Origin of the sequence: Thermococcus alcaliphilus (assembly GCF_024054535.1) — an archaeon.
In the GTDB taxonomy this organism is placed as follows: Archaea; Methanobacteriota_B; Thermococci; order Thermococcales; family Thermococcaceae; genus Thermococcus_A; species Thermococcus_A alcaliphilus.
This window is the reverse complement of sequence record NZ_JAMXLV010000021.1, coordinates 108,112-218,579: the sequence shown is the minus strand read 5'-3', so window position 1 is coordinate 218,579 and position 110,468 is coordinate 108,112. Positions and strand designations below refer to the sequence as shown.

Sequence of the window (110,468 nt, the reverse complement as noted above, 5' to 3'; positions counted from 1 at the left end):
CTTTGCCATCTTAACACACCTCCAAAGTTATGCCTAAGTCTATTCATCAAAGTGGGTTTTTAAAGCTTTCTCTAAACCTCAGCTCTCTCACGCGGGAAACCCGCATTCTTTTGAGAGAGCCTCATGAGTTCATGGTGGGATAAAAATTAGGGTTTAAAAAATTAACTAAAATTAGACAGTGAGTTCTTAGGCATCAAAGGTAAATTTCCGAAAGAGCAACGTCTATTGAGGCCATACCTGCATAAAATTCACAAAACCCAAAAGACAGTGTATCTCATCTCAGAGATTTAGATCATATCCAAGTTCCTACAGCACTGCAACCATATAGTTAATAACATCAAAACCCAAATATCTTTTGGTGACAAAGAAATGGGCGTCTATATCTTTACACCGGAGGATCTTTTGAGATACGAAACCATAACCAAACACCAGCTGGAAGTGATTAAAGAGTCCATATTAAAGAAAGAAGACATTCTCGTAGTTGGGACAAGCAGGGCAGGTAAAACAAAGCTTATCGAGGCGATAATTCATCTCATTCCAGAAGAATGGAAAATAGCCGTTGTCACTGCCTATGGGGAGTTTAAGCCTTTCAAGAAGAACATCCACGTGATAGACACCGAGTTCAATGAAAAGAGCACCAAGCAGAGGACTAAAGAGGTTATAGAGGAGATTAAGAAACTCAATCCCGATTACGTTGTTATAGACACCCTCCATACAATTGACATTCCATACCTGCTGGACAAAATAATCGATGATTATCCGTTTATAATTTCCTCGCTTGTCCTCTCGAGGGACTTAGTAGAGGAAATAAAACACTGGCTTAGAATAGACGACAAAACCCTTGCAAGGTTTGAGCTGGTTATCGAGTTATATAGGGACATAAAGAGCGGCCTTAGAAGGGTGAACGCAATCTATCGGGTTGTTCAAAAAGAAGGAAAAATAAAGCTGGAGAAAGTTGCTTAAACCTTTGCTTTTAATTCTTCTATCACTTCTTTCAGGTTTTGGAGCATCTCTTCAATGTCTTCAAATGTCATGTATCCCATGTTTCCAATTCTGAAGGTTTTCTCCTTTATGCCTTCACCATAGCCCTTGGCAAGCTCGAATCCTCTCTCACGCATTGCGTTGTAAACTTGATCTCCCTTGATGCCCTCCGGTGTAAGTACTGCCGTTATTGTGGGGCTCTCGTAACCTGGCTCTGCGAGAATTTCTAAGCCAATCTCTCTTACTCCGTTTCTTATCATTTCGCTTCTCTTTCTGTACATGTCGAGCCACTTCTCTTTCCCGCCCATCTTTTTAATTATTCTAAGCACAACGTTTAGGCCAAACTCTTGGGGCATTGCTGGGGTTGAAGGGGGCCCCTGCTTCTCGTTTTGGACCTTAATGTACCTTGGAATGTCAAAATACCAGCCTCTCTCTTCCATTTTGTGAGCTATTTCAATGAATTCTTCACTGAAAGCTCCAATAGCTAATCCAGGAGGAACTCCAAAGGCCTTTTGGGAACTTCCAAAGACAACATCGATTCCCCATTTGGTGAACTTTATGTCAGCCCCACCCATTGCACTCACAGCATCCACGAACACAAGCTTATCGTGCTCCTTTGCCACCTTAGCTAACTCCGGCAGTGGATTAAGGACACCTGTAGAAGTTTCGTTATAGGTTATTGTCACAGCTTCAACATCTGGGTTTTTCTTTAATGCATCGTCAAGATCCTCTGGTTTGACAGCCTTTCCAGGTTCATATTCCAAAGTTACAGCTTTTCTCCCGTTGCTCTCAACAACTTGCTTGTACCTTTTTCCAAAAGCCCCGATTATTGTCACAAGAACTTTTCCGCCCTTGGAAACACCGTTTCTTATGCTTGCTTCCATCACTCCAGTACCGGAGCTTGGGAACAAGAGTACTTCTCCTTTCTCAACTTCAAGGAACTTCTTGAGTCTCTCAACGGTATCGACGTGCATCTGCTTATACTCTTTTGCTCTGTGACTAAACATCTGGACTTTCATTATCTCAAGAACTTCTGGAAAACAGGCAACTGGGCCGGCGGTGAAAAGTTTGTATTTTGGCTTTACTATTTCGTAGACTTCCCTATAAGCATCCTCAAACTGCATAGTATCACCCAGTTGAAAGATACCTCATTGATTATAAAAACCTTTATATATCCACCACCAAAAAGCTTTCAAGTCAAGAATCCAAAACTTTTATAAGCTAAGCAAAGTGCTTACCTTTAGATTACGCTCATTTGGGAGGTGAGAAGCATGGCTTTGAGACCAGCCAAGATTGACAGATACGTTGATAAGCCCGCTTACACGAGAAGGGAATACATTAGAGGTGCCCCCGGTCCGAGAATTACTATCTTCGACATGGGAAACCCTGCTGGAGACTTTGAGTTTGAGGTTAGCCTTCACACAGCCGAACCTGTCCAGATTAGGCAAAACGCACTCGAAGCTGCAAGAACCCAGCTTAACAGATTCCTCACGAAGAACGTCGGTAGGAGCAACTTCCACTACAAGATTAGAGTTTACCCGTTCCAAGTGCTTAGAGAAAACCCAATGGCTACTGGAAGAAAGGCTGACCGTTACGGAAACGGTATGAGAAGGCCCTTTGGAAAGCCAATAGGATTGGCAGCAAGACTTAAGAAAGATCAAAAGATCCTCACCGTTAGAGTTAACAGGCAGCACCTAAAGTTTGCAATCGCCGCAATGAAGAGAGCAAGCATGAAGTTCCCATGCAAGTGCTACTACAGAATCTACGACAAGGAAGGAAACGACGTAACAACCAAAGTACTGTCAACACTTTGAGGTAAAAGCTTATTAACCTTAGTTTTCCCTTTTCTTTCATGAGGGCATTTGTACACCCTTTTAAGTCTCAAATGATTTCTCTCAGTAATGCGCCCCATAATGGTGGAGTTTTCAGAGCTAACGGGTTCTTTTTCATGCAGGTTCACAAAAATTATGATGGTGATTACAAGAAGGACTGTCTTGAATTTGAGAGGGCAAATGGGCTGAAGAATTTTGTAGGTTTCATGACTGCTGCGGATATAGAAAAGGTTCTCTCTATTGTAGAGTCTGGAAACGTTAGGGCATACATCACAGCTGGAATAACTAATCCTGCAATAGCTGGAGATGAGCCTCCCCGATTTTTAAGCAAAACAATCAACATAGCTTTGGTTATTGAAGAAGGGCTCACTCTAGGAGCTATGGCAAATGCAATAATGACGGCCACAGAAGCAAAAACATACACGCTATTGGATCTCGGTTATAATGCCACTGGAACAACAAGCGATGGAATAGGGGTGTTTGCCTTCGAGGGAGAACAGGAGTGGGCAGGAACCGCCACAAGGCTTGGAATAGACATAGGCAGGGCAGTTAGGAAAGCTCTAAAAGAAAGTTTGAAGAAGTGGGAAAAAACTAAAGGTTCTTTGTGAGTTTTTCGTAGAGCTCTTCTACTTTCCTCTCGATATCTCTCTCAGTAAATCCCCTCTTTAGTGCTAGCCATGCGGCTCCCCCGGCTCCAACCCCTTCTTTCACGTAGCCCCTTTCATAGTCTCTAAGACCCTTAAATCTGCTCTTTGAAAAGTCCAAGTTCGCATATTGGTACTCTACCCCCAGTTCCTCGGCTGTTTCTTTGAAAGTTGAACTTTTGTCTTTTATTACCCACTTCGTGGTGACGATAGTGAACCTTTCGAGTTCTTCCCCCATAGCTCTTAACAATGCTGCAACAGCCAGCATTTGTGTTCCACCAGCAAGTATTACTTTTCCTTTGAATCCCCGAGCGATTCCTACAACCGTGGCCATCATCGGGTCGCCAAACTCTTCCAAGGCTGTTAATGGTTTGTCCTTAAGCTCTCCTTCTTTTATACCCGCCCTTTTGAACCCCTCTGCTATTACTTTTTCCTTTAAGGGTTGGGGATTGTCGGGAGAAGCCGAGGAAGTCTTTGCATCGTATTCAAGAGCCCACAAAACCGCTTGAGCTGTTGTTGTTCCTCCCGGTGTTGATTCTCCAATAACTACTTCTTCCAGATTTAGCTTGTTTAGTTCTTCCCCAAAAAGGGATGCTCTGTCTATTATTTCCCTAGTTTCTGGCAAAGCTTTCTCTTTTCTAAAATCTCTTCCCACATAGCTGCTTATGTGCACATGGGGGACGAGAGGGGCTAAATAAGTACCTCCCCTTACAACAATAATCGGAAAGTTTGCAAGCTCTTTTGCGGCTTTCGTGATTATAGCAGGGGTTGGATGTCCCTCAGGAGTTACGGGTATTGCATCTATTATTTTCGGCCTTTCGTAAAAAAGGTATTCCGCATCTGCCGGTGGAGTTAGTTTTGTTAGCTCCGGTGTTGCTCCTGCCATGCTTATTCCTGGTATTAGAGACACCTCGGTGTTTCCCAATACAACAAGCATCATAGATATCACCTTGGACAAATTATCCAATAGGTTTATATACCCTTCCCTTTTATTATTGCTGGACAAATTATCCAGGTGAGGTACATGAGAAAGGTAGCCATTGTGCTGGTACTGCTTATGTTTGGAGTTGTTATAGCAGGTTGCATCGGGCAAACTCAAACCACCCCTACCACAACAGAAACCACTGAAGAAAAAGTGACATCCACGACAACCACAACAAATACAGGAAGCGAAACCCAAACTCCTGCTCCTAAATATCCATTAACTATAGTTGATTTTGCCGGAAGGGAAGTCACCATAGAGAAAGAGCCTCAAAAAATAGTATCTTTAGCTCCTAGTATCACGGAAACCCTTTACTTCATAGGTGCTCTCGACAAAGTTGTTGGAGTCACAAAATTCGACAACTATCCGGAGAATGTTCAGGAAGGAAGAACTGTTGTCGGGGGATTTTCTGATCCCAATATAGAGGTGATAGCATCTTTGAATCCAGACCTTATAATTGGCACCTCAATGCATCTCAAATACTTAGAACAACTTGAAAAGATAGCCCCAGTTATAATCATTGACCCAAAGAGTATAGATGAAATTTACAAAGCAGTTGAACTTTTAGGAAAAGTTACGAATAAAGAGGAAAAAGCCAAAGAAGTTGTAGCTGAAATGAAGGACAAAATTGAGGAGATAGAGAGCAAGGTTCAAGACGTACAGAGGGTAAAGGTGTTCTACATAGTCTGGAGCGATCCTCTGATGACCGCTGGTAACGGTACTTTCATTAACGATCTCATAACATTGGCAGGGGGAGAAAACATCTTTGGAGATACTCAAGGATGGCCGCAAGTAAGCATTGAAGAAGTCTTGGCAAGGAATCCGGAAGTGATAATCCTTCCTCCACATGCGGGAATGAATGCGGAGGATCTTTGCAATACTCAGCTTGTGAACACTGATGCCGTAAAAAATGGGAGGGTTTACACTCTAAGCAGTGATGACATTGTCTCAAGGCCAACTCCAAGGATAGTCGAGGGATTGGAGGAAATCGCAAAGTTCTTACATCCAGATGTGTTTAACTTCACATATCAGCCTCTCGTATGTGAAGCTACGGCAGGCTGATTCTTTTTTTCTCTTTTTGGTGATGGTTATGGGTAGAGCTTTGATGATCCAAGGCACTTCCTCAGGAGCTGGAAAATCTTTATTGGCCCTTGCACTGTGCAGGATTCTTACAAATCTCGGTTACGATGTGGTTCCCTTCAAAAGCCAGAACATGAGTTTAAATTCTGCTCCAAGCATTGAAGGGGGAGAAATAAGCAGGGCTCAATATTTGCAAGCTTTGGCGTGTAAGAAGAAACCTTCTGTGAGGTTCAACCCTATTCTTCTAAAACCTGAGGGGAACATGAGAAGTCAAGTAGTTTTTATGGGAAAGCCCATTGGGAGTGTCTCAGCCAGAGAATACATGCTTTCCACCAAGGAGGAGCTCTTTAAAAGGGTCATGAGGATTCTAGATGAGCTTATGCATAGTCATGATGTTGTAGTAATTGAGGGAGCGGGTTCCCCTGTGGAGATAAACTTGAAGGATTATGATATTGCAAACATGCGGGTTGCAAGGCATGCAAATGCCAAAGTTATTCTCGTGGCTGACATAGATAGAGGGGGTAGTTTTGCCTCAATAGTAGGCACAATGGAGCTTTTAAGCGAGGAGGAAAGGGAGCTAGTTATGGGGTTTGTTTTCAACAAGTTTAGGGGTGATAAATCTCTCCTTGAACCCGGCTTTGGATATTTGGAGCAGAGATATGGGAAAAGGGTCATGGGAGTTATCCCCTATGTGGATCACAAACTGCCAGAAGAAGATTCCTTAGCAGAGTTTCCTAAAGTTAAAGGTGACTTGCGCATACAGATCATCAAGCTTCCACATATAAGCAACTTCACCGATTTCGAGCCCCTTCATTGGGCCAACGGTGTTGATTATGTGACAAAAGCCGACGAGATTGAAGGAGATTTAATAATTATTCCAGGGAGCAAAAACACGGTGGAAGATTTCCTCTGGATGAGGGAGAATGGGATTGAAGATGCCATAATTCAGGCTCACCGCGAGGGTTCATTCGTTGTGGGAATCTGCGGCGGCTTTCAGATGCTTGGGAAGGAGATAATAGACAATGTCGAGTCAAAGAGAGGCAAGGTTAGGGGCATCGGTCTTCTGCCAGCTAAAACGATCTTCACGATGGAAAAGAGAACCAACCACCTGAAATCGAAAATACTGTGGGAGCAAGCCAAGAAAATGGAAGTTGAGGGCTACGAAATAAGGATGGGGCGATCCACAAGTGAGAGGCCGTTCTCAATAATAAAGGAGATAAACGGTACCAAAGCCTTCGAGCCCGAGGGGGCTATAGGTGAGAGAAGCTTTGGAACGTATCTCCATGGAATCTTTCACAACTTCGCATTCACAGAGCGGCTTTTAAACATGCTTCGCTTGGAGAAGGGTCTTGAGCCCTTAAGCCTCGAGGAGTGGAGCCTGGAGGAGGAAATTGAAAGATTTTCCAGAGTTGTGGAAGAAAACTTAGACCTCAATTACATCCTAAGTGAACTTGGGGTGTAGGAGCTTGGCAACTCTGTTTGCAAGTTCAAGTTCTCTTGGTGTGTTCACGTTTAAGGCCAAAAGAGGGTTCCTTAGCTCAACGAATTCTTCTCCCTCATAGGAAACTCCATTAATCCCTACAATCGCGTATCCTCTGTAAGTTGCAACTCTAAGGTCTTTTGGGACTATGTTTAAAGGTAAAACTCCAGTGATGCTGGTTTTTTTCTTTTCAAGCTCGCTTCTTATGAGGGCAATATCACACGCCTTTACGAAAGGCAGATCGGCTGAGACACTTACAAATGGTCCAAACTCCTTCAAGAGCCACTGAACGTCTTCAACATATCCTCTTCCTGGCGTGTTGACGAAGGGAATCCTCTCCCGGAGGCATAGTTCCTTGGTTTTTGGCGTGTTCTTCGAGAGAGCAACAAGGGTTTCATCTATCTTTGAGCTCTCATTGTAAACCCAGAGGAGCATTTCTTTATCTGCTATTTTCAATACTGGTTTTTCTTTTCCCATTCTGGTAGATTTCCCACCTGCTAAGATGATTATCATTGCTATCACAAAAAGAGGATTTTTACATAATTCAAAGCTTTTGTGAAATCCGCGTCCATAGTGACTACTGTAAGATCAAAAACGTTTGCAACAGCACACTGGTAGGCATCGTCGAAATCAAGATTGAGGGTCTTATGTATCCTAATGAGTTCTGGATAGCTCTCTACTGGTAAAGAGAGAATCTCCACATTTGGAAGAACATCTTCTATGAATTCTTCAAAAACTTCTGGTTTTCTTAATTTGAAAAGTATCACTCCAATTGAGTGCAGAGAAAAATCTGTCATATAAAGTCTATCAATATTCTCAGAAAGAAATTTCTTTGCCTCCTCTTTCTTCTTTTGACCAAGAAGGATCTCCAAGAAAATATTTGTATCCACAAGAAACATCAGGTCCTCCACTCCAAAGCCTTGTGTTGAAGTTCAACTGAGGAAAACTCCGACTTAACTTTGCCTTCCCATGAAAACGTGAATCCCTTTCTTTTTTTCTCCCGATATTTTTTAAGAAGGAACTCTGCATAATCAAAAACCTCCTTTTTAAGCTCGGGAGGAAGTTTGGAGAGAACCTTCTCGATCTCTTGCATATTCTCACCGAATAGAATTTGGTTCAGAAAACTTTTAAACTTATGCGTCAGCTTCATTCCAATAGCATAAATACAAAAGCCATAAGTAAAAGTGTTCCGGCTCTTGTTATCTCCGCTATTGCTCCAATGCAGTCCCCATTTAAACCTCCGAAATTGTCTATACTAACCTTCATGACGTATGCACTAACCAAAAGTCCAACAACTGAAAAAATGGCCTTTGGGTTATAAAATCCTATAGGGAAGATGAGGATCGAGTATAACAAGGTGCCAACAGCCAATTGCCTTTTGTTCATCTTTTCCATAAAATACCATCCTAATCCTGATCCAAGTGGTTTTTTGGTGGCTAAAGCAAGGAGCATTGCATACTTTGAGTTCAGCTCAGCTAGAAATATTGCATAAAATGGGAGATAGTTTAGAGAGTATATCTGAACAAAAAGTACCATTACAACAGCAAAAATTCCAGCTATACCCGTGTTTAGATCTTTCATGGCTTTAATTTTCCTTTCTCTGTCTCCTTTAACCATAATTCCATCGGCCCAATCGGCTAGCCCGTCCAAGTGGAGTAGGCCTATTGTGGAGTAAAGCGAGAGAATTGCTAAGATGTTTTTCATAGGAAGGTCAAGGTATAAAATCAGGGTGGGCAGAGAGGAAGTAAGGGTAGCAAGCAGAGGAAAGGTCCATATCTCATTCCTGGCTTTTTCGAAGTCTCCCCTTATTGGGATTCTTGTCATGAAGGGGATGATGTTTCTCATGCAACCACCTGGCTAATTAATCCAATTGCAAGAAAGCTTAAAAAGTCTGCCTCTAAGTGCCATCCATGAAAAAGGAACGCTATCGAAAATTGCTTGTCTTGGTTTTGATTTTGACCTTCTTATATACTCTCGGGTTGCTGGGTATACTCCCTTTTGCCGTGAGTTACTACATCACGATCTTCTTTATATTCCTCTTTCTCTTCCTTCGTTGGGAGTCCCGGATGAAGTGAGCTCGAAAACTTTTGTCATGCATCCGGCAATGAATCCTCCTATGGCATCGTCCAGGAAAGGATGGAGCTCCTTTAAAATCCCGGGCTTTTTTGTGTCATAGTAAAAGAAGTTGAAGAGTGCCATCTTGCCCCCAATATATTCAGCTATGTTAATCCCGATGAGCTCATCGGCAACTAGGTTTACGGGATCACCTTCAACTTCAAAGCTCTCCTCCAAGAGCAGAGCAGCTGTCAAAAGTGCTTGGATATTTATATCGTTTAGATAGTGGTGCATGATTTCCTTGAGTTTTTCTTTGACCTTTTCTCTCTCTTCCCCGATGTAGAGCTCCAGAGCGGTATCGAGCATTTTTTCAAGGGTTATTCCCTTGGAATTAAGCTTTTCAATCATCCCTCATCACCTTAAACCTTAACCACCAATACTTTTCGCTTTTCTCAATGGAAAGCTTTTCAAGCTTAAAACGCTCCCTAAAGAGTGGGCCGGAGAGTGTTACCGTGTGGAACTCTCCCCTTTCACCGAGCGGATCTACGGCGGGGTTCTTGTCTAAGAATACATCTAAATCTTCCAGGGAGGAAAACTTATATCCTAACCAGTCTTTTCCAAGTTTTTCCTTATTTACTGCAATTATTGCATATTCAAAGCCAGCATTAAGAATCTCTTCGGCTAGCTCAAGCGTATTTCGTCCCCACAGGGGTTCTAAGCTTTTAACACCGGCTTTTTCAGCAAGCCACTCCATCCACTTTAGGTGTTCTTCTAGGAATATGTCCCCTGCTATGAGATAATCAACTTCAAGGGATGCTATGAATCTGGCTAAAGAATCTCCTCCTTCTGCCATGTCAAAGGTAAGGAGAGTTTTCCCCATGGCATTTGCAATGATCTTAAGGGCATCAAAATTTTCCCAGTGGGGAGATAGTCCAATTGAAGTCTTGAGAGCAAGTAAATAGGGAACTTTGATACCTCTTTTTTCGGCAAGGTAAAGAGCGTATAATCCATCCTTTCCACCTGAGAAAAAAGCTACACTCCTCAAAGCCTTCCCTCCAGCTTTGCCTCTTCGTATTCCTCTTTGACTTTTTGAAGCTCTGCCTCCTCCACGTAAGGAATTATTGCACCACAGTTAAGGCAGAGCCAGGGATAAGCTTTTACAGTCCCGCTAATTGCCCCTTCAAATCCCTTTTTCCATGGAGCCTTCCAGAAGTGGAGGGCGTAGCTTTCCTGTGGGCTTTTTCCTTTTACAATTATTCCCTCACAAAATTTTGTCTCCATGCCACCACCAAAATTATAAATCCATTGGACATTTTATCCTTTATGCTGCTGAGGTTTGAGAGCCTTAAAAGGATTGGCGAAGTTTATATAAATCCAAAAAACTTCAAAACTATGCCGCTATTCTTAAAGACGTGGAGAGACCTTCTTTCTCTGGATGAAAAAACCTATGGGGTTTATGCTAAAACCCTCTACAACCCGAAGGAAAGGTTTCTGGTCAAAGATGAGAAGGATGAGAAAAAGGCCCACGAGCTTGTGAAACTCTATCATGAATTCCTTAGATCTCCCTTGAGGTTCTGCAGTAGAGGAAACTATGAATACCAGATGAAAATAAAAGCCTTTGAGGGCTTACCCTTTGCAAACGGATGGGTTGGTTCAAAAATTGCCTTGGTAGGTGAAGCGCCGGGTAGAAAAGGGTGCGGATTAACGGGAATATGCTTCTACAGAGATGCCTCGGGAATGCTTCTTAGGAAAACGCTTTTCTCCCTCGGCATAAACCCGGATTTTGTGTACATCACCAATGTTGTTAAGTGCAATCCTCCGGAAAACAAGCTGAAAGGATTTGGGGAAAAGGAGCTAGGGCTTTTGGAGAGGGAGCTCGATATCCTCAAGCCTAAAGCCATTTTTGCCGTCGGCAGAACCGCTCAGAAAGCCCTGAAAAAGCTTGGCCTTGATGCAATTTACCTTAAACATCCAGCCTGGTACGTTAGGAGAGGAATAAAAGAACCAAACGAGGAGATTCTTGAAGAGTATGAAGAAATAAGAAAGGCATTTGTCTCAATTCATGGCAGAGTATTTTGAAACGTGGCAAAATATTGCCATCAAAGTTTTTTGATAATTCTAGTTCTCCCTAAATTGAGCTCCGGAAAGAGTTAAAAGGATAAAATATCCAACACTGTTGATGCCGAAATGAAGCCGATAATCTTTCTCCTTGCGTTGGTGTTGGATTTGGTGATAGGAGAACCACCCGCCTTAATTCACCCTGTAGTGTGGTTTGGCAAGCTCATTGAATTTTTTGATAAACACTACAGAAGGAGAAGCCCAGCTCTAGACCTTGTTATAGGGTCTTTAGGGGCGATGGCTGTGATTGGCTTTGCCTTTTTCCTTTCAAAACTTCCGTACTTTTTGCCTAGATGGCTTAGCATTGCCTTGGGTGCTTACCTTTTAAAGACCTCCTTTGCTATAAAAAGCCTTGCCTGGCATGTAAAGAACACCATAAGGGAAGACATCGAAGAACAGCGAAAGTACGTTGGTTTGATTGTGAGCAGAGATGTGAAAAGCCTAGATAGGTATCATCTTAACTCAGCAGCAATCGAAAGCCTCGCCGAGAACATCGTGGATAGTGTGGTTGCTCCAATTTTCTATTTTCTCCTCTTTGGGTTAAGCGGGGCATTGGTGTATAGAGCCATAAACACTCTCGATGCCATGATTGGATATAGGAATGAGAGATACGAGTTTTTTGGAAAGTTTGCGGCTAGAATGGACGACCTTGTAAACTTTATTCCTGCACGTTTTACCGTTCTTTTGTTTCTTCCTTTCGGCCCTAGAAAAGTAGTGTCTCATTATAAAAAGGCCAAATTCAAAATAAATGGGGATAAACCGATTGCGGCAATGAGCGCCGTTTTAGGAGTCTGGCTTGAGAAATACGGGGCATACCATTTTGATGGCAAAGCACCAGAACTTGAGGATATAAAACGAGCTCTTAGAATCTACTGGATTGTTGTGGGTGAATGGATACTTATATCTGCTTTGGTTATGTGGAGGTGGTAGAATGCTTAAGCCTGTTAAATTTAACGCTCAGCATGGAGGCGCTAGAAGGGAGGGATTGTTGGACTTTTCAGCCTCATTGAACCCCTATCTTCCAGAATGGATAGATGAGATGGTTGAGCGTGCTAAAGCCCTAAGCAATCGCTACCTCTACTGGGAAGGGCTTGAAGAAGAACTTTCGAACATTGTGGGGGAACCATTAACGGTCACGGCTGGAATAACCGAAGCTTTATATCTAGTTGGCATCCTCGCAATGAAAGAAAAAAGAAAAGTGATCATTCCAGAGCACACCTACGGAGAATACGAGAGAATTGCAAAAATTTTTGGGGCTGAGATCATAAAGACTCCAAATGATCCAAGAACAATGGCTGAGAAAGTTGATAAAGGTAGTATTATCTTCTTCTGCAATCCCAACAACCCTGATGGGAAATTCTATGGGGTGAAAGAGCTTAAACCCTTAATCCAAGCAGTGGAGGATGAAAATTCACTTCTCGTTCTAGATGAGGCTTTTATAGATTTCGTGAAAGATGCAGAAAGTCCCGAAAGTGAAAACATAGTAAAGCTGAGAACATTTACAAAGAGCTATGGCTTGCCGGGGGTTAGAGTTGGCTATGTTGTTGGGTTTGAGGAGGCCTTCAAAAGTGTAAGAATGCCTTGGAGCATTGGGTCCCTTGGCTATGCGTTTTTAGAGTTTGTCATAGCGGATGAATTTGAACACTTAAAACGAACAATGCCACTAATCTGGAAAGAAAAAGAGCGAGTAGAACGTGAATTAAACGTAAAAAGCGATGCAAACTTCTTCATCAAATACGTTGGAGATGCAAAAACCACGGTTGAGAAGCTTGTGGAGAAGAGAATACTCGTTAGAGACTGCTCAAGTTTTGGATTGCCTGGCTACATAAGATTCAGCATTCGAAAAAAAGAGGAAAATGACAAACTAATAGAGGCTCTTAGGAATATCTGAGTATTATATTTGACCTTTTATTTTCTAGGGTTTTTAGCACAGTGGTGAACATGCTTACAAATGACGAAGCAATATTTTATATACTATGAGACCATAAACAAAAATAATTGATGTAAATCAAGTTTATTGTTTTTATATATCAAAAAAGTTAGTAATCAGGCCAAAGATATGGGGGTGGTTTTATGCTCACAGATCATGAGATCAAAAGACAGGATAGGGAGATCAAATTGTATGGAATTGAGAACCAAGAAAAGCTCAAATCTGCAAAGGTTGCTGTTGTGGGTCTTGGAGGATTAGGGTGCCCTGTGGCGTACTATTTAGCCGGTGCTGGTGTGGGAACCCTTCTTCTCATCGATTACGAAAAACCTGAACTTAGCAATTTGGATCGTCAAATACTCCATTGGGAAGAAGATGTTGGAAAGAATTCCAAAGTGAATTCTGCAAAATGGAAACTTGAACGATTTAATCCAACCATAAAAGTAGAGGTCTTTGAGGAAAAATTATCAGAAGAAAATGTAGCAGAAGTGCTAGAGGGAGTTGATGTGGTTGTTGACTGCTTAGACAATTTTCACACTCGATATATCATAGATAAATACTGTCAAAAAGCAAAAATCCCCCTAGTACACGGTGGCATCAAGGGGCTTTACGGAGAGGTTACTACCATCATTCCAGGAAAAACCCAGAATTTAGAGGAGCTATTTTCAGGGCTTGATGAAGCAAAGATGGAAAAAACACCAATGTTCGGTCCACTTGCAGGGATTATCGGTACCATAGAAGCAGCGGAGGTCGTAAAGATCATAACTCATTGTGGAGAGTGCCTAACCAATAAGTTGCTTATTGTAGACTTAACAACGGATTCATTTGAGACAATAGATCTTAAATAAGGTAAGGAAAGGAAGCTAAGCTCCAAACTTTTCAGTTCTCCCCATTAAGTCCATCATCATTGGCACTATGTATTTTCCTCTGACCCTTCCTATTCCTCCGCGCATGCACTCTCTTTCGCCAAAGCTCTCTGTGTAATCTGCTCTAACTCCTCCACCGGCTATGAGCAACGGAACCGGATCACCGCTGTGGTTTTTGACTTCACATGGGGTTGAGTGGTCTCCAGTGATTGCTATTACCGTATTTTCAAAGTCTATGTTGTCAATTATGTATCCTATCATCTCATCGGCTTTTTCAATCATTTCCACCTTTTTCATGGGGTTGTTATCGTGCCCAGCTGCATCGGTTGGTTTAAAGTGGAGGAACACAAAGTCGTAGTCATTTAGGAGCTCAACGACTTTCTTTGCCTTGGCCATTGGGTCGGTGTTGTACTCACCCGTGGCTCCTTCGGGAGTGTAAACGTCGAAGCCTATAGCCCTTGCAACACCTTTAACTAAGGCAGTTGCAACAACGGCAGCAGCCTTTACCTTCCACTCCTCGGTGAACTTCATTGGGATGTTTGGATAGGTTCCAGCACCGCGAATAAGGAGATAATTTGCCACTGGCTTACCTTCCTTTCTGCGCTTTTCGTTTATCGGGTGCTTCTCAAGAACTTCATGCGCTTTCTGCACAAATTCTTCTAAAATTTCCGCAACTTTTTTGCTATCCTCATCGGCATACTCAAATTTGTGTGGTGGCTTTCCAGCTTCATGAGGGTCGTTTTCTCCAACCTTGTATCCCTTGGCCATGCCTTTGAGCACGAGAACCGCTCTGTGACCTGTTGCTCCGACAAATACGAACTCTACTGGTATTTTAACGTTCTCCTGAATTGCCTTTGCAAGCTCATGAGCCTCTTCCGTGCTTATTCTTCCAGCTCTCCTGTCGGTTATTATTCCGTTCTCGATTGTGGCAAAGTTAACTCTAAATGCCAAGTCGTCCTCATCTAGGTCTAATCCCACCCCTAGGGCTTCAAAGAAGCCCCTTCCTCTGTAGGTTTGATATGGATCATAACCGAAGATTGCCAGATGCGCTGTGTCGCTTCCCGCAGGTTTACCCGGGGCTATGGGGTCTTGCTGCCCGAGAATTCCGATCTTTGCGAGCTTATCCATGTTTGGAGTTTTTGCGTACTCAAGAGGAGTTTTCCCATCAAGTTCTTTTACGGGTCTGTCTCCAAGTCCATCGAGAATTATGAGAATGCCTTTTCTTTTCATATCCTACCACCTAGGGTGAATACAGAGAGAGAATTAAAAACTTTATGAGAAACCTTTTTAATATCAATGTTTTCTCCCAATTGAGGTGAGAGCGTGAAGATACTCTGGGCACCGTGGCGCATCGAGTACATTCGTTCCCCAAAGCACAACGGCTGCATATTTTGTGATTTCCCCAAAGAAAACCGCGATGAAGAGAGATTAATCCTTTACAGAGGTAAGCATGCATTCGTTATCATGAACAACTATCCCTATAATCCTGGGCATGTGATGATCGCTCCTTACAGACATGTTGGAAAATGGGAAGATCTCACCGATGAGGAACTTTTAGATATTATGAAGCTTTCTCAACTAATGATAAAGGCTTTAAAGAAAGCTATGAATCCAGACGGGTTTAATATGGGAGTGAATCTTGGAAGAGTAGCGGGGGCTGGCATAGACGACCACGTTCACCTTCACATCGTGCCGAGGTGGAATGGAGATACTAACTTTATGCCTGTAATAGCGGACACGAAAGTTATTCCAGAGTCCCTCGAAGAGGCATACAAGGAATTGAAAAAGGCATTAGAAGAGCTCATTTAGCCTTCAAGCCTGTCAAGGTCGTAGTTGAAGGTCTTTCCATCTATCTCGGGTGTTATAGACTTGAGAACCTCCAGGGTGTACACCCTTCCCTTTTTCTCCACTTCAATGAGAGTCGTGGCCATAAACTCGATAATTGGTAGTGCCACAGGGTGAACGTTCTTTAGAACATCCCTGTTTATGAAGTAGATGGCTATTCTTCTCTTATCTCCAAGACGTAGGTATATTTCGGCGAGAGTTGCCATGAGGTCGAACTTATCCTCTGAAAGCAGGAGCACTTTTTCAAGCCCGAGCACCGGGTTTATTGTGGTTTCCTCTTCGGAAACAACCCCCGTGTATATTCTTTCGTACTCCTTCCTGATTATGGTTCCTCCACGCGGGCTTATTATTCCCACTATTTTGCCTACCTCAGCAATTCCCCCTATCTTTATGACTGGAATCTCATCAAAGATTGAAACATCAACCCCAGCTAGCTCCAGCTGGGTCTTGTATATGTGAAGGGTGTCCATGAAGTCGTCAATGAGCACTCTCTTTCCTTCATTGAGGGCATCCTTTATGAGGATGTAGAGAACATAGGAAGGAACAGCTGTAGAGTCATGCTCCACAACAACGGTCTCGCCAGGTTTTATGTGTGATAAGAGATCAATTATCTGCATTTATACCTCACCATAGTTATAGTACGCGGAAAACTACTTAAAAGTTTTGAAACATTCGGTTTTTTGATGCTTAAATTCAAAGAAGTAGTGGAATAAGGATTCCATCGTCTACTGCTCCGACTCATCAAAAAGCCTTTTCCACTTTTCTTTCGTCATCTTCAGGCACCCAGGTGGCATTAGTTCTCTCTCTGGACAGTAGCCTAAGGCTATGCACCTCGGCCCGAGCTTTGCCCATTTTATTATCGGTTTCAGCTCTTCTCTCTTGGCTATCTCCTCGAGCATTTTCCACGCAACTTCTCTTATCTCCCACTGTGCCCTTTCACACGCTCTAAAACCCAGAAAATGCTTAAGCTCCCTTAAGTTCATTGTGACCACGATTTTGGTTCTCACTGCCTGTGGCAAAATGAAGCGAGCATCCTCCTGATGTATTCCCTTGGCATAGGTCTCTTCATAAAGCTCTATCGCCTCTTTCATCAACTTTTTCCACTTTTCATATAGCTCTGGATTCTCTTTAATGCCCTCTGGGATAACAAAAGTTTCTTCAACATCCTGGAGATTTATTTTGATGTAGCGCATTGACTGTTGGGTATAGCTTGCCAGCCTGTGTCTTACGAGCTGGTGACTACAGATTCTTGAGCATCCTTCAATTGCAAAGGTAAAAACAGCATGCTCCAAAATCGACTCATGCCCATAGCCCAAAACCTTCGGCAAATGCTTCTTAACATCTTCCATAGTTGTTCTTTCGAAGGCTTCGCTTTCCCACTCATCCCAATAGCTTATCAACGCAGCCCAAGTCACTGTTTCAAGGGGTTTTGGAGTGTAGTTTACTAGTTTGACCTTTAAGCCTTCCATCACACACACCGGCAATAAAAGGAGAGCTTCCCTTATTAGCCTTGTTGAAAACTTCAGCAAGATATTAGTTTGTGTTGGTTTACATTTATCCATTAGTTTTCAGAAATTTTTTGAAAATTTTCGCCGCCGGATATTTTTTAACGACGAAATAGTTATTAAAGAAAATGCCAAGCTTTAGACGGTGATGCACATGGTAGTGAGTTTAGCCGGAAGAGATATCCTCTGCCTTCAGGATTTTACAAGAGAAGAAATCGAGACAATTCTTAAAACAGCTGAAATGATGAAGATCTGGAACAAAATTGGGAAGCCACACCGCGTTCTTGAGGGCAAGACTTTAGCCATGATTTTCCAAAAGCCCTCCACGAGAACAAGAATAAGCTTTGAGGTTGGAATCTATCAGCTTGGTGGGTATGGGCTATATCTAAACGCCCAAGATTTGCAGTTGAGAAGGGGAGAAACGATAGCGGACACAGCAAGAGTTTTGAGCAGGTATGTTGATGGTATAATGGCTAGAGTTTTTGACCACAAGGACGTTGAGGATTTGGCAAAGTATGCAAGCGTTCCGGTCATAAACGGTTTAAGCGACTTCTCACACCCATGCCAGGCTTTAGCAGACTACATGACCATAAAGGAAAAGAAGGGAAGAATTGAAGGGCTTAAGGTTGTTTACGTCGGCGATGGAAACAACGTCGCACACTCCCTAATGATAGCCGGAACAAAACTAGGTGCAAACGTTGTTGTTGCTACTCCCGAAGGCTACGAACCCGATCCAAAGGTTATAAAGTGGGCAGAGCAGAATGCTGCCGAAAGCGGTGGAAGTTTTGAGCTCCTCCACGATCCGGTTAAAGCTGTTAAAGATGCCGATGTAATCTACACCGACGTCTGGGCTTCAATGGGACAAGAGGCGGAGGCAGAGCAGAGGAGAAAGATCTTCATGCCATTCCAGGTTAACAAAGAGCTCGTCAAGCACGCAAAGAAGGACTACATCTTCATGCACTGCCTCCCAGCTCACAGGGGAGAGGAAGTCACCGACGACGTTATAGACTCACCAAACAGCGTTGTATGGGATCAAGCGGAGAACAGGTTACATGCTCAAAAGGCAGCCATGGCTCTTATAATGGGCGGTATAAAGGTTTGAGCCCTTTTTCTACTTTTCTGTTTTGATAGTATTAAAAATTTGGAAAATCAAATCTGGGAAAGCACTTCCAAAAGGTCTTTTACGCTTTTAACAACAAAGCCTCTCTCGTGGATTCTCTCGACTCTTTCTGCTTCTGGATTTATCCAGCATGCATACATTCCGACTTTTAAGGCTCCCTCAAAGTCTTCAGCCTTCGTGTCACCGATGTGGAGTGCCTCTTCTGGGGAGACGTTAAAATACTTCAGCGGCGCTAAGAACGCCTCCCTCATGGGCTTGTAGGCTTTGATTTCATCAGAATAGAACTGCTTGGTTATGTAATCAGCCAGCCCAAACTTTTCTAGGATGAGCCTCGTATATGCTGAGGGCCAGAACATAACGTTGCCCGTTGTTGTGATTATGTACTTCTTGTGAAGCTCTTTGAGGGTCTCCTTAACTCCTGGGAGGAGTATGCTTTCATCAATGGTTAAAGTAGCCTTTGCAGCCGCCCTCTTCACTATTTCAACATCAACATCCAATGCCTTTGCAAGGAGTTCCTGGCTCTCCTCCAGAGCTTTCTCAGGACTGCCGCTTTGAGATTTTCTAATGTTCTTGATTTCCTCTCTTGTTTCGAGGATTCTCTTCATGACTTCTTCTTCTGAGAGATTAAGCAGCTCTGAAAGGGCCTTTCCAAGGGCCTTGATCATCACAGTAATATCTAAAAGGGTATTCCATACATCAAAGGAGGTTAACCTAACCATTCAATCACCAAAAAAATAATGAAAAATAAAATTTCTTAAGTTTTTTGAGTTCAGAAGCCTAAGGAGAGAAGTAGGTTACATAGTCTTTAAAGACATCTGAGAGACCAATGAGCCATATGCCTGGTTCCAATGTTAGATCAACCTTTTTCTCTTTTGAAACGACATCATTTCCGAAAATACGTATTTTTTCTGTACTAACCTCAATTGACTTGAGTTCCCAGTTAAATACCTTCTCCAGTATTTTAAGTGGGAATGCTTCAAGAAGTGTATCCTCGAGATTGTTTGCCCTCCTTTTTTGCAAACCTAGGAGTATTGAATAAGAACCATTCTTCAGGATAACTTCCATGAAATAGTCTTTTGCCATTTCAAGTGCATATGTGTAAGGTGATATTTTTCCGGCCATTACCAAAACTCTACAAGACTCTCCGTTTAGATGCCTAAAAATCTCTTCCTTTAACTTCATTGACTGAGCTTTTTCAAAATGAGTACTTTTTATGCTAGCTGCCAATTTGGGACCAACAAGAACCATAGAACCCATATCCAAGTAATTAAACGACTTAACCACCTTGAGATCTCCTAGGTTAATTACTTTCCTAATCTCTTTCATAAGACTACTGGGATAGGTATATATGAAAACCTCCTTCGTATCATTAAAAAGAAACGCCTCAATCAAGGTTTCCATACTTAACCAACCTCCTTTATTTTATCACAGTTTTTTGTTAAAAATTTTTCTCTATAATATTTTTGGTATTACTAATGCAAAATTAAAAACATTCTAATAGTAGTTGTTATCAATATTAAAAAACTGGGAATATTGTTGAATATCCTAACCTAGATATTTCCAATACATTGGAAGTTATTCAAATAAACAAGCATTCGGGTTTTGAAGAGTTCAGGAAAAAGAGTTTAAGGTCTGGAGCCCTGGAATTTGGTAGCCCCGCGGGGATTCGAACCCCGGTGGCGGGATCCAAAGTCCCGCATGCTTGGCCGCTACACCACGGGGCTGCGCCCAATCACTACTTTATGGATGCATTTATAAATTTTACTGCAAGAGAAAAGCTAGAAGATAATCTCTTCCTCTCCAATGCCCAATGAGAACCTTGATACTACCTTCTCGAACTCGCTTTCAGCTGTATATACAAATCCGCAGGTGTGGCATTTTAGATAGTTGTCCTCCACACTCAGCTCGGAAAAGCAGACTGGACAGCGGTATTCATTTCTCTCAAGCTCCTCGAATATCTCATTCACCATGACAAGCATCTTTAAGTCGTTTTCCCAGTCCTCGTGCACCATTCCCCAATAGGGGGTTGATATTGGGTAGTAGTCCTCAAGGATTAATGGATTAATGCCCAGACTTCTTATTCCGGGGGGAAGCTTTTGTGCAGGCTCAATTGAAACAACAAACTGGTCATAGAACTCTATGTACTGTGCCCTTACGCTCACACCAGAGGTTATTCTCTTTTTGAGAGGATACACCTGAAGAAACAGCAGGTCGTTTGATGGTTCAAAAAATGCAGAAATTCCTACGTCCTTTCTCTTAAAGAAATACGAGTACTCGTCTTCTCCAATTTCTTCCCCAACGAGGGAAAAACCAAGCTTTTTCAAAGCCCTATCAACAAAAGAAGGCTTTGGAAGAGACTTACGAATAATCAGATGCTCCCCTATCCATCCGGCTAATGCCATCGAATAACCTACATAAAACTGCCTCTGGATTCTAAGGTAAGCCACACTAGGCACTAATTTCATCTTTCTCAAGAGATATTGGCACTTGGAGTATTTATCTTTTTTGTTCGTCTATCCTATGTTGATTAACTACCGAAAAAATCCTCCAAGCTGATGACCTTTTTGGTCTTTTTCTTCTTTGCCTTGGTCTCTTCTTTCTCCTCCTTTTTCCCATGTTTTGCAGATTTCTCTTTTTTACTCTCTTTCTTTTCGGCTTTCTTCAGTTTCCCGTTTTCTTTTAACTCATCGAGATATCCATTCTTCTTTGTGATCTTCCCAGTTCTTTCCGCTATCATTCTCTCACAAATGTCCGCTCCAAGAGCAAGGAGGGTTCGTTGGGTCTCTGGGAATACATTTTGGAAAAGCGCCTTTATGTCCTTCTCCGTTAGGCAGATCCTCTGTCTTGTGTAATCTATAACGTTATAATGAGTAACCAGCATCTTTGCAGTTGGGAGGTATTTCTCAATTGCTCCCTTTGACACTGTGAGCACTATCTTACCCCCACATTTTGGACATTTTCCGCTTAGGGGTGGCCTCCGGTATTTGGTGTTGCATTTCACACACCTAAACTCCTGCCTTGTAAAGCTCCTCAGGTTTCCTCTTAAATCTGGCACTATGTGGGAATTTATTATAGTCTCGGCGACGTGGTGCTCGTTTACCGCTCTAATACGTTCCGCTAGAGCCAACTGCCTGCTAACTTTATCTTCCATATCGCCCAACTGCTTGTAGAGGCTCATTTTTGGACCTAAAGCGATGTCGTCGGTATCGTGGGTGAACTTCAATCCCTCGTACATTTCTGGCTTGCCCAGGCGATCTTCTACCCTTTCAATGACTCCAACGAGCTCTTTTGGAGATTTGAGCTCATAAGTTGCCCTGTAGAACTCTAATGGATAATATCTAGCAACATCCATGTTGTGAACTTCGCTATCAACTTCCCTTGGGTCTAAGCGAGTTGTAACTACCAGCGGAGCGTCCATCTTTCCACCGCGCTTCTCTGGGAGATAATAGCGGGAGAAGTTAAGCAGAGCATCAAGAAGGAGCATAACAGCATCTTCATCGCCATCACATTGGTGTGTTACAATATTTTCATTAATTATCACGTTATGGTATTTTTTAGCGTTGAGAGAGAACACAAAGTCCTCAGTTGGTTTCCGATATTCAATACGCTTAACTTTCACTGCCCACCCATTTTTAAGAAGGTATTTATCATCTTTTGGCTTTTTTGAGGAATACTGCTGGTACGGTAAGTTCTTACGTTTAGTCACGAAGCCAATCTCTTCAAAGAACCTGTGGTAATGTTCACCGGCGATGTTAAGGGCATATACTTTTGAAACTGGAGGCTGGGTACCGCGTTCAATATAATATAGCCTAGCCCGGGTGTTCCCTCTGTTTGCATTTTCGTCAATAGTGTAATACCCTCTTATCTTGAATTTGGATATCAATAAAGTTTCAATGTCCTCAAGGAGAGCCTTGTTCACGCTATAAACTACGACACGGGGCACTGTTTTTAGAGCACTTCCATCACCTTCAAAATAAGCCTTAAGCATCTCTGCCACAGCTTCTTTTGGAAGTGTGAATGCAATAGGTGGAACACGCTTGTTGTGAGCGTTGCTTCCTGCTTTGAGAACCTCAGTAAAGAGGAGGTATAAGACTCTTGAGCTCACGGTAATTTTCTCTTTTCTTTCATATATTCCGAAGCCATCGCCAAAAGCCTCTCTGAGTGCTGTTTTAAGGTCTTCTCTTGCTTCTTTATCAGCAATTGAAAAGCTGAGCTGATAAACACTATCACTTTTTCTCGCGTAACCTTCTGCGAGGTAGTAGCCAATAACTCTCATAAGGGACTTTATTGGTATAGAGCGTTTTATCTTGACCTTATCTCGTTTAAACCCGATGTAACATTCTGGAACATCTTTAAACTTGAGTCCCTTCTCATGGAGTACTTTAATCAACTCAGCCAATGGAATGGAATCACGTCTTATATAGTCCCATTTAGCTTTTGCTCCAATTGAAGAGAGCCAGTTTGCAATCCCACGTACCATTATTTTGTCCCACAAATTCTTGAAATCTTCTGTAGCAAATGCCTCAAGAAGGTCAAAGTATTCAATCTCATTTTCTGGAAGTTCAGTATTTGGTACAATTATCATGTCCCCTTCCTTAACCTCAAATGCTCTCTTTTCTACGAACTTTCCGTTCTCGTATACAAGGACTGGATGATCCACGGTTGTCTCAAAGCTTCTTCCCAGCTCAAGCTCAAAGCGAATCAAGTGATCGGTGGCTGGTGCTTTTATAACATCCTCGATGTCTGTCAGAACCACTTTACCTTCCTTGGGGTCAAAGGAATACACTTTAATGTCGACCTTTGGCTTTCTCTTCACATAGACCATGTTTTCATAATGTTCCTCTTCGAATAATTCATATAGCTCCTTCAGAGTGATTCTCTGCGGAATTCCGTTGATTTGTACCATTATTCTTGTGTTTCCTGGGAAGCAGTTTCTCCTCTTTGCAGCGTGATAATACGGGTGAGCATAGCCTACAAGAGCGTCAACAAACCCAATAATCCTTCCAATAATCCCAGCAGAAGTGTGAGGAGCTAAACCAATCACGAGATGCCCTATCAAATCTTCCATCTTCTCAACGTTGTAGAACCTCGGCAGTCCGTAGAACTTTTCAAGCAAATCATCAACAAACTTAGCAACCCTGACAAGGTATTTTCCAGCCTCTTTTGAAAGGATTACATCTTGAACTTTGAGCTCAACTATTTGTTCATCGCTTACAAGGGGCTTCCCTTCAAAGTCATGGGTATAGCCGAGCTCCCTCAGTTTTTCAACGCTTACACCTATTTCCTTGGGTTTGAAGTGAGTTATCGGAGCATCTGTGGCGTCGAATCTTATTGTACCATCTTTAAAGACGTAGACGTCGTTTCTTGCCCTTAGTATTCCCTTTTCAAGGGGTTCTGCTATCTTATGGGCGGAGCTCATACCCATTACGCCTTTGAGCCTGTCAAGGGTGTAAACTCCGACATTTTGCATAGCGTTGTTTAATAGTTCTGAGGGATTTATTCTTCTCTTGCGGTAGGCTTTCATTTCTATACCACATTTTGGGCATTCTGTGTCGATTGTTGATTCAAAGCCGCATTTGGGACAGTGGTAGAGTAGTTTAGCCTCGCTTCCGCATTTGGGACATGTGGGGTAGATATCTACATGACCACAGCTGGTGCATTTGAAGTGCGCTATCTCGACTTCCGCCGTTTTTCCTTCTTGGGCAGCTTTGTAAATATCTCTCGAACTTCCTCCCGCTAATCCTATCGGGAAAAGAACATGGACAGGGGGCTTCATTTTTCTTTCTTTCGCCTTTTCTGGTCTTCCCATTCTTGCCCCTATCCAGCTGATTCCCCTATCCCTAAGCTTAACGTCACTTATCTCGTTTATCAGGTCTATGGGAGTGTGGAATTCTTTGAATTCAATTTTCTTCTCTAAATTTGCCAAAGGAGTTAGTAGCGCGGCGGACCATGGGTAATCAATTATAACAAAGCCTTCAGAGACTTTATGCTCGACCCCAAGAAGCTCCAGATATCTTTTAGCTTTTCCGAGAGACTGGAGGGGAATTTCAACTTTCTTTGCGTATTTGAACCCTCTATACTCTTCCCACTCTATGTTGGCATTTACAAGGGCGTTTTGGAGAGAGATAAGCTCCTCAACCTCCAAGGTATTCCAGTAGAGGGTGTAGTATGGGTGGAGGGGTATCTTGAGAATGCGCGAGAGGTGTATAGCATCTTCAATTGAAGGCTTTACCTTTACCGGATCGTGAAGAAGCTTTGCAAGGAATTTTGGGTCTAAGTCGAGGTAATCTGCAGCTTCCTCTACAATTTCCCGCTCGTTTTCTTGGAAGGGCTTGAGGTCAAGCTCATAAACTTTGTTTACTGCCTCCACAAACTCCTGAATCCACCACTCCTCCACATAGTTGGCAGGTAAAAGTGTTTGATTGTTCTCCACAAAGTCTCCAAATGCTATAAGGGCATCTCCGAGATATAGAATCTCCTCGACTTGGTCTTTCAGCTCAAGGGCTTTGTAGTAGTCATCAACCCTCACAACACTTCCGTCTTTTAACTTTACAATAGGGCCTTCAATAGTGCTTGCTGGAGTTACAATTGCACCTTTTCCTGGCCTTTCGGTCTTCATTTGGGTTCCTACAGCCAAGAATTCATCGACCATTATCATAACCGCTGGGTTTATGCTCCACGTTGCAAATCCACTAACTCTGCTCCTTCCATAGCGAAGCCTGAAGCCACCATTTCTTGAAGGCTCAGCAAAGAGAGGCCTTCCACCTATTATCTCTTTTGTATACTTTGGATTTGGGGCTATATTTGCTCTGAACTTCTCATAAAGCTCGTAGTAGAAGCCTTTCTCAACTTTTACTGTGGTCTTTTCTTCTGTTTTCTCTTCTTTTTCTTCTTTTCCTTTCTCTTCTTCTTTGCCGCCTTTTTCCTTTGCCTCAACGAACTCCTTTAGCCATTCCCATCCCTCAATGCCCATTTTGTCTATATACTTTACAAGCTTCTTTGCCTTTTGAAGAACTCCTTCTGCCAAAACTAGGATCGCTCCTCCCCTCAGATGGTTTGTTTCAACTCCCGGAACGTTTCTGTGGCTTACCTCCACGTCATCGGTTGCTTCTCCAGTTATCTCTATCGGGATGTTTCTAACAGCTAAACGAACCTCATCTGGTGAGGGATGATATTGCAGCCTTGTAACAGCCCTATGGTAGAGGTCTACCTCTTCAACATATCTCTCCACGTGCTCTTCAGTTGGCTTAAACCTATCAAGGCCAAGCTTCCTTCTCACGTAATCTCCAACAAGAACACTCAAAGCCTGTGCCGTTCCTCCGCTACTTCTAATTGGTCCAGCATAATAAATTGCGAGGTAATTAGTTCCGTCTGAATTTTTCTTTATTTTAACATCGGCTATTCCTTCGAGCGGAGCGGAGACAATACCTTCAGTTAGAATTGCCAAGGCGGTTCTTACAGATTGATCGGCAAGCTTCTCTTTGCTCTCAAACTTTCCGAATTTTCCCTCTATTATTTCATCAACAACTTTGAGGGCGGCCAGTTCTTTTCCATATTCCTTTACGAGCTCTCTTATTCTCTCAGCAACTCCCCTTGGACCCACAAGACTCTCAACTCTTCCCGCCATATCGGTTGCTTGGGGAACTTCGATGTCTCTCACGGGGTCTTTTCCTTGAGCTCTAGCTTGTTTGGCTATTTCATAAGCCTTGTCAATCTCCCTTTGGAGGGATTCGAAGTATTTTTTCATATCCTCGCTGTAAAGTTCCATATTATTTCACCTCAGACGTCACACCACTTACTAAAGTCAACTATCATTCTTAGCCTGGCGGTCTCCACATCTATGATTGGGACTCTAGCGGGAGTTGGGACGATATTGACCATCTTCTGAAACTCCGTTTGAGCTTGCCAAGTTGCCGAGTTTATCAAGAAAACTCCCCTGTATATCTGGTAGTCCAAAACGTGGACATGACCCATCTGAACTAAATCTGGGACACTCTCTATGACAAGCAAATCCTCTGGATCTGGGGCGATGGGCACTTTTCCTCCAAAAGTTGGGGCCAAGTGCCTTAATTTCAAGAGCTGCACCATGGGCTTCACGGGCTGGTGGTGGCTCATATTTGGAACATAACTAACAACGTCCTCTATTCCTCTTCCGTGAACAATGAGAAACTCTCTTCCGTGTAAATCTATAACGGCAGGGTTGCTTATTATGACAGCGTTCTTAAGATCATAGAGGGGTTTTGCGTATTCTCTATAAAATTCTGGTTGTGGCAGAGCAGTTCTTGCAGCATCGTGGTTTCCTGGGCCTATGAACATGGTTATATGCTCGGGGACGTTGGAGAGCAAATTGGCAAGAGCCTCGTATTGATCAAAAATATCTGGTATGCTTAGTTCGTTGTACTGGCCAGGATATATGCCAATTCCATCAACTACATCGCCGGCTATTATCATGTATTTTATCCTGCTAACTATCTCCTCTTCAGTCTTTGTGTTTACATTGCCGTTTAGCCACTCCAAAAACTTCATGAATGCCTTTTCACAGAACTTGTTGCTCCCTACGTGTATGTCACTTATCAGAACAGCATACACCTTTTCTTCGAGAGGCGGTTTCTCCTTTTTGTACAGCGGGACGTCTGGAAGGTAGATGTTTTCCGCAAAAAATATCCCTCTTTTTGAGTACCTCCCCTTGAACGCCACTACACTGTCGGGCATTATTTCAAAGGCTTTTTTGTAGTCCTCTTTGTCTCTCCCTATGAAGACTTTTATTATCCCGGTTAAGTCCTCAACCTCAAACATGTATCCGTTTCTTGTCTCTCTTTTTGAGTTTACGAGCCCTATGATTGTCACATCTCCCTCAGGGTTTATGTAGCTAAGTTTTCCTATATCAATAACACCAGAAACTTCGGGATTTTCACGAAGTATTCTTCTCATCTTTTTCAGCCTGCTTTTGAAGTAGTTCTCATAAACCTTAACAATGACCTCTCCTTCCTTAGTTGTTCCGTTTTTAGCCTTTGGTGGCTTGAGCTTAACGTTTCTCACATCAAATTTAACCTTAAAGTCTGCTTCTATATCTTTGGCAATGAATTCAAATCCCTCTCTCGGAGAAACCTTAAAATCGGCATAAACAGAATAAGTTTTCTTTTCTTCTTCAGGTAACTCTTCTTCAGCTACGAGTGGAACACCATACTCATCGAAAATAACCTTTCTTTTAACCTCTCCATTTTCTCCATTCTCTTCTCCATTGGTCTCAAAAGATTCTTCTGTCTCTTCTTCCCCTGCAAATTCTTCTACAGCTTCTTTATCCTCTTCGAGTGTTTCCACTTCTTCCACAAGTTCGCTTACGGCTTCTTCACTCGTCTCCTCTATTTCCCCCATTGAGGGTTCTTCGGCAATTTCAGAGGTTAAATGCTCTTGGCTTTCTGGAATTTCGAGCTTCTCAGCTTCTTCAACCACTTCACTTACAGCTTCACTTACAAAAGCTGGAGCTTCTTCAGCTTCCGAGATTTCTAGCGTTTGTCCTTTTTCAAATTCTTCTGGGCTTTGTTCTTCAGGTTTTTTACCTGTCATGAACTTCTCTAGGTGTTTTGGTTTTGTTATAATTCCCTTAGCTTCCAAAAACTCCTCTGCAATGATCTCATCTATTATGAAGGTCCCTTTTGCCTTTGCAAATTTTATGAGCTCTGGGAGGGTAAAATCTTTGTTGTAGTGTTCAGACAAAAGAAAATATGCGGGGGGAGTTATTAGATAGTTGTTTGACATCAAGCCCCTCACGAGTTCATCCATAGAACAACCTCCTCTGCTTAAGCATGCTTACTGATATTAATGGCCTCAATGTCTCTTCAAAGCGGTAGATGTTTTTAACTTTATAGGGTGTTATGTTGAGCCTTATCTCTTTTGTTCTTCCGTATCTGCCCTTGCTGACGACCTTAGCATTGATGATGCCGAGCATATCCAGCTCGTTTATCAAATCGCTTATTCTCCTTTGGGTTAGAGGTTCAAGGTCGAGGTAATCACAGAGATCTTTATAGACGGAGTAGACATCACCCGTATTTGCCGGTAACTCCCCGTTTTCGTCGAGGAGGACTATTGCATAAAGCAGAATCTTTGAATGTAAGGGAAGTGTTTTAATTACCTCCTCCATGGTGTCCTGCTCTATCTTTTCTTGGGCCTTCCATACGTGCTTTTCAGTAACTTTTGGTGCCATTTCTCTCTCAGCTATTTCCCCACTCACTCTCAGCAGATCAAGAGCCCTTCTTGCATCTCCATGTTCCCTCGCTGCCAAAGCAGCACAGAGAGGAACGACTGCCTCATCCAAAACACCGTCATAAAAAGCTTCTTGAGCTCTCTGCATAAGTATATCCCTTAGTTGATTAGCATCATACGGCGGAAAAACTACTTCCTCTTCGCTTAAACTTGAGAGAACTCTTGGATCGAGGTACTCCTTGAACCTCAGGTCGTTTGAGATACCTATTATGCTCACCTTTGCTTTTTTAAGCTCCGTGTTTATTCTTGTTAGAGAGTACAGAATGTCATCGCCGCTCTTCTTGACAAGCTTGTCTATCTCATCTAAGACTATTATCACAAAGCGCTCTCTCATGTCCAGCACTTTTTTTAACTGCGCATAGACCTCATCAGTGGGCCATCCTACAAGAGGAACCTCTACACCACTTTCTTCCTTGAAATGGTTAACTATGTTCGCTAGAACCCTATACTGGGTATCAACAATCTCACAGTTGAGATAAATAACATCTACTGGAACATTGTACTTTTGAGATATCCTCATCAAATCCTCAGTTACGTACCTAACGGTGACCGTTTTTCCAGTTCCGGTCTTCCCATACACAAAGATGTTTGAAGGTGTCTCCCCCCTTAAGACGGGAACCAATATGTGAACGAGAGTTTCTATCTGTTCTCTTCTGTGTGGAAGTTCTCGGGGGGTATAGCTGTGTCTCAAAACATCCTTGTTTTTGAAGATTCGCTGTGTATGGAGATATTTTTCAAAAAGTGATCTTAGGTTGGTCTGTCCTTCCTGTAACATTCCTCGTCCCTCCATTGGAAATCTATCCAATTCTTGACAATTTGACCAATTTTTTGGTTTTTGTTAGTTATTATAGCACAAAGTTGTGCTCATTTTTTGCATTCTTCATTTTAATTCAGTATAATTTTAACACCTTTTAAAAGGTTTCCACTGGAAGCAGATGATCCAGAGGAAGGCATTTCATAGGTTGTAATCAGGGGTATATATGCTTTGTTGAGCAAATTTATGACTAAAATTCGCGGGGTCTTTAAAAGCATTTAGACTTAAAATAAGTTTATAAATAAAAAAAGCTTAGCGGAGCATTCCTTCAAGATTTTGGACGTATTCTGTGCTTCTCTTTATATCGGCGAAATATTGTCTTGCTTTCTCAATGTGATCTTTTTCCACCTTCTTACCACCAGCCAAGATGCTTGCAGGGGCTAAAAGCTGAACTGCATATCTTAAACTTGTCTTTTCTCCGAGTTCTGCCAGATACTCCAGAGCTTCCTCTGAAATTTCTATGCCTTCTTCTCTGGCTCTTATCTTTACGATTTCCTTGACTTCTTCCTTCTTGTAGGGTTCGGTGTTGATTATCAGCAGTCTGTCGAGCATATCTATTGGTATTCCATGGGGTGACTCCAAGTCAGTTCCCCTTATCTTTGTGATGCCCCTGTTGGTTGCTAGGATTAGGATGGGTGCCAGCTCATTTTCCATGGCTCTAGCTAAGAAGGAAAATGCCTCTATGTCGAGCATGTGGCATTCGTCTATGAAGAGAACTCCTGGCACGAGAATTGCCTTTCCTTCCTCTATCCACTGTTTCACGGTTTCATCAACTTTTTCTCTTATCTCGTCTGTAATCTCAAGACCTCCTCCGAAGAAGAGGCTGAATATCCCGCCAGCACGACTGTTTACGAGGTCTAAATCGTGGAGAGTTACTGTATATGTGAATTCCTTAATCTTGAGCACAGGTCCGCTCGGCATTTCAGTCTTTTTCTTAAAGAACAGCCCTTCTTCTTCCTTTGTCGTCCCGAGTTTTGAAATCCTACCAGTTTCGGCATCTATTTGAATGACATCTCCCTCTTCTACTCCCATCTCTAAAAGTTGGTATGCTATCTCTCTCCCAGCCCTGATTGTCTTTTCATCGTCTTTGGTTTTTAGGGTAATCACAACAGACTCGGGGATTTCCACATAAGGGTTGAAGGGATGTTTTGTCTTATTGATCTGTATTCTCTCTATCTTTCCTTCGTAAACTTTTCTCTCCTCGCTTATTCTAACTCCAATTGCCCTTCTCAAAGCCTGCTTTAGGAATTCGGTCTTTTTAATCTCAGCGGAGTATATCTCGCTTCCAGAGATTTGAACAAAAGGCACATCCTCTCCAAGTTCCCTCGCGATGCCCATTGCAATTGCAGTTTTTCCACTTCCTGTTGGCCCTGCAAGGAGGATTCCTTTACCTGCTAATTTTCCTTTCTTAATGAGTTTAACGGCAATTCCTGCTGCTTCCCTTGCCCTTGTTTGCCCTACCATTCCGTCTGCAATGAACTTGGCTTTACCGTTTTCATCTAATCCAAGCCCTTTTATGTGAGAATGGCTGCCGATTCTTTCAAATCTGTGGGTTGCAACTTCTTCAATAAGAGGCATCTCCCCCTCACCCCCAAATTCTTTAGAAACCGTTTGTAGTTAAAACAGTCAAGAATTTAAAAGGTTAACGTTGCGAAAATTCCAGTGGAAAAATACCTCATGCTTAAAAACTTTTCTACAAAATCTTACTATTTCCCGTGGTGTTGCGAAAAGTTTAAAAAGGTTAAAAGAAATATATTTAAAAGGTTTTCGATTGGGGTGGGGCTATGAAGCGTTTAGGCAAGGTTTCTCATTACGCCAAACAGGGTTTCTTGATACTCCGTTCAACATTTGCACCTGCACTAAATGATCCTGTAGTAGATAAGAATCTTCAGCTTATTGGTACTGTTAAAGATGTTTTTGGTCCAGTTAATTATCCCTATGTTGCCGTAAAGCCGCGTGTTAAAGACCCTCAGAAATATGTTGGGGAAGTTTTATACGTTGATGAGCGCAGAAAAAAAGCTCCTTCTAAAGCTGGTAAAAAGCATAAGGGAAAGGTCAAGAAAAAGCGCCCTGCCCCCCAGAAGAGGGGGTGAGAGCTTTTGACTCAACTTGGAGGTATTAAAAGGTGTCCTATTTGTGGTTCGGAAAGCTTGATTTATGACCCAAGTAGGGCTGAGATTGTTTGTTCCAACTGCGGATATGTTTTAGCTGAAGAGATTATGGATTTGGGGCCAGAGTGGAGGGCTTTCGAGCCTGGACAAAGGGAGAAGCGTTCTAGAGTAGGGGCACCAGAGACTGTAATGCTTCATGATAAGGGGCTCTCTACAGATATAGATTGGAGAAACAAAGATATTCACGGGAGCGATATCTCAGGGAGCATTAGAACAAAGATATACCGCCTTAGAATGTGGCAGAGAAGGATGAGAATAAGCGATGCTATAGACAGAAATCTTGCGTTCGCTTTGAGCGAGCTTGATAGAATGGGTTCCCAGCTGGGACTCCCTAGGAACATAAGAGAAATTGCGGCGGTTTTGTACAGAAAGGCCGTCATTAACAAGCTAGTTAGAGGAAGATCCATAGAGGGAATGGTTTCCGCTTGTCTTTACGCAGCGTGTAGGATTGCAAATGCACCGAGAACCCTGGACGAGATAGAGGATGTGTCAAAAGTTGACAAAAAGGAGATTGGGAGAAGTTATAGGTATCTGGCTAGAGAGCTCAATCTTCGACTAAAACCAACCAGCCCTATTGATTACGTTATAAGGTTTGGAGATCAGCTCGGGATAAGTGAAAAGACAAAAAGAAGGGCGGTAAAGATACTAAATCAGGCAATTGAAAAAGGACTCACAAGCGGAAAAGGTCCGACAGGAATAGCTGCAGCTGCTATTTACATAGCGAGCCTTCTTGAAGGGGAAAAAATGACCCAAAGAGAAGTGGCTGAGGTTGCGAGAGTTACAGAAGTTACGGTAAGGAACAGGTATAAAGAACTTGTGGACAAACTTAATATACGCATCCCCACTTAAACAAGTGGGGGAAGAAATGAAAATAGGAATACTTAGCGATACTCACTACCCCGACAAAACTTCCTATCTTCCCGATTTAATTTTTGATGTTTTTAGGGAAGAAGGGGTGGAGCTAATAATCCACGCTGGGGATTTGACATCCCCTGAGCTTTTTGATATTTTTAGAGAAATAGCGCCAGTAGTTATCGTTAGGGGAAACTTAGACAAGCCAATTTTTCCAGAGGAGAAGGTTTTAGAAATCGAAGATCTGAAAGTGGGCATCATCCACGGCCATCAATTTCTCAGCTTGGATGAGCAAAGTCTCAAATACAAAGCCCTCGAAATAGGTGTTGATCTGCTAATTTTTGGTCATACACACAGGTTCTTCTACAAAAGCTATGAGTATATGGGTAAAAAAGTGCATCTCCTTAATCCCGGCTCCCCAACGGTTCCAAGAATGAGTGATCCAACGTTTCTCGTTGGCAAGATAACGGGTGAACGTTTCAAATTTGATATCTACAAGCCGTGGGAAACAGAGTGGAAATACCCATAATAGAAAAGACAAAAAAGGGAAAGGCTTTCAAGCCTTAATTGCAAGCTTAATGTCCTCGGCTTTGACTGTCTTTCTGCCGGCGTGTCTAGCGAATTCAACAGCCTTCTTTCCGAGCTCGACTGCGTATTCTTCGAGGTACTCGGCGAGTATCTTGGCGGCCTCTTCACTAACTCTCTCGGCACCAGCCTTTCTAATCAATCTGTCAATTGGGGCAATTGGCAACTCAGCCATTCACAACACCTCCTTGGGAAATTCTTCATTCTTATTTTTTGAATTAAAGATATATAAACCTTTCGATAAAAGCGGCTATTTTCACCCTTTTCATCCCTCATTTTCTTATAAATAAATAGGAACTATTTAAGGAAGAGGTGACATACCCCATCTCTGGAAAATGTTTTCCTATATAGACAATCAGCGAAATTTAAGGTCTTACCCAGGTAGGGAAAGTTGTGCATAAGAGCACTCACAAAGATTTTTTGCTCACCTATTGGAAGACCTAATTTATTTTAATTTCTCGATTGACAAAAGACGTACCTTCACTTTTTGATACACCATCTCTTTGCCACTTATTAATTAGCTCATCCATAAGAAATATAAAGACCTAGTACCAAAAAATAACTTAGTCAAGAATGTTTTTGGGGTGAAAAGTATGGGACTGTTTGACAAGATTATCAAAAAAGAAGAAACAAAGAAGGAACTTGGAACGGGAAGAAAGAGAGATGTCAGACATGAAATTGATGTCGTCCCTCTAGAAGAGGATGTTATAGCGAAAACGATTGTTGAGCCGGAGATTAGATATGTCAAGAAGATTGTTGTTACCAGTTACAGCGATTTGGAAAAGATTTCTGAAGAAATACAGGCAGGTAACATTATTATCGCCGATTTAACACCGTTGGAATCAAAACCTGAAGTGCTTGCAAAGGTTGTTGAGCAGATAAAGGGGATTACCCAAGCCCTTGGTGGAGAGACGGCAAAAATAGCAAAGCATGAGATTAAGATTCTCATTACTCCTTCAGACATTAAAATATACAAAGGTTGAAAGACTTCTTTAACCTTTATAAATCCTCTATTCTTTTTAGTCCTGGTGAGTTGAAATGAGCGAAATACATGAGGTTAGGCTTGGCGACTGCCCAATATGTGGGGGAAAGAACACTCTGAAGGCTCTTAATCACATTCATGAAATTCCATATTTTGGTAAGGTGATGGAGTCCACGATAATATGCGAGAAGTGTGGGTATCGAAATGCCGATGTAATGATACTCGAAGAGAAAGAGCCCAAACTTTACAGTATCAAGGTAGAAGAAGAAAAAGATCTCTTTACAAGGGTTGTAAGGAGCAAAAGTGGGACTATTGAGCTTGAAGAGATCGGGGTTAAAATAGAGCCTGGGCCAGCGAGTCAGGGGTTTGTAACGAATATAGAAGGTGTCCTCGAGAGGACTAGGGAAACCCTGTTAATGGCCAGGAACTTTAAGACCCAGGAAAATGACGAGGAAAGTGTAAAAAAGATTGATGAACTCCTCTCATATATTGAGGAAGTGAAAGAGGGCAAAAAACCCCTAACAGTAAAAATCATGGATCCCTTTGGGAACAGTGCATTAATAGGGGAGAAAGTCAAGAGCAGACTTCTCACAAAAGAAGAAATCAAAAAACTCAGCACAGGGCCTTACGTAGTATATTACCCTGAAGAAGAAACCGAATGAAGGCTAGATAAAGTGAACTTCTCTCGCGGTGAGGTCTTCGAGAAGAGTTTTAACCCATGGCTTCCTTGTCCTGCTTGAAAGGTGGATTATTCCCTCTACGTGAATGCCATAAAGCTCCTTCATTTTTTCTCTTGTGAGGGGTTCTCTAAAAAGAAACGGCTTTTCTATGGTGAAGGCATAGCCGTATTCTTTTATATACTGTTTAAGCCATTTTTTGCCCTCTTCTTCGCCATAAACAAAACTAAGCCCACTGGTATCCTTCGTTAACTCCCACAGTGTTTCAAAATCGGCTTTAATAACTTCCCCGACTTCAAACCCTCCAACAATGCTCCCTCTTTTGGTTAAAACCTGTTCCTCAGTAAGGCCGAGTTTTCCCAGAGTTCTTCTTAAGACGCTTAGGTCTCCTCTTGCGATATAGAGAAAAACAGTATCCCCTTCCCTAAAAACAGGGGCTTTCCTTATTTCATGATACTTAAGCCCCCTGAATATCAGCTCTCCATAAACCTGATGGAGGGCTATTACATGCTTCACACTCTCACCGAGTCAAAAAAATCCAGAAGGGAGTTATAAATATTTGGTTCTTAAGGATGCTCTTATTATGTCGCTCACAACTCCAGAGGCAGTCTCTTTTATCCCTGCCCCGGCTCCCCTAATAACTAACTCCCCTAATAAATCGCTCTCTATCAAAGCAACGTTTGAAGTACCTTTAACGGCTAGGGGACTGTTCATGGGTAATCTTCTGGGCTTTATCTCCACTTTCCCATCTTCCACAAGGGCAACAAGCCTTGTAACAGATCCTTTTTTGAAGTTATCCCTGATTTTCTCCTCCGATATTCCCTCTATACCTTCTATGTAAGCTTTTTTGAAATCAAAGGGGTAAAAGGCTATGTTGTGCAGAATGACCCCCTTATAACCTGCATCAATTCCTTTGAGATCATTTGATGGATCTCTTTCTGCTATTCCAAGCTTTTGGGCTTTTTTAAGGGCTTCTTCAAAGCTCATGCCTTCTTCTACTGCATTTAGGATAAACGTTGTTGTGCCGTTGAGCACTCCCCAAATCCTTTCTATAGAATCAGCGAGTAGAGCCCTCCTAAGGAGGTGTATTATAGGCGTCCCTGCCATTACTGTAGCCTCAAAAAGGTAAGGCACATCTTTTTCAGACGAGACCTTGAGGAGTTCTCTATAACTAAAAACCACAGGTGGTTTGTTTGAGGTTACAACGGACTTTCCATTCTTTAAAGCCTTCAAATGCCATTTTGCCGCGTTTTTGTCGTTGGTAACGTCAACCACCACATCGCTGTCGATTTCTTCAACAACCTCAGAAGCTCCCAACTCATAAACCTCATACTCATTTCCCCAGAATTTAAGCGAACCAAAACTTTCCTTAGTTTCCAAAGCCTCTTTTAGGTCTATCCCGTTGGGATCCCATATTGTGGCGGTAGAATCGGTAATGCTCACTACCTTGATCTCAAGACCGTATTTCTCTTTGAAATACTGATGCTTGTTGAAAAGTACCTCAGCAACCCCTTTTCCCACGTTTCCAAAACCAATAAGAGAAAGGGAAATTTCCTTCATGCCTTTTTCACTATTACCCTTATGAGGTCAATGTCTCTAATCAACCCTATTATTTCTCCTTCCCCTTTGACAACGGGTAGCTGCTCTATGTGTTCCCTTGTCATTATGTTTGCCACTTCATAAACACTCATATGTGGGGTTGCAAGTTTTAGTTCGGTTGTCATAATTTCTTCTACTGGCTTTTTGGGAAGCTGAAGTTCTGCCTTCTCAAAGAGAAGCACGGGGTGGCTCTCCAATATCCACTCCTCCTCGCTGGAAGCTGCTAACTCCGCACTCTTCATGACTCTCACAATCTCGCTGTCTTTGAGGAGATCTGTCTCGTCGATGATGCCTATAAGGTTCCCCTCATCATCTATTACGGGCAAAGCCATGGAGTTTGAAAGCAGCAGTGCCTTTAATGCCGCCTTTAAGGGCGTTCCCCTCCAGACAACGCTCACATATCTTTGGTAATAGGGCTCAATTTCTATCTCCTTCATTTTTTCGTTCTTGGAGAGATACCTTCTTATTATATCTCCCACCGTTAGAATACCCACAACCCGGTTTTGATCATCCACCACAACAACACGCCTGTAGTCGTATTCAAGCATCAGCTTAACAGCTTTCCTCAAAGTGTCATTGGGATGTACGGTAGGAACATCTCTCTTAACGAGCATTGCGAGTTGATCCTCATCAGGGTGCAAAAGAACACTTTTTATGCTAACTATACCAACAAGCTCCTTTGTACCTTTTTTAACTACCGGAAAAGACCTAACTCTATGTTTTTTGAAAAGATCGAGTGCGTAATTCCTCGTTGCCGGAAGTTCAATTACCACTGGGTCTGGAGTCATGAGGCTTTTAACTTTCATTTTTCATCACCGCTTTTATGTAGGAAGCCTTTTCACTATTTAAGTTTTTCACTTGAAGAAGTGTATTTAAACTTTGCACCTCTGAAGGCGGAGATTGTGATTTCTGCGTTACCGCAAAATTTATAAACCCAATGCCGGGAGTTGTTAGTGGTACGGCGGTCATAGCGGCGGGGTCACACCCGGACTCGTTTCGACCCCGGAAGTTAAGCCCGCCAGCGATCCCGGGTGTACTGCCCTCCGAGAGGGGGCGGGAAACCGGGGACGCCGCCGGCCACTCAAATTGCCCGGGTGGTGTAGCCAGGCCCATCATGCGGGACTGTCACTCCCGCGACTCGGGTTCAAATCCCGACCCGGGCGCCAAAATTTCCTTGCTTCTACAGTTCTAAAAGTCTTTTAATCTCGTCTAAATTCACTCTTGCTGTCATATCAATGTTTATTGGAGTCACGCTAACTTTTCTCTCAACTTTAACTACATACATATCCGTTCCCGGCTCTAATGCCTCCTTAGGGCACTGAGTTCCAACTATCCAGTAGTAGGGATTCCCCTTTGGGTCTATGCGCTCTTCAATAGAAGGCCTATACATCCTTCTTGCCAGGCGAGTAAAAGCTATCTCTGTTCTTTCATTTGCATCATAAGGGACGTTGACGTTCAGCATATCGACTCCTTTGGGGAGGCCTCTCTTTAAAACCGCCGTTGCGATTTTTCTTAGGAAATACTTGGCAGCTGAGAAGTCAATCTCTTCGCCCTCACCAAATTTGTGTTTTTCTCTATTAACTTCCAGGCTTATGGCAATGCTTGGGATCTCTTGGGTTGCAGCCTCTATTGCAGCGCTTGCAGTCCCGGAAACCGTTATCTCGGTGCTCATGTTTTCTCCCAAGTTTACACCACTTATTGCAAGGTCGAAATCTCCAAATCTGGCCATGGCAAAGATAACGCAATCAACGGGCATTCCATCCAAAGCATAGGCTGCTTTTGCACCGTTCATACTTATTCTTTTAGCCCTTAGAGGTCTGTGGATGGTCATTGCCCTTCCACTTGCGCTCCTTTGAAACATTGGGGCAACTACGTAGATCTCTCCTAACCCTTGAAGTGCCTCTACAGCAGCTTTTATTCCTCGCGAGTGAATTCCATCATCATTTGTTACAAGTATCTTTGCCATCTTTACCCCTCTCCATTTTCAACCCTTTCTGGAAGGGAAAGGTATGCAACTATTTCCAGTATCTTTCCAGCCAAGATGAGAAGCACTCCAAGTCCAAAAACGATTATCAAGATGGCTCCTAGAAAGTACAGGGAACCGGTTGTTTTAAATACGTCAACACCGCTTTCAGCTGCGATCTTTTCATAGCTCTTTTGAAGGTGGTAAGAGCCGAGAAGGAAGAGGATCCATGCCAAGAGTGCTCCCACTAGAAAAGTTGCAATTACATGTCTTAATGCCCAAAAACCCTCCTCCATAGCTCTGAAGGGCATCCCTTTGAACGCTGCAACCCCGATCCCAAATAAAACAGCGATTATGAGCACTAAAAATGCCCCCAAACGGAGGATAAGTGCCACAAGGTAGCTTCTAAAAATGTCCTCTCTTTTGAATTCGTCAGAAATTTCCTTCACCGCAAATAGTATCATTACCATCCCTGTTATTGTAACTAAAAGCCCTACCCTTGGTATAAGGCCTCCTAAAAGGGAAAGGATGGCTCCTATGCTTCCATAAGTCTTGGCTTCCTTTAAGCTCATGATCCCCACCTACTACCTTTTGGTTCCATCTTATATGAGAATTTCCATCAAACTTAAAAAGCCCTTCTCTAAGCTTTGGTAGGTGAGAATTGATGACATTTTGGACAAGCGAAGACAATGTTGCAGGAAAAAAGGGCATCGCACTTTATGTTATTCTCCCAACTATTGGCTGTTATCGCTATAGAATTGGAGAAGCCTGTTATATGTGCTCTTATCCAGCGGAAGCCCCCAAAGTTCCTTGGAGCCAAGAGGAGCTTGTGAAATACTTCAAAAAAGCCCTTAAGAAAATTGAGGGTAAAAATGGTCCGATAGCTGTTAGAATCTTCACATCCGGGAGTTTTTTTGACGATGGGGAAGTTAAGAGAGAAACCAGAAGGCAAATCTTCTCTATTCTGGCGGAGATGGATAACGTTGAGGAGATAGTGGTGGAGAGCAGATCGGAGTTAGTAAGATATGACGCAGTGAGAGAGCTTGTTGAAATTATTGGAGAAAAATACTTCGAAGTTGCCATAGGGCTGGAGACTGCAAACGATGACATTGCAGATGTGAGCATAAACAAGGGCAATACCTTTGAAGAGTTTGTGCGGGCGAGTGAGATAATTAGGGAAGCTGGAGCCAACGTTAAGACATATCTACTCTTTAAGCCGATATTTTTGAGCGAAAGAGATGCAATTGAGGATGTAAAGGAGAGCATAAAAAAAGCCGCCCCATACACGGACACGTTTTCCATAAACGTGACCAACATACAAAGGGGAACAATCTATGAGAGGCTGTGGGAAAAAGGAGAGTACAGAACACCCTGGCTTTGGAGTGTTGTTGAAATTTTGAAGTGGGCCAAAGAGAACTTTCCGAAGAAGAGGATACTGAGCGACCCGGTGGGAGCTGGCTCAAAAAGAGGGCCTCATAACTGTGGTAAATGCGACAAAGCCGTGGCAAAGGCGATTAGAGAATTCTCAAACACTCAAAATCTAAAATTCCTTGAGAACATTGAGCATGACTGCTTGAGAGAGTGGGAGTACATAGTTTCCGAGGGTTTGCTTGATTGGCAGCTCCAAGTTTGGTGAGCAGCTTTACAAATATAAACCCGAGATCCAAAAATCCCAAGCTAGAGAAGGCTGTTTAATGACTATCCTTGTACAATGTGGGCATGTTTGTTAGGCATTTGCTCAAAAAAAGCAACCTAGAGTCCGAACTTATTCATAGATGAGAAAATTTTCGAAAACTTTAAATGGTTTACATACGTAAAAACACTTAGCAAATCGTAGGTGATGATTATGGCAAATGTCGAAGTCAAAAAGGATAATTATCTGGCTGTTGGAAAAACTGAAGCAGTCGAGATAAGCGTTGACACTTTCCTCTGCAAGGGATGCGGCATTTGTGTTGAGCTGTGCCCAAGAAAGGTTTTCGAGTGGAGCCAAGAGCTCAGTGAAAAAGGAGTGCACTATCCGATTCCAGTGCATGCTGACAAGTGCGTGAAGTGTAAGCTCTGTGAGCTCCTCTGCCCGGACTTTGCAATAGCTGTTAAGTGGTGATAAGATGATAATCCGAGGAGACGAGCCCGAACAAATAGGGCTCTTAAAAAAGCTTTACCCCAAGGGAAACTACTTCATGCAGGGCGATGAGGCTATAGCTTATGGAGCTCTTTTTGCCGGGTGCAGGTTTTATGCCGGCTATCCAATAACCCCCGCAAGCGAAATTGCCGAAACAATGGCAAGGGAGCTTCCGAAGCTTAAGGGCTACTACATCCAGATGGAGGATGAGATAGGAAGCATAGCCGCTGTTGTTGGAGCATCTTGGACGGGACTTAAGAGCATGACTGCAACTTCTGGTCCGGGCTTTAGCTTAATGCAGGAAAACCTTGGCTATGCTGTATTTACGGAGACTCCCTTGGTTTTAGTTGACGTTCAAAGGAGCGGCCCTTCGACAGGTCAGGCAACAAAAGGTGCCCAAGGAGATTTCTTCCAGGCAAGGTGGGGAACTCATGGAGATCATCCAATAATTGCAGTCTCTCCAACTAGTGTGGAAGACAGCTTCTGGGAGACAATAAGGGCGTTTAACTTGAGTGAAAAATTCAGAATACCTGTTATTCTTCTTGCTGACGGGATAATAGGACACACGAGAGAGCAGATAAGAATTCCTGATCCGGAGGAAGTTGAAATAGTCTATAGAAAGCTTCCCGCTAATGAAGAAGAGGCAAAGTATCCATTTGGAGATGTTCATGGAGACTTAATTCCTCCAATGCCCCTCTTTGGCAACGGCTACTTTACTCACGTTACAGGCTCTACACACAAGGAAAACGGCTTGAGGGATGTTTATACGCCAGAGGTTCACGATCGCTTGGTGAGAAGGCTTCACAAGAAGATAGAAGTTCACGAGAAGGAGATCCAAAAGTGGGAAGAATATTACACCGACGATGCAGAGATTCTGCTCGTGAGCTGGGGCGTAAGCGCGAGGCCATCGCTTGGAGCGGTAATAGAGGCGAGAAAGAAGGGAATAAAGGCTGGACTCATTGTCCCTAAGACCGTTCATCCGTTTCCGGGGAAGAGAATTAAGGAGCTCTCTAAGAAAGCTCACACGATTCTTGTGCCTGAGATGAACCTTGGGCAGATGATACTCGAGGTGCAGCGCTTTGTAAGGGAAGAAGTTCCGGTTATTGGCGTGAACAAGATAGGGGGAGTTCCACTGACGGTAGAGGAGATTTTAAAAGAAATAGAAAGCTCAGCCGAGCGTTCTCGTCACCGTTCGGCGGATTAGATATTCATCATCGCTGAATAAAGTTGGTGTTTGGATATTTAAAGGTGATGCGTATGGCAAAACAAATTTACACAAAGTATGAAATGGCCAAATATCTTAGGAAGGAAGCCCTTCCAACCGCACTTTGTCCCGGATGTGGTGGCGGGACTGTGTTGAATGCTTTTGCAAACGCCATAGATCAGCTAAAAATTGACCCGCGTGACTTAGTTGTCGTGAGTGGGATAGGGTGCTCGGCTTGGATAGCCTCACCGTACTTTCTTGCTGACACTCTGCACACTACACATGGAAGGGCTATAGCATTTGCAACGGGTGTTAAAGTTGGTTTGCCCGATAAGAAAGTTGTTGTCATAAGCGGTGATGGAGACCTAGCTGGAATTGGGGGAAATCATCTTATCCATGCAGCAAGGAGGAACATTGACATAACTGTAATCCTTGTAAACAACTTCATATATGGGATGACTGGTGGGCAAGTGGCGCCAACAACTCCCTTTGGAGCAATCACCACCACAACACCCTATAGGAACATTGAGCATCCATTAAAAATAGCTGAAACCGTAGCCTCCGCTGGGGCCTCTTATGTGGCAAGGTGGACCACTTTTCACGTTTACCAGCTGATAGAGAGCATAAAGAAGGCGTTGACCGTTAAGGGATTCTCGCTAGTAGAGGTGGTTTCTCAATGTCCCGTGCAGTTCGGAAGGAGAAACAGAATGAAGACCCCAGCTGAGATGCTTCGCTGGTTCTCAAAGAATTCCATACCCATAAGTAAGGCCAAGAACATGTCTCCGGAGGAGCTTGAGGGCAAAATTATCATTGGAGAGTTTGTAAGCAGAGAAAAGCCCGAGTTTACAGAAGAACTTAACAAGCTTATTGATGAGGTTGCCCAATATTATAGGCTGGGTGGTGAAGATGCAGATTAGGTTAGCGGGTATTGGAGGACAGGGAGTCGTTCTTGCGGGGATAATCCTAGGAGAGGCTGCCGCCATAGAGGGACTTAACGTTATCCAAACTCAGGATTATGGTTCTCAAAGCAGAGGCGGCCATTCTATAGCTGATCTGATAATCTCAAAGGAGCCGATCTACGATTTAATGGTCACAAAAGCCGATATTCTTGTTGCTCTTGCCCAACTAGGCTATAATTCCACAAAGAACTCTCTCCGCGAGGGTGGGCTTTTAATAATTGACACCGACCTTGTAAAGCCCGATAGGGAGTATATAGGTGCGCCATTCACAAGACTTGCTGAGGAAAAAACGGGCTTGGCTTTAACCGTCAACATGGTTGCACTTGGATATTTGGTTGCAAAAACAAACATTGTGAAGAAAGAGAGTGTTGAAAAGGCCATAAGGAGAAGGGTTCCCAAGGGAACAGAGGAGATAAATCTAAAGGCTTTTAGGATAGGCTACGAGGAGGGATTGAGATGAGATATCCGTTTCCTGTAGGTGCTGCAGATTTTATTCAAGGAGATGAAGCCATAGCAAGGGCTGCCATTTTAGCCGGGTGTAGGTTTTACGCTGGTTATCCAATAACCCCAGCAAGCGAAATTTTTGAGGCAATGTCCCTTTACATGCCCCTTGTTGATGGAGTAAGCATTCAGATGGAGGATGAGATAGGGAGCATAGCCGCTGTAATAGGCGCTTCTTGGGCTGGGGCCAAGGCTATGACCGCAACTTCCGGCCCGGGTTTTAGCTTGATGATGGAGAACCTTGGCTATGCTATAATGACAGAAACCCCCTTGGTTTTGGTAAACGTCCAGAGGAGTGGCCCCTCAACAGGCCAGCCCACTTTGGCAGCTCAAGGCGATTTAATGCAGGCTATATGGGGGACTCATGGAGATCACAGCTTGATAGTTCTAACACCAGCAACGGTTCAAGAGGCCTTTGACATGACAATAAGGGCCTTCAACCTTGCGGAGAAATATAGAACCCCTGTTATACTACTCACGGATGCAGAAGTTGGACACATGAGGGAGAGAGTTTATGCTCCACATCCGGACGAGCTTGAGCTCATTTACAGAAAGCTTCCCGCTAATGAAGAAGAGGCAAAGTATCCATTTGGAGACGTTCACGGGGATTTAGTTCCTCCAATGCCTATCTTTGGAAAAGGATACAGAACATATGTCACCGGACTGACACACGACGAAAAGGGAAGACCCAAAACAGTTGAGGCAGAGGTTCATGAAAAGCTCATAAAGCGCATTGTTGCCAAGATAGAGAACAACAAGAAGGACATCGTTGATTATGAAACCTATGAACTGGACGATGCCGATATAGTGTTGGTAAGCTTTGGGATTGTTGCGAGGTCGGCTATGAGAGCCGTTAAGGAGCTTCGCAAGGAGGGTATAAAAGCTGGATTGCTCAAACTTAATGTAATTTGGCCTTTTGACTTTGAGCTGATAGAGAAAATAGCCGAAAATGCAGAAAGGATGTATGTAGCGGAGATGAACCTTGGTCAGCTCTATCACTTGGTTAGAGAGGGAGCCAACGGAAAGGCCGATGTAGAGCTCATAAGCAAGATAGGCGGGGAGGTTCACACCCCCGGAGAGATAGTAGAGAGAATTAAGAAGGATTTGAGGTGAGGAAGATGTATCTAAAATCCAGCTATGAGATTAGGGACAAATACCTTAGAAAAGACATGCTTCCCACGATATTCTGTCCAGGATGTGGTATTGGGGCTGTTCTGCAGTATACCCTTAGGGCTATCGATGATCTCGGTCTAAACCAAGACGAAATAGTGTGGGTAAGCGGTATAGGGTGTTCTTCTAGAGTCCCCGGCTATGTGAACTTTGATGGTCTCCACACGACCCATGGAAGGGCATTGGCTTTTGCGACTGGGATCAAATTAGCAAATCCAGACCTCAAAGTGATAGCCTTTATGGGCGATGGTGATGCTGCTGCCATAGGTGGAAATCACTTAATCCACGCCATAAGAAGAAACCTTGATGTTACCGTTATTCTCATTAACAACTTCACGTATGGAATGACTGGTGGGCAAGTGGCACCAACAACTCCGAAAGGCCTTAGGGGAACGACTGCCCCATATGGGAGCTTTGAGAACCCCTTTGACATTGCCGAGCTGGCAGTTGCCGCAGGGGCAAACTATGTTGCAAGGTGGAGCGTTTTCAACTACCTTCAAGGGATAAACAGCATAAAGAAGGCTCTGCAAAAGAAGGGATTCACTCTGGTGGAGTTCTTATCCCAGTGCCCGATAAGCTTTGGGAGAAGGAACAGGCTTAAAACGGGTCCAGAGCTTATAAAGTGGTATCAGAAGATAACGGTTCCCATAAGTAAGGCTAAGAACATGTCTCCAGAGGAGCTTGAGGGCAAAATCGTCATCGGAGAGTTCGTAGACAGAGACAGACCGAGTTTAATAGAGGAATACGAAGCGTACAAGAAAAGGGCAAAGAAAATAATGGGGTGGGAAGAATGAGGAAGGAAGTCCTTATAGGCGGCTTTGGTGGGCAAGGAGTTATCTTAGCGAGTGTTATCCTTGGAAGAGCAGCGGCAGTCTATGAGGGTCTTTACGCAGTTCAAACCCAGGCTTATGGGCCGGAGTCAAGAGGAGGGGCAAGCAGAGCTGAAGTTGTAATAAGTGACGAGCCAATAGACTATCCCAAAGCACTGGCTCCGGATTATGCAGTTTTGCTTTCCCAGCAGGCTTATGAGAAATACCTTCCTCTTGTAAAGAAAGGAGGCATCGTGGTAGTCGAGAAGGACTTGGTTCCCAATAGAAATGAAGAGCTTGAGAAAAATTTCAAAGTTTTTGCAATTCCTTTAACAGAAATAGCGGAAGAAACCACAGGGCTTAGCCTAACAATGAACATTCTAACCCTCGGACTCTTAGTTAAGCTTACTGGTATTGTGAGCGAAGACTCCATAGAAAAAGCCGTTCTTGATTCAGTTCCTAAGGGAACCGAAAACATAAATCTAAGGGCTCTCAAAAAGGGCTTTGAACTCGGTGAAAAAGCCCTTAAAGGGGAGATTTAACTTTATATCTTTTATTTTACCAAAAATAAAGTTAAAAAGCTAAGCCGGAAGACGCTTCTTCTGGATGTATTCATCTATTGCCTTCGCGGCCTTCTTTCCGTCCCCCATAGCTAGGATAACGGTTGCCTCTCCCCTTATGGCATCTCCACCCGCAAAAACTCCGGGGATGCTTGTCATGAGGTTTTCATCAACCACAAGGGTTCCATCGGGGTTAGTCTTTAGAGCTGTTGCCTCCTCGCTTATTATTCTGTTGGGCTCTAGACCGATGGATATTATGACGGTATCTGCCTCAAGTGTGACGTACTCACCAGTCCCCACTATCTTTCTCTTTCCTTTGGCATCTCTTTCCTCAAGAGGTCTCATCTTCTCGAATTTAACTGCCTTCACCTTTCCGTTCTCGTCACCAATGAACTCAACTGGATTGAGGAAGAACTCGAACTTAACGCCCTCTTCCTCGGCGTGGGTTATCTCTTCAATACGGGCAGTCATGTCCTCCCTTCCGCGACGGTAGGCTATGGTCACCTCACTCCCCAGCCTAAGGGCGGAACGAGCCGCGTCCATAGCTGTATTCCCGGCTCCAATCACGATGGTCTTCTTTCCTATAGCTATAGGCTCGTCATATTCTGGGAAGAGGTAAGCTTTCATGAGGTTTATCCTTGTAAGGAACTCGTTGGCGGTGTAAATTCTGTCTAGGAGTATACCAGGTATGTTGAGAAGCTTTGGTGTTCCAGCTCCGGTTCCTATGAAGACGGCATCGTACTCCTCAAGAAGCTCTTCGAGGGTCACCGTTTTTCCTACTATGTGATCAAGCTTTATCTCCACTCCGAGTTCCTTAAGTTTGGCTATTTCTTTATCGAGTATCTCTTTTGGGAGTCTGAATTCAGGGATGCCATAGATGAGAACTCCTCCGGCCTTGTGGAGGGCTTCAAAAATTGTTACCTTGTAGCCCATTTTTGCCAGTTCTCCAGCACAGGTCAGCCCTGCTGGTCCTGAACCTACTACAGCTACTTTCCCCTTTATCCCATTCTCTTCGGAAATAAATTCCTTAAGAAGTTCCTCATCTATGCCGTGTTTTCTTGCGTAATCTGCAACAAATCTCTCGAGCTTCCCTATGTTAATGGGATCACCAACTTTACCCATGACACAAGGGGCTTCACACTGCTCTTCTTGGGGACAAACTCTGCCAGTGACGGCAGGTAGTGTGTTGTCATTCCATATGACGCGGAGAGCGTTTTTAACGGCCTCATCAGGATTCTCGGAGTTCTCGCGGAGGGCCTTTATGAAGCCCGGAATGTTTATGTGAACGGGGCAACCCTTGATACAGGGAGCATATTCGGGCGGGCACTGGATACACCTCTCGGCTTCCTTCACTGCGGAAGCGAAGTCGTAACCAAGGTTAACCTCTACAAAGCTTTTTACTCTCTCCTCAACTGGAACTTCTGGAGTAGGAACGCGCTCTTTGATGAGTTTGGGTCTAGCCATTTAGATCACCCCCTTCTCTCTCAACTTTGCAATGTAACGCTCTCTTGCAAGCTTTTCTTGCTCTGCAAAGCGGGCGTTTCTCTTTATGGCGTCGTCCCAGTCTATCTTGTGGGCATCTAACATAGGCCCATCTCTGCACGCAAACTTTATTTCTCCATCGTAAAGAACCCTGCAAGAGCCGCACATACCTGTCCCATCGACCATTATCTGTCTCACCGTAACGATGGTTGGAATTCCATAAGGTCTAGTTAGTTCGGCAAGCTTCTTGAGCGAGCCAAGCTTTCCACCAGCAAAAACAATATCGACTTTATCCTGCTCAATGAGTTCCTTTAGAACGTCCAGATAGTGGCCCTTTCTCCCAACACTGCCGTCTTCTGTTGTGATGTAAAACTCATCGGCAACTGGCTTCGCAAGGTATTCCTCCGGATACGTGTTGTCCTTGTTCTCAAAACTGTGGATGGCTATTGTGTAATTGCCCGCTTCTTTCATAGCCTTGAGTGTAGCATAGGCTTCCGCCTGTGCACATACCGCATCAGCCGCAAAGACTACGTTTCCATAGTGCTTAACTTCAATTGGCTTTCCAAGAGGGCCAGTTATGCTTAGAATTTCGTCCCCAACATGAAATTCGTGCCACAGTTTGAGGGTTGTGACGCCGTGTCTTCTTATGAACATCCCTATCTTGCCGTCTTTTGCGTAGTACACGGACATTGGAACTCTTTCCCCTTTTTCATCTGGAATCAAAACGACGAACTGTCCGGGCTTCCAGGATTTTGCTATATGAGGTGCCTCAACTTCCATAAAAAAGTCAATTGCACTCAGGTTTTCCTTTTTTGTTATCTTATACCCCACAATGCACCACCTTGTACATATGTTTTGGTTTGTACACTACAGTTGCTAACCCTTAGTTTATAACTATTTTTTAAACCGAAGGTTAACAACTGAAGGTATTTTCAAGTGTTGAGTATTAACAGTTGTCGCAACGCTTATTTAGATAGTACCTTATCCTAGATTTGATATGCTGATAAACAAAACAAAGGGCAAAATCTGGGGTGGAAAGGTCAAAGTTGCGAATACGTTCTTTAGGAGATTTAGGGGGTTAATGCTAAAACCTAACATAGACTATGCCCTCGTGTTTATCTTGCCAGCGGAGACAAGAATAAACGCCTCAATTCATATGTTCTTCATGCTCCAGAGTATAGATGTTATCTTCTTGAACTCTTCCCGGGAAGTTGTTGATCTAAAAAGGGCCCGCCCGTGGAGAATTTATGTGCCGAGGGAAAGCGCTAAATACATAATTGAGGCTCCTATGGGTGTTGTCGAGTATTTAAACGCCGAAATTGGGGATGAAATTGATTGGAAAGTTGAGGAGGAAAGAAAAGCCGTTCCCTCTCCCGTTGGAGCTTTAAACAAAATAGACATAAAGAGCTCAAACAGCGCGATAAGCCTTGCAGAGCCCAAACCCAAGCTTAAGGGGAAATGATATGGATGCTCTCATTGTAAACTGCGTGAACTACCCCCTCAATAGGGGGGCTTCGTGAGGAGTTAGACCACCCCAAGGTAGTTTAATCCTCACTGGCCTGTTCACAAGGCCACTACCGGCTATCTCCCCAACGGGAGAATCGCCGGCTACCTTTCTCAAAATGTTCAAAGCACCGTTCACGTCGGCGTTTATCAAAACACCAGTGGAAGACTGGAATAACCCGCGCTTCACCCTCTTTCCAAGATACTTCTCCCTCTTTTCAATCGGTTCGAGAGCGAGAGCATCAACCTTGCTCGTGTAAGCCTCATCAACCTCGATGTAGTTGATACCATACCGCTCGCACTTTGCTTTTAGTTTTTGCTTGAAGATGCCATAAGGAATATAATGGAAGTTCTGGTTGTTCCTCTTTCCAAGATTGGTGTTCTGCTTTATTCCCTTCAGCTCCCCGATAACGACGTTCCCAATATCATTCTCAAGGCAGTAGTTCACTATGTAGTTCACGGCTTTGTTCATAAAGTCGTTCACCACGTTCCTCCGCTTCTTGAGAAGCCACACCATCTTTCGCCCAAATTTAATCCCCTGCCTGTCATACTGGCTTTGGAGCTTCGCCTTCTCCTTGTTCCACCACCGGTTGAAGCTCTTCAACCCCGGCCTTCAATTATGAAGGCCGTCCCAGTGGTGGAAACGCAGGTTGCGAAGTTATTCAGACCTAAATCAATGGCGAGGTATTTTGAGCGGTCTAACTCCTTCTTTTCTGGCTGGATTTCGTAAACGTATTCGACTTCAAACCAGAGGGCGTTGTATCTCGGAAGAATGCGGATTTCCTTAATCCTGTGGCCTTTAACGTTCTTTGGGAGTGGGATTTCAAGGTGTTTAATGCCATACTTCTCGGCGAAGTTCTTTCCGAGAGTGAGGATAATCCTGTCCTCTTTCACTCTGAAGGACTGGTATGGGAAGATTAGGATGAAGTGTCCGTTTTTTGGAAGGTATTTTGGCGGGCTCACGGGTCTGTTGTAGTTGCCTTTCTTTCTCTCGTTGAGCACGTGGAAGAAGGAGCGGAAGTTTCTTTCAACGATTTTCATCGTTTGTTGGGCTACTTGGCTTGGGAGGAGTTTGTAGGGTCCAGTATCCTTGACCAAGTGATATGCTTTGGCGTAGGGTAGAAAAGTCCCGTTCAGCTCGTAGTGTTGTTTGACCGTGTAGAGGGTGATGTTGTAGAGGTCTTTGGAGAGGTGGGAGAGTATTCTCAGGAGTTTGTATGTTTTTTTGTTCACTCGTAGGTGGTTCTTTTGGGTAAGATACGTGGGTGGCCACCTATTATTTTTTAATAGGCGAGGTTTTTAAAGGTTGCGGGCTTTCATCCCCCTTTCGGAAGGGGTCTTCCCGCCCGAACGAGATGAAGATGCCCTCTCTGTATACACTGCATATCTTAACAAAAGAAGCATGCCGTTTGATGAGGAATTTTTGAGAAACTTTATTGTCACAAGGTGCAACGAAATTTTGAGAAAAGCTAATCTCAAAACACGGCAAAATCAATCGCGATGTTGAACTGATACGGAGCATATGGCCTTACTTTCCTTTTTTCGAGAATCTTCACGCTTTTTCCAAGCTCCTCTGCAACCCTCTCTATCCTCTCTATGTGCTCGTCAAAGAGGTTATCCTCATGTGAAAATCCATAGTAGTGAACCACTCCACCTTTTTTGACGCTTATCATTGCTTCCTTTAGGAATTCGTGGGCAAACTTGGGGAGGTTCATTATCACACGATCGGCTTTTATCTGGCCCGCTACTTTTCTCACGTCTCCGAGAATCGGGATAACGTTTTCAACCTTATTCAGCTTTTTGTTTTCTTCTAAATATTTTATTGCCCAGGGGTTTATGTCACACGCAAAGACTATCTTTGCTTTCTTTGCGAGGAGGATTGAATAAGGGCCAATTCCGGCAAACATGTCAAAAATGATCTCTCCCTCTTTAGTCTTTTCAAAAATTCTCATTCTCTCCGTTGCAAGCCTTGGGGAAAAATAAACCTTTGCAACATCGAGCTTCAGCCTTATTCCGTTTTCCCTATGGATTGTTTCAGTTCTCTTCTCTCCCGCAAGATGAATGAGCTCCCTCACCCTGTATTCTCCTAAAACTTTGCTCCCTTTCGCAAAGACTGCCTTTATGTGCTTGTGTGCTTTCAATATTGCTCTTCCAATGTTTTCCCCATACGGGATGAGCTCCTCTGGGAGTTCTATTATGGCGATGTCCCCTATTATGTCGAAGGACGATGGAAGAAGGGGTTTGAGTTCAGAAGGAATTTCTACAACCTCTCTGTAGCTATGGGGCCGCCTTTTGGCTCTTTCAAAAGTTTCATCAACAATATCAAAGCCCTCTACCTTTTCTTTTACGGGGAATATCACGAATTCTCCCTCATGCTTGACCTTAAAATTAGTATCCAATAGGCCGAGTTCAATGAGCTTTTTTCTAACTTTCTCAGCCTCCTTCTTTGGAACCTTTATCCCCAGCATTTTCATAACTAAACTCCTACACGAGCCCTTTAAAAGGGTTTTGAGCGAAAAGTTTTTAAATGCATCTCAACGTTAGGATATTGGACGCCCCGGTGGTGTAGCCCGGTCAAACATGCGGGCCTTTCGAGCCCGCGCCCCGGGTTCAAATCCCGGCCGGGGCACCATAAGAAACTTTTCTGGGAAAATTTCATCAAAGCTCGTATGCATTTTTGTGTTGTTTTAGAATGTTGGCGTTTTCAGTATTTAAAAAGAAAAAAGAAACGAAGCTCATCTAAGATCTCAGCTTGTTAAGAACTCTGCAAGCAGGTTTACGTAATCTTCATTTACTCCCTCTGAATACGTCAACACCTTTTCCCCTGTTTGGTACCTATCTTTTCCAGCCAGCACTATTACTATTTGTCCCTTCTCCCAGATGTCTCTCTTTATGAAGATTCCCTGTTCTCCGTTGATAATTCTTTTTTGCTCGTATTCATCCAAAACCTGTTTCACGTATTCTCCAACTCCCTCATAGGCTTTGGGTCCGCCGAGGATTATTATGATTTTATTCTTCTTGTAGGTTTCAAATTCTCCTGGTTTTGCCCTTGTTACAATCGCTCCCATCTTTTCGAAGTATTCTTTGAGATATTGGCCCTTTATATTCCAATCGATATCGTTGGATAGTATTGTTACTTGGACAATTGGTGCAAAGGTCTTTATTGGTTCAAAGTTTGATGCCCACTCCACTATGTCCTTTAAAGCCAGCAGCTCTTCTTCCCCACCAGCCTCTATTTCGAATGAGATGTAGGCACTCCTTATTCCATCTCCACGATGTTTTTCATCCCTTGTTATAATTGAGGAGAGATAGTCCTTTGAAATAGCATCTATGCTCACGATGTCTTTGTTTATTGCACTCAGCAGGCGAACTCTTTCGATTATCGGTCGGTCGGGAGTTAGGATCACCAGAGTACCGCCTATTTGGATTCTTACTTCGTCATCTGTGAAGCTTAAAGTTCTCAAAGCATCAACCAATGGGAAGTCTAGGGCATATATCCCTCTGGCGGGTTTTGAGTGACCGAATATTCTTTCTTGGAGGCTAAAGAACTCCAATATCTTGTTCTGTTCCAGGCGTTTCTTTTCCCTTATCGCATCTCTGGCAAACTTTAAGCTTTCTGAGGGCAGGATATACTGCCATCCAAATGCAGAATCTGTTTCATTGGAGAACTCAAGGGATGAGACACTTTTTATTAGTCCTATGTTTTTGATAATGACCTTCTCTGAGGAGGGAACGAACGGCAGTATAGTTGGGATTTCGAATATTGCATAGTTTCCCTTTTCGGCACTTTCTTTTTTAGCTTCCTCTACTACTGGCAAGAGCTCAAAGCCAAGCAATGTTGCTAGGCTTTCCTTTCCGTAGGCATCAAACGTTCCTATGTGTGAAATGGGCCCCATATGGATCAGCTTTTCTCCATCGTAAACAGATCCGTCAAATAGTGTTCCGTGAGTTGCGATTATTCCCGCGTTGTTTTCCCTGAGGTATTTGATTAAGCCTTGAATGTCTGGAATCTCCCATCTTTTTAGCCATAAGTTGGATAAGATCACTACTCTGGGCTGAACCTCTTTAAGAGCGGTTGCAAGCTCTTCTGGGGAAACTATGGTGATGTTGTAATACTGCGCGAGGTACTCCCAGTGGTGCCTTTTTAAGAATCTTGGATGATTGAGGAATGGTTTTACCTTATCTAGCTCTTCCTTGTAATCGCTTAGATCTACTGGATATACTTCTGTCGCATTGACGAGTAGCTCTACACTCTCCGCCCCCTCCAAAAAGAGCTCTTCTCTTACGGAGGGATCCACGATGAGCACGTGCTTCCCCGAGGGATTTACGACGAAATACTTTCCAATGATGCTTTCACTTACATGCCCTTCTTTGTCTTTTACAACTACTTTGAACTCCACTACACTCCCTGCTTTTTGAGCGGGGATAGTTGCTTTCCCATAAAACGTCCTGATTATTGCTGATCTGTTGTATATTCTGCTGACTATTGAGTTATACATTTCCTCGTTTTCATTTATTGTGGCGGTTTTTACTGCTCTTGTTTGCCACTCACCATAGTTTACTCTGTAATAGAACGTCACTTCTTCAATGTCTAGATCATCAATAACATAGAAGTATGCAGTGTACTCTTCCCCTTCAGGTATTGAAAAGTACTTTGGATAGGGATTTCCGAGGATTACCAAAGATGGCTGGGGATTCTCTATTAATATCTGCCCTGCTGCAAAGTTAGATATAGTTAGGAGCAAAAATATGGCAAGACTTAGGGCTTTTTTCATTATGAAATCACCTAGTATCATATATAGTGCGTTCATGTATTTATACTTTCTTGGCCTGGGGGTTGATCGAGGATAACTTTTTATACACCAGTTTTGGATAAATAATCCAGTGAGAACATGAAGAAAATCGCACCACTATTGGTATCGTCGGTAGCCCTTATCCTCTTGGGGATAATTGTTGGGCCAGTAAAGATACCTTTCCGAGATATTTTAGCAGCGTTTAGCTTGGATACTCTAAAGAGGGCATTTTTAAACCCAAACTCGCTTAGTGGGAACAGCTACATTGTTCTCCAGATAAGACTGCCTAGAGTTCTACTGGCATATCTTGTTGGGGTAAGCTTGGCTTCAGCAGGTACTGCCTCCCAAGCTCTCTTTAAAAATCCGCTTGCAGATCCGTATATAATCGGGATAAGTGGAGGGGCTGCGGTTGGAGCATCAATAGCAGCCTTATACTTTCCCCAATACATGGGTGTTCTTGCATTGGTAGGTGCTTCCTTGGCGGTTGTTGTAGTGTATAGGATTGCAAGGGTTAATGGTCATATTCCGGTGGATACGTTGCTTTTAGCAGGAATTGCTCTGGGATTTTTTACAAGTGCTCTAACATCTTATCTCCTATACGTAGGCAGGGAGAGAATACACAACGCAATCTTTTGGCTTATGGGAACATTTAACGGAGCCGATTGGGGAGACGTTAAGATGGTTTTGTTTTCATCTGTAGTAGGGGTTAGTATTTTGCTTTTCAGCTGGAGGGAGCTAAATCTGCTCCTTTTGGGGGAGGAGAGCATTTCAATGGGCCTTGATATAAATCGCTACAGAAAAATAGTAATTGGTGTTATCTCTCTTTTGACGTCATTTGCCGTGGCTACCAGCGGAATAATAGGGTTTGTGGGTCTGATAAGCCCGCATGCCATGAGGATAGTGTTTGGCCCAAATCATAAGAGACTTTTACCTGCTTCAGCCCTTTTTGGAGGAACTTTAATGGTTTTTGCCGACATACTTGCCAGAATACTCCTAAAGCCGGCAGAAGTTCCGGTGGGAATTATTACAGCTCTCTTTGGAGCTCCGTTTTTCCTCTACCTTCTCATAAAGAAAAAGAGGGGTGAGCTGTTTGGATAAGCTTGAGGTCAATGTGTCGTTCTCCTATGGCGAGAAGCAGATTTTAAAGAATGTGGAGTTTTCAGCTAGAAAGGGAGATCTTTTAGCAATTGTAGGGCCCAACGGCGCTGGAAAATCAACCCTCCTGAAGTGCTTAGTTGGGATTTTAAAGCCCTCTGGATACGTTAGGCTAAACGGTCTAGATTTGTTGAGCTTAAAGCCCAAAGAACGGGCAAAGCACATCTCATACGTTCCGCAAAGTTCGTTTCCAGAGTTCGCGTTTACGGTTGAAGAGTTTGTTGAGCTCGGCACGTATGCAACTAGAGGCAACGTGGAGGAAGCATTAAGAAAGGTGGGAATGTGGGAAAGACGAAAGGAGCTTGTAACAAAGCTGAGCGGGGGAGAATACCAGCTGGTGCTGATAGCGAGGGCTTTAGCTCAAGGAAGCGATGTTATGCTGCTTGATGAACCAACTTCTCACCTTGATATCAATCACGCTCTCCAGATAATGGATCTTTTAAAGAGCATCAAAGACGAAAAAATCCTTGTGGCTGTTATGCACGACTTAAACCTCGCTTTGAACTATGCAGATAGAGTGATAGTCCTAAACAAAGGGCAGATACAGTGGAGCGGCAAATCTTCCGCCCTGACTCCAGAGGTTCTGGAGGAGGTCTATGGCATAAAAGCGAAGATAGTTGATGTGGAAGGGCAAAGGATTGTTGTGGCTTTGGAGTGAGGCTTTAGAACTTTAGAAGCATCCTTAAACTTTCCATGATTTCTTGTCTTACGTTGTCTCTGTTCTCTGGGGTTAAAACATAGAGCTTTCCATAATCCTTGAATCGCTTTGCATAATTTCTGTGAACTGTCGCTAAAAGTGGTTTTTCGCTCTTAACAGCTTTTTCCACAGCTTCTGCAAACTCCCTGCTTTTGTATTCCATTGCACCAATTTCGTCAATGATTATGAGGTCTGCATCCTCAAGAGCCCTTATTATTGCCAAAACTCCAACCCGGTTTAAGTCCTCAAGATTAACAACGTACTTCCCTACTCTCGGATAACCATCTCCAACCCAGGCTAAGATGCCTTCTTCTCCAGTATCAAGGGCTTTGATTTTGAATCCAATTCTTCTACCCTTTTCTCTTACTTCCTGTGTTATAAAACCTCCAATTTTTAGGTTGTAAGCTTTCAGCTCTTCGGCAACTTTTAATACGAGGGTTGTTTTGCCCACTCCCGGTAAGCCCGTGATAAAGATTTTCATAAGGCTCACCCAAATTAAAAAGAAAAGTGGGGGTTTAATAATTTGGTGCAACATGCTATGGTCTGTTCATCTTCGGGACTTCTCTCTTCTTCCTCTCTTTCCATTTCTCCCTGATCGTTAGTTTTTCTTCATGGAATTTTTCCTTAAGCATGTTTCTTAGCTGTTCGATTAGCTGTTCAGCCTCTTTGTAGCTTCCCTTTTCATATGCCTCTTTTGCCTTCTCTAACAAGCCTTTTTCCTCTGTTACATTAAGCCCAATGCTCTCGAACCTCTCTATGATGCCGCCTAGCTTTTCTATTCTAATTTTAATTCTTAAAGTTTGATTGGTTTTCATCATTATCTGTATTTTTTCACTTGCCATTCTAATCACGGCCTCTGCGTGTGCTTTTGCAGCTATTGCCTGTCCATAAGCTTCTCCATATTTTCCACTCTCATAAGCTTCTTTGGCTTTCTCGATTTCTTTATTAGCAAGTTCTAAAAGTTTCTCTGCAGCTGGAAGCTTGGTAGTGCTGTTCTCTAACAATGTCTTGGCTAGGGATGTTTTGTTTTCCGCAATCTCTATAGCCTCCCATGCTGTCTCTGCGCTTATATTTGCTTGCTCCTCAGTAATATTTGCCTTTATTTTCTTCTCTATCTCTTTTTTGACTTTCACGGTTATGTTTTCTGAATATGGTGTTTTTATGATTACCACTGATGTTACTTTGATTGTTGCCAATATCTGAGTTTGATTTTCAGTTCTGTTGATATCTACATATATCGGAAATGCCTTTTCAAGCTCGACCTTCTTAATAGCCCCTATATCCCTTCCGTGGGCGATGACAATCTTAACGTTTTCTAGGAGCTCTGGATAGTTCTCCAAAACGTACTGAAGCACCTGAATATTTGTTTCATATCTGTCTTTGCCCCATATTCTAACCCAACTTATTCCCATCTCATTCAAATCATCTTCATAGGTCTTTGGAACTGCCGCTGGTCCACCAATGATTAACACCTTGTCCGGGGCTGCACTTATTACCTCTGCGGTGATGTTTGGATCGTATACTCCCCATGGAGCTACGATAACTGACACGTTCATACTTTCCCCAAGTTTTTGGGCTAAGGTTAAATCTGCCTCGTTGTCACTCACAAGTATTACTATGCCAACGCTGGTTTCATTTGCTGCAGTGACTGTTGGTATTATGCTTACTAAAAGCAAAGCACTAAAAAGCCACACTAATACTTTTTTCGCCACCATGGTTTGTCACCTCACTTTATTATAGAGAAGAACTCCTATTTAAGCTTTTTTCATGAAATCGTTTTGTTTCGTTTTTGTTTGTTCAAAAAAGAGCCCTGTTATTGGAAATTTATCGAGTTATCGTTAAACACCGTTTGTGAGTGTTTATTATTGTTTAATAAGTCCTGATAGGGGTTTGTGTGCAACTTACGTCACTTATAATAGATTTTTGACGATGGGCATTACTAGCTATTTTGTCTTGTTGCACAAAGCAAACTTTAAATCATTTAACTGAAAAGAACTAAAGGTGATGAGTATGGAGATAAAATACAAGCCCGAAGAACTTACAAAGCTCCCGAGAAGTGTGGAGTTCAGGGAGGGAAAGGTTTACATTATTGACCAGCTTCTGCTTCCAAGGGAGTTTAAGGTAATTCCTTTGAGCACTGTTGAAGAAGTTGCTAGGGCAATAAAAACCCTCCAAGTCCGCGGGGCTCCGGCAATAGGGGCAACAGCAGCCTATGGGTTAGCTTTACTTGCAGAGAACAGCAAAGCAAAAACCAAAGAAGAGTTCTTTGATGAATTTTACAAGGCATTTGAAATCCTTAGAAACACCCGTCCGACAGCGGTGAATCTCTTTTGGGCACTCAACAGGATTAAAAACCTTGTAGAGGAGCACAGAGAGGAAAGTCTTGGTGAAATAAAAAGGCTGATAGTTGAGGAGGCACACAAAATAGCGGACGAAGACGTGGAAGCAAACCTTAGGATGGGTCACTATGCGGCTGAGATTCTTCCGGAGGGGAATGTTCTAACCCACTGCAACGCTGGGAGCTTAGCCACAGTCCATCTTGGCACTGTTGGTGCTGCGCTTAGAGTTATGCACAAAGAGGGCAAGCTCAAGCTTTTATGGGTTGATGAGACTAGGCCAGTTCTCCAAGGCGCAAGGCTCTCCGCTTGGGAGTACCACTACGATGGAATTCCGCTAAAGCTCATAAGCGACAACATGGCTGGCTTTGTGATGCAGCAGGGAATGGTGGATGCGATAATAGTCGGTGCTGATAGGATAGTTGCCAATGGAGATTTTGCCAACAAAATAGGTACTTACTCTCTGGCCGTGCTTGCGAAGGAGCACAAAATACCCTTCTTCACCATAGCACCCCTCTCAACCATTGACATGAGCCTCAAGAGCGGCAAGGAGATTCCAATAGAAGAAAGGCCTAAAGAAGAAGTCCTAACCTGTGGAGGATGCAAAATAGCCCCCGATGTTGACGTCTACAACCCAGCTTTTGACGTAACGCCCCACAAATACCTCACGGCAATAATCACGGACAGAGGAGTTGTTTATCCACCTTTTGAGAAGAACTTGAAGAAGCTCTTTGAATAGCATTGGGGTTTAAATATTCCCCCTCAATATTATTTTTGGTGATGGGTATGAAGTTCTTCAGCTTAAAAACGAGGATAGCAATTGGAGAAGGGAGCCTTAAGTACGTGCAGAGCATTGCTAGGAACCACGAGAAGGTCTTGATTTTATCTAGTAAGTCAATGCGCATTCATGGGTTCTTAAACGAGGTCATGAACTATGTGGAGGAAGCGGGAGCTGAAGTTGATGTTATAGAGGGCTTACCTGCAGAGCCAAGCTATGAGGACGTTGAGGAGCTGATGCCAAGAGTTAGAGAGTTTTCTCCGGATTTGCTCATAGCCCTAGGAGGCGGAAGCGTAATAGACATCACAAAGGCGATAAAGGTGTTTTACGATGCTCCAGAACTGAGCTTTGAGGAAATCGCATTTCTCGACAGGTTTACAAAGCCCCCCAAAGTTATTCCCAAGCTCAAGACTCCTTTGGTGGCAATACCCTCTACAAGCGGTGCTGGGAGTGAAGTTTCAGCAGCAAGCGTTCTCAAGAAAGATGGCATAAAATACAACTTTGTGTCATTTGAAATTGCCCCAGAATACGCTATTTTGGATCCAAGGCTGCCTAGGACAATGCCGAGAGAAGTTGCAAGAAACAGCGGGCTTGATGTTCTTGTCCATGGAATTGAAGCTTATACTACGACAGCAGCTACGCCCTTCAGCGATGCGATGGCAATACAAGCCGTAAAAACCGTCTTTAAGTGGCTCCCATTGTCCGTTAATGGCGATGAAACCGCAAGAGAGAAAATCCACTATGCGGCAACGATGGCGGGGATAGCCTTCTTGAATGCCCGCCTTGGAATATGCCACAGCCTAAGCCACAAAGCAGCCTGGATCGGTCCCCATGGGTTGCTCAATGCTATCTTCTTACCCTATGTGATTGAATTCAACATGAAAAGCGACTACGCAAGGAAGAAATACACTGAGATAGCAAAGGAAATAGGGTTCAACACCGCTGAAGAGCTGGTCGAAGTTGTCAAAGAGTTTAACGAAATGCTTGGAGTGCCTAAGCTTAATGAGCTCGTAGATGAGGAGGTTTTCATGGCAAAACTGGATGAGATGGCGAAGAAGGCTTATGCAGATCCTCTGGTCAACTTCAATCCCGTGGAGCCCAGCGTTGAAGACATGAAAGAACTCTATAAAAAAGCCTACTATGCCGAGTGATTTTTAAACCTTCTTTCGCTCTTTTTATCATGCATCCACTTTTAAAAAGGGCTATAGAGGAGAAGTTTGGGAGCCTTAATGAGCTCCAAATGAGGGCTTTTGGGGAGGTTAGCTCCGGGAAGAGTGTTTTAATTGTAGCACCCACCGGAAGCGGAAAAACCGAGGCTGCTGTGCTTCCCGTTTTTAACGCAATTTTAGAAGAAAGGCTAGACCCTATCTCCGTCATCTATATAGCTCCTTTAAAGGCTCTTAACAGGGACTTGCTGGACAGGTTGTTGTGGTGGGGAGAAAAGCTTGGGCTTAATGTGGAAGTAAGGCACGGCGACACTTCAGCCTATAGAAAAGCCCAGCAGGTAAAAAAGCCTCCTCACATGCTAATCATAACCCCCGAAACCCTTGGAGTAATCCTCACGATGAAGTCTTTTCGAAAAGCCCTCAAAAACATTAAGTTTGTGATAGTAGATGAAATAGTGGAGCTTGTCGATAACAAGAGGGGCGCTCAGCTTAGCTTAGCCCTTGAGAGGCTTGCTGAGGTTGCAGATTTTCAGAGGATTGGTCTTTCAGCAACCGTTGGGAACGAAGAGGAAATTAAGGCATGGCTCAAGGCAGAGAGCATTGTCAGACCTCCAATTGAAAAGGGCTACAAAATCAAAGTTCTCTTTCCGCAGCCCGATGAGAAGGATCTTGAGCTCTCCAACAGCTTGAGCATTTCTCTCGATGTTGCTACGAGGCTAAGGGTTCTTTGGGAGATAATAGAAAAGCACGAGAGGGCGTTGGTATTTACGAACACGAGGCAATTCGCCGAAATTCTTGCCCACCGCTTAAAAGCATGGGGCAAGCCGGTAGAAGTCCATCACGGCAGCCTTTCACGAGAAGCGAGGATAAATGCAGAGAGGGCTTTGAAAGAAGGCAAGATAAAAGCCCTCGTATGCACATCTTCCATGGAGCTTGGAATTGATATCGGAGATGTGGACGTTGTAATCCAATATATGAGCCCGAGACAAGTAAACAGGCTTATCCAGAGAATAGGCAGAGCTAAGCACAGGGCGGGGGAAGTTAGTGAGGGCTATATAATCGCCACAAACATTGAGGATTATCTCGAAAGCCTGGTAATAGCCCAGAGGGCACTTGAAGGCAAGCTTGAAGCGGTGGAGCCATATGAAAACGCCCTCGATGTTCTCGGACATTTTATTGTGGGCCTTTTAATAGAACACAGAAGATTGCCAAAGGAAGTTCCCTTTGAGATCGCAAAGAGAGCTTATCCCTACAGGAATCTGAGGTGGGAGGAATACGGCGAAGTTTTAAACATGCTGAGCGAGGCGCGTTTAATCGGTTATGATGAGGAAAGCGGCCTTCTATATCTGAGGAGAGGGGCTTATCAGTATTATTACGAGAACCTTTCCACGATTCCCGATGAAATCAGCTACAGGGTTTTTGACGTAAAAAGCGGGAGGATAATTGGCCGCTTGGATGAGAGCTTCGTGATGGATCTTGAGGAAGGAGTAGAGTTTATAATGCATGGCAGAAGCTGGATTTTGCTGGGCATTGATGAGGAGTCAAGGCTGTTGAAGGTAAGGGAGAGCAAGAGTCTGGAAAGCGCTGTGCCGAGCTGGGAAGGAGAGATGATACCCGTCCCCTTTGAAGTGGCTCAAGACGTTGGAAGGCTAAAAAGGGAGCTTCTTTTCGATTTTAACTCCGGCAAGGCTCTTATCTCGAAGGTGGATTTCAATTATGAGGAACTCGAGCTTGCCCTTTCAATTCTAAAGAAGCAGGAGCCTTTGGGCACTGACAGGGATGTTGGAATAGAATCCCTCCCTAAGGCGTTAGTTATCCACGCAGATTTTGGAAACAAAGCTAACGAAGCCATCGGAAGGTTTCTTTTGGCTTTCTTGGCGGCAAAATATGGGAAAGTATTCTCCATGAAGGCACAGGCTCATGCAATAGTCATTAACTCTCCTTTCCAGCTCAATCCGGGTGAGATTAAGGAGTATCTCCTCCAAGATGCGAGGGCACTTCCGTTTGTTCTTTCTAAGGCAGTGAGAGACAGCCCGGCTTACAGGTGGAGAATGTTGAATGTAGCGAAAAGAATTGGAGCATTGAGGAGAGAGGCAAGGATAAGAAAAATTGAACGGCTCTTTGAGGGAACTATAATTGAAAAAGAAACATTAAATGAACTTTTCCATGATAAGCTCGACGTGAAGAGAGCTGAGGAAGTTCTGAAAGCAGTTAAGGATGGAAAAATCCGGATAAAGGGTGTCTTAAGAAGAGAACCCTCACCTCTCGGCAGTATTAACCTGAGCGTTGGTGGGGAGTTTTTGGTCAGTGGAGAGCTTGAGAAAGACGAAATACTGATGCTGTTTAAGGAAAGGCTTCTCAACACGGAAGTTGCGTTAATATGCACCAACTGCGGATGGAAGAGCACCACAAAAGTTCTGCGCTTAAAGAACCGTTTGGATTATCTCCAGTGTCCTAAGTGCTCTTCCAAGATGATTGCCGTTGCACATCCAATAGATGCTGAGCTGTTTGTCTCTGCACTGAAGAAGCTCAAGAAAGGGGATAAGCTTGAAAAAGAAGAGGAGAGCGCCTATAGGAGGTTGATAAAGGCAAGTGACTTAATAAAAGCTTATGGGTTTGATGCGGTTTTGGCACTGGCAAGTTATGGCGTTGGTGCGGACACTGCCGCCAGGCTTTTGAGTCAGTATAGAGGAGAAGCACTCTTGGTGGCTCTTTTGGAAGCCGAGAGGAGGTATATAAGAACAAGAAAATTTTGGAAGGATTGATCTAACTCCTCCCGTAGATCTCGTTAACCTTCCTCAAAAACTCGCTTGCCTTGACCACGTCTCTGACGTCTATTCTTTCGCCCTTTGTGTGGGAGATGTCAAGGTTTCCGGGACCGAAGACAATCGTCTTTGTTCCGTTGTACATGAAGTTAATTGCATCTGTCCAGCTCCTCATTCCTCCGAAGTCTTCCAGATCAACTTCTTCCATGGCTTTTTTGGCTAATTGCACTATCTCTTCGCTCTCGTCAAGCTCATAGCCATCCCATATTTCCGTGTACTCATAGCGGAGGGTGTATTCATCTAGGATGGGCTCCATTAAGTCCAGAACGTCCTCAACTTCTTGGTCAGGTAAGAGCCTCGCTTCAAACCTTCCCTTGCAGAGAGCTGGAATTAGGTAGTAGGGGTTCTCACATATCAGCTCTTGCAGTCCTATGTAGGCATCGAAGTACTTCCCCTTCTGCTTGAAGGGTTCAAGAGCCTTAAGTTCCTCTATCATCTTGTAAGCCTGGTCTATGGCGTTTATCCCGCTCTCGGGGCATGCTCCGTGGGCTTCTTTACCATCAACTTCGAAGTAAGCTTCTATGTTTCCTGCATGAGCTATGTGCACTTCAAGGTCGGTTGGCTCTATTACTATTGCCATCTTTGGTTTGTAGCGCTCCATAAACAGAGCAGACCCCATTCCTCCTTTTTCTTCGTCGCTCACAAATACAACTCCGACGTTAAGGTCTTGCTTATCCCTCTTGAGGCTCTCAAGCATTAGGAGGACGCTTGCCAGTCCCCCTTTAACATCACTAGCTCCCGTACCGTAGACGATATTTCCCCTGACAAAAGGCTCGGCTCTTACGTCTATCGTGTCCATGTGAACTTCAAAGAAGAGCTCAGCCTCGGGGTTTACAACGAGGTCGATTACCTTTCCATCGCTCTCTATGTGGACATCATAATCTAATCTGTGGAGGAACTCCATTATGTGCAAGGCAAGACGATCTTCCTGCCCTGATGGTGATGGAATTTTCAAAAGCTCGACCAAAATTTCCTTTGCTCTCTCAGCTTTCATTTGGCTCACCTAAATAAAACTTAGTACTTTGGCTTAATAAATACTGTGGAAAAGGAAAACTTTATTTGCTAGTCAGATTATCCACCATCAGGCGATGAAGAGATTCATCCCTCCTGACGGGACTTGCTCCCCCGAGATGAAGAGGCGGTCCCCCCTCGAGCCTTTTTGAGGTGATTACAATGATTCCCATAGAAATCCCACCAAACACGGTAATGCTCAAAGGAGTAGGGTATGATTCAAACATCTATTTGTTTCGAGACCGGGGAGAGGGTTTGATAATCGACACTGGCACAGGGGTTTACTGGCACAGGTATTTTGATGTGCTTGACAGAGAAGGCTACCTTGAGGGTTTAGAAAGAGTCACGATTCTAAATACACATGAGCACTTCGACCATGTTGGAGGAAATAGAAAGTTTAAGGAGTTTTTGGAAGAAAGAGGTATCGAAGTCTTCTTTGCTGCCCACACTCTCACAGCGGAGGCTATTGAAAAGGGAAACGACTACATTATTCTCTCATACGCCTATGGAAGACGGTTTATGCCGCATAGTGTTGATATGAGACTTGACGATGGAAGCGTTTTGAAGGTCGGAAGTAAGGCGCTTAAAGTCCTCTATACACCCGGTCATACTGCAGGAAGCCTCTGTCTATATGAGCCAGAAGAAAAAGTCCTTTTTACAGGGGATACTGTGTTTAAGGGCACGGTTGGAAGGACTGACTTGCCCACGGGGAGCTTTGAAGAATTGGTAAGAAGCCTAAAGAAACTGGAAGCACTAGATGTTTATATTGCCTTGCCCGGACATGGAAAGCCTATAACAAACTGGGAAGAGAATTTTGAATTAATCAAAAAGGTTTTGGGGGTCTTTGAGTGAGAAAGGGCTTCGTTAAGGAGGTTCTCTCCAAAATTAAATACGACCCTAGGGAAAATGAGGAAGACTATTACATTGTTATTGAGCATCGGGGGGCATATGGGAATGTTAAAAAGATCCCCGTAAAGCTCATAGAGCTTGGCCATGGCTATTTCTTCATTGAAGACACCCAAATCCCATACCATAGAATACTGGCTGTCATTAGGAAAGACGGAAAGGTTGTTTGGAAAAAGAGAGGGCTAGGAGATGAGGTGAAATTCTGAGCTTAGGACGCCTTTTTCACTTTCGTTAAAGGCCTTCAAATCCCCAGAGAGGATTATATAGCTTTGGTTGATTATTGCGTAGTCTTTGAGGTAAGTCAATACTTCAAAGAACTTTTTAAATCCAAGTTTTGCATTCAAGTGCTCTATTCCCTCTATAACCAAAATAGAGTGTCCCTGCTTCAGGAAATCAATCATGAATTTTCTCGCTTCGTCGAACCTGTCTGGAGAGATAGAGCCAACTGTCGGGATGTTTGTTAACCAATACACTTCAACGTTATCCTTAAACAATTTTTTAACTTCATCTGGGGAGTCCCTTGTTATGATTGCCACCTTATGTTTATCAGCGAGATTCAAAAGGAAATAGCGTGCTTTGAACTTGGTGGAGAAAAGATAGCCACCTGGAGCGAGTTCCTTGAGCTTAACTTCATCTTCAGAAAGTGCAAGTAAAAGCTCGTAAAGCTCCCTCAGCTTGTCATAGTGCTCTCCTTCAATGTGAGAAAGTTTAGATAGGGTTGATTTTAGGTTGTCATCTTTTATCACCTTTGAGACAATCTCATAAGTTTCTTTCATAGAAAGCTCCAAGTCCATGCACGTTCTGAGAATTTTAAGATGCTCTCTAATAGTTTTAAGAGCTTTTGTAACTCTTTTATTCTGGAAAAATGAGAGTTCAGGAAACTTTGGCTTTTCCCCCGGATACAAAAGCTGGAATTTTTCATAAAGCTCATTTTTCTCCTTGAGGCTCTCTTCTGAAAATGAAGAAAACAGCGTCTTAACACTTTCTAAACTGCAGTTTTCAGAAAGTTCTTTGTAAAATTTGGCTTCATGTTCTTTGTTGAAAATCAGAAAGCTCAAGACTTCTTTGGGTGGTTTTTCCCGAAGGTACCTAATAATTTGATCATCCTGAATAATATCTTCCCATTCCATTTTACCTCCCATAATTTTTGTAGAGTTTAAATAGAAAAGCTTTTCTATTCCCTTCTTTATGATGGAAGGGGGTTCAAGTGATAGACGCTCACGCTCATGTGGAGATGTTCAAGAAGGAAATCCCAGCAATCGTTGAAGAGAGCCAAAGACACCTTGACGCCATAGTGGATTCTATAACTGAATACCGGAAATTCCACGTATGGAAAAGCTGGGAGCTCCTAAAGCCGTATTTTGGCTTCATGTTTCCAACTTTAGGATTCGCCCCAAACGAAGCTAGGAGGGGCAACTGGGGAAAGGTCAGGAGGGTTGAGGAGTTTATAATAGAACATAGGGATGAAATCATCGCCGTTGGTGAGATTGGGCTTGATTACTACTATGCCAAAACGGAAGAAGAGCGAAAGAACCAGCGTGGAATATTCAGCCATTTCCTTGAGCTCGCTGCTGAGCTTGGCAAGCCTGTTGTTCTTCACGCGAGGGATGCTGAAAGAGAAGTTTATGAGGCAGTTCAGAGGAAAGGCCTTCATGGCTACTTCCACTCCTACACTGGGGACGTTGAAACAGCTAAAGAGATCGCTGAAAATGGACATTTCATAGGTATAAGCACTGGAGTGGCTTTCATCCCCGAAGTGAGGAAAGTTGTAGAGGCTTTGGACGTTGAAAACATTCTCGTTGAGACCGATGCTCCATATATGAGTCCTTTCAAGGGCGAGAAGAATAAGCCGTATTATGTGAAGTTCGCCATCGAGGAAATAGCTAAAATAAAGGACATACCTGCTGAGGAGGTAAAGAGAACAACTCATAAAAACGCTGTTAGGTTCTTTAAGCTGAATCTGAGGTGATTCCTATGGAGGAAGTTGAGAGGGTTAAGGCATTGTGTAAGGAGCTTAATGAAGAGCATCTCCTTAAGGCTATTGATTCCTTTGTATCCCTTCAGAAGGAGCTCTCGAGCAAAAAAGGGGAGGATTTCATAAACGTTTCCATACTGGGCTTTATCGAGGGGATTCTGGTAAGTCTTTCAAGAAAGCATGAAAACGAAAAAATAGGTGAGCTTTTGGAGGAAGTTAGGGCAAAAAGGGCGGAGCTGGAAGAGAAGTTTAAGAAGCCAAGAGTTCCGCTCTTTGAAAATCCCTGATCAGCCCTGGCTGTACTCCTCATTGCCATGGGGCTCGGGATAGGCTTTCATCACCCTCGTTATGGGTTGGCATTTTTGGTTTTAATACTTTTCCTCAGTAGAAGTCCTTGAAGAGTTCGCCCTCTTGCAGATAACTTCTCCTTAGTTTGAGAGCAGTTTTTGCCCTTTCTAGCTCTCTTCCGAGATAAAAAGCGTGTCTGGGCGAAATTTCAAAGTGTTCCAAGATTGTGTCAATTATTGCGTTTGGTTCTTCTCCAACCACCGTTAGAAGCTGTTTAGTGCCCTTGTGGGCTATCACCCATATCTTATCATCCTTAAGGAAGATTCTAAAGTAGATATCCTCAAGCTTCACGCCTTTTTCCTTGGCATTCACAACGGGGGATTTTACTTCATAGGTAACACTTTCGCTTTTCTTTTCTTTTAAGAGCAGTAGGTCAAAGCCAAGATCCTTGGGAATCTCGAAGAACATCATGTCCAAAGCCCTTCTTAGCTCCTTGACGCTTCCTCTGCACTTAGGACTCACCTCTGTAGTGAGGAGGAGTGAAATGTTCAGTTCCTTCGCAACTCCTGCCAATAGGGCGTTAATTCCTACGCTGTCCGCGTCTATCATCTCCACAACGTTTCCAACTCCAGCTAAGAGGACATCTTTCTCGTGCCTTTCTCTGTAGAGCTGGAAGGCTGAGATGGAACGGGCTAAATTGGGCACATGCTCAAGAATCAAGTCTGCAATGACTCTCTTATACCCCAAGGAAAGTGCTTTTTCTTTAAGCTTCTCTAAGAATTCAACCCTCTCTTTGGGATTGATGGGGAAATAGCCTTTTTCTTGGTTAGTTGGAATCAAAACGACGGGCTTTTCAGTTATCATAACTTCTAGGTTGCTCTCATCAACGCTTAAAAACAGATCCGCAAAGTCAAGGGCTCTTTCAAGTTCTCTTGGGTTTAAGGAATCGAAACTTATCGGAACCTTATAGCCGGAGCTTTTTAGGGCTTCTCTAAGCTCTGGAATTATCTCAGCGAATTCAGGATTCTCTTCCCCACTCACCATCCCCAGATCAATTATATCCGCTCCACTTTTGAGGTAATAGAGGGCTTTATTAAAAAGCTCCTCGAAGCTGAGCTTTGAGGCATCTACAATTTCGGCTATTATTCTCTGCGGAAAGTCAAGTCCAACTGGCAAATTTCCTATGAGGAAGTTATGGGGCTTCTTGAGGGCTTTTTCAATGTATTTCTTATTTTTTGTTTGGTTTTTAATGTCTTCGACTTTCTTGAGGGCATCTATTTCAAACAGATCATCGGCGGGGATTTCTTTGCTCAGCTTGAACCCCTTTTTGAGTGCTTGGATTACTTGAGGTATGTCGTAAGCGTTTCTTGGGCCTTTGAACGTAGGAATTCCAATGGCATCTTCTATCTCCTGTGCCGACCCTCTCACGAGTCCGGGGATTAGTATGAGATCGTAATCCCTTATACAGGCTTTTTTTAAACAGTTTACAATCATTCTCGGGGTAAGAAAAGCCGCAACACTAACGGGACATACAAAGACATCGCATCCTTCTCCATACTTCCTAACCAGAGGCTCCGCAAGGATTCCCGTGACGAGTAGGATTTTCATGTTATCATTTTTGCATTTCATGGTTATAAATCTCTCTCAAAAGGTTTATTAGAGCAGTGGTTTTCAATTAATCGAGGCAAGTTTATGATCGTGGTGGAAAATCTCACTAAGAGGTTTGGCGAGAAAACAGTGCTCAACGGGATAAGCTTTAGGGTTAATGATGGCGAAATTTATGGGCTTCTAGGCCCCAACGGAAGTGGAAAATCGACCACAATGAAGATTCTGGTTGGTATACTCAAACCGACTTCTGGAAGTGTAAGTATAGCGGGCATTGACCCTTTAAGAGACCCCGTAAAGGTGAAAGAGGTCGTGGGATTTGTGCCCGAAACACCTGTTCTGTATGAAAGCTTAACGCCAGAAGAGTTCTTTAATTTCGTTGGGAGTGTTAGGGGAATTGCTAAAGAAAAGCTGGAGGAGAGGGTTAACTATCTTGTCAAAGCCTTTGGGATTGAGGAGTACCTCGATCAGTTTATCGGAACGCTGAGCTTTGGCACACAGCAGAAAATTTCTCTCATCTCTGCCCTGCTTCACGACCCACAGGTTCTTGTTCTTGATGAAGCCATGAACGGCCTTGATCCTAAAAGTGCTAAGATATTAAGGGAGCTTTTGCTCGAATTCAAAGAAGAGGGGCAGAGCATAGTGTTTTCCACTCATGTGTTGCCCTTAGCAGAGATGATATGCGACAGAATTGGGCTTATCTATAAGGGAGAGCTTATTGTGGAAGGAACAATGGAGGAGTTAAAAGAGAAAGTTCATGAAGAAAACTTGGAAGATATTTTCCTCAAGCTGACGGAGAGCAAAGGAGAAGTGGAAAATATTTTGCAGGCTCTGAAAGAGGCTTTATAGGTGGTTTTATGCTGGAAGTCCTTTATCGCGAGCTTCATTACCAGATAGCAAAGAGAAACCCTCTGATAGCAAACGATGAGAGACAGTTCCAAAAGGCAATTAAAAATGCGATGAACATTAAAAGGAGCATTGGAGTTCAGGTACTTGGTTTCCTTCCATTTGGCTTGTTGATGGCGTCTACCTTTGCTTTTACCAATGAGAAGCTGGTTCTTTCTTCTCTAATGGTGTCCCTTGCGTTGATACCGTTTGTCTTTGCGATGTACGTTACTGCAGTGCAGACCTCCTATGTTCTTTCGGTGGGGTTGTTTGAACCTTTAAAGCTCCTCCCAATAAAAATGGGCTCCAGATATCTCAGCGGTCTTTTGCTTCTTGAAATTTCGCCGTCCTTAGCTACAGTCCTCCCAAGTGCACTCTTCCTTATGGTGAAATACCCTTTATCGGGGCTTCTTGCAGTCCTCTGGCTGCTGCTAGGGTTATTTTTAGGACACACACTTGGATTGCTCTTGGTTAATTTTTTCTCTCTCAGGATACACCAAAGGGCAGGAAAGGGCCATTCTTTGAAGAGCTTTGCCAGGGTTGTGATGTTTCTGATTTTTATAGGCATGTTCATGATGATGAACTACCTTCAGTACTACATAAGGGAGCACTCTGAACAGGTTGCTGGAATAGTGGAAAAGTACTTTATTGCGTATCCTTTTGTCGTCTCCTCTATCTTTGACCCTCTGCGAAGTATGGCACTTTTTCTTGCTTATTTGAGTATCTTTGGACTCGTGTATCATTTAACCCTCAAAGGAGTATGGAAAAAGATTCTCGAGCCCCCTGTGGTTTCGGAAAGGCGCGGCATCTCAAAGTTCAGGGCATCGCCAAGGGGCAAAATCTTAGCTTTGGTTTTAAAAGATTTCAAGATATTCGTTAGAAAACCGGCGATGCTTGTAGCTTTTCTCTTCCCCATCTACGTAATTTTTCCGACACTTGTATCTGCACTTCAAAGTGGAAGATTAAGGCTAGAAGACCTTTTATCCGTGCTTTTTATGATTGGTTTGTTTTCCGTTCCGGGTGCTGATGCAGTTCTCAAGACTGAGGGGAAAAATTTGGACTTCCTCAGAACTCTCCCCATAAAAAAGAGAGACTTTGTCATTGCAAAAGTTATGTCAATGACTCTTATTCCGACTTTCTTGGGGCTTTCCTTAGTAACTCTCGGCGTCTTTTATAACCCGGAAGCTTTTGTTTTATTGCCCTATGCTCTTTTCCTTCCGTTTATAGCGTCTTCCATAACGATGCTTTATTTTTTCAGATATAGGGGAGAAGAGATTGGTATTCCCGAGCTTAGATGGCCGCAGATAATCCTTATGTTCATAATCGTTGGTATAGTTTTTGGCATTATCGCCCTTCCGATTTTTGTAAGCTTTAATGTAATTGGGAGCGAAGTGATAGCCCTTGTGACGTTTTTAACTCTGGCATTCCTCCTTGGAAGGCTCAGCAGGTGATGTGGAATATCCCCAGTGTTTTTCTCTTCTTCCTGAGCTCGTTGAAGACTTTTGCCGCCTCAGGAGTGGGCTTTTCGATTACTTCTTTCCCCTCTATTAGCTTTCTGCTTTCTGGAAGGAGTGAAAGCATCCCATAGATGCCCGTTCCAACGACGAGAACTTCGAAGTCTTCTTTTAAGTATTTCTTCAGCTCCTCTGGGTCGAGCTTGTGGCTTGTCCCGTGTTTTTCTTTTGAGATCCACTTTTTGCGCCTTTCAACTTTTCCCGAGGGGTAGATAACGATGTCGTGAGAGTATTCTTTTCTATTCACGCTTATTCTCCCAAACTCAACTTTGTCTATCATCATAACCACCCAAAAGGCGGAGCGCATCTTCTATAATCTTTCCGTGATCAAAAGCGAGTTTCAAATCTTTTACCTCGTCAAGCTTAAAGACCCTTGCCTCACTCGCATCGTCTCCTCCTTTCAGCTTTCCCCTTCCTTTGGCTAAGAACGCTATTGTAACTGTATGCCCCCTCGGGTCTCTGTTCGGATCGCTGTAAACACCTATAAGCTCTAAAAGCTCGACATCCAGCCCGGTTTCCTCCTTTGCTTCCCTTATGGCAGCATCTTCTACTCTCTCCCCATACTCTACAAATCCTCCCGGCAGTGCCCAGTAGCCCTTATACGGCTCATTGCGCCTCTTTATGAGCACTATACCGTCTTTGTGCAGTATTACGAGGTCTACAGTTAAGCCTATGCACCTATGAAGCTCGGCCTTAACCTCTGGATATTTGGTTTGTATGAGCTTTTCTATCTCTTCCTTGATTGGATTTATGTTGTATCCCTTGGGGGCTTTTAGGAGGAGGACGTATCGCTCCATACAATCACCTCGGTCAAGTCCCTTTTCATCATCCCTCAGCGTGCTGACGTTTCCTCATCGGTGTTTAATTTTTCTACCTTTACGAATTTAGCCTTTTCCATGGCTTCAGCAATGGGGAAGTCGATGGTTCTTCTCTCTAGAAACGCTGCTGTAAAGGCATTCGCTCTCTTTAGGGCTTGAATGAAGGGGCATTCCCTGTAGAAATATGCAAAGCTTGCGAGGAAAACGTCTCCAGCTCCTGTGGGCTCCTTTGCATCTATTTTGAGGGGGTAATAGATGTACTTCTCTCCCTTATGATAAGCTACTCCACTTTCAGAACCGTTTGAGACCAAAAGAACCTCAAGATCATCCGGGTTTAGGTTTTTCACGTGTTGGAACTCATTGACGTCTGCATGGACAACATGTGCATTTTTTAAAAACTCTCCGTTTATCTTTTTTAACCCAACCCTGCCATTTTTAAAGGTTCTAATAAACCCTTGAATATCCACGGCAACTTCCTTGGCTTTTACGAGCTCTAAGGCCTTTGGAGGAATCTCATTTGCAACGGGATTTAGCAAGATGATGTCGAACTTTTCTTGGGGGATTTCATCAAGTGTGAAGGAATCAGCCTTGGAGAGGAGCTTGAGTTGTCTGTTCTCTTCGTCTAGATAGAGGAGTTCATAAGTTGTGCTTTTTTCAGAGGGAATTATTATCGTTGATATTCCGTAAGATTCGAGCTCTTCAAGCCACTCAATTGGAAAGTCCTTTCCGATTTTAGTCAAAACAACAACTTCGCAGAACTTTGAGAGTGCAAGGGATGAATAATATGCTCCGCCGCCGATTCTCTCGGTTTTTCTTCCATCTTTTACTATGATGTCGTGGGTTAAATGTCCAATCACCAAACATCTCATTTCTCTCACCGCAAGGTTTAATTAGGTAAAGCTCCTTTTTAAATTGATGCCTATGTTTGAAGGAGTTTTTGTCCCCCATATAACCCCATTTGATGATGAAGAAGAAATAAATGAAGAAATGCTGCGTGATCTCGTCCACTACTTTGCAGATGCTGGTTTAAACGGCTTAGTAACTTTGGGGAGCAATGGAGAGTTCCCTTATTTGAGCTTTGAGGAGAAGCTTAGGGTTCTTAAGATTGTGCGGGAGGAGTCTCCAGTTCCGGTTATAGCCGGCGTTGCGGAGAACTCTACCAAGGAAACTATAAGGCTTGCGAAAGAAGCTTGGGATATAGGGGTGGATGCCCTCTTAATAGCCCCACCGTACTACTTCAAGCCTGACGAGAGGGAGCTTTTCGCTCATTATTCCAGAATTGCCTACGAGGTAGAGGCTCCAATCTTGCTCTACAACGTTCCAAAGTTTACCACAATCAACATAGATCTGGATGTAGTCGAGAAGCTTGTGGAGGAGCACTCCAACATCGTTGGTATAAAGGACTCAAGCGGGTCAATAGGGAGAATAGCAGAGCTTGTAAGAAGAGTAGGAGATAAGATAAATATTCTAGCCGGAACCGCGGATGTTATGTATCCTTCGTGGATGCTGGGGGCACATGGGGCTGTCGTGGCAGTTGCAAACGTCGCTCCGAGACTTTGTGTTGAACTTTACAACGCATTTCTTGAGAAAAGGTACGAAAGGGCGAGAAAGCTCCAGCTCATGATAAACTACCTCAATGAAATTGTCGTCAAGAAATACAACCAGATAAGTGCGATAAAAGAGGCTATGAGGATGCTCGGCTTTGAAGTGGGTTACCCAAGGATGCCAGCTTTGCCCCTTGATGAAAAGGCCCTAGAAGACATAGAACGGGCTTTGATTGAGATAGGCCTCTTATGATACACAACTTTGTGAACAACCTATGGTTTAAAAAAGAATTAAAAACTCCCTTCTGTAGTTTTGATTAGGTGAGGAAAATGTGTTTAGCAATGCCCGCTAAGGTAGTTGAAATTAAGGATAACGTTGCAATAGTTGATTTTGGCGGAGTTAGGAGAGAAGCTCGCATAGACTTTGTGAAGGACGTTAAAGTTGGTGATTACGTTATAGTTCACACGGGATTTGCCATTGAAAAATTGGATGAAAAAGCCGCCCTTGAGAGTTTGAAAGCTTGGGAAGAGGTCATGAAACTCGTGGAGGAGTGAATATGGAACTTTCGATCTTTCAAGATAGAGAGTTAGCTCAGAAGATCCTCCAAGGGATAAAACGAGAGGCGGAGAAAATAGGCAGGGAAGTAAAGCTGATGCACGTTTGTGGTACTCATGAAGACACCGTGACGAGGAGCGGAATAAGGTCTCTTCTTCCCGAAAACGTTAAAGTTATGAGCGGTCCTGGATGTCCCGTCTGCATAACCCCTGCAGAGGACATTGCGGCAATGATGGAGATAATGCGCAAAGCAAAAGAAGAGGGAGAGGAGATAATCCTCACGACCTTTGGGGACATGTATAAAATCCCCACAGCAGTGGGAAGCTTTGCCGATCTGAAAAGTGAGGGATTTGATGTTAGAGTTGTTTACTCGATTTACGATTCCTATAAGATAGCACTCAAAGAGAAGGACAAGCTGGTGGTTCATTTTTCTCCGGGGTTTGAAACCACAACTGCTCCCGCTGCGGGCATACTGAAGGAGGTTATAGAGAAGGGAATAGAAAACTTCAAAATATACTCAGTTCACCGCTTAACTCCTCCAGCAGTTGAGGCGTTGATTAAACAAGGGACGGTTTTTGATGGGCTTATAGACCCTGGACACGTTTCGACAATAATCGGCGTGAAAGGATGGGAGTACATAACAAAAGAATATGGAGTTCCCCAGGTAGTTGCGGGATTTGAGCCGGTTGATTTTCTCATGGGAATATTCATGCTCTTGAGAATGATAAGAAAGGGAGAGGCAAAAATAGAAAACCAGTACACGAGGGTTGTGAAATACGAGGGCAACGTTGAGGCCCAAAGAACGATAGAGGCTCTCTTTGATATCGTTGATGCAAAGTGGAGAGCTTTGGGTGTAATACCAAAAAGTGGGTTGGAGCTCAAAAAAGAGTATAAGGATTATGAAGTAAGAACATTTTACAGGGTAAAGCCTCCAGAGCTGCCCGATCTGGAGAAGGGATGCATATGTGGGGCTGTGCTTAGAGGACTGGCGTTGCCAACACAGTGTCCCCTCTTTGGAAAGAAGTGTACTCCAAGAAACCCGGTTGGGCCATGCATGGTTTCCTATGAGGGAACGTGCCAGATATTCTACAAGTATGGGGCACTCTTTTGATTTTTGCAATTTTTATTTTCGATATTGCCTAGGGTTAGAAAAGGGCTCAGAGGGTGTTCACGTCATCACTCCTCAGCATGCTTGCTAATCGTCATCGCCTGAAGTAGCTACGCTTTCTCTCTTTTAAAGCTATCTCCAAAACGTGAAACCTTATGCTAGGAAAAATTTTTATGCTTGTAAAACAACATTTCTCTGATTTATACGGAGGTGTTGTTATGGTTAAAGCGTCAAAAAGAGCGATGAGTATTGAGTATGCCATTAGGGACGTTGTTCTGCCTGCAAGGGAGCTTGAAAAGCAGGGAATAAAAATCATCAAGCTCAACATCGGTGATCCCGTGAAGTTTGACTTTCAGCCCCCAGAGCACATGAAGAAAGCTTATTGCGAAGCAATAATGGAGGGTCACAACTATTACGGGGACAGCGAGGGGGATAGGGAACTTAGAGAGGCTATTGTGGAGAGGGAAAAGAAAAAGAACGGTGTGGATATTACTTCAGAGGATGTCCAAGTTACAGCTGCCGTTACCGAGGCATTGCAGTTCATTTTTGGGGCACTTATTGATGGGGGCGAGGAAATACTAATCCCCGGGCCGAGCTATCCGCCATACGTTGGGCTTGTGAAGTTCTACGGTGGTGTTCCTAAGGCTTACAGGACAATTGAAGAAGAGGGCTGGCAGCCTGATGTAGATGACATGAGGAAAAAGATAACAGAAAAAACGAAAGCAATAGCCGTTATAAATCCAAACAATCCAACTGGAGCCCTCTATGAAAAGAAGACCCTTCAAGAGATAATAGACCTTGCTGGTGAGTATGACTTGCCAATAATAAGCGATGAGATTTATGACCTCATGACATATGAAGGAAAGCACGTTTCTCCGGGTTCATTAACTAAGGACGTGCCCGTAATAGTCATGAACGGTCTCTCAAAGGTCTACTTCGCAACAGGATGGAGATTGGGCTATATGTACTTTGTAGACCCAGAGAACAAGCTTGCTGAGGTTAGAGAAGCAATAGGGAAGCTCGCAAGGATAAGGCTCTGTCCAAACACCCCGGCTCAAAAAGCGGCAATCGCTGGCCTTAGGGGTCCAATGGACTACCTTGAGGAATACATGGCAAAGCTGAAGGAGAGAAGGGACTACATCTACAAGCGCCTTAATGAGATGCCAGGAATAAGCACCCAGAAGCCACAGGGGGCGTTCTACATATTCCCCAAGATTGAGGAAGGCCCATGGAAGAGCGACAAGGAGTTCGTCCTTGATGTCCTCCACAACGCCCATGTGCTCTTTGTCCACGGCTCTGGCTTTGGCGAGGGCGGAGAAATGCACTTCCGTTCAATATTCTTAGCTCCGGTGCCAGTGTTAGAAGAAGCCATGGACAACCTGGAGAAGTTTATGAAAGAAAGGCTTGGATGACCTTTCTTCTTTTTATCCTCCTGAGACAACTGGAATAACTTCGACATAGTCGTTGTCGTTAACTGGGTCATCTTCTAAAGCAACTTTTCCGTTTACCTTTGCTATTGCACTTTCCGTGTTGAATCCAACAGCCCTAAGGACGTCTTTGACTTTCATTCCCTTCTGATACTCCAGCTCTCTCTCGATTTTTCTTCCGATTACCCTCACTTTGATCATGAGCATCACCGGAGAAGAATTCCTACATGGGTTTTTAACTTTGTCGAAAAACTCTTTAAGTTTCTGAAGGATATATAAACGTCGATGATGGTCGAGGCCCGGCACTGAAGGGTGATGAGGGCCATCACATCTGAGACAAAACGGAAAACCTTATAATCATCGAACATTTATTCGGTATTTGGGAGCCCCATGATACATCCACTTGAAGTAAGTATTATAGGGGCATTTATAATAAGGATCGGAGCAGTTTTACTGTTTTTGTATGCCTATTACAAAAGTAGACGGAAGTCTGCCCTATTCTTCGCACTTTCGTGGATTTCTGCAATTCCAACGGCAACCTTCGGGCTTATTAATATAAAGATCGAAAACGCTTTAGTCTCTTTAGCTTTTGCCCTCTTTACCCTTGGTCTCTTTTCTATGCTTAAGGAAGAGGCTAACGTTCCAATTCCCAAGGCAGGCGTTATAGTTCAGCCCCTTGTTATAGCTCTTTTTGGCATAGGGGAGAGCATTATTGAAAGAAACCCTGAAGATGGGTATATATTTGGAGGACTTTTGACGGTGATACTTGGTGCCATAGCGATTGAAACTCTCTCCCCATATTACGGCAGAGATGGAAAGGGATTGGGAATTGCCCTCATGATTTCAGGTGTTGCCTCTGCAATTTATCCTTTATTTTCTAAGACTAAGATTCCCCAATTGTGGAGTGTAGGACAGATAGTCGCTTTAGCAGTTGGTGCAAGTTTGTTCTACTTTTATTACAAAATAGTTTCCAGCCCGCGTTTCATCAAAAATGAGGATATAAGAGTTGCAGAATTTCCGGAGCTTGAAGGAGTTCTTATTATTCCACCAGAAGGGTTTAAACAAATTAAAACACAGTTGAAAGATTATCCAGTTCTTGCTTTTCTGCGGAGCTTAAGGCCATCTGAAAAGTGGAATTCCTTCATCTTCACCACTATAGAAAGGCCAAATGGAATCTACCCCACCGATCTGTACAAGATAACCGACATGGTCAATAGGTACATCTTCGAGATGAAAAGGAGCAATCTTAGGGGAATAGTGTTGATAGAAGGCTTGGAGTTCTTAAGGTTGTACAATGAATTCCCTTCAATAGCAAAGATGCTGAGCGCAGTTAGAGACTACGTGGTTTCCAACAATGGAGCTCTTATAGTTGTTGCGGACAAGAATGCTTGGGACGAGAAGGAGTGGAACGCCTTAAGGAGAGTCTTAGAATAGAGCAAACTTGTGGCGGACCGGCGGGGATTTGAACCCCGGACCCTCGGCTTAGGAGGCCGATGCCCTATCCTGGCTAGGCTACCGGTCCACTCCCGTTTCCTATCCTCTCTCACTGGCTTATAAATCTTTTGTTAAACAAAATAATTTAACGGAAATCAAAGGGTATTTAAACTTCCCTTCAAAACTTTCTCTGGTGTGGCTGATGGTGGATGAGTTGGACAGAAAAATAATCTCTATTCTTCAGGAAGATGCCCGACTTTCATATAGGGAGATAGCGAAAAAAGTAGGAGTTGCTGTGGGAACGGTGTATAACAGAATAAAGAGGCTTGAAGAAGAGGGGATTATCCGAGGGTTTGCTCCAAAATTAGATTACGCTAAACTTGGCTATGACCTTACGACGATAATCGGGGTTAAAGCTCAGGGAAAGAGGATAATTGAGATTGAGAGGGAAATAGCCAAAGATCCCCATGTTGCTTGTGTTTACGATGTTACGGGGGAATACGATATAATAGTCATCGCAAAGTTCAGGGGAAGAGAGGATATGAACAGGTTTGTCAAGAAGCTTTTGAGGATAGATGGTGTGGAAAAGACTTACACCCATGTCGCAATGGACATTGTAAAGGAAGATTTAACGCTAGAGGTCTAGGAAGTTTCTCACAAATCTCCTCGCCAAGTTTTGCACAGTCTCAGCGGGTAACTTTACTTTTTCCCCATTTACCGTGCCTTCAAATATTAGTGGAATTGGATTTAGAGTTTCTATAACCTGAAACTCCTCATTTTCGTTTAGCGTTGCCTTTAGAACCTTTCGATACTCTTGAGGGGTTACAACCTTTATAACGCCGTGCAGTTCCAATCTCTCTCCACATTCCTTCTCACTGCAGATAAAGTCAAACTCCTCCCCGAGCTTTGCCTCCACCATTATGCTCTTTCCAGCCACATTGTATATCATAAACCTGTCTTCATTCTCCAAATTTTCCATATTAAATCCTCCAAATAAATAATAAAGGTCAAAGCCTTACCATAACGTCCACAGGGATGTTGTATTCCTCTTTTATCCTGTCTATTGCATTGCCGGCACTTATAAGGAAGAACATTCCTGCAGGTGTTGCATTTGCCTGCTTGCACATCTCTATGAGAGCTCTTTGGGTTTCTCCACTCCTCACAACATCGTCAACTATTAAAACTCTCTCTCCCTTTTTAATTGCCCAAGAAGGGAGGTACAACGTCATAACGCTTCCTGAAGAGCTTGAGACATAATTTACCTCGTAAAACTTTTCCACTCCAACTTCTTTCTTCTTCTTTGCGTAGACGACATCTACCCCAAGTTCGTTTCCGATGTGAATTGCCAGAGGGATTCCATCCGTAGCCGCCGTTAGTATTTTGTCTATGTCCATCTCCATGTACCTTGAGGCAACGCTCTCAGCAATAAGGCTCATTAGGTCTGTATCGCTGAGAATTTTCAAGTTATCAAACAATCCATGTTTATCAAAAACTATTCTCTTCTTAACCTCCTCTTCAAGGTTTACGTATGGGGAGAGAACCTTTATTAGCTCTTTGGCACGCTGCGTGCTTGGAAGGACTTTTCCCCTCACATATCTGTTGAGCACCGTTATTGGAAGTCCAGTGATCCTTGAGAGTTCTTCATATGTGTAGCTCTTTTTTAAGAGCCTTAAAATCCTGATGACACGGAGTTTCTCTTTAACTGCCTCTATCTGACTCAAGCTCCCACCTCCTGCTGGTGAGATAATATTGACAAGAAAATGTATAAATAGGTTTCGGTTTATGGTCAAATTATAAGATTTGCTGGTTTATTCTGGTGATTGGAGATTCCCATTTTTTGCCGGTATTCTGAAATTACCTCACCAAAATACTTCATAACAAAATCTAGGTCTACATGTTCTCCATCTGGATGATTAATTCCCTTACAGAATGGATCTTCCTTTACGTATACCTCAATAACGAGTCCGTGCTTGATTAGAATAAAGGGATAAAGCTTACATGCCAATGGCCGTTTGGAGTAAATCTTGCACTTTCCATCTTCTCCAAGGAAGACACAGCCATCGTCAAACGGTCTCTTCTTAAGTCCGTATCCCAAAAACTTATCTCCCCTGTAGAACATTTTCTCATAATCCACGAACTCCCACGCGTTAAATCCCAAATCCTCTATTCTTGTTATATCCTCATCTCTGAGGGGTATCTCAAGGTTTATGCAGCAGTTGGCACACTGAAGGCATTTAAATTTAAAAGAGGGATCGCTTTTAATTTGCAGGGTTTCTAAATTTATTGTCGCTACCCACCTCTTCTCCACTTTTTTATCACCTCAGCTCCCGTAAGAGCTTGCTATTAGTGTTTCGGTCATCTCTATTTCTCTTATTTTCCTTAAAATCTCGTCATGGAAGCTGTCTAACTCTTTAATGTTCTCAATTTCAACTCGTATAATTATGTCGTATTCTCCATAGACTTTGTATATCTCCTTCACTTGTGGGATGTCCTTCAGCTTTTCATATACCAGGTCTTCATTTCCGGGCTTTACAATAATTAAAACAAATGCCTCCATCATATGCCCAACCCTCCAAAGTTAAACTTCTTGGCCATCTTAGCCAATTTCCTTTTGTCCATACCCTTAAAGAATTTTTTCATCTGTTTATACTGGTTGAGCAGTTCTTTTACATCTTTTGTACTAGTGCCAGAACCCCTTGCTATTCTCTTGATCCTTGAGTAGTTTATTATCTCGGGATTTTCGAGCTCTTCTTCAGTCATGGAATCCATGATTACCTTGAATTTTTTCAGTCTCTCTTCACTCACCTTAATTACTTCATCTGGGATAGAATAACCCATTCCCGGGATCATCTTTAGTATCTGCTGGAGTGGCCCCATTTTTCTCATAGCTTCTAACTGAGCATACATGTCTTTGAGGTTAAACTTCCCTCTTAAGAACTTTTCAACGTCTTCTTCTTTGAATTCAGCCTCCTTGCTAAGTTCCTCGAACTTCTCCAGCAACCCTTGAATGTCCCCCAATCCTAAGAGCCTTGAAACAAAGCGCTTTGGATCAAAAGGTTCTAAGTCATCTATCTTCTCACCAACACCAATGAACTTTATTGGGGCTCCAGTTGCTACAACAGCGGAAAGAGCCCCTCCACCTTTGGCTGAACCGTCTAGCTTGGTTACAATTATCGACCCTATGGGAGTTGCCTCCTTAAAAGCCAATGCCTGATTATACGCTTGCTGTCCAATTGTTCCGTCGATTACGAGGATGACCTCATGGGGATTTATCGCTTCGCTTATTTGCTTCATCTCTTCTATGAGTCCTTTCTCTTCCTTGTGCCTTCCTGCGGAGTCCACTATTATCACATCTACGCCCTTCTTTTTGAAGTACTCCACTCCCTCTTTGGCAAGCTTTACTGCGTCTTTTTCTTCGGGGTCTCCAAAAACCTCAATTCCATACGGCTCTACCAATTGTTTTAACTGGAAATAAGCACCTGGACGCCAGGTGTCCGAACATACCAAGCCTACTTTATATCCATGCTTTTGGAAATATCTCGCGAGCTTTGCCACGCTTGTGGTTTTCCCTGATCCCTGAATACCAACCGTTAGGAGAATAGTAGGCTTTTCTTTTATCTCTATGGGCTTTGCCTCTTTTCCCAAAAAATTGGTCAGTTCTTCATAGACTATTTTGATTATATGTTCCTTTTTGGAAACTCCAGCAGGTGGCTTTTCTTCTAAAGCTCTCTTCTCAATTTTCTTGGTGAGATCAAGAACTAGACGAACGTTAACATCACTCGTAAGTAAAGCCCTCTGAATGTCCCTAACTACCTCTCTCACAAGAGCTTCATCAACGGTACTTGCACGCGCAAGTTTTCTTAGGGCGTTGTTGAGTGACTGACCGAGCTTATCTAATACCATTTTCCTCCACCATATGTAGAGCTGTCCCTAGGTTTATAATCCTTAGCTCTTCGATCTTTGTACTGGTGTGTCCATTTAATAAAAGAAACCTTTGGAAAGTCGCTTTGATTGCTCATATATATACATTAAACTTTAAACACGGTCATTCAGCAGTTTTTCTGAGAGTTTTGCATTCTTCTGCTCATTCATAGCTAAAAAAGGTCTGAAAATGTTTTTAAAGGAAATTAATTTATTTATATTCGAGAGAAAACCCAAAAAAGAAAGGAGGTGAGAGAAATGGATATGATATCAAAGCTTTATGATTACCTTTACATGAGGGAGTTCGAAAAGAGAAAAAGAAAGCCCGTAGTTGAGGAGCTTGCATTCCTTGATTATCTATACTAACTCCACTCCTTTAGTTTCTTTCCCGAGAGTAAGGACGTCCAAAGCCCCTATAATTGAAATCACAGCAATTACAAGCACAGCCACCCCAACGGTTGAAGTCTCCATGATCTTTCCTGCTAATATTGGTGCCAATCCTCCTCCAATTCTTGCCATTGCCCCTGCCCATCCTGTTCCAGTTCCTCTAACTTCAGTTGGATAGAGTTCGGGGGTATAGGCGTATATAGCTCCCCATGCTCCGAGATTGAAGAAGCTGAAGAGGACCGCGCTTGTCAGTATCATGTAAACTTTCCCTGAACTTGCATAGTGGTAAAACATGACTCCAGCCAAGCCAGAGAGCAGCAGATATGTAGAGAGCGTTTTCTTTCTTCCTATCCTCTCGAGAAGATAAGCTGCACTCCAGTATCCCGGTAGCTGGGCTACGGCGGTTATTATAAAGTATTGGAAGCTCTTAAAGACGGTTATCTTCAAAGTCGCTGCTAAGAACCTTGGAAGCCATATGAAGAATCCGTAATAAGCAAAGGCTATGCTGAACCATGCAATTGAGAGCATTAAAGTTATTTTGCCGTACTTTTTCCAGAGCTCTATTATTGTTATCTTTGCTTGCTTGCCCTCTTGCACCTTGATCTCTGCTTTTCTCCCAAGTATTCTTTCTATAACCCTTTCAGCTTCTTTTGTTTTTCCTTTAAGGGCCAAAAACCTCGGAGACTCCGGAAGCCAGAGTATTATTGGGAGCAACAGCAACACACTTCCACCAAACAGGAGAATGCTTCTCCAGCTGGCTTTTAGGAGGATTGCAACTATTCCAATTATTATAGTACCAATAGCCCAGAAGCTTTCTAGGATAGATATCATAGCCCCCCTAATTTTTGCGGGCATGAACTCGGCGAAATAGGAGCTTGCAACCGGCAGAGCTCCCCCTAGACCTAGCCCAACTATAAACCTAAGTGCTATAAGCTGATTCAAGCTATTAGCGAAACTACTCGCAATGCTTCCCAATCCAAAAAGCGAAACTGCCAATGTTAAGGCGTTTTTTCTTCCTATGTAGTCGGCAACTGTTCCGAAAAACCATGCACCGAAGAGCATCCCCCACAGTGCTGCGGATCCCATTGCTCCAAGTTTGCTCAGACTCCCCTGAAATGCCGGTTCCTTGCTTAACAAAGGAATCACAAAGCTCACGGAAAGGGTGTTTATTGCTATGAATGCCCACACCGTTCCGAGGATGGCTAGAAGAATGTAATGAAACCTTCCGAATTTTGCCTTGTCTATTACCTCCATTGTCCTCACCGAACAAATGTTCGGTTAATGCTTTTTAAATCTATTGCAAACTTTAATGGGATAGGTATGAAGATTCACTATGAATGTTTCACATGTATCGCGAATCAGTGCCAGAGGATAATTGAAATGAGCACAGAAGACTTAGCAAAAAGAAAGAAAGCCGCTGTTTTCTGTGCAAAGCTTATGGGAAAGCTTGAAGAAGATTCTATACCTGCAATAGTGTCCAGCAAGATATTTTTTGATCTCTACAAATTCCTTGGAGTTCGTGATCCGTTTAAAGCCTACAAAGAGTCCTCCAACAAGTTGGCTGAGAGAGTCTTGAATGAGATTGAAGCTATCATGGAAGTTGACCTTAAAACAGCGTTAAAGCTTGCAATAGTGGGTAACGTAATTGATTTTGCCGTTGGATACTCCCCGGAAAAGATTGAAGAAGACATAATGAGGCTCATTAAAGAAGAGCTTTACATAGACCGCTCTGAAGAGCTCTTCAAAAGGCTTGAAAATGCCAAAGTTTTGTTGTACCTTACTGATAACTGTGGTGAGATATACTTTGATAAGCTCTTCTTGAAAAAGATTCGGGAAAATTTTCCTCACCTAGATATCTACATTGCTGGAAAAGAAGCCCCGATAATAAACGATGCAACTGTAGATGATTTAAAAGCTGCTAAATTTGATGAGATTGGGACAATAATTTCAACGGGTTCTGGAATTGTGGGTGTTCCCTTTGGAGAGGTTTCAGAGGAATTCATGGAGATTTTCAGAAGAGCGGATGTCATTATAGCAAAAGGGCAGGGGAACTTTGAAACTCTCAGCGAGATTAAGGATGAGCGCATTTTCTATCTTCTAAAGGCTAAATGCCGCCCGGTAGCGAGGGAGTTAGGGGTACCCCAAGGGAGCATGCTGTGTATATAGACATTTGACGATATTATTTTTGACAAGCATCGATTAGAAAGGCTTTTATACTTTAAAGTTGTATAATATAGTGGTGATACCTATGCCGACGATGATTAAAAAGGATTTAAAGAAGTTCATGAAGGAGCTAAAACTTCATTACGACGATGTCTGGCGTGTTCCTTCAAGTGAATACCTTAAGAAGCCTGATTTTGTTGTAGTAGATCCCAAAACTGGCAAAAAGATAAAAGTGAGCTTTGTCTCATTGGACGATGGTGAGGTTGTCAGTGTAGTTTATGATGAACTCAGCTGATTCGTTTTTTGACGAATTCATTTCCGACTTTTGTTTTATGAGTATAAAATAGAATTGTCAAAATGGTTAAATATTCCTTTATCAAATTTTTTGTGATGATGAACAATGAAAGAGAGTACAATTAGTGATATTTTTGATCTCGTCGGTATAATAGCAGACCCGAAAATTAGAGCACTCACCTATGCTAATATTGGAGTTGAGCTTTTCCGCATGGGTAACGAAAAGTACAAGGATGCCTTTAGAAGAGCGTTAGAGACTGCAGAAGAAATTGAAGATGCAGCTGAGCTCGCTTTTTTGCTTATTCAGCTTGCCACTTATCTAGGAGAAACAAACAAAGCCGCCGCTGCAAGGGTCTTTAATAGAGTTCTTGAACTGGTTGAACGTATGCCTTCTAAAGTCCGGAATAGAGCTCTGGAAAAGATGATAGAAGCTGCGTTAAAACTCAAGCTCTACGATTTAGCTGTTTCTTATGCAATGAAAATCAAAGACGGCAGAGTGAGAAACAGCATGCTTATTCCAATTATCAGGGGATACCTATCTGAAGGTCAGCTTGCTAAAGCAATCAAAGTTTCAAAAGAACTGCTTGAAGAACCTTGGAGCTCTATGGCAAAATCGGAGATAATAAAGTACTACATTAAAGGCGGAGAAGTCATGAATGCCCTGGATATCTTTAACACTGTTGAGGGAAACAGGGAAAGGTTCATCAACGAAATCATAGAAGAGCTTGTTGACTCTCCAGAACACGTTTCAAAGTTCTTTGAACTTCTAAAAGAGGAGGAACTGGTAAGTGCTGCAAAGAAATTGCTCGACATTCTCATAAAATCTCCGAGGAGAGAGTACATCGAGCTAGTGGAGAGAATTGCAGAAAAAGTGCCTGATGAGAGCGTGCAGGTAAAGGTGGTGTCATTTTTAACGAGGGCTGGAGAAAAAGAGAAAGCATTAAAATACGCAAACAAAATACAAGATAGCTATCTGCGCTCCTTGGCATTCGGAGAAATTGCCTTGGGTTATCTAAAGGAAGATGATTTGGATAAAGCCATAGAGACCGTAAAGAATGTCAGAGACCTAAAATGGAATTCAAGACTTTTGGCAGAGATATTGATTAAGGTTCTAAGGCTTGCAGCCGAAGAGGAATCTAAGGAATGACATTAGCTTTAAATTCTTTTCTTCCAACTTTTTCTGGTGATGCTTGTGGTGAGGATAGCGATAATAGGTGGATCTGGGGTTTACGATCCAAAGCTTCTGGAAAACGTTAGGGAAGAGAGGGTTGAGACTCCTTATGGGGACATTAAGGTAAAAATTGGAACGTATAAGGGCGAAGAGATTGCGTTTTTGGCAAGGCATGGAGAGAAGCACAGCGTTCCGCCACATAAGATAAACTACCGCGCCAACATATGGGGGCTGTACGAGCTGGGCGTTGAGAGAATACTCGCGACATCGGCAGTAGGATCTTTAAACGAGACTATGAAGCCAGGAGATTTTGTTATACTTGATCAGCTAATTGATTTTACAAAAAACCGGGTTTATACTTTTTATGATGGGGAGGATTCGCCCCATGAAAGGAAGTTTGTTGCCCATATTGATTTTACTGATCCCTACTGTCCAGAGCTTAGAGAGGCTTTAATAAGAGCTGCTAGGGAGCTAGGTTTTAGCTATCACCCAAGAGGGACTTATGCCGCCATGGAGGGGCCAAGATTTGAAACAAGGGCGGAGATTAGAGCGCTGAAAATCCTTGGTGCTGATGTGGTAGGGATGACTCAATCTCCTGAGGCAATCTTGGCTAGAGAACTTGAGATGTGCTATGCGAGTGTTGCCATTGTTACCAACTATGCCGCTGGCATAAGTAAGACCAAGCTCACCCATTCGGAGGTTGTGGAACTCATGCAACAAAAAAGCGAAGAGATAAAGCTCCTTTTGATGAAAGCTGTGGAGTACATTCCAAAGGTCAGGAGATGCGCATGTAAGGATGCTCTAAAAGGTGCTACCGGCTGATTGTCTTTCTCTATTTTTCAATTTAATTTTACTTTTTGGTGATTTCTTGGCAAGTTTTGGTGATTTTGTGGTGAGATAGTTCAAAGTGCTGTTTGCGAAATACGAGTTTGACAAAATAATCGCAGAACTCGAAGAGGAGCTGACAATACGTAGAATGTCCGTGCGAGACAACAGAGATATAATCGAAAACACAGGACTCGAAGAGAAGTTCGAAAGGTTGAAGAGAATGCGTGATGAACTATATACTCTTAACTTCTGACCCTTTTTCTTTTACATGTTTGTTTTTGAAAAATACTCTACATCATTTTGGCGGACAAAATTGTTTTATAGTTTCATTCAAATGCCTGTGAATGGTGGAATATAATGGGGAGAGTGAAAAAAGGTAAAGTCACAGAGAGATCTCTCTATACACCAATGGTCAAAGTTTTTGAAAGGCATGGTGGGAAAGGAATATCAGAAATCTCATACAAATCTGTTCCTGACTTGATTGTTGAATGGTTGGGAGAAAAATGGATAGTAAGTGTAAAAATTGGAGATCCGCTCAAACGAGCAAAACTTGTCATAGACGCCATTCTCCAGTATCAAGACCATGTACGTGATACGGGCATAGAATATGGAATGATAGTGTTCTTCCCTGAGGAAGTGCGAAAAATAAGTCCATACGATCAAGATGCACTTGAAAATTTTGTTGAAACAGCCCCCACTTATGTCCTTGTCATGAATCCTTCAATGGAAATAAGAGATTCTTTCTCAAATGTCCTTTATGAGATCAGAAAAGCCATAGAAAAGAATATACCAACAACGTTCCCGCTGTCAACAGTACTCGCAGTCCTCAAAGAACATGTGATGTCCATAATGGATAGCATCAAGCTTACTGAAACCGAGATAACGAGAATAATCACCAACGAAGAACTTTTCTTTGGTATAAGTGGTAAAGCAAAAAAAGAGGAGGTCTTTAGATTTCTTGCAACATATATATTTCTGAGTCAAGTTTTATTCCTGAGGCTCTACTCTGTTGAACACCCGACTATAACAAAAGGAGTTGACCTCAGAAAAGTCGATAAAAAGACTGCCCAAACACTTTTTGATAGAATTCTCGAAATAAACTACAAGCCAATTTTTGAACTCAATGTCCTCGAAGTCATTCCAGAACAATACGTCGAAGACACATTCAAACTTATCTGGGGTCTGAAAGTTGAAAAGATTCGGTATGAGCTACCTGGAAGGCTATTCCACGAACTTATGCCAGAAAAAATCAGGAAGTTATTGGCAGCATTCTATACTCGCCCAATAGCAGCAGATCTGCTTGCTCAACTAACAATTGAGGATGAAAATGCAACTGTATTTGATCCAGCATGTGGGTCGGGAACTATTCTCACTGCAGCGTATAAACGCAAGCTGGAACTTTGGAAAAAGAAGGGTAAGAGAGGAGACCCTCACAAAAAATTCTGCGAACAACAAATCTATGGCGCTGATATAATGCCATTTTCAGTGCACCTTGCAGGTGCAAATTTGGCAGCGATGAATCCAGGTATCACAATCAATAAAGTCCAGATAGCACTTGGAGACAGTCTCAAACTGTCTCCAGACACAAGGATAAAACCTGGATATCGTAGTATTATGGAGTTCGTAAACGTGAGAAAAGGTGGTCAACAGAACCAAGCAAAGGCTTTTGAAGTGAACGGTGCGGCATATAACATCTTGCTACCCCATATGGATGTTGTCCTTATGAATCCACCATTTACAAAAATAGAACGAGGAATAAAAAGATACGTCGATTTGGAGCGCTTCAGGGACGTCGTTGGTGGAGAAGTAGGACTTTGGGGCCATTTTATAGCACTTGCGGATGTGTTTCTCAAAGAAGGGGGGACTTTTGGAGGGGTTATCCCGATAAGTATACTCAGGGGACGTGAAACGAAGAAAGTGAGAGAGCTTGTCTTCACGAAATGGCTACCGCTATATATAATAAAATCGACGATAAACTATGGGTTCTCTGAATGGTCGGAATATAGGGATGTGCTCATAATAGCGAAGAAAGTTGATCCAAAAAAACGGCCAAAAAACCATAAGGTCAAATTCTGCCTGATCAAAAAGAACCTCAATAAGCTAACTGAGGAGGATGTGAAAAGAATTGCAGAAACTATAAAGAAGGAAGAGAGATACAGAAGTAGCGATCTGGACATTGATGCACACACTCTCGAAGAGATCGAAAGGCATTTCGAAAACTTGATGGTGTTCATCAGCGGTGCGACGCTTGATGGAAAAGACGCTCTCGTCAACATAATAAGCAAAGCAAACAAGAAATTACTGAAGTTCCCAGAGGGATACTTCAAGGAGGGATATCGCTTCTCTGGAGGCTCATCAAATATCCTCACAATAACACGTAACATTGGAGAAGGAAGAACAGACCAAGCATTCTTGATACTCAGAAAGGAAACACCAAACGAGATTGTAGCATCGACCTCAGCTGGTGTTGCAGAATTCAGAATGAAACGTGAACATTTCGTTCCTGCACTCAGAACGCCTGTAGGCCTTGATACAATGGATATAACCGGCAAGCACGATTACATGGCAAAGGAAAGTTACGAGCACTTTGATGAGATAGTAAAACTCTCTGGATACAAGGGAAAAACAGATAAGAAATTCTGGGAAAGTGTAAGAAGGGCTATTGAGAGAAATAGCACCAATACAGTAATGACTCGTCGTATAAACCCATTCTCTCCAAATCAAAAACTTGTAGCATTTTATTCAGAAGAGAAAATAGTCCCTGCCGATCAGCTCAAGATCATAACAGAAGAAAACCCCAAACGGGCAAAAGCTATGGTAGTTCTTATGAATTCAATTTTCTTTCTTGCAAACTTCTTCAATTCGAAAGAGGAAACAACTGGAAGATTCGTTGATATACGTGGTCCAGATTTATATTCTATGAGGCTCTATCCACCTGAGGAATACGTGGAGAACTTGGTAAAGGTCTTCGATAAATACAAAGACAAGGAATTCCCTGCCCTGACAAAGCAAATAAGTGAGGAGTTTGAAGAGAGATATGAACAATTTTGGATTGCGGAAAGAAAGAATCAAGCAGTGCTTGAATTCGCAGTAATTCCATATAGGCCAAACAAATTGAGACTGGAATTCGATATGGATGTTGCAGTGGCTCTTGGAATTGAACTTTCGGAAGACGAACTTCTCAAGGCATACAAAGCAATAGAGGCGGACATGATAGCAACACGTGGATTGAGAAGAGATTGAGTATTTCACTCCAGCTTACATATACTTTTTTTTCATTTCTATATTTAACTACCTCCAACATGCTCGAAATGCCAAGATTTAAATTTGCTTGGCTCAGAAAAAGTTGGTGCGGTGGCCGGGATTTGAACCCGGGCCCGCGGCGTGGCAGGCCGCTGTCCTAGGCCAGGCTAGACTACCACCGCACAAGCCCGGTAGATAATCAATTGCAGACGCTTTATAAATTTTTCGCCAAGGTGTTTTTAAATTCCACCGCTTTCCCTGACTCTTTTCCTAACGTTCGGATCTCTATCTGATATCCTTTTCAATGCTTCCTCAAAGCTCATCCAGTCGGGAACTTCCTCATTGAGGTAGATTCCGGTTCTCCCAATGGAATCCCTTCTGGTTAGAATCTTAACCCTTTCTTGGACTATATCTATGCTCACTCCAAGAATTTTTGCAACCTCGCTCTCTCTCCCAATGACTTCCCTCTCTATGTGTCCTTTTTCTGTTGGAACTATTAGTATTAGCTTTTTGTTAACTCCCGGCACCCGGAGGTTTGTTTTGAGCCCCCAGAGGTCAACCATACCTCCCCATTTGTAGAATTCGATCTCTCTATCCTTGGGCTCAACAAGGGGAAACGTTATCGTAGTTTCTTCGTCGATTTCAATATGGCCTTTTATTAAGTGCCAAGGTGTAGCCATAACAATTCTCCGCTTTTCAAATGGGATTCCTTCCAAGCTCAGCTCGATTAAGAAGCTGGGAACCTTATAGGGGATCACGATGTCGATATCACTATCTTTCCTGACGTCTCCCCTTGCCACACTCCCGTAAACATGAGGCTCAAATTGCTCCAGTCTCTCCATTATTTTTAGGGCTTTTTCACGCTTTTCTTTTAAGATTCTCCATCGCTTGGGTGAATACACAACTTCCCTCTCGTCCCACACTCTAACGACCTTTTCTCTTGGCATGATATCCTTTTTGTCATTGTTCTTTTTAAATTCGATCGGTAATCTTTAATAGGGCAATGTTTATCTTTAGGAGGAGGTGGAAAAATGCCCGTTGTAGGTGTTAACATAACGAACATTGAAGTTGAAAAGCAGGGGGGAATACTTGGCAAGGTTGAGGTGAATCTCTCTCCAAAAATTGAGGAGGTTAGATTGGGAGAAGTAAAGACTCCTTCTGGGAAAGTAAACGGCATTGAGGTGTTCTTCACTTATCAGATCGGATACAACCCTGAGATTGCGAGGGCGCTAATAAAGGGAGCGGTGTTTTATCTGCCGCCCAAGAAAGAGCAGATAGATGAAATCCTTGATGGTTGGGAAAAAGAAAAGAAAATCCCTCCAGAAATGTTTGCGGAGATAGTGAACTTTGTAACTAATGAAATAACCCCCCTGATAATGGTAATTTCCAAAGAAATGAGAATTCCGTATCCAATTCCTCTTCCAAGAGTAACCATAAGACAGCAGACTTGAAATTGCCTCTATCAAAACTCTTATAAACTCTCTTTTCCCTCCTTTTTTTGGTGGTTGTGATGAGGGGGGATTTACTTTGCTTTGCCAAAATCGGCGCTTCAGGTATTTAATGCCTTAGAAGACAGACCGGTATCCTCTAAGGAGCTTGCAAGAAAAACAAACCTTTCTGAAAGGACTGTTCGCTATGCTCTGAAGATTCTTAAGGAGAAAGAGCTTGTTGAAGAGATATTTTTCTTGAGGGATGCCAGAAGGAGGGGCTATAGAAGGAAAGCTATTCTGGGCTGAATCCTTCTACTTTTTGCAATCCTTTTTTAATTTCTGGATATCTTGTCTCGAAGATGAGCTCTGCCAGTTCTATTGCCTGTGCATAAGCCTCTCTCTTTGCATAGAAGTCCATATGCTCAACAAATTCTAGGTAGTTTCTGCTTCTTTCCTTAGCGGCCAGATAGAGGAGAAGGGCTTTTCTTATTCTGTATCTGTGTTCTAGTGTTGCTTCCACTTCCAGGATGAGGTTCTTGTAAGTCTTTAAGCCTTCCAGAAGCTTATCAAGAGCGAAGAGGGATTGAGCAAGCATTAGCAGGGTGTCTCCAAGCTCCTCCATAAAGCCCTCTTTTCTATATTCTCCTGCGAGCTGATAGAGCATTTTTGTGGTATTTAAACCTATGAGCTTTGTTCTTTGAGAGTTCCCCGCTAATAAATAGGAATACTCAGCGCTAAGAAAAGATTTTGAAGTATAGTAGAGATTTCCATCAGCGTACCATTCCCTTCCCGCTCTCTCGTAGTTTCTTCCCGCGTTCTCCATGAGTTCCATAAAGTGTTCATCATAACCAAAAACGTCTTTAACGATAAAGGCGAGCTTGAAAAAGGTGTCTCCCGCTTTTTGATATTCTTTCTTGGCCACAAATATTTCCGCTCCTTTCCCATAGAGGTCAAGCAAAATACTTGCCATGTCCTCAATACCAGCTGAATCGTGAATTATCTTGTAGTACCTATATGCTGCTTCATAAGACTCAATTGCCTTCTGGATTTTCTTCCTTTTCATTTGAGTGTCGCCCATGGATTTGTACATCACTGCGAATTCCTTTGCGTATTTTTCAAATTTATTTTTCTCACCGAGAATTTCAAATATTCTGAGGGTATTGGAGCAGAATTCGTCAAGAAGTTCTAAATTGGGATCCTCAGCTTCGACTTCTCTTTCCAGAATATCCAAATAATAATACGCACTCTTAAGGAGAAAAGGTCTGGCATCTTTCAAAGCCTGTGGATTGGCACTAAGAATGAGGTCTCCAATGTATCTGTAAATCCGAGCAGCATCTAAAATTCTTTTTTGTTTTTCATACTCTCTCGCAGACTTTATAAGAAGTCTTATACCGGTTTTCAGCTCTCCCTTAGTCACCAAGCTTTTCCCAGCTAGTTCAAGCTCACCTGGACTGGACCTTATTATACCAGTTATCAAAAGGGTCACCTCACCTGGTTTTAGCAATTATCTATTCTACCCCAGTGTATTTAACGCTTTCTCCGATGGACAATAGAACACATTAAAACTCAAAAAATTTTCGAAAAATTAGACCCTTATCACTCTATATCCAGCCGCTTTCTTGAGTCTATTCATAACTGCAAGCCCTAATCCTCTCTCTTCAATCCCTTCAGCTAGTATTATGTCTACTCCAGACTTATCGAGTTCTCTAAGGGCTTTAAATAGATTTCTTGCTATCTCTTCCTCGCTCTCCCCTATGTTGAAATATGCGTCTGCCTCATAGAAATCCCCGGTGGCCATTACACCAACTTTCATCCCCTGAGCTTTGTACTCTTTGACAAGCTCCTTGATCTTCTCTTTAACCCTTTTACGCTCTCCTTCGATGACTATAACCTGAGCCTCTGGGGCGTAGTGTTTGTACTTCATTCCGGGAGCTTTTGCCAGCTTTACCGGTTTCCCTTTTACGGCTGGATGAATCTTTATTTTTCCGATTACCCTCTCTATTTCCTCAAGAGGCAACCCACCAGGTCTTAAGAGCATCGGAGGCTCTGTGGTTAGATCTATTACCGTTGATTCTACCCCTATCTTTGTCTCGCCCCCATCTATTATGCACTCTATCCTTCCATAAAAGTCGTCGGCAACGTGTTCCGCTAGAGTGGGGCTTGGCTTTCCGCTTATATTGGCTGAAGGCGCAGCAATGGGTCTTTTGCTTGTCTTTATCAACGCAAGGGCAATCTCATGAGCGGGCATTCTTATCGCCACAGTCTCTAACCCGCCTGTGGTTGCATAGGGAACTTTGTCCCCTTTGGGGAGCACTATTGTCAACGGCCCCGGCCAGAACTTCTCTGCAAGCATTTTAGCTTTCTCAGGGACTTCTCTTGCGAGCTCATAAACCTGATCAAACTCGGCTATGTGAATTATCAAAGGATTATCCGGAGGTCTCCCCTTTGCCTCGAAGATTCTTTTGACAGCGTTTTCATTTAGAGCATCTGCACCCAATCCATAAACCGTCTCCGTAGGAAACGCAACAAGTTTCCCCTCTCTAATAAACCTAGCAGCTATCTTGATTTTCTCCCAGTCAACGCCTTCTCGCATGTTTATCACTATCGTCATGTCCCTCACCTAAAACTTCCGTGTAAACCCTCTCAACTCTCTCAGCGACTTTTTCCCACGTGTACTTTTCACCGATTCTTCTTCCAATTTTACCCATTTTTAAAGCTTTTTTGTTATCGAGCAAAAGCTCCACCCTTTCTATAAGCTCGTCAAAGTCTTTAAAGAGATACCCATTTTTTCCATCCCTTATGAGCTCCTTTATTCCCCCAACAGCCCTTCCAATTACGGGCACTCCAAGGGAATTAGCTTCAACAATCACAAGCCCAAATCCCTCTCTCAGGGAAGGAACTATTAGCATTTTGCTCTCCGCGAGTATGGTATCAATATCCTCCCTATAACCGAGAAACTTGACGTTAGGAGGGGCCATGGTTTTCAGTTCTTCCATCAGTGGACCATCGCCAACCACTAGGAATTTCTCATCCGGAAAGTATTCTGCAAGGCGTATAAACGTTTTTGGGTCTTTATAGGGGGTTAGTGCCCCGATGAACGTGATGTATCGTTTTACTGCTCTCTTTAGCTTTAGTGCCCTTATTCCGTTTGGGATAACTTTTACCTTTTTTGCTCCAAGAGAGAGGGCTTTCTTTTTCAGGTAGTGGCTTACAGCTATTATAACATCGCTCTTTGCTATGCTATCCTTAACAAAGTACCTCCCCAACGGAAGGTTTGACATAAAGTCAAGGTCGCTTCCATGGGCCGTTACAATTAGAGGGATCCCCAGTTTCTTCTTTGCGAGAACCCCGGCATAGCTAGTTGTTCCAATATAGTGGGCATGGATGAGCTCAAAATTCAGCTTTTTGTGGAGTTTAACTATCTTCAAGAAAGCTAGGAGGGCAAATAGGATTCCTCTCAAACCAAAGATTGGGGGAACTTTAACCTGATAAACTCTCTCTTTCTCAAACTCTCTGGGTTTTATGGGTCCATAAGTGAGAACGTACACTTCATGCCGCTTTCTGAGCTCTTTAACTAAGCTATCAGTATGATTTGCGACCCCTCCTTTGTGAGGGGGATAATGTCCCATAATCAAAATTCTCATGAATAAAAAATGTAGAAGAGAAGTAAAAAGCCTTTCTATGGTCTGCCTCTACCTTTTCCACGTGGTGGATTTACTGGTAGGTACTTCTCCTTTATTTTGCCTTTTCCTTGCATAAAGGCTTCCCTTAACATGTTTTTGGCATCTTCGATGAGCTCTCTAGCAGTGTCGTAATCTCCTGCTTGGATTGCGGCTTTTGCGGCATCTATCTTCTCTTTTATTTGAGTTACATCAATTCCAGCTTTTTCGAGAACTTTTATTTTAACTTCGAGCCTGTGTACTTCCTTTTCGAGCTGGATGTCAACCCTTGCATGAATGACCTTCTGCCACTCCTTGCTGGCCAGCTTAATCACCGCCTCTGCGTGAGCCTTTGCAGCTATTGCTTGTCCATAAGCTTTTCCATAGTTTCCTTCATTGTAGCTCTCGTTTGCGATTTGTATTTTCTTTTCGGCAATTTCAATTAGTCTTTTAGCGGCTGGAACTGGAAGATCATCGAGCATTTCTTTTGCCGTTTCAGTTCTGTTAATAGCCACTTGTATTGCCTCCCATGCCATCTCAGCTGTCACATTTACGTCTTCTTCGGTTACGTTTCCGTCTCTGACTCTCTCCCTAACACGTTCTCTTATTTCTTCGGCAGTTTTGTTATCCATTAAATGGCTCTTGATTATTATTACGCTCTTGGTTTTGAGCAGAGTACCAATTATTTCAGTTGTATTTGTTAGATTGTTATCCACGTATAGGATAAACTTCTTCCCTTCTATGCCTTTAGCTTGTTTTATTGCTCCCAGGTCTCTTCCGTGAGCGATTACTATTTTGACACCTTCAAAAAGCTCTGGATACTCTTCAATAGCTTTTTTAAGTACTTCTAAATTGGTTTCGTACCTGTTTTCACCATACCACCTAACGTATGAGACTCCTAGCTCGCCTAGATCCGTTTCGTAATCTTTTGGCACAGCATCGGGCCCGCCTATGATTATGACTTTATCTGGGGCGTTCTCCATAATCTCTGCCGTGACATTGGGGTCATACACTCCCCAAGTTGTGACTACTACGGTTGCGTTTAATACTTCTGCAAGTTCCTCTGCAAGTGCTGAATCTGCCTCGTTGTCGCTTACGAGAATAACTATTGAAAGACTCTGTGCCTGTGATAGTGGTATTATGCTCGCTAAGAGCAAGGCACCAAACAACAATGCAAACACTTTTTTCGCCACCATGGCTTATCACCTCACTTTATTATAGTGAAAAAATCCTATTTAAGCTTTTTTCATGAAATCGTTTTGTTCTGTCTTTGTTTGTTTATTCAAATGCTACGAAAACTCTTTTTGACTTTGCGAGGGTTAAAAAAAGTTTAAAACCGTTTATGTATGTTCAAAAACCTCATAAAAGACTTTTTCGGCAAATTGAGATAACCTCAGGCCCTCTTTCTTTGCTATCTTTTCGAGAATCTTTTGTGCATTGCTTCCATATTGACAGGCTTTCTTTTCTCTGTATGCAACTTCTTTGGGAAGACCTATTTCAAGGGCTACTTCCCTTAGGATAGCTTTTCTTACCCCATTGTGGATTTTGTACTCTAAAGGTGTTCTTAGCCCGCTTCTGACGACGTTGAGATCTAAGAACGGAAACCTTCCTTCAACGCTGTTCAACATGGCAATTTTGTCATCTCTGGCAAGGTTCCTTTCTCCCATCTCCAAAATATCTTTCTCCATTAGCGAAGGATCTCTAAGGTATTTTGCATACCCTCCAAAAAGTTCATCGGCTCCTTGACCGGTTAAAAGAACTTTGGTGTTGTCTTCACCGGCAAGTTTTGTTGCGAAGTAGATTGGGATTCCTATCGCGAGGTTCATGGGGTTGGGCTCTTCTATGGCAAACATAACTTTTTCAAGAGAGTTTTTTACGTCATCGAGATCAAATACGTACTCCCTAAGCTTCAGGCCAAGTTTCTCACTAACTTTTCTAGCCCACTCTAAGTCTTGACTCCCTTCTGCCCCCGCCGTGTAAAGGATAACATCTGAGTATTTTGAAGCAAGAAGGGCTATTAAAGAACTATCTAGCCCTCCTGAAAACAACACCCCTACCTTTTTTGCACTCCTAATTCTTACTGCATATTCCAGGCTTTTCCTTATGCTTAGCTTTGCCCTTTCATAGGAAAAAGGTTTTCCTTTTAGCTCTGAGAGTGTAAAGAGCTGAACTCGTTCAATGCCCTTCCTAGATATTTTAACGAGCTCTCCTGGATTTACGGGGATTGCTCTTTCTCCTATGCTCCAAAGAACTTTCTTTTCCGAGGCAAAGAAGCCGTTCTGAGAATAATAGAGAGGTCTAATCCCAATTGGGTCTCTAAAAAGATAGATGTTTTCTTTATCGGAAAATGCTACGGCGTAATCTCCGTTTAAGATTCTCATTAAGCTTTTCACGCTCTCAGCTATGGAATTGCCCCTCTCAATTTGAAACTCCAAGAAGCGCAGAATCACTTCCGTATCGACATCACTCTCGAATCCAACCCCCCTTCTCTCCAAAAACTCTCTTATTTGCCTGTGGTTGTATATCTCTCCATTGTGGACTAGGACAAAATTATTGAAAAATGGCTGAGTAAAGCTCTTTGAACCTGTCATGGCTAAACGGCACTGGAGGAGCCCTATACTGCCGTCTGGAATTTCACCAATTTTGGAAAAATCCTCGCTCTTCAACACCCCTTCATCAGTCCACACACCAAAAGAATCCCTACCCCTATGTTTTCCAGATCGCATCATTGCTATAAGCTTGGGTTTTAGATGTTTTCCTATCCCTCCCGCGATGAGACACACTTTTCTCACCAGAATCTCTTGTTTATCTGCCAATAAAAACCTTCCCGGTTTCTTCCTGAAGAAGAATTCATTTTAGGAAAAATTTCTTGAATGAAAGTTCTGTTCTAATTTTTTCTGCTGAACTTATGTTAAATCCCCACAGGTGCAGTAGTGTTCATAAGCCACCGTCTCAAGTTCATCGAATCCGATTCTCGTTTTTGCGGATAGATAGAGCACCCTAACCGGGGGTGAGACTTCGGGTAAAAATTTACATAGCTTGTACGCCAAAAGTCCCTGCATTGAACTGTCAAGCTTTAAACGAGCTGAGAGATATTCAACATCCTCTAGATACCTTTTTATCTTTTCCAAATCTCTGATAAGGTCCACCTTGTTAAGAGCTGGTACGGTTGTTGCACCAAGCCGAAGGTCTATCAAAAGGGCAAAAAACCTAACAAAGCAGTAATCATGAGGTTTTCTTAGTATTGTGGGATCAAATAAGTATACAACAAGCGGAGTTGGGAGGTTTTCCATTAGCTTAACCCCAAAATCATGGAAGAGAAACGTTTCCATCTGGCCTGGGGTATCTATAAGAACGTAGTCGTTTTCTTTTTCCAGCTCTAGTATTTTTTCAACGTATTCGTCGAGATAGTCCATCAAAAAGTCATAGCTTTCCACAATAGCCCCATTGGGCCCGTAACCCTTTTTCATAAGCTCTTCCACGGTTATATGCTCTCTAACATCCACTGTAGGGGTGTAGGGAAGGGTCTTGACTCCCGTATCTAAGTTGATATATGCTACCCTCTTCTCGTTCTCTTCCAAAAACTTCCCAAATTCTCCTGTTAGAGTGGTTTTTCCGCTTCCAGCGGTTCCAACGAATACCACTATCACTCCATCCACCATTGTCTCCCTGATTCCATCCCTACAATCTTCTCCGCAAGTTCAAAAAATGCTTTTGAGGCTTTTGAATCTGGAGCATATACTACTACGGGCATTCCTTCCAGTGCTGCTTCCCTTACTTTTGGATCTTCAGGAATAACTGCCAAGAGAGGAAACTCCATAACCTCTTCGGCGGCTTCTGGGGGTATGTCGTTTTTATGTCCACCGTACCTGTTAAGTATAAACCCCAAAACTTCTCGCCCAGCTTTCTTCAGCACTATCCCTACTTTCATTGTGTCGCTGAGGCTTGCTATCTCCGGATTAGTTACTAGGATAATCTCCTCCCCACTCAGCATGGCACTCATGGCATCTATTTGCAGCCCCGCTGGACAGTCTATAAGGATGTAATCAAAATCCTCCTTTAGCTTGGGGATCACCTTTGGTAGATCTCTAGGATCTGCTTTAGCAACGTGCTCCCAATCCACTGCAGCTGGGACTACGTACACGAGCTCGTACTTCGTGGTATGGACAGCTTTTCTTATGTCTTCCCCTTCAATTAACACATCGTGAATAGTTCTTCCAGCATCGTCTAATCCAAAATGCAGGCTTAGGTTTGCCATAGTCAAATCCGCATCAACCGCGCATACTTTTTTTCCCAACTTTCCTAGAGCAATCGCAAGGTTTGCTGTAATGGTTGTTTTTCCGGTACCTCCTTTTCCAGAAGCTATTGAGATTATTCTCCCCATGTTTATTCCCCACTATAATTCTCCTAAACCTTTATGAACTTTTACCAAAAGGTTATAAGTGGAGAGACCAGCAATGGGAAGGTGAGAAAAATGAGGGTATTTGTTGCAGACACGAGTGTTATAGTCGATGGGAGGCTCACTCAATACCTCAATAGGATTAACGAAAAGGTTAAGGTAATTATTCCTGAGGCCGTCGTTGCTGAGATCGAGCATCAGGCAAATGAGGGCAAGGCTATAGGGCACACTGGATTGGAAGAGTTAAAAAAACTTAGAAAGCTTGCCGATGAAGATAAGATCCTTTTAGAATTCTACGGTGAAAGGCCGGATTTGTGGCAAATTAGAAGGGCAAAGGCTGGGGAAATTGACCACATGATAAGAGAAGTTGCCAGAGAGCTTAACGCAATCCTTATAACCGGTGATCAGGTGCAGAGGGATATTGCCATAGCCAAGGGCATTGAGGTAATCTACTTGGAGAGCAGAAAAGAGGTCAAGCACAGACTTGAGGACTTTTTTGATGAGCACACAATGAGCGTTCACCTTAAAGCCGGAGTAAAGCCATTGGCAAAGAAAGGAAAGCCCGGTCAATGGAGGCTTGTTCCCATAAGGGATGAGGAGCTTACGGATAAGGAGCTTGAGGAGATAGCGGATGACATAGTCGAGAGGGCTAAGAGAGACCCAGAGTCGTTTATAGAGCTTGATGAGCCAGGAGCTACTGTTGTTCAGTTGAGGAACTACCGTATAGTTATAGCAAAGCCTCCGTTTGCCGATAGAATAGAGATTACAGCTGTAAGGCCAATAACCAAATTGAGCATAGAGGACTACGACCTCCCAGAAAAGCTCTTAGAACGTTTAACCGACAAAGCGGAGGGAATACTTATAGCTGGTGCGCCTGGAGAGGGAAAGACAACTTTTGCACAGGCTTTAGCTGAGTACTATGCCTCTATGGGTAAGATAGTTAAGACAATGGAAAAACCCAGAGACCTTCAGGTTAGTGAAAAGATAACCCAGTATACAGCACTTGGGGGAAGAATGGAAAAAACAGGGGATGTTCTATTGCTTGTGAGACCAGATTACACCATATTTGACGAGATGAGAAAGACGAGTGACTTCAAGATCTATGCTGACCTAAGGCTTGCGGGAGTTGGAATGATAGGCGTTGTACACGCTACAAAGCCTATAGATGCCATTCAGAGGTTTATTGGAAGGGTGGAGCTTGGAATGATCCCTCAAATAGTTGATACAGTGATATTCATAAAAGCGGGGAATGTTGATAAAGTTCTGACTCTGGAGTATAAGGTTAAGGTGCCAAGTGGGATGACTGAAGAGGACTTAGCGAGACCGGTTATAGAGGTCAGGGACTTCATGACGGGTGAACTTGAATACGAGATTTACACCTATGGAGAAGAGATAAGCGTTGTTCCAGTAAAGAAAAAAGAGAAGCCGCCGGCAATGAAACTTGCGGAGAAAAAGCTTAAACAGGAGATCAAGAAGTTCCTTCCCGACGTTTACACGGAAGTTGAGCTTGCAAGTCCACACAAGGCTATAATATACGCAGATGAGTTCGACATCCCGGCAATAATAGGGAAGAAGGGCAAGAGAATAAGCGAAATAGAGAAAAAGCTTGGCATAAGTATCGATGTAAGAAGCTTTGACGAAAAGCTCGCGGAAATGCCCAAAGAAAAGATACCTGTGGAGGCAGAAGAAAAGAAAAAGCAAATAGTCCTTAGAGTTTCACCCGATTTTGCTAAGAAACCCCTTAAGTTCTTTGCAGGTGAGCAGTACATATTCACCGCAACGCCTTCAAGAAAGGGGCTTGTAAAGGTTAACAAAAACACACCAATTGGTAAAGAGCTCAAGAGAGTGCTAGATGCGGGAATAGAGCTCTGGGCTTCTCTTTAATTCTCTTTTTGGCTCGGTTGCGAGGGTACTCATCATTACTCAGCTAGCGAAATTGTCCTCATCGCCCGAAATTTTTATATTTTCATCCTTTAAGTGCCTTTTGATGAGGCTAATCTTAGCGTCTCAAAGTCCAAGGAGAAGGGAAATACTTGCAAAGTTCTTTGATGCTTTTGACGTCATCCCGAGCAACGTTAGTGAGGAATCTAAAGCTTTAGACCCGGCAGAGCATGCTGTAGAGGTGGCAAAGAAAAAAGCCCGTGATGTTTACTCCCGATATGGAGGCACGGTAATAGGAGCAGATACCATCGTCGTCTTGGACGGCAAAATCCTTGGAAAGCCAAAGAATAAGGAAGAAGCAAAGGAAATGCTCAGAGCTTTAAGCGGAAGAATACACAAGGTCATAACTGGTTACTGCATTATCCATAAAGAGAGTGAGATTACAGGTTATGTGGTCACAGAGGTTAAGTTTAGGGAGCTCAGCGAAGAAGAGATAGAATGGTACGTCGCTACAGGCGAACCCCTTGACAAGGCAGGTGCCTATGGAATCCAAGGGAAAGGAGGAATTCTGGTGGAAGGGATAAAAGGTGATTACTACAACGTTGTCGGCTTTCCGATGAAAATAATCCTTGAGCTTAGAAAACTTGGATTTAAACTTTCATAAGAGCTCTGAAAAGAGTAAATCCTCCTTTTTGCCTCCGGCTCTTTTGAACGCTTTTAAGCTCCAGCTTATGTTTCCAACATCTCTTGGCTGATGGGCATCGCTTGCGAATGTTAGTTTTACTCCCTTCTGGATGCACAGCTTTATGAAGTCTAACTCCGGCACTCTGTATCGGGAGCTTATCTCAAAAGCCTTCCCATGTTTTTCTGCCAGCTCGACTATCTCTTTATATTCTTCAATCGAAGGATAGCCCACATAGGGAAAGACATTCCCAAAGTGTCCTATTATATCGACATTCTCGTCCTGAAGGGCGAGTTTTATGAGTTCGAGATATTCATCATACCTCCCTGGGTCGAAGTAAAGGTGAACGGAGGCTATTACATAGTCGAGCTTTTTTCTAAAGTCGTCGTTTATATCAACCCCTTCCGGGAGAATATTGGCCTCTATCCCAGCCAGAACAGTTATCTCGCTTTCTTTTTTGGCTTGATCTATAAGGGAAAGGTATGAGTTGAGCAGGTGAGGAGTAAAGAAATGCACGTGATCGCTGATTCCAACAATCTTTAGTCCCTTCCTCTCAGCCTCGGCAATATTGTCCCTTATGTAACCGATTCCATCAGAAAACCTCGTATGGGTGTGGAGGTCCATCATCTTAGCTCCCGTATCTCATCCGCTTAAAAATTTAAAAGCCTTGCACTTTTTTGGATAAAATATCCAATGTAAACCCCAACCTTTAGGTTTGACAACCTTTAAATACTATTTTACTCTAATGAAAGTCGGTGGTGAATATGGTCGAGCGTTCGAAGGTTAGGGTTCTAATAGCAAAGCCGGGACTGGATGGTCACGATAGAGGGGCAAAGGTCATAGCGAGGGCACTTAGGGATGCGGGTTTTGAGGTCATCTATACTGGAATAAGACAAACGCCCGAGCAGATAGTAGAAAGCGTCATACAAGAGGATATAGATGTTCTTGGGTTGAGCATTCTTTCCGGAGCACACATGGTTCTCATCCCAAAGATTCTCAGGCTTCTTGAGGAGAAAGGTATAAAACCGAATGAAGATATACTCGTGCTTGCCGGAGGTATAATACCCCCTGACGATGCTCAAGAGCTTGAAAAAATGGGTGTTGCAAGGGTTTTCGGCCCTGGAAGTTCAATTGAAGAGATCATCAAGTTCATCGATGAGAACGTTCCAAAGCTCAAGAAGTTCAGGGGAGAAAGCTAAGGTTTATATTTTCTTTTTTGGATAATTAATCCAAGTGATAAATATGATAGACGAGCTAATTGAGAGAATGCTTAAAGGAGATAAGAGGGCAACTGCAAGGCTGATAACTTTAGTAGAAAACGATGAAGAAAAAGCAAGGGAAATAGTCAAGAAGATTTACCCATATACCGGAAACGCCTATATCGTTGGAATAACCGGCCCCCCTGGCTCTGGAAAGTCGACTCTAGTTGATAAGCTCATAAAAAAAGCCAGGGAAGAAGGGAAAATAGTGGGAGTTATAGCCATAGACCCTACATCTCCGTTCACTGGAGGGGCTCTTCTTGGAGATAGGATAAGAATGCAAAGGCACTCCACAGACCCGGGCGTATTTATAAGGAGCATGGCAACAAGGGGCTCTCTCGGGGGATTGGCAAAGGCAACCAACGATGCTATAAAAATACTTGATGCCTACGGCTGTGATGTTATTTTTGTAGAAACCGTTGGTGTGGGGCAGATTGAGGTGGATATTGTAAAAACCGCCGATACGGTAGTTTTGGTCACCGTTCCAGGCTTAGGAGATGACATTCAAGCCATAAAAGCGGGGCTTATGGAGATAGCGGATATCTTTGTGGTCAACAAAGCTGATAAAGAAGGCGCGGAGGCTACAATATTCGAACTTGAGCTGATGCTCGATCTTGAAAAGGAGAAATGGGAGAAAAGGGGCTGGAGGCCGCCAATAGTTTCCACCGTTGCTTTTACCAATAAAGGGATCGATCAGCTTTGGGAAGCCATCAACAAACACAGGGACTTTTTGTTGGAGAGTGGGGAAATCGAAAAGAAAAGAAAATTCAGAGTGGAAGAAGAGATCAAAGCAATCGTTTCGAGCACTATCGCAAGGAAAATTGGGGAAATGATGGGGGATAATGAGATATCTCAGCTCATAGAGAAGATTGCCAACAGAGAGATTGATCCTTATTCTGCTGCTGATCTTGTTTTAGAGAAAGCCTTGGGGGTGAAAGTATGATAAAGAAAGTTGACCATATTGGAATTGCCGTTAGGAACCTTGAGGAAGCTATTAAGATTTGGGAAAATCTCGGGTTAAAGGTTGAGGAGATTGAGGAAGTTCCGGATCAAAAAGTTAGGACTGCTATTTTCCACGCCGGTGAAACGAGGATTGAGCTCTTAGAGGCAACTGCAGAAGACTCACCAATAGCGAAGTTTATCGAAAAGAGAGGAGAAGGCATACACCACATTGCTCTCGGCGTTGACAACATTGAGGAGCACCTAGAGAAGCTCAAAGAAAAGGGGTTCAGACTCATTGATGAAAAGCCTAGAATAGGAGCAGGTGGGGCTAAAATAGCTTTTATACACCCGAAGAGTGTTGGTGGAGTTCTCCTTGAGCTTTGTGAAAGAGAAGAGTGACTTCTTTTTAATTTTTACAATTTTTCCAAAGAGCAATACCGTAATTTATAATTTGTTTCATCTGTTCTTGAGAACTCTCAGAAAAAGTTTGTTGAGTGGCCGGCGGCGTCCCCGGTTTCCCGCCCCCTCTCGGAGGGCAGTACACCCGGGATCGCTGGCGGGCTTAACTTCCGGGGTCGAAACGAGTCCGGGTGTGACCCCGCCGCTATGACCGCCGTACCGATACTAACTCTCAGCACAGGCTTTATAAAGTTTACGGTTGAATTTCCTCTGATGATCTACGCATTGCTTAGAAGTGTTGAGAGATTGACAATAAGCCCATCAAAAAGGGCTAGGGACTTTCAGAGGGTTATTCAATCCTATAAAAATGGGGAGCCTATAGAGGTAGAGGGGTTCTTGATCCTAAGACCGCCTCCAAATGTGCCGAAAGATGGAGTGTACTATCTTCTCTCCCCTCTCTCCCCAAGTGAGCTCTCAAAGAGCGATATTAGACCTTACGTGGCTATAAAGATAACCGAAAAGAGCAGGATAAATGCAGAACTGAAGAGTGGGGAGTACGTTAAAATTGAAGGAACTATGGATGCGTATCCCTTCGGAAACATGCGCCTTATACATGTTACTTCTCTGGAAAAAGCCAGTGTTGAGAATTACTGGCTTCAGTATAAGGAGCTTGCCCTTAAAAAGGAAGAGCTGGAGAATCTCATAGAGGGGACAATCAATGCCAATTACGAGCTCAGGCAGGCTATTCTTTATTCTCTCTTTGCCTCTCCTTCGGTAGTTGGTAGTGGAAGATTCTGGGGAGAGGGCGTGACGTTTTCTGCCCTTAAAAATGACCTCAAAATTGTAAAATCTCTTTGGGAAGCCTCGAGATATTTGATCAACCTTTTTCCTGAAGAGCTTATCTTGAAAAAAGGAAAAGCAAAATCCTTTGTAGATGATAATCTTGATCTTGACCTTCCATTCTTCTTTGAAGGGGGCAGGTACTACTCGCCCTCGACCAAAAGTCTCCTCAAAAAAGAAGTTCCAGTTGCAGAGTGGGCTAGAGGATATTTTGAGAAAAAGCAAGCAGTATTTCTGACCCCAAAAGTGTACAAACGGATTTCTCCAGAGGATCCTTTGGCCTATACTTCCGAAACGCCTTTTATTGTAAATGAACCCATAGGATGGGAGAAAAACCGGGAGCTGGAGCAACTTATGCCCAATCTCCTAGCCACAATATTTCTGGAAAAAGAAAAAATACCCTCGCTTAACCCTTCCGATAAAATGATAGAGAAGTTTAGAGAAAGATTTGAAAGATGGGTCTTTAGAAATGCCCGCGAATACGGAGAAAAATTCGACGCTTTAAGGCTTAAGGGGATGATATTCGAAACAAACACGAGGTACCTCCTAAGCCTCCGCCTCCTCGGCTCAATGGCACGATTTGAGGGCGAGATAAACACCCACATCATAAGCGACGTTATAAATATGAACCAAGAGATAGTGGATATGTGGATAAACGAAATCTCAGAAAGAGACATGTTGAAGGTGTTGGAGATTTATGAGAAATACATCGAGCGGGACTTTAGAAACAAACGTTTGGTAATGGCTTTGAGGGTCTTTATGGATTTGGAGGCTACTTCAATAGATGGCTCTGTTAGCAGGGAGGAGTTTTACAAGGCACTGGTGGAGTATGGATTCAAGCCTTCCTATGCAGAGGAGGTCATAGAACGCCTTATTGCTGATGGCTACCTTTATGAGCTGTTCATAGGTAGGTTAAAGATGATAAAGCCGGAGTAGTGAGAAGATGTCAAAAAAGTTCATAAAGCGCAGGGAACAGAGGGAAAAGAAAAGGATAGCCCTCGAAAGAATAGATATTCTTTTTAGCCTAGCTGAGAGAGTCTTTCCCTATGACAAAGAACTGGCAAATCGCTATGTTGAGATAGCCTTGGCAGTGCAACAAAAGGCCAAGGTTAGAATGCCGAGGAAATGGAAAAGGAGGTACTGCAAGAGGTGTCATTCCTTTCTTGTTCCCGGCGTTAATGCTCGGGTTAGGTTGAGACAGAAAAGAATGCCTCACGTCGTTATAAAATGCTTGGAATGTGGGCATATAATGAGGTACCCGTATTTGAGAGAGAAGAAAGAACGGAGGAAAAAGAAAGATGCCAATGCATGACACTGATGCCTTTCCCATTCTTCACTCATTATCTCTTCGGATTTTTAAAGAAACCTCTTCAAGCTCCTCTTACAGTTTCAAAACTTGGCTTTAATAATTCAAAAGCCGTTTACTTCTTACCTAACTTCTCTAATGGAAAACTTTCGGAAGAAATAGCAACGTTTTTTAATGTTCTTGCTGAGTTATAACGAAGGTGATGGAAGATGCAGCACCCTGTTGTTAATATTTGGGAGAAAACGAAGTTTGGTGAGACTGTGCTCCTTGAGTACAACAGCATAGGTTTCCCTTCGTTTGGGCTCTATAGCTTGGTTAGCTGGGCCAAGAAAAATGGGTATATGGTAGTGGTCACGGATATTTTGGACACGCTAAAGATTTATATGGAGCATGCTAGGCTTAGTGGCCTTGATGTGAATGTTTTTCATGATATCAAAGTTATCAAGCTCGGGGGCAGGCTTGAGGTCGGTAACGTCCTTAGGAGAATTCCCATAAGTGAGGAAAGCGTTATAGAAAAGGAAATTGCAAAACTCTTAGAAAGTCTGTTTTCGGAGGGAAACGTTGTTAATATTGTTGTCGGTGTGGGAAAGCTCTTTGCACTGTACTCAAGCTCCGTGAGGGATACCCTAAGCTTGGTTAATTTTATGCTAAGCTTTGTTGGTGATGAGAGAAGAAAGACATTCTACTTCTTGAACTTGGACATGATTGAAAAGGCTGAACCGATGATACTTCCGATGTTTGAAGAGTTTGCTACAACTGTGGTAAGAGTGAACAAACGTGGCTCGGTTTTTCAATTTAAGGTTCTCAAAGCCTTGAACCTTGAGCTGGATAGCTTTGAAGGCGAAGTTGATGTAAAAGAGGGAATGAAATTGTTAAAGGAAAGCCAAAGCAGAGATTAACCTTTGCAGCACTTTTCTTTCTTCTCTACCGGCACTATTTCTTTAAACCCTGTGTATGGCCAAAGAACTTTTGGTATCTTTACTGTTCCATCCTCCTCCTGGAAGTTCTCTATTATTGCCACTATCGCCCTTGATGTAGCTATTGCCGTTGAGTTGAGTGTGTGAACGAAGCGCGGCTTTTCGTTTGGCTTGTCCCTAAACCTTATGTTTAATCTCCTCGCTTGCCATTCTGTACAGTTTGAACAGCTTACAACCTCTCTGAACTTTCCTTGTGCACTCATCCACGCTTCAATGTCATACTTCTTTGCCGCAACATAGCCTAAGTCTCCGGTACATATGTTAACAACTCTGTATGGAATCTCAAGGGCTTGAAAGATTTCTTCCGCATTCTGGAGGAGCTTTTCGTGCCATTCCCAGCTTTCTTCTGGCTTTGAATATACGAACTGCTCAACTTTATGGAACTGGTGTACCCTAAAGATTCCCTTAGTGTCTTTTCCAGCTGTTCCTGCCTCTTTCCTGAAACATGGGCTTACCCCAGCGTAGAGGAGAGGTAAATCGTTCCCATCAAGAATCTCGTTTGCGTGAAGACCAGCAAGCGGATGCTCTGAAGTTGGTATTAGGTAGAGGTCTTCTCCCTCTACTTTGTAGATCACGTTTTCAAAGTCATCAAAGCTGGTAACCCCTTCTTCCACGTATCTTCTGACCATGTACGGCGGTATTACAGGGATAAATCCTTTTTCGATGAGCTTGTCGAGGGCAAACCTTATCAATGCAAGGTCAAGGATGACGATTTCGTTTAAGAGGTAGAAGAACCTTGAACCGCTTACCTTTGCGGCCCTTTCAAAGTCCGCCCCTCCAAGTTTAGGTAACAGATCAGCATGAAGGTGTGGCTTCCACTCAATCACTTCATACTCCATCTTTCCTTGGCTCTGCTCTAGAAAGCTCTCTAAGTGACCTTTCCATACCCTTGCCTTGCCCCAGAATTTTATTGGAACATTCTCTGTATCGTCTTTTCCTATGGGGACGCTTTCGTGGGTTATATTGGGAAGGCGCCAGAGATAATAGTCGATTTTTTCTTTGATTTCCCTGTTTTCTCTTTCGATTTCCTCAATTTGTTTTACTATTTCGTTGCTCTTTGCTAAAAGCTCTTCCACAGGCTCTCCTGCCTTTTTTCTTTTTCCTATCTCCACGGCAAGCCTGTTTCTTTCTCTTCTGAGGAGATTAATTTTCTTTAAGTTTTCTCTCCACTTTTCATCGAGTTCAAGAATCTCGTCTATCCATTTGAGCTTTTCTAATTCTCCACGCTTTATTAGGTCACCCTTTACCAGATCCGGGTTTTCACGGATGAGCTTTATATCGAGCATTCCTTTTCACCTACCCTAATAATGAGGAGATCATTTAAAAGTTATTTGGAAATTAAAAGCGGAACAGTATAACATCTACCTCCTCTCCTTCCTCGAGTATCTCAACGTTTTCTGGAATATCAACAAACCCATCTGCTTCTATAAAGCTTGTGACTGCTCCACTGCCTTTCAAGATCGGTTTTGCAATTTCTCCTTCTAGCTTAACCGGTAAAAACTGTCTTCTACCTTTGACGGAAAACACCTTATGGGCCAACTTCTTTTTGATTCTTTGGGTTTCAAACTCTCCGCCTAGGATCTTCCTAATCAGCGGGGCAACGAGAAGGGTGAAGTTCGTTAGACAAGAAGTTGGATACCCCGGAAGTCCAAAAATAGGCTTTCCATCTATAACCCCGATTATTGTTGGTTTGCCAGGCTGTATGGCTATTCCATGCACTTTTATCTCCCCAAGCTCCTCTATTATTGATGCCGTTAAGTCCCTCGTACCTCCGCTTGCTCCGCCAGAGAGGATTACTATGTCATACTTAAGCCCCTCAAGTATTTTCTCTTTCAAGCTCTCCTCATTGTCCCTTGCTATTCCGAGGAAATATGCTTCGCCTCCAAGTTCTCTAACGGCATCACTTACAGCCCTTCCGTTAATATCGTAAATTTTTCCCCGTTTGAGATCTTCTCCGGGTAAGATGACCTCATTCCCCGTGCTGATCACTGCAACTTTGGGTTTTGCAAAGACCTTCACCTTGCTTATCCCTACGGCAGAGAGAAGGGCAGTTTCCTTGAAGCCAAGTTTTGTCCCCTTCTTTAAAAGAAGAGTTCCCTTTGGAATATCTGTCCCCGCTTTCATTACACCCGCTTGGGGATACGTAGGCTTGGTGATTATTACCTCATCTCCCTTTCTCTCTACTATCTCGAACTCTATTACAGCATCGGCTCCTTTTGGTAACACCGCTCCGGTTGAGATGTATGCAGCTTTTCCTTCGCCGAGCTCAATTTGAGGCTCTTCCCCAGCATGAACTTCTCCAATTACCTTAAGAACTACCGGATTGCTCTCACTCGCGTTCCAGGTGTCTTGACTCCTAACCGCGTATCCATCTACCGTTGCCCTATCAAAGGGCGGAACATCTATGGGGGAGCGTATATCTTCCGCAAGAACCCTTCCAAGAGCTTCTTCCAAGGCAACTTCTTCAATTTTCGGCTTGAGCGGTAGGGAGTTAATGATTTTTAGTGCTTCCTCAAGAGGAACAACCTTCAAAAATGCCATTTTATCACCCGGATAAAGAAGGAGAAAAGGATTAATAAAATTGTTGGATGAGATGGTTTACCACTCTTCTTCCTCGTCCCAGTCTTCGTCCCAGTCCTCTTCAAAATCTTCCTCCCAGTCTTCCTCTTCCCATTCTTCTTCATCCCAGTCCTCATCCCAATCTTCTTCCCATTCTTCCTCTTCGAAGAGCTCTTCTTCCTCTTCATAATCCTCGACTTTCTTTTTCTTGGGAGGTTGCATGTTTATCACCTCCGCCCCCTCTAGGGGCATTCTTATCTCTGCAGCCAAGGTTTATAAACTTTATCAAAAAATTTTTCAAGTTTTACAGCTTTGTTTCCAAATTCAAGCAGTTTCCTGCTTTTTTGTGTTTTCCTTAATGTTTTTAATGTCCTCACGTGATTTATCAATCATGAGGGTTGCGGTTGTTACTGAGAATGCGAGGGTTTACTACCTTGCAACAAAGGTCTTACGTGAGTATAAAATCCCTTTTTACAGCCTTAAGCTTACAGATAGAATCCCCTTTGATGTTGAGGTCGTTCTGACGAGCTTGGAGGAGTACGATAAAATCAATTTCCCAGTCAAGATAGCGGTTGTAAATGAGAACTTCATAGACGAACTTCTGGCGAGGCTTGAAGGGAGAAAAAGGTTTAAGAACATATACATTGCCATAGATC

Annotated in this window: 119 protein-coding genes, 5 tRNA genes and 2 rRNA genes (2 of these 126 only partly in view); 63 read left to right on the top strand and 63 right to left on the bottom strand. The window is 43.1% G+C overall.

Translation table 11 applies throughout. The features are described from left to right. Positions 1 to 9 carry the start of a translation elongation factor EF-1 subunit alpha gene (tuf, locus tag NF859_RS07760; RefSeq protein WP_252743720.1) on the bottom strand. It extends 1,278 nt beyond the left edge of the window, so the window shows 9 of its 1,287 coding nt (coding positions 1-9); it begins with the start codon at positions 7 to 9; its stop codon lies beyond the left edge, outside the window. A gap of 360 nt (positions 10 to 369) precedes the next feature. On the opposite strand from tuf, the gene NF859_RS07755 reads away from it, so the two are divergent. Beyond that, positions 370 to 963, top strand: a complete 594-nt coding sequence (locus tag NF859_RS07755; RefSeq protein ID WP_252743719.1) for an ATP-binding protein — start codon at positions 370 to 372, stop codon at positions 961 to 963. Here NF859_RS07755 and NF859_RS07750 read toward each other — a convergent pair. Then, on the bottom strand, positions 960 to 2,105 hold the full coding sequence (locus NF859_RS07750) for an alanine--glyoxylate aminotransferase family protein (RefSeq protein WP_252743718.1): 1,146 nt from the start codon (positions 2,103 to 2,105) through the stop codon (positions 960 to 962). The genes NF859_RS07755 and NF859_RS07750 overlap by 4 nt on opposite strands. Positions 2,106 to 2,252: 147 nt before the next feature. Here NF859_RS07750 and NF859_RS07745 point away from each other — a divergent pair, with 147 nt between their 5' ends. Together NF859_RS07745 and NF859_RS07740 are read left to right on the top strand one after the other, a co-directional pair. Next, positions 2,253 to 2,795, top strand: a complete 543-nt coding sequence (locus NF859_RS07745; protein ID WP_004067179.1) for a 50S ribosomal protein L16 — start codon at positions 2,253 to 2,255, stop codon at positions 2,793 to 2,795. A gap of 38 nt (positions 2,796 to 2,833) precedes the next feature. Beyond that, entirely contained in the window at positions 2,834 to 3,421 is a 588-nt protein-coding gene (locus NF859_RS07740; RefSeq protein WP_252743717.1) for an adenosylcobinamide amidohydrolase, read from the top strand. Here the strand turns inward: NF859_RS07740 and cobT are convergent. Further along, positions 3,405 to 4,397, bottom strand: a complete 993-nt coding sequence (gene cobT, locus NF859_RS07735) for a nicotinate mononucleotide-dependent phosphoribosyltransferase CobT (protein ID WP_289846451.1) — start codon at positions 4,395 to 4,397, stop codon at positions 3,405 to 3,407. The two genes, NF859_RS07740 and cobT, sit on opposite strands and share 17 nt — an antisense overlap. Before the next feature lie 84 nt (positions 4,398 to 4,481). Between cobT and NF859_RS07730 the strand changes: the two genes are divergently transcribed. Together NF859_RS07730 and NF859_RS07725 are read left to right on the top strand one after the other, a co-directional pair. Next, on the top strand, positions 4,482 to 5,501 hold the full coding sequence (locus NF859_RS07730; protein ID WP_252743715.1) for an ABC transporter substrate-binding protein: 1,020 nt from the start codon (positions 4,482 to 4,484) through the stop codon (positions 5,499 to 5,501). A gap of 28 nt (positions 5,502 to 5,529) precedes the next feature. Further along, the gene (locus NF859_RS07725; protein ID WP_252743714.1) at positions 5,530 to 6,981 is read left to right on the top strand and encodes a cobyric acid synthase; all 1,452 of its coding nucleotides are present in this window, start codon (positions 5,530 to 5,532) and stop codon (positions 6,979 to 6,981) included. Here NF859_RS07725 and NF859_RS07720 read toward each other — a convergent pair. The 7 genes from NF859_RS07720 to NF859_RS07690 all read right to left on the bottom strand — a co-directional run bounded on the left by NF859_RS07720 (position 6,961) and on the right by NF859_RS07690 (position 10,335). Next, positions 6,961 to 7,512, bottom strand: coding sequence for an NTP transferase domain-containing protein (locus NF859_RS07720; RefSeq protein WP_252743769.1), 552 nt, complete (start codon positions 7,510 to 7,512; stop codon positions 6,961 to 6,963). The genes NF859_RS07725 and NF859_RS07720 overlap by 21 nt on opposite strands. A 5-nt stretch (positions 7,513 to 7,517) precedes the next feature. Further along, complete coding sequence (locus NF859_RS07715) at positions 7,518 to 7,898, bottom strand: type II toxin-antitoxin system VapC family toxin (protein ID WP_252743713.1); 381 nt, start codon at positions 7,896 to 7,898, stop codon at positions 7,518 to 7,520. Then, positions 7,898 to 8,092, bottom strand: a complete 195-nt coding sequence (locus NF859_RS07710; protein ID WP_252743712.1) for a DUF2281 domain-containing protein — start codon at positions 8,090 to 8,092, stop codon at positions 7,898 to 7,900. Before NF859_RS07710 ends, NF859_RS07715 begins: the two co-directional genes overlap by 1 nt. A gap of 53 nt (positions 8,093 to 8,145) precedes the next feature. Then, a complete protein-coding gene (cobS, locus tag NF859_RS07705) occupies positions 8,146 to 8,844 on the bottom strand; it encodes an adenosylcobinamide-GDP ribazoletransferase (RefSeq protein WP_252743711.1) in 699 nt (232 codons plus the stop codon). A gap of 183 nt (positions 8,845 to 9,027) precedes the next feature. After that, positions 9,028 to 9,462: an alpha-ribazole phosphatase CobZ gene (gene cobZ, locus NF859_RS07700; protein WP_252743710.1), complete on the bottom strand. Its 435-nt coding sequence runs from the start codon at positions 9,460 to 9,462 to the stop codon at positions 9,028 to 9,030. Next, positions 9,455 to 10,099, bottom strand: coding sequence for a PAB0415 family putative ATP pyrophosphatase (locus tag NF859_RS07695; RefSeq protein ID WP_252743709.1), 645 nt, complete (start codon positions 10,097 to 10,099; stop codon positions 9,455 to 9,457). Before NF859_RS07695 ends, cobZ begins: the two co-directional genes overlap by 8 nt. Next, positions 10,096 to 10,335, bottom strand: a complete 240-nt coding sequence (locus tag NF859_RS07690) for a hypothetical protein (protein WP_252743708.1) — start codon at positions 10,333 to 10,335, stop codon at positions 10,096 to 10,098. Before NF859_RS07690 ends, NF859_RS07695 begins: the two co-directional genes overlap by 4 nt. A gap of 42 nt (positions 10,336 to 10,377) precedes the next feature. Here NF859_RS07690 and NF859_RS07685 point away from each other — a divergent pair, with 42 nt between their 5' ends. From NF859_RS07685 to NF859_RS07670, 4 genes are all read left to right on the top strand, one after another. After that, positions 10,378 to 11,133: a uracil-DNA glycosylase family protein gene (locus tag NF859_RS07685; protein ID WP_252743707.1), complete on the top strand. Its 756-nt coding sequence runs from the start codon at positions 10,378 to 10,380 to the stop codon at positions 11,131 to 11,133. Positions 11,134 to 11,241: 108 nt separating this feature from the next. Beyond that, the gene (cbiB, locus tag NF859_RS07680; RefSeq protein ID WP_252743706.1) at positions 11,242 to 12,102 is read left to right on the top strand and encodes an adenosylcobinamide-phosphate synthase CbiB; all 861 of its coding nucleotides are present in this window, start codon (positions 11,242 to 11,244) and stop codon (positions 12,100 to 12,102) included. Between the two features lies 1 nt (position 12,103). Continuing rightward, positions 12,104 to 13,063, top strand: a complete 960-nt coding sequence (locus tag NF859_RS07675) for an aminotransferase class I/II-fold pyridoxal phosphate-dependent enzyme (protein ID WP_252743705.1) — start codon at positions 12,104 to 12,106, stop codon at positions 13,061 to 13,063. 182 nt (positions 13,064 to 13,245) lie between these two features. After that, on the top strand, positions 13,246 to 13,947 hold the full coding sequence (locus NF859_RS07670; RefSeq protein ID WP_252743704.1) for a ThiF family adenylyltransferase: 702 nt from the start codon (positions 13,246 to 13,248) through the stop codon (positions 13,945 to 13,947). 15 nt (positions 13,948 to 13,962) lie between these two features. Here NF859_RS07670 and NF859_RS07665 read toward each other — a convergent pair whose 3' ends face one another. Continuing rightward, a complete protein-coding gene (locus tag NF859_RS07665; protein ID WP_252743703.1) occupies positions 13,963 to 15,195 on the bottom strand; it encodes a 2,3-bisphosphoglycerate-independent phosphoglycerate mutase in 1,233 nt (410 codons plus the stop codon). 93 nt (positions 15,196 to 15,288) lie between these two features. Between NF859_RS07665 and NF859_RS07660 the strand changes: the two genes are divergently transcribed. Next, positions 15,289 to 15,774 carry an HIT family protein gene (locus NF859_RS07660; protein ID WP_087037365.1) on the top strand — a complete coding sequence of 162 codons (486 nt, stop codon included), beginning with the start codon at positions 15,289 to 15,291 and terminating at the stop codon, positions 15,772 to 15,774. Here NF859_RS07660 and NF859_RS07655 read toward each other — a convergent pair. Both NF859_RS07655 and thyX read right to left on the bottom strand, forming a co-directional pair. Beyond that, positions 15,771 to 16,427, bottom strand: coding sequence for a DUF257 family protein (locus NF859_RS07655; protein WP_252743702.1), 657 nt, complete (start codon positions 16,425 to 16,427; stop codon positions 15,771 to 15,773). The two genes, NF859_RS07660 and NF859_RS07655, sit on opposite strands and share 4 nt — an antisense overlap. Before the next feature lie 108 nt (positions 16,428 to 16,535). After that, the gene (thyX, locus tag NF859_RS07650) at positions 16,536 to 17,279 is read right to left on the bottom strand and encodes an FAD-dependent thymidylate synthase (protein WP_252743701.1); all 744 of its coding nucleotides are present in this window, start codon (positions 17,277 to 17,279) and stop codon (positions 16,536 to 16,538) included. Between the two features lie 190 nt (positions 17,280 to 17,469). Between thyX and argF the strand changes: the two genes are divergently transcribed. Then, positions 17,470 to 18,417, top strand: coding sequence for an ornithine carbamoyltransferase (argF, locus tag NF859_RS07645; RefSeq protein WP_252743768.1), 948 nt, complete (start codon positions 17,470 to 17,472; stop codon positions 18,415 to 18,417). A 47-nt stretch (positions 18,418 to 18,464) separates the two neighbouring features. On the opposite strand, the gene NF859_RS07640 is transcribed toward argF, so the two are convergent. From NF859_RS07640 to NF859_RS07605, 8 genes are all read right to left on the bottom strand, one after another. Then, positions 18,465 to 19,154: an HAD family hydrolase gene (locus NF859_RS07640; protein WP_252743700.1), complete on the bottom strand. Its 690-nt coding sequence runs from the start codon at positions 19,152 to 19,154 to the stop codon at positions 18,465 to 18,467. 58 nt (positions 19,155 to 19,212) lie between these two features. After that, positions 19,213 to 19,761 carry a hypothetical protein gene (locus NF859_RS07635; RefSeq protein WP_252743699.1) on the bottom strand — a complete coding sequence of 183 codons (549 nt, stop codon included), beginning with the start codon at positions 19,759 to 19,761 and terminating at the stop codon, positions 19,213 to 19,215. A gap of 322 nt (positions 19,762 to 20,083) precedes the next feature. Next, positions 20,084 to 20,159: transfer RNA gene (locus NF859_RS07630), tRNA-Gln, on the bottom strand. A 54-nt stretch (positions 20,160 to 20,213) separates the two neighbouring features. Next, positions 20,214 to 20,900: a hypothetical protein gene (locus tag NF859_RS07625; protein WP_252743767.1), complete on the bottom strand. Its 687-nt coding sequence runs from the start codon at positions 20,898 to 20,900 to the stop codon at positions 20,214 to 20,216. A gap of 62 nt (positions 20,901 to 20,962) precedes the next feature. Continuing rightward, positions 20,963 to 26,203, bottom strand: a complete 5,241-nt coding sequence (locus NF859_RS07620; RefSeq protein WP_252743698.1) for a DNA-directed DNA polymerase II large subunit — start codon at positions 26,201 to 26,203, stop codon at positions 20,963 to 20,965. 11 nt (positions 26,204 to 26,214) lie between these two features. Then, entirely contained in the window at positions 26,215 to 28,218 is a 2,004-nt protein-coding gene (locus tag NF859_RS07615; RefSeq protein WP_252743697.1) for a DNA-directed DNA polymerase II small subunit, read from the bottom strand. Further along, positions 28,211 to 29,473 carry an ORC1-type DNA replication protein gene (locus tag NF859_RS07610; protein WP_004068992.1) on the bottom strand — a complete coding sequence of 421 codons (1,263 nt, stop codon included), beginning with the start codon at positions 29,471 to 29,473 and terminating at the stop codon, positions 28,211 to 28,213. Before NF859_RS07610 ends, NF859_RS07615 begins: the two co-directional genes overlap by 8 nt. Positions 29,474 to 29,764: 291 nt before the next feature. After that, complete coding sequence (locus NF859_RS07605; RefSeq protein ID WP_087037381.1) at positions 29,765 to 31,090, bottom strand: RuvB-like helicase; 1,326 nt, start codon at positions 31,088 to 31,090, stop codon at positions 29,765 to 29,767. A gap of 206 nt (positions 31,091 to 31,296) precedes the next feature. Between NF859_RS07605 and NF859_RS07600 the strand changes: the two genes are divergently transcribed. The 3 genes from NF859_RS07600 to NF859_RS07590 are packed head-to-tail and all read left to right on the top strand — an operon-like array spanning position 31,297 to position 33,064. Further along, positions 31,297 to 31,605 (top strand): Gar1/Naf1 family protein, encoded by a 309-nt coding sequence (locus tag NF859_RS07600; RefSeq protein WP_252743696.1) that lies wholly within the window; start codon positions 31,297 to 31,299, stop codon positions 31,603 to 31,605. A gap of 6 nt (positions 31,606 to 31,611) precedes the next feature. Next, positions 31,612 to 32,532 carry a transcription initiation factor IIB gene (locus NF859_RS07595; RefSeq protein WP_004068985.1) on the top strand — a complete coding sequence of 307 codons (921 nt, stop codon included), beginning with the start codon at positions 31,612 to 31,614 and terminating at the stop codon, positions 32,530 to 32,532. A 16-nt stretch (positions 32,533 to 32,548) separates the two neighbouring features. After that, entirely contained in the window at positions 32,549 to 33,064 is a 516-nt protein-coding gene (locus tag NF859_RS07590; RefSeq protein ID WP_252743695.1) for a metallophosphoesterase, read from the top strand. A 27-nt stretch (positions 33,065 to 33,091) separates the two neighbouring features. Here the strand turns inward: NF859_RS07590 and hpkA are convergent, their stop codons facing one another. After that, positions 33,092 to 33,295, bottom strand: coding sequence for an archaeal histone HpkA (hpkA, locus tag NF859_RS07585; RefSeq protein ID WP_004068982.1), 204 nt, complete (start codon positions 33,293 to 33,295; stop codon positions 33,092 to 33,094). Between the two features lie 418 nt (positions 33,296 to 33,713). Between hpkA and NF859_RS07580 the strand changes: the two genes are divergently transcribed. Further along, positions 33,714 to 34,103, top strand: a complete 390-nt coding sequence (locus NF859_RS07580) for a cell division protein SepF (RefSeq protein WP_252743694.1) — start codon at positions 33,714 to 33,716, stop codon at positions 34,101 to 34,103. A gap of 55 nt (positions 34,104 to 34,158) precedes the next feature. Beyond that, entirely contained in the window at positions 34,159 to 34,764 is a 606-nt protein-coding gene (locus tag NF859_RS07575) for a ZPR1 zinc finger domain-containing protein (RefSeq protein WP_087037387.1), read from the top strand. A 3-nt stretch (positions 34,765 to 34,767) separates the two neighbouring features. Here the strand turns inward: NF859_RS07575 and NF859_RS07570 are convergent, their stop codons facing one another. The 3 genes from NF859_RS07570 to hhpR are packed head-to-tail and all read right to left on the bottom strand — an operon-like array spanning position 34,768 to position 37,184. Then, positions 34,768 to 35,295, bottom strand: a complete 528-nt coding sequence (locus NF859_RS07570) for an ASCH domain-containing protein (protein ID WP_004068975.1) — start codon at positions 35,293 to 35,295, stop codon at positions 34,768 to 34,770. 33 nt (positions 35,296 to 35,328) lie between these two features. Next, entirely contained in the window at positions 35,329 to 36,339 is a 1,011-nt protein-coding gene (locus tag NF859_RS07565) for a homoserine dehydrogenase (protein ID WP_252743693.1), read from the bottom strand. After that, positions 36,336 to 37,184, bottom strand: coding sequence for a CBS domain-containing high hydrostatic pressure regulator HhpR (gene hhpR / locus NF859_RS07560; protein WP_252743692.1), 849 nt, complete (start codon positions 37,182 to 37,184; stop codon positions 36,336 to 36,338). The genes NF859_RS07565 and hhpR overlap by 4 nt, the downstream gene beginning before the upstream one ends. A 151-nt stretch (positions 37,185 to 37,335) precedes the next feature. Here hhpR and rrf (NF859_RS07555) point away from each other — a divergent pair. Both rrf (NF859_RS07555) and NF859_RS07550 read left to right on the top strand, forming a co-directional pair. After that, positions 37,336 to 37,457: ribosomal RNA gene (gene rrf, locus NF859_RS07555) — 5S ribosomal RNA — on the top strand. A gap of 9 nt (positions 37,458 to 37,466) precedes the next feature. Next, positions 37,467 to 37,544 (top strand) — tRNA-Asp (locus tag NF859_RS07550). A 14-nt stretch (positions 37,545 to 37,558) separates the two neighbouring features. Here NF859_RS07550 and surE read toward each other — a convergent pair. Next, entirely contained in the window at positions 37,559 to 38,344 is a 786-nt protein-coding gene (gene surE / locus NF859_RS07545) for a 5'/3'-nucleotidase SurE (protein ID WP_252743691.1), read from the bottom strand. 2 nt (positions 38,345 to 38,346) lie between these two features. Next, the gene (locus tag NF859_RS07540; protein ID WP_252743690.1) at positions 38,347 to 38,913 is read right to left on the bottom strand and encodes a DUF996 domain-containing protein; all 567 of its coding nucleotides are present in this window, start codon (positions 38,911 to 38,913) and stop codon (positions 38,347 to 38,349) included. Positions 38,914 to 39,005: 92 nt separating this feature from the next. Between NF859_RS07540 and NF859_RS07535 the strand changes: the two genes are divergently transcribed. From NF859_RS07535 to NF859_RS07500, 8 genes are all read left to right on the top strand, one after another. After that, positions 39,006 to 39,977: an archaeosine biosynthesis radical SAM protein RaSEA gene (locus NF859_RS07535; protein ID WP_252743689.1), complete on the top strand. Its 972-nt coding sequence runs from the start codon at positions 39,006 to 39,008 to the stop codon at positions 39,975 to 39,977. A 210-nt stretch (positions 39,978 to 40,187) separates the two neighbouring features. Continuing rightward, on the top strand, positions 40,188 to 40,445 hold the full coding sequence (locus NF859_RS07530) for a 2-oxoglutarate ferredoxin oxidoreductase subunit delta (RefSeq protein WP_179193041.1): 258 nt from the start codon (positions 40,188 to 40,190) through the stop codon (positions 40,443 to 40,445). A 4-nt stretch (positions 40,446 to 40,449) separates the two neighbouring features. Further along, positions 40,450 to 41,667: a 2-oxoacid:acceptor oxidoreductase subunit alpha gene (locus NF859_RS07525; protein ID WP_252743688.1), complete on the top strand. Its 1,218-nt coding sequence runs from the start codon at positions 40,450 to 40,452 to the stop codon at positions 41,665 to 41,667. 53 nt (positions 41,668 to 41,720) lie between these two features. Then, positions 41,721 to 42,584 carry a 2-oxoacid:ferredoxin oxidoreductase subunit beta gene (locus NF859_RS07520; RefSeq protein WP_252743687.1) on the top strand — a complete coding sequence of 288 codons (864 nt, stop codon included), beginning with the start codon at positions 41,721 to 41,723 and terminating at the stop codon, positions 42,582 to 42,584. Beyond that, the gene (locus NF859_RS07515) at positions 42,574 to 43,086 is read left to right on the top strand and encodes a 2-oxoacid:ferredoxin oxidoreductase subunit gamma (protein ID WP_252743686.1); all 513 of its coding nucleotides are present in this window, start codon (positions 42,574 to 42,576) and stop codon (positions 43,084 to 43,086) included. Before NF859_RS07520 ends, NF859_RS07515 begins: the two co-directional genes overlap by 11 nt. Next, positions 43,083 to 44,240, top strand: a complete 1,158-nt coding sequence (locus NF859_RS07510) for a 2-oxoacid:acceptor oxidoreductase subunit alpha (RefSeq protein WP_252743685.1) — start codon at positions 43,083 to 43,085, stop codon at positions 44,238 to 44,240. Before NF859_RS07515 ends, NF859_RS07510 begins: the two co-directional genes overlap by 4 nt. 5 nt (positions 44,241 to 44,245) lie before the next feature. Continuing rightward, positions 44,246 to 45,091: a 2-oxoacid:ferredoxin oxidoreductase subunit beta gene (locus tag NF859_RS07505; protein WP_252743684.1), complete on the top strand. Its 846-nt coding sequence runs from the start codon at positions 44,246 to 44,248 to the stop codon at positions 45,089 to 45,091. Further along, complete coding sequence (locus NF859_RS07500; protein ID WP_252743683.1) at positions 45,088 to 45,648, top strand: 2-oxoacid:ferredoxin oxidoreductase subunit gamma; 561 nt, start codon at positions 45,088 to 45,090, stop codon at positions 45,646 to 45,648. Before NF859_RS07505 ends, NF859_RS07500 begins: the two co-directional genes overlap by 4 nt. A 39-nt stretch (positions 45,649 to 45,687) precedes the next feature. On the opposite strand, the gene gltA is transcribed toward NF859_RS07500, so the two are convergent. Continuing rightward, positions 45,688 to 47,130, bottom strand: coding sequence for an NADPH-dependent glutamate synthase (gltA, locus tag NF859_RS07495; RefSeq protein ID WP_252743682.1), 1,443 nt, complete (start codon positions 47,128 to 47,130; stop codon positions 45,688 to 45,690). Then, positions 47,131 to 47,979, bottom strand: a complete 849-nt coding sequence (locus NF859_RS07490) for a sulfide/dihydroorotate dehydrogenase-like FAD/NAD-binding protein (protein WP_252743681.1) — start codon at positions 47,977 to 47,979, stop codon at positions 47,131 to 47,133. A gap of 166 nt (positions 47,980 to 48,145) precedes the next feature. On the opposite strand from NF859_RS07490, the gene NF859_RS07485 reads away from it, so the two are divergent. After that, the gene (locus NF859_RS07485) at positions 48,146 to 48,610 is read left to right on the top strand and encodes a DUF192 domain-containing protein (protein ID WP_252743680.1); all 465 of its coding nucleotides are present in this window, start codon (positions 48,146 to 48,148) and stop codon (positions 48,608 to 48,610) included. A 30-nt stretch (positions 48,611 to 48,640) separates the two neighbouring features. Here NF859_RS07485 and NF859_RS07480 read toward each other — a convergent pair whose 3' ends face one another. The 3 genes from NF859_RS07480 to trm5b form a co-directional block, all read right to left on the bottom strand. Then, positions 48,641 to 49,255: an RNA-guided endonuclease TnpB family protein gene (locus tag NF859_RS07480; protein ID WP_252743679.1), complete on the bottom strand. Its 615-nt coding sequence runs from the start codon at positions 49,253 to 49,255 to the stop codon at positions 48,641 to 48,643. Further along, positions 49,252 to 49,884: an RNA-guided endonuclease InsQ/TnpB family protein gene (locus NF859_RS07475; protein WP_252743678.1), complete on the bottom strand. Its 633-nt coding sequence runs from the start codon at positions 49,882 to 49,884 to the stop codon at positions 49,252 to 49,254. Before NF859_RS07475 ends, NF859_RS07480 begins: the two co-directional genes overlap by 4 nt. A gap of 242 nt (positions 49,885 to 50,126) precedes the next feature. After that, the gene (gene trm5b / locus NF859_RS07470) at positions 50,127 to 51,119 is read right to left on the bottom strand and encodes a tRNA (guanine(37)-N1)-methyltransferase Trm5b (RefSeq protein WP_252743766.1); all 993 of its coding nucleotides are present in this window, start codon (positions 51,117 to 51,119) and stop codon (positions 50,127 to 50,129) included. A gap of 86 nt (positions 51,120 to 51,205) precedes the next feature. Between trm5b and NF859_RS07465 the strand changes: the two genes are divergently transcribed. Then, positions 51,206 to 51,283, top strand: a tRNA-Glu gene (locus NF859_RS07465). A 115-nt stretch (positions 51,284 to 51,398) separates the two neighbouring features. Here NF859_RS07465 and NF859_RS07460 read toward each other — a convergent pair. Beyond that, positions 51,399 to 53,426 (bottom strand): hypothetical protein, encoded by a 2,028-nt coding sequence (locus tag NF859_RS07460; protein ID WP_252743677.1) that lies wholly within the window; start codon positions 53,424 to 53,426, stop codon positions 51,399 to 51,401. A gap of 117 nt (positions 53,427 to 53,543) precedes the next feature. Here NF859_RS07460 and NF859_RS07455 point away from each other — a divergent pair, with 117 nt between their 5' ends. Continuing rightward, entirely contained in the window at positions 53,544 to 54,542 is a 999-nt protein-coding gene (locus NF859_RS07455; RefSeq protein ID WP_252743676.1) for a FecCD family ABC transporter permease, read from the top strand. Further along, a complete protein-coding gene (locus NF859_RS07450; RefSeq protein WP_435371998.1) occupies positions 54,526 to 55,257 on the top strand; it encodes an ABC transporter ATP-binding protein in 732 nt (243 codons plus the stop codon). The genes NF859_RS07455 and NF859_RS07450 overlap by 17 nt, the downstream gene beginning before the upstream one ends. A 4-nt stretch (positions 55,258 to 55,261) precedes the next feature. On the opposite strand, the gene NF859_RS07445 is transcribed toward NF859_RS07450, so the two are convergent. After that, entirely contained in the window at positions 55,262 to 55,786 is a 525-nt protein-coding gene (locus tag NF859_RS07445) for an NTPase (RefSeq protein WP_252743674.1), read from the bottom strand. 46 nt (positions 55,787 to 55,832) lie between these two features. Continuing rightward, on the bottom strand, positions 55,833 to 57,011 hold the full coding sequence (locus NF859_RS07440; protein WP_252743673.1) for a cell wall-binding repeat-containing protein: 1,179 nt from the start codon (positions 57,009 to 57,011) through the stop codon (positions 55,833 to 55,835). Positions 57,012 to 57,306: 295 nt separating this feature from the next. Here NF859_RS07440 and mtnA point away from each other — a divergent pair, with 295 nt between their 5' ends. Genes mtnA through NF859_RS07425 form a run of 3 tightly spaced genes read left to right on the top strand, consistent with a single transcriptional unit; the run spans position 57,307 to position 62,341 of the window. Beyond that, the gene (mtnA, locus tag NF859_RS07435; protein ID WP_252743765.1) at positions 57,307 to 58,371 is read left to right on the top strand and encodes an S-methyl-5-thioribose-1-phosphate isomerase; all 1,065 of its coding nucleotides are present in this window, start codon (positions 57,307 to 57,309) and stop codon (positions 58,369 to 58,371) included. Positions 58,372 to 58,418: 47 nt separating this feature from the next. Continuing rightward, positions 58,419 to 59,561 (top strand): iron-containing alcohol dehydrogenase, encoded by a 1,143-nt coding sequence (locus NF859_RS07430; protein ID WP_252743672.1) that lies wholly within the window; start codon positions 58,419 to 58,421, stop codon positions 59,559 to 59,561. A 29-nt stretch (positions 59,562 to 59,590) separates the two neighbouring features. Continuing rightward, positions 59,591 to 62,341: a DEAD/DEAH box helicase gene (locus NF859_RS07425; RefSeq protein ID WP_252743671.1), complete on the top strand. Its 2,751-nt coding sequence runs from the start codon at positions 59,591 to 59,593 to the stop codon at positions 62,339 to 62,341. Between the two features lies 1 nt (position 62,342). On the opposite strand, the gene NF859_RS07420 is transcribed toward NF859_RS07425, so the two are convergent. Continuing rightward, positions 62,343 to 63,395 (bottom strand): M20/M25/M40 family metallo-hydrolase, encoded by a 1,053-nt coding sequence (locus NF859_RS07420; protein ID WP_042696966.1) that lies wholly within the window; start codon positions 63,393 to 63,395, stop codon positions 62,343 to 62,345. A 179-nt stretch (positions 63,396 to 63,574) separates the two neighbouring features. Here NF859_RS07420 and NF859_RS07415 point away from each other — a divergent pair, with 179 nt between their 5' ends. Both NF859_RS07415 and NF859_RS07410 read left to right on the top strand, forming a co-directional pair. Further along, positions 63,575 to 64,264 carry an MBL fold metallo-hydrolase gene (locus NF859_RS07415; RefSeq protein WP_252743670.1) on the top strand — a complete coding sequence of 230 codons (690 nt, stop codon included), beginning with the start codon at positions 63,575 to 63,577 and terminating at the stop codon, positions 64,262 to 64,264. Then, positions 64,261 to 64,524, top strand: coding sequence for a DUF504 domain-containing protein (locus NF859_RS07410; RefSeq protein ID WP_252743669.1), 264 nt, complete (start codon positions 64,261 to 64,263; stop codon positions 64,522 to 64,524). The genes NF859_RS07415 and NF859_RS07410 overlap by 4 nt, the downstream gene beginning before the upstream one ends. Here NF859_RS07410 and NF859_RS07405 read toward each other — a convergent pair. After that, complete coding sequence (locus tag NF859_RS07405) at positions 64,501 to 65,448, bottom strand: DUF835 domain-containing protein (RefSeq protein ID WP_252743668.1); 948 nt, start codon at positions 65,446 to 65,448, stop codon at positions 64,501 to 64,503. The genes NF859_RS07410 and NF859_RS07405 overlap by 24 nt on opposite strands. Before the next feature lie 77 nt (positions 65,449 to 65,525). On the opposite strand from NF859_RS07405, the gene NF859_RS07400 reads away from it, so the two are divergent. Beyond that, positions 65,526 to 66,287, top strand: a complete 762-nt coding sequence (locus NF859_RS07400) for a YchF/TatD family DNA exonuclease (RefSeq protein WP_252743667.1) — start codon at positions 65,526 to 65,528, stop codon at positions 66,285 to 66,287. Positions 66,288 to 66,292: 5 nt separating this feature from the next. After that, positions 66,293 to 66,580 carry a DUF3216 domain-containing protein gene (locus tag NF859_RS07395; RefSeq protein ID WP_252743666.1) on the top strand — a complete coding sequence of 96 codons (288 nt, stop codon included), beginning with the start codon at positions 66,293 to 66,295 and terminating at the stop codon, positions 66,578 to 66,580. 94 nt (positions 66,581 to 66,674) lie between these two features. Here NF859_RS07395 and NF859_RS07390 read toward each other — a convergent pair whose 3' ends face one another. Next, positions 66,675 to 68,189 carry a dihydropteroate synthase-like protein gene (locus NF859_RS07390; RefSeq protein WP_252743665.1) on the bottom strand — a complete coding sequence of 505 codons (1,515 nt, stop codon included), beginning with the start codon at positions 68,187 to 68,189 and terminating at the stop codon, positions 66,675 to 66,677. Between the two features lie 84 nt (positions 68,190 to 68,273). Between NF859_RS07390 and NF859_RS07385 the strand changes: the two genes are divergently transcribed. Further along, a complete protein-coding gene (locus tag NF859_RS07385) occupies positions 68,274 to 69,035 on the top strand; it encodes an ABC transporter ATP-binding protein (protein ID WP_252743664.1) in 762 nt (253 codons plus the stop codon). Positions 69,036 to 69,043: 8 nt separating this feature from the next. Then, positions 69,044 to 70,522 (top strand): permease-like membrane multi-spanning protein, encoded by a 1,479-nt coding sequence (locus NF859_RS07380; RefSeq protein WP_252743663.1) that lies wholly within the window; start codon positions 69,044 to 69,046, stop codon positions 70,520 to 70,522. Here NF859_RS07380 and NF859_RS07375 read toward each other — a convergent pair. The 3 genes from NF859_RS07375 to NF859_RS07365 are packed head-to-tail and all read right to left on the bottom strand — an operon-like array spanning position 70,512 to position 72,272. Beyond that, positions 70,512 to 70,865, bottom strand: coding sequence for an Mth938-like domain-containing protein (locus NF859_RS07375; RefSeq protein ID WP_252743662.1), 354 nt, complete (start codon positions 70,863 to 70,865; stop codon positions 70,512 to 70,514). The genes NF859_RS07380 and NF859_RS07375 overlap by 11 nt on opposite strands. Further along, the gene (locus NF859_RS07370; RefSeq protein WP_252743661.1) at positions 70,849 to 71,382 is read right to left on the bottom strand and encodes an NUDIX domain-containing protein; all 534 of its coding nucleotides are present in this window, start codon (positions 71,380 to 71,382) and stop codon (positions 70,849 to 70,851) included. Before NF859_RS07370 ends, NF859_RS07375 begins: the two co-directional genes overlap by 17 nt. Positions 71,383 to 71,417: 35 nt before the next feature. Then, complete coding sequence (locus NF859_RS07365; protein ID WP_252743660.1) at positions 71,418 to 72,272, bottom strand: PfkB family carbohydrate kinase; 855 nt, start codon at positions 72,270 to 72,272, stop codon at positions 71,418 to 71,420. Positions 72,273 to 72,318: 46 nt separating this feature from the next. On the opposite strand from NF859_RS07365, the gene dapA reads away from it, so the two are divergent. From dapA to NF859_RS07345, 4 genes are all read left to right on the top strand, one after another. Continuing rightward, positions 72,319 to 73,200, top strand: coding sequence for a 4-hydroxy-tetrahydrodipicolinate synthase (gene dapA, locus NF859_RS07360; RefSeq protein WP_252743659.1), 882 nt, complete (start codon positions 72,319 to 72,321; stop codon positions 73,198 to 73,200). A gap of 77 nt (positions 73,201 to 73,277) precedes the next feature. Continuing rightward, positions 73,278 to 73,502, top strand: a complete 225-nt coding sequence (locus NF859_RS07355) for a HypC/HybG/HupF family hydrogenase formation chaperone (RefSeq protein WP_004068835.1) — start codon at positions 73,278 to 73,280, stop codon at positions 73,500 to 73,502. Positions 73,503 to 73,504: 2 nt separating this feature from the next. Further along, complete coding sequence (gene hypD, locus NF859_RS07350) at positions 73,505 to 74,614, top strand: hydrogenase formation protein HypD (RefSeq protein WP_252743658.1); 1,110 nt, start codon at positions 73,505 to 73,507, stop codon at positions 74,612 to 74,614. Positions 74,615 to 74,829: 215 nt separating this feature from the next. Further along, a complete protein-coding gene (locus tag NF859_RS07345) occupies positions 74,830 to 76,023 on the top strand; it encodes a pyridoxal phosphate-dependent aminotransferase (RefSeq protein ID WP_252743657.1) in 1,194 nt (397 codons plus the stop codon). 12 nt (positions 76,024 to 76,035) lie between these two features. Here the strand turns inward: NF859_RS07345 and NF859_RS07340 are convergent, their stop codons facing one another. Then, positions 76,036 to 76,239, bottom strand: coding sequence for a MoaD/ThiS family protein (locus tag NF859_RS07340; protein WP_252743764.1), 204 nt, complete (start codon positions 76,237 to 76,239; stop codon positions 76,036 to 76,038). A 189-nt stretch (positions 76,240 to 76,428) separates the two neighbouring features. Here NF859_RS07340 and NF859_RS07335 point away from each other — a divergent pair, with 189 nt between their 5' ends. Then, entirely contained in the window at positions 76,429 to 77,472 is a 1,044-nt protein-coding gene (locus NF859_RS07335; protein WP_252743656.1) for a DUF835 domain-containing protein, read from the top strand. Positions 77,473 to 77,482: 10 nt separating this feature from the next. On the opposite strand, the gene NF859_RS07330 is transcribed toward NF859_RS07335, so the two are convergent. Beyond that, positions 77,483 to 77,560 (bottom strand) — tRNA-Arg (locus NF859_RS07330). Between the two features lie 111 nt (positions 77,561 to 77,671). Between NF859_RS07330 and NF859_RS07325 the strand changes: the two genes are divergently transcribed. Beyond that, a complete protein-coding gene (locus NF859_RS07325) occupies positions 77,672 to 78,118 on the top strand; it encodes an Lrp/AsnC family transcriptional regulator (RefSeq protein ID WP_048874713.1) in 447 nt (148 codons plus the stop codon). Here the strand turns inward: NF859_RS07325 and NF859_RS07320 are convergent. The 6 genes from NF859_RS07320 to NF859_RS07295 all read right to left on the bottom strand — a co-directional run bounded on the left by NF859_RS07320 (position 78,107) and on the right by NF859_RS07295 (position 83,034). Beyond that, positions 78,107 to 78,451 carry a hypothetical protein gene (locus NF859_RS07320; RefSeq protein WP_252743655.1) on the bottom strand — a complete coding sequence of 115 codons (345 nt, stop codon included), beginning with the start codon at positions 78,449 to 78,451 and terminating at the stop codon, positions 78,107 to 78,109. The two genes, NF859_RS07325 and NF859_RS07320, sit on opposite strands and share 12 nt — an antisense overlap. Before the next feature lie 28 nt (positions 78,452 to 78,479). Beyond that, complete coding sequence (locus tag NF859_RS07315) at positions 78,480 to 79,193, bottom strand: phosphoribosyltransferase family protein (RefSeq protein WP_252743654.1); 714 nt, start codon at positions 79,191 to 79,193, stop codon at positions 78,480 to 78,482. 65 nt (positions 79,194 to 79,258) lie between these two features. After that, positions 79,259 to 79,780, bottom strand: a complete 522-nt coding sequence (locus NF859_RS07310) for a YkgJ family cysteine cluster protein (RefSeq protein ID WP_252743653.1) — start codon at positions 79,778 to 79,780, stop codon at positions 79,259 to 79,261. Positions 79,781 to 79,792: 12 nt separating this feature from the next. Beyond that, the gene (locus NF859_RS07305) at positions 79,793 to 80,032 is read right to left on the bottom strand and encodes an Lrp/AsnC family transcriptional regulator (protein WP_058946968.1); all 240 of its coding nucleotides are present in this window, start codon (positions 80,030 to 80,032) and stop codon (positions 79,793 to 79,795) included. Beyond that, entirely contained in the window at positions 80,029 to 81,375 is a 1,347-nt protein-coding gene (locus NF859_RS07300; RefSeq protein ID WP_252743652.1) for a signal recognition particle protein Srp54, read from the bottom strand. Before NF859_RS07300 ends, NF859_RS07305 begins: the two co-directional genes overlap by 4 nt. 375 nt (positions 81,376 to 81,750) lie before the next feature. Next, positions 81,751 to 83,034, bottom strand: a complete 1,284-nt coding sequence (locus NF859_RS07295; protein WP_252743763.1) for an MFS transporter — start codon at positions 83,032 to 83,034, stop codon at positions 81,751 to 81,753. 66 nt (positions 83,035 to 83,100) lie between these two features. Here NF859_RS07295 and NF859_RS07290 point away from each other — a divergent pair, with 66 nt between their 5' ends. The 6 genes from NF859_RS07290 to NF859_RS07265 all read left to right on the top strand — a co-directional run bounded on the left by NF859_RS07290 (position 83,101) and on the right by NF859_RS07265 (position 89,479). Beyond that, complete coding sequence (locus NF859_RS07290; RefSeq protein WP_252743651.1) at positions 83,101 to 83,946, top strand: damage-control phosphatase; 846 nt, start codon at positions 83,101 to 83,103, stop codon at positions 83,944 to 83,946. A gap of 82 nt (positions 83,947 to 84,028) precedes the next feature. Next, positions 84,029 to 84,238: an RNA chaperone gene (locus NF859_RS07285; protein WP_087037464.1), complete on the top strand. Its 210-nt coding sequence runs from the start codon at positions 84,029 to 84,031 to the stop codon at positions 84,236 to 84,238. Positions 84,239 to 84,343: 105 nt separating this feature from the next. Then, positions 84,344 to 85,384, top strand: coding sequence for a tetratricopeptide repeat protein (locus NF859_RS07280; RefSeq protein WP_252743650.1), 1,041 nt, complete (start codon positions 84,344 to 84,346; stop codon positions 85,382 to 85,384). 45 nt (positions 85,385 to 85,429) lie between these two features. Then, on the top strand, positions 85,430 to 86,230 hold the full coding sequence (mtnP, locus tag NF859_RS07275; RefSeq protein WP_252743762.1) for an S-methyl-5'-thioadenosine phosphorylase: 801 nt from the start codon (positions 85,430 to 85,432) through the stop codon (positions 86,228 to 86,230). An 85-nt stretch (positions 86,231 to 86,315) separates the two neighbouring features. Beyond that, complete coding sequence (locus tag NF859_RS07270) at positions 86,316 to 86,489, top strand: hypothetical protein (protein WP_252743649.1); 174 nt, start codon at positions 86,316 to 86,318, stop codon at positions 86,487 to 86,489. Positions 86,490 to 86,593: 104 nt separating this feature from the next. Continuing rightward, positions 86,594 to 89,479, top strand: coding sequence for an N-6 DNA methylase (locus NF859_RS07265; RefSeq protein WP_252743648.1), 2,886 nt, complete (start codon positions 86,594 to 86,596; stop codon positions 89,477 to 89,479). 104 nt (positions 89,480 to 89,583) lie between these two features. Here the strand turns inward: NF859_RS07265 and NF859_RS07260 are convergent. Both NF859_RS07260 and NF859_RS07255 read right to left on the bottom strand, forming a co-directional pair. Further along, positions 89,584 to 89,661: transfer RNA gene (locus NF859_RS07260), tRNA-Gly, on the bottom strand. A gap of 57 nt (positions 89,662 to 89,718) precedes the next feature. Continuing rightward, entirely contained in the window at positions 89,719 to 90,426 is a 708-nt protein-coding gene (locus tag NF859_RS07255; RefSeq protein WP_252743647.1) for a nucleotidyltransferase domain-containing protein, read from the bottom strand. Positions 90,427 to 90,510: 84 nt separating this feature from the next. Between NF859_RS07255 and NF859_RS07250 the strand changes: the two genes are divergently transcribed. Both NF859_RS07250 and NF859_RS07245 read left to right on the top strand, forming a co-directional pair. Continuing rightward, positions 90,511 to 90,930 carry a hypothetical protein gene (locus NF859_RS07250; RefSeq protein WP_252743646.1) on the top strand — a complete coding sequence of 140 codons (420 nt, stop codon included), beginning with the start codon at positions 90,511 to 90,513 and terminating at the stop codon, positions 90,928 to 90,930. An 81-nt stretch (positions 90,931 to 91,011) separates the two neighbouring features. After that, a complete protein-coding gene (locus NF859_RS07245) occupies positions 91,012 to 91,215 on the top strand; it encodes a winged helix-turn-helix domain-containing protein (RefSeq protein WP_252743645.1) in 204 nt (67 codons plus the stop codon). On the opposite strand, the gene NF859_RS07240 is transcribed toward NF859_RS07245, so the two are convergent. The 7 genes from NF859_RS07240 to minD all read right to left on the bottom strand — a co-directional run bounded on the left by NF859_RS07240 (position 91,202) and on the right by minD (position 98,952). After that, complete coding sequence (locus tag NF859_RS07240) at positions 91,202 to 92,395, bottom strand: hypothetical protein (protein WP_252743761.1); 1,194 nt, start codon at positions 92,393 to 92,395, stop codon at positions 91,202 to 91,204. The genes NF859_RS07245 and NF859_RS07240 overlap by 14 nt on opposite strands. 99 nt (positions 92,396 to 92,494) lie before the next feature. After that, entirely contained in the window at positions 92,495 to 93,520 is a 1,026-nt protein-coding gene (locus NF859_RS07235; RefSeq protein ID WP_252743644.1) for an L-threonylcarbamoyladenylate synthase, read from the bottom strand. After that, the gene (locus tag NF859_RS07230) at positions 93,486 to 94,553 is read right to left on the bottom strand and encodes a glycosyltransferase family 4 protein (RefSeq protein ID WP_252743643.1); all 1,068 of its coding nucleotides are present in this window, start codon (positions 94,551 to 94,553) and stop codon (positions 93,486 to 93,488) included. Before NF859_RS07230 ends, NF859_RS07235 begins: the two co-directional genes overlap by 35 nt. Positions 94,554 to 94,588: 35 nt before the next feature. Further along, the gene (locus NF859_RS07225; protein WP_252743642.1) at positions 94,589 to 95,764 is read right to left on the bottom strand and encodes a cell wall-binding repeat-containing protein; all 1,176 of its coding nucleotides are present in this window, start codon (positions 95,762 to 95,764) and stop codon (positions 94,589 to 94,591) included. Between the two features lie 144 nt (positions 95,765 to 95,908). Then, a complete protein-coding gene (gene asnB, locus NF859_RS07220) occupies positions 95,909 to 97,351 on the bottom strand; it encodes an asparagine synthase (glutamine-hydrolyzing) (protein ID WP_252743760.1) in 1,443 nt (480 codons plus the stop codon). A 123-nt stretch (positions 97,352 to 97,474) separates the two neighbouring features. Beyond that, positions 97,475 to 98,218 (bottom strand): ATP/GTP-binding protein, encoded by a 744-nt coding sequence (locus tag NF859_RS07215; RefSeq protein WP_252743759.1) that lies wholly within the window; start codon positions 98,216 to 98,218, stop codon positions 97,475 to 97,477. Beyond that, a complete protein-coding gene (minD, locus tag NF859_RS07210; RefSeq protein WP_252743641.1) occupies positions 98,215 to 98,952 on the bottom strand; it encodes a cell division ATPase MinD in 738 nt (245 codons plus the stop codon). The genes NF859_RS07215 and minD overlap by 4 nt, the downstream gene beginning before the upstream one ends. A gap of 90 nt (positions 98,953 to 99,042) precedes the next feature. Between minD and NF859_RS07205 the strand changes: the two genes are divergently transcribed. After that, positions 99,043 to 100,851 (top strand): PINc/VapC family ATPase, encoded by a 1,809-nt coding sequence (locus NF859_RS07205; RefSeq protein ID WP_252743758.1) that lies wholly within the window; start codon positions 99,043 to 99,045, stop codon positions 100,849 to 100,851. A gap of 103 nt (positions 100,852 to 100,954) precedes the next feature. Continuing rightward, positions 100,955 to 101,512, top strand: coding sequence for a Maf-like protein (locus NF859_RS07200; protein WP_252743640.1), 558 nt, complete (start codon positions 100,955 to 100,957; stop codon positions 101,510 to 101,512). Here NF859_RS07200 and NF859_RS07195 read toward each other — a convergent pair. After that, positions 101,507 to 102,154, bottom strand: coding sequence for a PHP domain-containing protein (locus NF859_RS07195; RefSeq protein ID WP_252743757.1), 648 nt, complete (start codon positions 102,152 to 102,154; stop codon positions 101,507 to 101,509). The genes NF859_RS07200 and NF859_RS07195 overlap by 6 nt on opposite strands. A gap of 140 nt (positions 102,155 to 102,294) precedes the next feature. Here NF859_RS07195 and NF859_RS07190 point away from each other — a divergent pair, with 140 nt between their 5' ends. From NF859_RS07190 to mce, 3 genes are read left to right on the top strand one after another with little or no spacing between them, the layout of a single operon-like run. Beyond that, positions 102,295 to 102,729, top strand: a complete 435-nt coding sequence (locus tag NF859_RS07190; protein WP_252743756.1) for a cobalamin B12-binding domain-containing protein — start codon at positions 102,295 to 102,297, stop codon at positions 102,727 to 102,729. A 43-nt stretch (positions 102,730 to 102,772) separates the two neighbouring features. After that, positions 102,773 to 103,732 (top strand): methylmalonyl Co-A mutase-associated GTPase MeaB, encoded by a 960-nt coding sequence (gene meaB / locus NF859_RS07185; protein WP_252743755.1) that lies wholly within the window; start codon positions 102,773 to 102,775, stop codon positions 103,730 to 103,732. After that, positions 103,729 to 104,130 carry a methylmalonyl-CoA epimerase gene (mce, locus tag NF859_RS07180; protein ID WP_252743639.1) on the top strand — a complete coding sequence of 134 codons (402 nt, stop codon included), beginning with the start codon at positions 103,729 to 103,731 and terminating at the stop codon, positions 104,128 to 104,130. Before meaB ends, mce begins: the two co-directional genes overlap by 4 nt. Positions 104,131 to 104,227: 97 nt before the next feature. Here the strand turns inward: mce and rrf (NF859_RS07175) are convergent. Further along, a 5S ribosomal RNA gene (gene rrf, locus NF859_RS07175) occupies positions 104,228 to 104,349 on the bottom strand. Between the two features lie 54 nt (positions 104,350 to 104,403). Between rrf (NF859_RS07175) and NF859_RS07170 the strand changes: the two genes are divergently transcribed. From NF859_RS07170 to NF859_RS07155, 4 genes are read left to right on the top strand one after another with little or no spacing between them, the layout of a single operon-like run. Continuing rightward, positions 104,404 to 105,906, top strand: coding sequence for a hypothetical protein (locus tag NF859_RS07170; protein WP_252743638.1), 1,503 nt, complete (start codon positions 104,404 to 104,406; stop codon positions 105,904 to 105,906). Between the two features lie 7 nt (positions 105,907 to 105,913). After that, positions 105,914 to 106,282, top strand: coding sequence for a ribonuclease P protein component 4 (locus NF859_RS07165; RefSeq protein WP_252743637.1), 369 nt, complete (start codon positions 105,914 to 105,916; stop codon positions 106,280 to 106,282). After that, complete coding sequence (locus NF859_RS07160; RefSeq protein ID WP_252743636.1) at positions 106,279 to 106,470, top strand: hypothetical protein; 192 nt, start codon at positions 106,279 to 106,281, stop codon at positions 106,468 to 106,470. The genes NF859_RS07165 and NF859_RS07160 overlap by 4 nt, the downstream gene beginning before the upstream one ends. A gap of 15 nt (positions 106,471 to 106,485) precedes the next feature. Further along, positions 106,486 to 107,175: a DUF257 family protein gene (locus NF859_RS07155; protein WP_252743635.1), complete on the top strand. Its 690-nt coding sequence runs from the start codon at positions 106,486 to 106,488 to the stop codon at positions 107,173 to 107,175. Here the strand turns inward: NF859_RS07155 and serS are convergent. The 3 genes from serS to NF859_RS07140 are packed head-to-tail and all read right to left on the bottom strand — an operon-like array spanning position 107,172 to position 110,082. Further along, positions 107,172 to 108,539 (bottom strand): serine--tRNA ligase, encoded by a 1,368-nt coding sequence (serS, locus tag NF859_RS07150; RefSeq protein WP_252743634.1) that lies wholly within the window; start codon positions 108,537 to 108,539, stop codon positions 107,172 to 107,174. The two genes, NF859_RS07155 and serS, sit on opposite strands and share 4 nt — an antisense overlap. A 52-nt stretch (positions 108,540 to 108,591) precedes the next feature. Then, entirely contained in the window at positions 108,592 to 109,794 is a 1,203-nt protein-coding gene (locus tag NF859_RS07145; protein WP_252743633.1) for a molybdenum cofactor synthesis domain-containing protein, read from the bottom strand. A 57-nt stretch (positions 109,795 to 109,851) separates the two neighbouring features. Next, positions 109,852 to 110,082: a hypothetical protein gene (locus tag NF859_RS07140; RefSeq protein WP_252743632.1), complete on the bottom strand. Its 231-nt coding sequence runs from the start codon at positions 110,080 to 110,082 to the stop codon at positions 109,852 to 109,854. Between the two features lie 121 nt (positions 110,083 to 110,203). Between NF859_RS07140 and NF859_RS07135 the strand changes: the two genes are divergently transcribed. After that, positions 110,204 to 110,468 carry the beginning of a RuvC family protein gene (locus NF859_RS07135; RefSeq protein WP_020953776.1) on the top strand. 509 nt of this gene lie beyond the right edge of the window, so only the first 265 of its 774 coding nucleotides appear in the window; its start codon is at positions 110,204 to 110,206; its stop codon lies off the right edge, out of view.

What these genes read in the sequence shown, in the direction of transcription:
- NF859_RS07755 (WP_252743719.1), top strand. Translation starts at nt 370, where the DNA reads ATGGGCGTCTATATCTTTACACCGGAGGATCTTTTGAGATACGAAACC.
- NF859_RS07750 (WP_252743718.1), bottom strand. Translation starts at nt 2,105, where the DNA reads ATGCAGTTTGAGGATGCTTATAGGGAAGTCTACGAAATAGTAAAGCCA.
- NF859_RS07745 (WP_004067179.1), top strand. Translation starts at nt 2,253, where the DNA reads ATGGCTTTGAGACCAGCCAAGATTGACAGATACGTTGATAAGCCCGCT.
- NF859_RS07740 (WP_252743717.1), top strand. Translation starts at nt 2,834, where the DNA reads ATGAGGGCATTTGTACACCCTTTTAAGTCTCAAATGATTTCTCTCAGT.
- cobT (WP_289846451.1), bottom strand. Translation starts at nt 4,397, where the DNA reads ATGATGCTTGTTGTATTGGGAAACACCGAGGTGTCTCTAATACCAGGA.
- NF859_RS07730 (WP_252743715.1), top strand. Translation starts at nt 4,482, where the DNA reads ATGAGAAAGGTAGCCATTGTGCTGGTACTGCTTATGTTTGGAGTTGTT.
- NF859_RS07725 (WP_252743714.1), top strand. Translation starts at nt 5,530, where the DNA reads ATGGGTAGAGCTTTGATGATCCAAGGCACTTCCTCAGGAGCTGGAAAA.
- NF859_RS07720 (WP_252743769.1), bottom strand. Translation starts at nt 7,512, where the DNA reads ATGATAATCATCTTAGCAGGTGGGAAATCTACCAGAATGGGAAAAGAA.
- NF859_RS07715 (WP_252743713.1), bottom strand. Translation starts at nt 7,898, where the DNA reads ATGTTTCTTGTGGATACAAATATTTTCTTGGAGATCCTTCTTGGTCAA.
- NF859_RS07710 (WP_252743712.1), bottom strand. Translation starts at nt 8,092, where the DNA reads ATGCAAGAGATCGAGAAGGTTCTCTCCAAACTTCCTCCCGAGCTTAAA.
- cobS (WP_252743711.1), bottom strand. Translation starts at nt 8,844, where the DNA reads ATGAGAAACATCATCCCCTTCATGACAAGAATCCCAATAAGGGGAGAC.
- cobZ (WP_252743710.1), bottom strand. Translation starts at nt 9,462, where the DNA reads ATGATTGAAAAGCTTAATTCCAAGGGAATAACCCTTGAAAAAATGCTC.
- NF859_RS07690 (WP_252743708.1), bottom strand. Translation starts at nt 10,335, where the DNA reads ATGGAGACAAAATTTTGTGAGGGAATAATTGTAAAAGGAAAAAGCCCA.
- NF859_RS07685 (WP_252743707.1), top strand. Translation starts at nt 10,378, where the DNA reads ATGCTGCTGAGGTTTGAGAGCCTTAAAAGGATTGGCGAAGTTTATATA.
- cbiB (WP_252743706.1), top strand. Translation starts at nt 11,242, where the DNA reads ATGAAGCCGATAATCTTTCTCCTTGCGTTGGTGTTGGATTTGGTGATA.
- NF859_RS07675 (WP_252743705.1), top strand. Translation starts at nt 12,104, where the DNA reads ATGCTTAAGCCTGTTAAATTTAACGCTCAGCATGGAGGCGCTAGAAGG.
- NF859_RS07670 (WP_252743704.1), top strand. Translation starts at nt 13,246, where the DNA reads ATGCTCACAGATCATGAGATCAAAAGACAGGATAGGGAGATCAAATTG.
- NF859_RS07665 (WP_252743703.1), bottom strand. Translation starts at nt 15,195, where the DNA reads ATGAAAAGAAAAGGCATTCTCATAATTCTCGATGGACTTGGAGACAGA.
- NF859_RS07655 (WP_252743702.1), bottom strand. Translation starts at nt 16,427, where the DNA reads ATGCAGATAATTGATCTCTTATCACACATAAAACCTGGCGAGACCGTT.
- thyX (WP_252743701.1), bottom strand. Translation starts at nt 17,279, where the DNA reads ATGGAAGGCTTAAAGGTCAAACTAGTAAACTACACTCCAAAACCCCTT.
- argF (WP_252743768.1), top strand. Translation starts at nt 17,470, where the DNA reads ATGGTAGTGAGTTTAGCCGGAAGAGATATCCTCTGCCTTCAGGATTTT.
- NF859_RS07640 (WP_252743700.1), bottom strand. Translation starts at nt 19,154, where the DNA reads ATGGTTAGGTTAACCTCCTTTGATGTATGGAATACCCTTTTAGATATT.
- NF859_RS07635 (WP_252743699.1), bottom strand. Translation starts at nt 19,761, where the DNA reads ATGAAAGAGATTAGGAAAGTAATTAACCTAGGAGATCTCAAGGTGGTT.
- NF859_RS07625 (WP_252743767.1), bottom strand. Translation starts at nt 20,900, where the DNA reads ATGAAATTAGTGCCTAGTGTGGCTTACCTTAGAATCCAGAGGCAGTTT.
- NF859_RS07620 (WP_252743698.1), bottom strand. Translation starts at nt 26,203, where the DNA reads ATGGAACTTTACAGCGAGGATATGAAAAAATACTTCGAATCCCTCCAA.
- NF859_RS07615 (WP_252743697.1), bottom strand. Translation starts at nt 28,218, where the DNA reads ATGGATGAACTCGTGAGGGGCTTGATGTCAAACAACTATCTAATAACT.
- NF859_RS07610 (WP_004068992.1), bottom strand. Translation starts at nt 29,473, where the DNA reads ATGTTACAGGAAGGACAGACCAACCTAAGATCACTTTTTGAAAAATAT.
- NF859_RS07605 (WP_087037381.1), bottom strand. Translation starts at nt 31,090, where the DNA reads ATGCCTCTTATTGAAGAAGTTGCAACCCACAGATTTGAAAGAATCGGC.
- NF859_RS07600 (WP_252743696.1), top strand. Translation starts at nt 31,297, where the DNA reads ATGAAGCGTTTAGGCAAGGTTTCTCATTACGCCAAACAGGGTTTCTTG.
- NF859_RS07590 (WP_252743695.1), top strand. Translation starts at nt 32,549, where the DNA reads ATGAAAATAGGAATACTTAGCGATACTCACTACCCCGACAAAACTTCC.
- hpkA (WP_004068982.1), bottom strand. Translation starts at nt 33,295, where the DNA reads ATGGCTGAGTTGCCAATTGCCCCAATTGACAGATTGATTAGAAAGGCT.
- NF859_RS07580 (WP_252743694.1), top strand. Translation starts at nt 33,714, where the DNA reads ATGGGACTGTTTGACAAGATTATCAAAAAAGAAGAAACAAAGAAGGAA.
- NF859_RS07575 (WP_087037387.1), top strand. Translation starts at nt 34,159, where the DNA reads ATGAGCGAAATACATGAGGTTAGGCTTGGCGACTGCCCAATATGTGGG.
- NF859_RS07565 (WP_252743693.1), bottom strand. Translation starts at nt 36,339, where the DNA reads ATGAAGGAAATTTCCCTTTCTCTTATTGGTTTTGGAAACGTGGGAAAA.
- hhpR (WP_252743692.1), bottom strand. Translation starts at nt 37,184, where the DNA reads ATGAAAGTTAAAAGCCTCATGACTCCAGACCCAGTGGTAATTGAACTT.
- surE (WP_252743691.1), bottom strand. Translation starts at nt 38,344, where the DNA reads ATGGCAAAGATACTTGTAACAAATGATGATGGAATTCACTCGCGAGGA.
- NF859_RS07540 (WP_252743690.1), bottom strand. Translation starts at nt 38,913, where the DNA reads ATGAGCTTAAAGGAAGCCAAGACTTATGGAAGCATAGGAGCCATCCTT.
- NF859_RS07535 (WP_252743689.1), top strand. Translation starts at nt 39,006, where the DNA reads ATGACATTTTGGACAAGCGAAGACAATGTTGCAGGAAAAAAGGGCATC.
- NF859_RS07530 (WP_179193041.1), top strand. Translation starts at nt 40,188, where the DNA reads ATGGCAAATGTCGAAGTCAAAAAGGATAATTATCTGGCTGTTGGAAAA.
- NF859_RS07525 (WP_252743688.1), top strand. Translation starts at nt 40,450, where the DNA reads ATGATAATCCGAGGAGACGAGCCCGAACAAATAGGGCTCTTAAAAAAG.
- NF859_RS07520 (WP_252743687.1), top strand. Translation starts at nt 41,721, where the DNA reads ATGGCAAAACAAATTTACACAAAGTATGAAATGGCCAAATATCTTAGG.
- NF859_RS07515 (WP_252743686.1), top strand. Translation starts at nt 42,574, where the DNA reads ATGCAGATTAGGTTAGCGGGTATTGGAGGACAGGGAGTCGTTCTTGCG.
- NF859_RS07510 (WP_252743685.1), top strand. Translation starts at nt 43,083, where the DNA reads ATGAGATATCCGTTTCCTGTAGGTGCTGCAGATTTTATTCAAGGAGAT.
- NF859_RS07505 (WP_252743684.1), top strand. Translation starts at nt 44,246, where the DNA reads ATGTATCTAAAATCCAGCTATGAGATTAGGGACAAATACCTTAGAAAA.
- NF859_RS07500 (WP_252743683.1), top strand. Translation starts at nt 45,088, where the DNA reads ATGAGGAAGGAAGTCCTTATAGGCGGCTTTGGTGGGCAAGGAGTTATC.
- gltA (WP_252743682.1), bottom strand. Translation starts at nt 47,130, where the DNA reads ATGGCTAGACCCAAACTCATCAAAGAGCGCGTTCCTACTCCAGAAGTT.
- NF859_RS07485 (WP_252743680.1), top strand. Translation starts at nt 48,146, where the DNA reads ATGCTGATAAACAAAACAAAGGGCAAAATCTGGGGTGGAAAGGTCAAA.
- trm5b (WP_252743766.1), bottom strand. Translation starts at nt 51,119, where the DNA reads ATGCTGGGGATAAAGGTTCCAAAGAAGGAGGCTGAGAAAGTTAGAAAA.
- NF859_RS07460 (WP_252743677.1), bottom strand. Translation starts at nt 53,426, where the DNA reads ATGAAAAAAGCCCTAAGTCTTGCCATATTTTTGCTCCTAACTATATCT.
- NF859_RS07455 (WP_252743676.1), top strand. Translation starts at nt 53,544, where the DNA reads ATGAAGAAAATCGCACCACTATTGGTATCGTCGGTAGCCCTTATCCTC.
- NF859_RS07440 (WP_252743673.1), bottom strand. Translation starts at nt 57,011, where the DNA reads ATGGTGGCGAAAAAAGTATTAGTGTGGCTTTTTAGTGCTTTGCTTTTA.
- mtnA (WP_252743765.1), top strand. Translation starts at nt 57,307, where the DNA reads ATGGAGATAAAATACAAGCCCGAAGAACTTACAAAGCTCCCGAGAAGT.
- NF859_RS07430 (WP_252743672.1), top strand. Translation starts at nt 58,419, where the DNA reads ATGAAGTTCTTCAGCTTAAAAACGAGGATAGCAATTGGAGAAGGGAGC.
- NF859_RS07425 (WP_252743671.1), top strand. Translation starts at nt 59,591, where the DNA reads ATGCATCCACTTTTAAAAAGGGCTATAGAGGAGAAGTTTGGGAGCCTT.
- NF859_RS07420 (WP_042696966.1), bottom strand. Translation starts at nt 63,395, where the DNA reads ATGAAAGCTGAGAGAGCAAAGGAAATTTTGGTCGAGCTTTTGAAAATT.
- NF859_RS07415 (WP_252743670.1), top strand. Translation starts at nt 63,575, where the DNA reads ATGATTCCCATAGAAATCCCACCAAACACGGTAATGCTCAAAGGAGTA.
- NF859_RS07405 (WP_252743668.1), bottom strand. Translation starts at nt 65,448, where the DNA reads ATGGAATGGGAAGATATTATTCAGGATGATCAAATTATTAGGTACCTT.
- NF859_RS07395 (WP_252743666.1), top strand. Translation starts at nt 66,293, where the DNA reads ATGGAGGAAGTTGAGAGGGTTAAGGCATTGTGTAAGGAGCTTAATGAA.
- NF859_RS07390 (WP_252743665.1), bottom strand. Translation starts at nt 68,189, where the DNA reads ATGAAAATCCTACTCGTCACGGGAATCCTTGCGGAGCCTCTGGTTAGG.
- NF859_RS07385 (WP_252743664.1), top strand. Translation starts at nt 68,274, where the DNA reads ATGATCGTGGTGGAAAATCTCACTAAGAGGTTTGGCGAGAAAACAGTG.
- NF859_RS07380 (WP_252743663.1), top strand. Translation starts at nt 69,044, where the DNA reads ATGCTGGAAGTCCTTTATCGCGAGCTTCATTACCAGATAGCAAAGAGA.
- NF859_RS07375 (WP_252743662.1), bottom strand. Translation starts at nt 70,865, where the DNA reads ATGATAGACAAAGTTGAGTTTGGGAGAATAAGCGTGAATAGAAAAGAA.
- NF859_RS07370 (WP_252743661.1), bottom strand. Translation starts at nt 71,382, where the DNA reads ATGGAGCGATACGTCCTCCTCCTAAAAGCCCCCAAGGGATACAACATA.
- NF859_RS07365 (WP_252743660.1), bottom strand. Translation starts at nt 72,272, where the DNA reads ATGAGATGTTTGGTGATTGGACATTTAACCCACGACATCATAGTAAAA.
- dapA (WP_252743659.1), top strand. Translation starts at nt 72,319, where the DNA reads ATGCCTATGTTTGAAGGAGTTTTTGTCCCCCATATAACCCCATTTGAT.
- NF859_RS07355 (WP_004068835.1), top strand. Translation starts at nt 73,278, where the DNA reads ATGTGTTTAGCAATGCCCGCTAAGGTAGTTGAAATTAAGGATAACGTT.
- hypD (WP_252743658.1), top strand. Translation starts at nt 73,505, where the DNA reads ATGGAACTTTCGATCTTTCAAGATAGAGAGTTAGCTCAGAAGATCCTC.
- NF859_RS07345 (WP_252743657.1), top strand. Translation starts at nt 74,830, where the DNA reads ATGGTTAAAGCGTCAAAAAGAGCGATGAGTATTGAGTATGCCATTAGG.
- NF859_RS07340 (WP_252743764.1), bottom strand. Translation starts at nt 76,239, where the DNA reads ATGATCAAAGTGAGGGTAATCGGAAGAAAAATCGAGAGAGAGCTGGAG.
- NF859_RS07335 (WP_252743656.1), top strand. Translation starts at nt 76,429, where the DNA reads ATGATACATCCACTTGAAGTAAGTATTATAGGGGCATTTATAATAAGG.
- NF859_RS07320 (WP_252743655.1), bottom strand. Translation starts at nt 78,451, where the DNA reads ATGGAAAATTTGGAGAATGAAGACAGGTTTATGATATACAATGTGGCT.
- NF859_RS07305 (WP_058946968.1), bottom strand. Translation starts at nt 80,032, where the DNA reads ATGATGGAGGCATTTGTTTTAATTATTGTAAAGCCCGGAAATGAAGAC.
- NF859_RS07300 (WP_252743652.1), bottom strand. Translation starts at nt 81,375, where the DNA reads ATGGTATTAGATAAGCTCGGTCAGTCACTCAACAACGCCCTAAGAAAA.
- NF859_RS07295 (WP_252743763.1), bottom strand. Translation starts at nt 83,034, where the DNA reads ATGGAGGTAATAGACAAGGCAAAATTCGGAAGGTTTCATTACATTCTT.
- NF859_RS07290 (WP_252743651.1), top strand. Translation starts at nt 83,101, where the DNA reads ATGAAGATTCACTATGAATGTTTCACATGTATCGCGAATCAGTGCCAG.
- NF859_RS07285 (WP_087037464.1), top strand. Translation starts at nt 84,029, where the DNA reads ATGCCGACGATGATTAAAAAGGATTTAAAGAAGTTCATGAAGGAGCTA.
- NF859_RS07280 (WP_252743650.1), top strand. Translation starts at nt 84,344, where the DNA reads ATGAAAGAGAGTACAATTAGTGATATTTTTGATCTCGTCGGTATAATA.
- NF859_RS07265 (WP_252743648.1), top strand. Translation starts at nt 86,594, where the DNA reads ATGGGGAGAGTGAAAAAAGGTAAAGTCACAGAGAGATCTCTCTATACA.
- NF859_RS07255 (WP_252743647.1), bottom strand. Translation starts at nt 90,426, where the DNA reads ATGCCAAGAGAAAAGGTCGTTAGAGTGTGGGACGAGAGGGAAGTTGTG.
- NF859_RS07250 (WP_252743646.1), top strand. Translation starts at nt 90,511, where the DNA reads ATGCCCGTTGTAGGTGTTAACATAACGAACATTGAAGTTGAAAAGCAG.
- NF859_RS07235 (WP_252743644.1), bottom strand. Translation starts at nt 93,520, where the DNA reads ATGACGATAGTGATAAACATGCGAGAAGGCGTTGACTGGGAGAAAATC.
- NF859_RS07230 (WP_252743643.1), bottom strand. Translation starts at nt 94,553, where the DNA reads ATGAGAATTTTGATTATGGGACATTATCCCCCTCACAAAGGAGGGGTC.
- NF859_RS07225 (WP_252743642.1), bottom strand. Translation starts at nt 95,764, where the DNA reads ATGGTGGCGAAAAAAGTGTTTGCATTGTTGTTTGGTGCCTTGCTCTTA.
- minD (WP_252743641.1), bottom strand. Translation starts at nt 98,952, where the DNA reads ATGGGGAGAATAATCTCAATAGCTTCTGGAAAAGGAGGTACCGGAAAA.
- NF859_RS07205 (WP_252743758.1), top strand. Translation starts at nt 99,043, where the DNA reads ATGAGGGTATTTGTTGCAGACACGAGTGTTATAGTCGATGGGAGGCTC.
- NF859_RS07200 (WP_252743640.1), top strand. Translation starts at nt 100,955, where the DNA reads ATGAGGCTAATCTTAGCGTCTCAAAGTCCAAGGAGAAGGGAAATACTT.
- NF859_RS07195 (WP_252743757.1), bottom strand. Translation starts at nt 102,154, where the DNA reads ATGGACCTCCACACCCATACGAGGTTTTCTGATGGAATCGGTTACATA.
- NF859_RS07190 (WP_252743756.1), top strand. Translation starts at nt 102,295, where the DNA reads ATGGTCGAGCGTTCGAAGGTTAGGGTTCTAATAGCAAAGCCGGGACTG.
- meaB (WP_252743755.1), top strand. Translation starts at nt 102,773, where the DNA reads ATGATAGACGAGCTAATTGAGAGAATGCTTAAAGGAGATAAGAGGGCA.
- mce (WP_252743639.1), top strand. Translation starts at nt 103,729, where the DNA reads ATGATAAAGAAAGTTGACCATATTGGAATTGCCGTTAGGAACCTTGAG.
- NF859_RS07170 (WP_252743638.1), top strand. Translation starts at nt 104,404, where the DNA reads ATGATCTACGCATTGCTTAGAAGTGTTGAGAGATTGACAATAAGCCCA.
- NF859_RS07165 (WP_252743637.1), top strand. Translation starts at nt 105,914, where the DNA reads ATGTCAAAAAAGTTCATAAAGCGCAGGGAACAGAGGGAAAAGAAAAGG.
- NF859_RS07160 (WP_252743636.1), top strand. Translation starts at nt 106,279, where the DNA reads ATGACACTGATGCCTTTCCCATTCTTCACTCATTATCTCTTCGGATTT.
- NF859_RS07155 (WP_252743635.1), top strand. Translation starts at nt 106,486, where the DNA reads ATGCAGCACCCTGTTGTTAATATTTGGGAGAAAACGAAGTTTGGTGAG.
- serS (WP_252743634.1), bottom strand. Translation starts at nt 108,539, where the DNA reads ATGCTCGATATAAAGCTCATCCGTGAAAACCCGGATCTGGTAAAGGGT.
- NF859_RS07145 (WP_252743633.1), bottom strand. Translation starts at nt 109,794, where the DNA reads ATGGCATTTTTGAAGGTTGTTCCTCTTGAGGAAGCACTAAAAATCATT.